The sequence below is a fragment of the Aestuariibacter sp. A3R04 genome (assembly GCF_018860805.1).
Taxonomy (GTDB): Bacteria; Pseudomonadota; Gammaproteobacteria; order Enterobacterales; family Alteromonadaceae; genus Alteromonas.
The window spans coordinates 1,394,411-1,482,951 of record NZ_JAHKQR010000011.1 but is presented as its reverse complement, the minus strand read 5'-3'; the positions used below and the strand labels follow the sequence as shown (position 1 = coordinate 1,482,951).

Here is an 88,541-nt window from a genome sequence, read left to right as displayed (position 1 = left end):
GCAGAAGCAGAAGCAGAAGCCGCTATTGATGCGTCACAAAGTGATCCCCTTGACGATGCACTGGCAGAATTCGACAAGCAACTGATGGAAGATATTCCCTCTTTTGCCAATATGAATGACGCGCCAGAGCCGGTTTCCACCTTTGACGATAGTATGTTAAAAGAGGTGGAAAATTTTAGTCTTGAGCCGGAAGTTGACGGTGAGCTTCCGGCGGAGAATAACGCATCAAAAACCTTTGACGAGCTCGAAGACCTGCCTGGTCTTGACGATTGGTTATCGGAGGACAACAGCGATGACCACGCTTTGCTGGATGAACTGGAGCAAGCTGACTTTGACGATTTGCTCGGCAAACTTGACGACGGTGAAAGCAGCGGAGCGTTGAGTGAACCTGATATGTCATTTGGCAATCCTGATTTAGACCTCGCAGCACTGCTAACTGACCCTGAAGAAGCTAAAACGACTGGGCGAGAAACGGTATCTGAAGACGAGACCGGCCTTGATGCTGACGACGGTGACAGCGAAGAGTATCTGGATGTGGAAACCTTGATGGATGACGGTGGCGACGATGGTTATGTCGCTGACGACAATACGCCTCTTGATTTAGATGTGAGCCTGTCGGAATTTTCCGGTGTAAGTGACGATGAAGATGTTATTGATATCGACAAAGACGCTGGGCAAAGTGCAAACCTGGATCTGGCCAGAGTTTACATAGAAATGGACGACCACGGTGCCGCGAAGGAATTGCTTGAGGAAGTCATTGAAAAGGGCAGTGATGATCAGAAAGAAGAAGCAACGGCGTTGTTGAATCAACTTCAGGCAACGTGAATCCTGCTGTGGTTCTTGCATCTGACCGGGTGGCTGACTACACTTAGCCGATTTTTAGCAACAGGTGTAGGAAGTCATGGCAAGAATTGCCTTAGGCATAGAATACGACGGTTCGACCCATTTTGGTTGGCAACGTCAACGAAACGTGCCAAGCATTCAGGGCTATCTTGAAAATGCTCTGTCTGTGGTGGCGAATAAACCAATAGGTGTTCAATGCGCCGGGCGCACAGATGCTGGTGTTCACGCCACGGGGCAGGTGGTACATTTCGATTTTGACGATGAACGTCCTGAACGGGCATGGACAATGGGTGTAAACGCGAATCTACCTGATTCCGTTGCTGTTACCTGGTGTAAAACCGTAGACGATAACTTCCATGCGCGATTTTCTGCCACTCACAGGCGCTACCGATACATTATTAAAAACACGCGTTTGCGACCTGCAATTCTCTGTGGTGGGGTAACACATATTTATCAACCCTTGGATGAAAAGCGTATGCACGAAGCTGCCCAGGCGCTGCTGGGAGAGCAGGATTTCACGTCGTTTCGCGCAGCCTTATGCCAGTCGAAAACCCCCTTTCGCAACGTTACTCACGTGTCTGTAAGCCGGATGGGCGATTTTGTCATTGTTGATATTCGTGCCAATGCATTTTTGCATCATATGGTGCGAAATATTGTAGGGTCGCTGATAGAAATTGGTGCCGGAGAGCAGCCGGTGAGCTGGATAGCGGAGCTTCTTTTATTGAAGGACCGGACAAAGGCTGCGGCGACGGCGAAACCCAACGGACTTTATTTGGTTGATGTCACCTATCCGCAAGCGATGGGAATCCCCCAAAGTACCTTGGGACCGCTTTTTCTGCCTGATAATTAACCGCTCGGGTACAGTGTGATTCATTCTTTTAATATGTTAACTTCTTAGACCAGTTTTATTTTACGGAATCCCGGGTATTGTGGTCTAATACAGGGCTAATTTGCGTTCATTTAACACCGTGCACAAATAAACATCAATCAAGCATGGTTACCGATTAAAAGGATTCTCCTTAACATGAGCTGGATTCAAAAAATTCTTCCAAAAACCCAAACTTCCACGAAAGGCAATGTTCCGGAGGGGATTTGGACGAAGTGTTCCCAATGTCAGGCTGTGCTGTACAAGCAGGAGTTGGACAAACTCCTTGAAGTATGTCCAAAGTGTGGTAATCACATGCGTATTAATGCGAGAAAGCGAATTGATGCCTTTCTCGATGCTGGTGACAGAAAAGAATTGGGCAGTGATCTGGAACCACAGGACATTCTCAAATTTAAAGACTCCAAGCGCTACAAAGACAGAATTTCTGCCGCACAAAAGAGCACAAACGAAAAAGACGCACTCATCGTGATGCAAGGCAAGCTCAAAGGTATGCCAGTAGTTGTTGCCAGTTTTGAATTTGCATTTATGGGCGGCTCTATGGCATCGGTGGTTGGCGCGCGTTTTGTTGCTGCAGTGAATGCGTGTCTAGAGCACAAGATGCCGTTGGTCTGTTTTTCTGCTTCTGGGGGGGCGAGAATGCAGGAAGCATTAATGTCGCTGATGCAGATGGCGAAAACATCCGCCGCGCTGGCGAAAATGAGCGAAAAAGGCCTGCCTTACATTTCTGTACTCACTGATCCCACTATGGGAGGGGTATCTGCAAGTTTGGCAATGTTGGGCGATATTAATGTAGCGGAACCCAAAGCACTCATTGGTTTTGCCGGTCCCCGCGTGATTGAGCAAACGGTTCGCGAAACTCTTCCTGAAGGTTTCCAACGCAGTGAATTTCTGCTGGAAAAAGGGGCTATAGATATGATTGTTGACCGTCGCGAGATGCGTGATAAATTACACGGTCTGTTGGAAAAGCTACATCGACCAAATTAAGTGAACACACCTTCATATCAAACCGCTGCACCGAGCTCAAAGTCACTGGCGCAGTGGTTGTCTTATTTAGAATCTATTCATCCTACTCATATTGATTTGGGGCTTGCCCGGGTCAAACATGTGGCTGATGTCCTTGCCCTGAATTTCACGCAGCAAACTGTCATTACCGTTGCCGGTACCAATGGCAAGGGCACGACATGCCGTTTTATCGAACAGGCTTTGCTGGCGCAGGGCAAGACGACGGGTGTGTATGCCTCTCCTCATCTTCTCGATTATCGCGAGCGCATTCGAATTAACGGCGAAATGAAAGATGAGCAATACTATTGTGCGGCGTTTGAGAAAATAGAAAAAGCCCGGGGTGACACCACACTTACTTATTTCGAATTTGGCACACTGGCTGCTATGGTCATGATGGCTGAAGCCAGTGTTGAGTTTGTTATCTTGGAAGTTGGGCTTGGCGGCAGGCTTGATGCGACAAATATTATCGACCCGGACCTGGCGGTGATCACCACAATCGGTTTGGATCACATGGATTGGTTGGGCGACACCAGGGAAAAAATTGCCTTGGAGAAAGCGGGTATCATGCGCCAAAATGGCAGCGCGGTTATCGGTGAATTAGCGCCGCCTGATACACTGTCAGCTTATGTTGTGGAGCATAGCGTAGATACATGGTGGGCCAATAGCGAATTTGCTTATCAGTGCGAAAATGCTACCTGGCAATGGACGTGTCCTGATATGTCACTGGGAGATTTGCCGTTGCCTCGTATTCCTGTACAAAACGCGGCAACGGCTTTGGCTGTACTGAAACGCCTCGATTTACTGCCTTCAGAAACTATGTTGCACACATTACTAGAACAGGTCTCGGTAGCAGGAAGACGTCAAACTATTGCTTCGTCACCCGATGTGTTGCTTGATGTGGCCCACAATCCGCAAGCCTGTGCACTTATGAGAACGTGGGCTGAAACAGGGTTGTTGGGAAACCTTCACCTAGTCGTGGGCATGCTGGCTGACAAGTCCTTGTCCGAAACCCTGGCACAATTGTCCGATATTAATGCAAAGTGGTATGTTGCGAGTACAGAAGGGCAGCGCGGTTTACATGCTGATTCACTGGTGAAATATGTTCCGCAAGGGCAGCAGCAGGTAGAAACGTTTCCCTCTGTAACCGATGCGTATCTGGCAGCGCGTGAAAAGGCCGATACGAATGACCGCATTTTAGTATTTGGTTCTTTTCTTACTGTTACAGATGTATTAGCGTATCATCGGGACGACGTATCCAATAGGAGTGAACAGTGACCTCGGCGTTGCATAACCGACTGGTCGGAACCGTAATAGTGGTTGCACTGGCCGTCATTTTTCTGCCCGATTTTCTCGACAGAAAAAAAGAATCGAACAAAGACACTTTTGTTAGTGTGCCGGCGACACCGGCGAAAAAGCCAATTGTCGACCCTGAACCTTTTCCAGGCCAGCGAACGGCATCAATGACCCAAAGACCACTGCAAGTAGTGGATGAGCCAGTGGTTGACGATGAACAAGCCGTGCCGAAAGCTGATGTTACTGCCAGTGATAATCAAGAAAATAAACAAGACACAGAAGCAGGCGATGATCTGGCAAGACAAACGGTAATTCCAGCTCCACAGTCAGAACCAGAAGATGCGGGGTGGGTCGTGCAGCTAGGCAGTTTCCGTCATCAAAAAAACGTCAAACAGCTATTACAAAAACTAGAAGCTGCAGGATATCGTGCTTTTAGCAGACCTATTGAAACCCGCTCAGGTCCTTTGACGAAAGTGTTCGTAGGCCCCGATTTGGACAAAGTAAAGCTGCAAAAGGCTGTTCCCCATCTGCAGGAAATTACCGGTTTGAAAGGCAAGGTAACTACGTTCAGGGTAGAATAATTCTGGCATTAAACTAACTTAAATAGCATGTGCCTGCATCACGGTGTCAACTTATCGTGACCGGGTCACCTTTGGGATTGTGTTTGCAACACATTACAGATTGGTAATCTCAAGGGCTTCTGATAGAATGCGCGCCAACTCGCAGGAAGGCGTTACCAGAGTACGAGTGCGCGCGAACCACATACGGATTTTTACGATTGATGAACTGGGTCGACTTTTCCATTCTTGGTATAATCGTGGTCTCCACGTTAATCAGCCTCATGCGTGGCTTTGTAAAAGAAGCTATTTCTTTGGTGGTCTGGTTTGGTGCACTGTTTATTGCCAGTGAATTTCACGCCGATCTCGCGGTGTACTTTACGCAAATCAGTGACGAGGTACTGCGAAATGGCGCTGCCATTGTTGTTTTGTTTGTGATTACACTGGTACTTGGCGGTATGTTTAATCACGTGGTTGGACAATTAGTTCAGGCTTCTGGACTATCCAGTACTGACCGTGCGCTGGGTGCAATTTTTGGGAGTTTACGGGGTGTACTCATAGTCAGTGCCCTGCTGTTTTTCATGGACACATTTACAGAAGCAGCAAATTCAGCCTGGTGGAATCAGTCGCTGCTTATTCCCGAATTTGGTGTGATCATAGAGTGGTTTTTCACCTTTGTGAAAGACAGCTCCAGTTTTATAAAACCCGCTTGATATAGGTAACGCTAATGTGTGGTATTGTCGGAATTGTTGGTAAAACACCTGTCGCCCAGTCACTTTACGACGGACTTACAGTGTTACAGCACCGCGGTCAGGACGCTGCTGGGATAATAACGATTGACCAAAATCGCTTTAATCTTAGAAAGGGAAATGGCTTGGTGCGGGATGTGTTCCACACACGTCATATGAAGAGACTGACGGGCGCTATGGGAATTGGGCATTGTCGCTATCCAACAGCGGGAACCTCCAGCTCAGCAGAAGCTCAGCCGTTCTACGTTAATTCGCCCTTCGGTATTTCCTTTGCGCACAACGGTAATCTTACTAACTCACATGAATTACAGGATGAAGTGTTTCGAATTGCTCGTCGTCACATTAATACGTCCTCTGATTCTGAGCTGTTGTTGAATATTTTGGCTCATGAATTACAGCAATGTACTGATTTGACGGTAACTGCGAAAGACATTTTCAAAGTTGTCACCACGGTGCACGAGAAGATTCGAGGTGCTTATGCGGTAGTTGCTGCTATCATCGGTCAGGGATTAGTTGCATTTAGAGACCCACACGGCATTCGCCCGTTAGCTTTGGGTAAGCGCATTACTGAGATGGGCGAAGAATACATGGTGGCCTCAGAAAGTGTGGCATTGGATGCAGTAGGGTTTACCTTTATACGCGATGTAGCACCGGGAGAAGCCGTTTATATTACCGAGGCAGGCGAGTTACACACCCAGCAGTGTGCAGCCCAGCCAACCACGTCGCCGTGTATTTTTGAATTTGTTTATTTTGCTCGACCCGATTCGTTCATAGATGGCATTTCTGTTTACGCGTCCAGGGTTAATATGGGTCGTAAGTTAGGTGAGAAGATAGCCCGTGAATGGTCAGATTTAGACATTGACGTGGTTATCCCTATTCCCGAAACGTCCATGGACGTGGCGTTGCAAATTGCAAATACATTGGAATTGCCATATCGTCAGGGCTTTGTGAAAAACCGTTACATTGGACGGACATTTATTATGCCTGGGCAGACTATGCGTAAACAGTCTGTGAGACGGAAACTCAATGCCATCTCGTCGGAGTTTAAAGGCAAAAACGTGCTTCTTGTAGACGATTCCATCGTTCGCGGCACCACGTCTGGTCAAATTATCGAGATGGCCAGGGAATCGGGAGCGAAAAAAGTATATTTTGCTTCGGCTGCGCCAGAGATTCGTTTTCCCAATGTTTATGGTATTGATATGCCATCTGCCAATGAATTGATTGCCTATGGGCGTGAGATAGATCAAATTGCCGAACTCATTCAAGCTGACGGTTTGATTTTTCAAGATATCGACGACCTCGTCATGGCTGTACGGGAAGAAAATCCTGATATTCAGCGTTTTGAGACGTCAGTATTTGACGGAAACTATATTACTGCTGATGTTGACCAAGCCTACCTTGAACGCATTGATATTGCGAGGGGAGAAGCGGCAAAGAGTGCACCAGTGGTTCAGGCTGAACTATCGAACCTAGAAATGCACAACATGGATTCTGATCTCTGAACCAGTGATGTTATTGGTTCTTTTTTCCATATAAAAAGCCGCTCGTAAGAGCGGCTTTTGCTTTCGGATATGGAATGAAATGTGTGATTTAATGAACGTATACAGGGCCGAAGCCCATACTCCACATAATCACGGTGCTAGCCATTAAAATGGCCAATAACACCAGTCCGCACGTCACTACAGAACTGGCATATATGAAACCTTTCCCATCGGGTATGTGCATCATGATGGGCGTACCGGAGTACAGCAAATAAACAGAGTAAGACAGGCCGACCAGACCTATGAGCATGACAAACCATAGTTCAGGGTACAAACCTGCAACCCCGGTCATAAACAGCGGCGTTGCTGTATAGGCCGCCAGGTCGAGAGATTGAGTGAAATTAGGCTTTGCATCAAACGCATTAGCCAGTTCGTGAATCATATAAGACAGTACAAGTACACCGGCGATAAGGCCGAAGTACATACCTACACCTAACATTGCTGCGCTTTGATCAGTTAATTTAATTAGATCGCCTGCACCGATACTCCATCCAATGTGGGCCCCGGAATAATAAGTAACGATGGCTGGAATAAGGGCAATAATAGCAATGTGGCTCAGGGGGTAAAAATAGCTCTCATGCCTTTTATCAATATCCTGCCACTCTTCACGGGGATGAGTATAAATGCCGAGCAAGTGATTCAAAATCATACTTTCACCTTTATTCCTAATGACTACAATGTATTTTTAAATACCGCTTTTGTTATCAATTGTTTTAATTTTTAACATTTTCTTTACATTGAGTTTGTATGATGTTCAATGCTACGTCAATACAAAATTGATTAATAATTGCTCATATTGGTTGAGCGTTACCCAACGTTATGAATGTATTGAAGAATATTTACACAAAAAAGTTGTTGATAATTGATATGAGACGGCTAATAGATATGTTTTTGGCTTGATACTGAGGTATTGTTTTGCTTTTGTGCCACATGGGTTTCGTTGAGATGTAGCCGGAACTTCTGAAATCCAACCTCAGAATGAACTGTGTTATGATGGTGGTTTAACCAAGCGCTTTCTTCTCAGAGAAAGCGAAGTAACGTGTAGCTGAGTAACAGAGTTGGAAACATTATTAGCCCCTATTTTTGATTTTCTGGGTTGTGAAACGCCGGACGAATGGTTGCAGGAAGCCGTTAAAAAAGACAACCTGCCGGTTGTACTGTTAGATCACTTGGTGTGTGAGTTGAAGGCTGCCCAGTCTGCTATGTACCTTATCCGCAAGTACGCAGTTGACAAAGAAAGTGGCGACGCACTGTTGGCTTGGCTGAAGCCATTCGAAGATTTTACCTACAGAAAGGTCGGTGATTGGCGCGAACTCGCAAATCACCAAAAACTGAACAAATCTATGCTTCCCAGATCGGGTACGCCTTATGGGCAGGATTTAATCGACAAAATGGTGCTACTGATAAAAGAGGAATTACATCACTTTTATCAAGTATTAGAGATAATGGATATGTTTGGTATCGCTTACGAATCCATAGGTTCAAGTCGTTATGCCCGTGGCATGTTGCGCGAAGTTCGTACATATGAGCCAGAAGCATTGATTGACAAGTTGATATGCGGGGCTTTTATAGAAGCCCGTTCTTGTGAACGTTTTGCCAAATTGGCGCCTCACGTCGACAAGCGCCTGGGGGATTTTTACATTTCTCTGCTTCGTTCTGAGGCCAGGCATTACCAAGATTATTTAACTCTGGCAGGTGACATAGCCGGTGAGGATATTTCTCAACGTGTGCAGTATTTCTGCCGTGTTGAAGAAAATCTGATCTTATCACCCGATGACGATTTTAAATTTCACAGTGGGATCCCCTGTAACTAAAGGACTGGTTGTATGTCATCACCAGAAGAGACGGTAACGGCACCGTCGCGGTCTGCTATCCTCGAAAGTTTGCTGGCGTTGAGTACTGTCAGTATTTCTATCTCCGTTTGGTTCGCTTTTGCCGCCCGTGATATCAAACGTATTACTGGGCAGTCACTCACGCCTTTTCTGTGGTTTTTTGTTCCCTTATTTGCATTAGTCCAGCCCGTGGCTTTTCCACTTTTCTTTTCGAAACTGCGCGTTGCAGAGCAAAAAGTTAACCTTTCTGGATGGACGAGAGCACAGGAATACGCGTGGATGTTCCTCACCTTTGGTGTGGGGATGTACTTCATCGCGGTGGAGTTCATTGCTACCACTTTGGCTATCAACTTGTTTGTCTTTGTTATTTACATTTTACTGTACTTCCCTTTGTATCGGCGGTTGAACTCATTGCGTTCAAAGTTCAAACATCATAGCGCCATGTATCGTGCGTCGGGTTACAACGTTCCAGAATGGATTATCGTTACCGTGCTTTTACCGGTGATGGTTATCGTGTATGGCTACTTTATATGGCAAAGCCTAGATAGAGTTCTGGCCGAAAAAGTGCCGACGGGTGCAGTAGTCCATGACATCGACAACCGTTTTTCTCTGACGTTGACACAGTCAGACTGGGTGATTACGGACATTGGTACTCAGTCTGATGGCAGCGCGATTTTTGAATTAGATGGGCCATTAGACGACATGTGGTATAGCGTGTTTTATTACGATAGCGGCGACCATGAATTTAACGATATTGCCCAGTCAAGGCTGGAAGAGTTTACTGGCGCATTGATTGAACCTAGCTGTGAATCTCATACTTCTTTTTATCAGCAAACCTTGTTTTTACGGGCTGACATAGTGTGTGAAAGTAAGCAAGGGCTCGACGCAGAAGTTTATCTTGCAACTGTGATAGAGGGAGAGAATTCGCTGATAGAGGTAACGGGTTACCTGGCAATTACTACCATTGAACTTGACGACTATAAAAAGGCCTTCGTTAACGATGCACAGGGGCTTGTCAATCATGATCAATAAGCGCTTAGTTTGGGTTGCTTTGGTTTTTTATGGGTTACACGCCCATGTGTGTGCAATGCAACAGGATCCGTCTTTGGTAAACGATGCAATTGCGAGAATGGCTGCCCTGAAAACGAAGCCCGATTCGTTAACCAGTTTGCTGACCAAAACAGACATCCATGTTGGTCGAGATAAAGTCGTCACCACGGTAACGGATATCTGGTATTACCCCACTAAAACTCTGGTACAAGATAGCGGATACGAATCGATTTACTTTCGCCAGGGATTTGAGTTGCTAGAGGTCGTTTCTGCAGCATCAGTGTCTCCGGCAGGTGCTGTGCGGTGGGCCGAAGACAAACACGTAAAGATACTCGACACTGACGCATACAATTCTTTCTCCGACACCAAGCAAGTGGTGGTGTCTTACCCGGGGTTGGAAGAGGGCGGCGTCACCGTGATCAAGTATACAGTGGAAGAATCTCTCGCGGCGTTGGAAGGTGTCTGGTCATATATTAGTTACCCCCAGCGTCACGCGGATTTTCTTTCGTATCACTTTAGTATTTCATGGGAGGATGCCTCACCTGTATATCACAGTGTAAACAGTGAGTTTGTGCATTGTGACCAGGATAATCGGCGGGTTGTATGTACGGGTGAAAATATTCCACCGGTACACACTGATGATGTGGTGGAATGGGACGATGAGCTGGGTAGTGTCACGGTCAGTACCATTAACTCATGGGACAGGGTTCGCCAAGTCATCGCTAAAGGTTTCAAGCAGGCTCAAACCTCGGTGCCTGACATTCGACAACAGGTTGTGCAGCTTACAAAATATGACGAGACGATAGAACAAAAAATTGCCTCGGTATTTAGTTTCGTTGCCCAGGATATTCGGTATGTGTCTATGTCCGAAGCCGATCACGCCTATGTTCCTCACAGCGCAGCAAGTACGTTGGCTGAGCGCTATGGTGATTGCAAAGACAAAACCAGCCTTCTCATTGCGATGCTCAGTGAGTTGGGGATAACAGCGGAACCGGTATTGGTGAATACTGACAGGATGAGCGTAGAAAATGTGCTACTCCCTGCAGTTACGTTATTTGATCATGTTGTTGCGTGTTTCGCCTTAGATGGGAGTCAATATTGCCTTGACCCAACAGATGTGAGTACCGCCTGGGAGCAGGTATCAGATTGGATCCAAAATAAAGTGTCTTTACCGTTGTATAGTGATAGTTCACTGACTAACCTGCATGCCGACACATACCGTTACAAGCTTACCGTTACTTCGACCATTACTCTAACGGAAGACGGTGGGCAGCGTGAAGACCAAATTGTAGAGTACGGCGGTGAGTACGAATCTGAAATCAGAGATAGCTTGCTCGGTAAAAGCGAAGACGAACGTGAAGAGTGGGGAATCGAACTCTATGAAGATGTAGTGGGCAGCGGTGATGAGACAAGCGTTGTGTTCACGGGTTCAGACCAGCTATCTGCTGGGCTATCATCACAAACGCAAAGTGTGTTTCCATCCTATTTCGACCCTTCCCAGGAGATTGATTTGCAGGAGATTGATGCTTGGATCAGCTATGAGTTGGGCACTATCGATAATAATAACAGTGAATACGCGCACTTTTTTCCCGGTAGTAAGGTTGTAACAACCTATTCCTTTCAATGGCCTGCAGCGTGGGATATTAACCTGTATCCCGGCTCATTGAACTTGCAACACGAATTAGGACATTACACCCGTTCTGTCAGTCGTGGCGAAGTTGTTGATGGCATGGCATCAATGATTGTGGTTAGTGAAATGGCTATACCGGCCGGTTGGATATCTGCAAAACAGAACAAAATGTTACAACAATTGGTAGCGAAGTTTAAAGCTCAAACACCAATGTTTATAGGCAGAAAGAAGTAGGACGATACAGCAAAAAAGCAGCGCCAGTGCGCTGCTTTTTATTTACTTTATGTTCTGTTAAAAGGGGAATACTCAAGGGAGCTACTGATCTTTCCCTGGGCTAGGCGGGTTTTGCGTCTCGCTGTCTACGGATGTTGGGGTGAGTAAATCGCTTTGTCCTTTCACCAGGTCGGACAAGGTACCGGATTGCTTATCTACTAATCCCACTTCGCGAAGTAATGCATCAACAACCGGTGCGTTTGCGCGATAATTCAGTGCAGCCTGAGTTACCTGATCGGCCATGCTACCATTTCCGCTACTTATTGTACCGTCGGCAGAAGACAGATTGCCCGTGCCGTAGCCCTGTAGAATTTTAATTCCATCAATATTTTCCAGCGGTTTTACTGCATTGGCAATAATTTCTGGCAATACCTTGAGTATGGCCATGGATTTTTGCAAATCAATTTGCTCATTTTTTAGTGTGTTTTCCGCATCATAAAGCGCTTGTTTACCGGCGGCCTCAACGGCCAGTACTTTTTCATCGGCCTCAGCCTGCAGCATTTTGGCATCTGCAGTGGCTTTGGCTTCTGTGAGAATCGCTTCTGCAGCATTTTCCGCCGCTTCTCTTTTCGCTTGTGCTTCGACAGTGATCCCCACCGCTTCCCGCTCTGCTTCTTTGCGAGCGTCAATAACTTCGATTTCCATGCGACGTTTCGCATCTGCAACCTGTCTTGCAGTCGTCACCGCTTCTTCTTTCTCTACTTTGGTTTTCTCAGCTTCTGCAGCTTTGGCTCGGGCAGCAGACTCTTCTTCAGATTTTGTCGCAACGGCAATTTGTTTAATCTGTTCTGCAACTTCAATCTCTTGTTGCTGAAGAATTCGAGCTTGTTCTAAGGCCTTTCGCTTGGCGATTTCTTGTGTTTCTAGTTCTCTGGATTTTTCAATTTCCGCAGTTTCAATGGCCCGTTCTTTGGCAATAGCGGCTTCACGCTCTTCCTGCTCTTTTTGTTCCCGTTGTTTTGCAATCTCAGCTTTTTGTTCCTGACGTTTAAATTGTAAAACTTGCTCTTGTGTCAGACGGGCTTCTTCTTCTTCACGTCTGATGTTGAGGGATTCTTTCTCTGCGTCGAGGTTGCGGGTTTCGATTTTTATGCGGTTTTCTTGCTGAATGTCGTTGGTTTCTTTGCGCTTCTCCTCGATAATTTTAGCAAGTCTGGCGCGGCCCTCTGCGTCAAACGCGTTATTTTCGTTGAAGAATTCCAGGTCCGTCTGGTCAAAGCCCGTCAAACTGACTGATTCCAATTCCAGGCCGTTTTTCTCTAAGTCGTTTGCTACACTTTGCTGTACCTTTTGAACAAAGTCAGCCCGTTGTTCATGCATTTCCGTCATGGTCATTTCCGCTGCCACCGCGCGCAGAACATCAACAAATTTCGATTCCATGAGCTTCTTGACTTCTTCTGCTCGGGTGGTTCTGGTACCCAGGGTTTGTGCTGCCATTGATATACCGCTTTCATTTGGCGCAACCCGCAGATAGAAATCGGCTTTTACATCTACGCGCATGCGATCTTTGGTGATCAGTGCGTCTTTCTGGGTTTTTTCCACCTCAATACGAAGGGTATTCATATTTACCGGAATGATTTCATGCACCACAGGAAGGACAATTGCACCTCCATCCTTAATGACTTTTTCGCCCCCAAGCCCTGTTCTCACAAACGCGGTTTCCTTCGTGGCCCGTTTGTACAGTTTTGCGAATATCAAACCAATAGTCATGAGCGCAATCACCACAATTGCGGCAATAATTAGCACTACTGGCAGGTTATTATTTGTATAAGTTTCCATATCACTACTTCCTTTTTACTGCAGATTTACACGTAGCGTGTGGCGAGCCAGCTATGTTGTGTTTTCTTCACAAGGATAACCTTGTCGCCAGTGTTAAACGTATCGTGTGGTTCAAAGGGTTCAACCAGTACGTAATGCGGTTGAGCATGGTGGTCGGTAAATTTTGCCTCGGCGGGGCTACCCGATCTGGCGATGCCAATGGTAATTACGGCTACAGAGCCCGCAAATTCATCAGCCTTTAAAGCGGATGAATCATTTTTCGGAAGAAGCCTGGCCAGCAGCCCTCCTAACCTGCCAGTAAGGGGCAGAGCGGCAATCATCGCCAGCGGGACACCCAACACAGGGGGAATGAAACCGTCAGACACATAACTCGTATATGCCATATTAAAACCAATACCGGTAATACCAAATATGGTTAAAAACAGGATAAACCAAACCATAACCGGTAATTTGTTTAATGCTAACCAGTTCGTTAATGCAGATAGGCCTGTTAGCACTTCTGGATCGGTGTCGACTTCGGGGAGATCATCGAAAATGCCAAGAAAACTGGTGCCAAAAAGCAGGCCCGCGGCTTCTAATAAGAAAAGTAGCACTACAATGCAAAGTGCTGAGGTAAAAAGAAAGTTGGCATCATTGAGTAAGAAAACAGACATACGTTCACCGTCCGTGATGAAGAATCAGCCTAAGGTTTATACCACAACCCTAATCAATTGCAATCTGTAGGCCTGCTTCCTGTACTGATAAATTGTAATTAATGGCTGTGGCCAGACCCCTCGATCGCTGTGCCGTTGACATCGTAAAAGCCTGATGCAGCGGGTTCGATAAAACCCTGATGTACCATGTTCGTTAAGAATGGATCGGTATGGTCATCGCCGATATCAGCAAAATCTGTGCTTTGAAAATCAGCGCGTTTGGTGAAAAAAGCACGGATAGCAGGTTGGTCATGAGCTAATTGCTGCAGTGACCAGCGTACTTCACGGTGGTTTTTGCCAACGGTCATAGCCTTGAGTAACTTCATGGCTGGCAGCCAAACCACGGAAACAGAGTCATTACCGATATTACCACTGTAATATTCTTCCAAGGCGCAGCCCTCTCCCTCGGTACGCGTTTTTTCCAGCGACGCTAAAAAACCAGGTTTTATTAACTGGTAGCGATAGGGCCAATTGTTGTCTGTGTGACCGTGAATGGTTTCACCAGGTTGATATTCTATAGCCCGTTCATGGGCGTCGAAAAAACGCGTTGCTTTAACACGTTGATTCACGTGTTCCCACATCTGGGTAATCTGTTGTTGCGCGTATTGGTGAGCAACCACATTGGGCTTTCTCCACAATGTGAGAGAGCGTTTGAGTACCTTGTCTGCGCGCTGTTCGGATATTACAAAGTCTGCTTTCATCCATTGTTGTTGTTCAACACATTGCGAGGGGATCTTGTTATCGGCTTGTTGGGCCGTAGCGCTGAATGTGCCGGAAAGTGTAATAAGTAGCAGAAGTATTTTTCTCATTAGTTGGTGCCTTGTTTTAGAACAAGGGCGCGCAGATGCGCGCCCATACAGCTTGGTATGATTACTCTATTGCCGCTTCGGCCTCTCCGATGAGGTCACCTGCGAAGTCCATAACATGGAAAATGACGCTTTGCTCGTTGGTGCTGTTAACGAGAAACGCTCCGGGTCCTTTTGCGTAAATACCCACGTCTTCACCAGAATGGGTTTCAGAAGACAGCGGGATCAACGCTTCTTGGTGGTACCCCGGTGTAGTGGTGTCTACGTCGCTAAGATCCTTGCGTCCGGCGTCAACGGCGTAACCGTAGCCTTCATCAGCGTCAGTTTCGTCACCCAGGTCACGGAAGCCTAAACCGTTCATGTAGCCAACAGTGGTGTATGGCATACCGTCCGCTGCCGAAGCGGGTTCATCAGCTCCCACATTTACCACTTTGCCCAAAATGGGGTTACCCCGTTTCGGATAACCGGCAATGGTGAAAACGTGACCGTGGTCGGCGGTAACAATAATGAGGGTATCGTCATCATTGGTGAGCTCATCGGCAACGGCAACGGCTTCTGACAACGCGATGGTGTCAGTTAATGCTCCGTAAGCGTTGCCCGCATGGTGGGCATGGTCAATGCGTCCAGATTCAACCATCAGGAAGAAACCGTCGTCGTTGTTGTCGAGGATTTTAATTGCGGTTTCAGTCATCTCGCTGATGGAAGGCTCACCGGCAATATCATTGCTGCGATCAGCTTCGTATTGCATATGAGACTCGTTAAATAAACCAAATACGCGTTCTGTGGTTTCTGTGTTTAACCCGTCAAAGCCAGATTGATCGTAGATGTATCTGCCATTGGGATACAGGCTTGTCCATTCCGCCGTCAGGTCGCGATTGTCAGTGCGGTCACCTTCAACGCTGCTTGATGCATCCGGACTGTTAAACGCAGCATCTTTTGGCAAAAAGTGACGGCGACCGCCGCCCATTATCACTTCGATGCCATCTACGTCTGCGCCGTCAAAACGGGCTTCCATATCTGCTTCAAAGCTAATTAACTGTGATGCAATGTCGGTGCAGCCAGCGTCAACGGCATCGGCAGGCATATCTGAGATATCTTCCCAATTGCGGTCAGCTGATTTGGCATAGGTCGCTGCAGGTGTGGCATGGGTAATTCGGGCAGTAGAAATAATACCGGTGGATTTACCCGCCAGTTCAGCCAGTTCCAATGCGGTGACAAGCTCACTGCCAGCTACAGTGCTGCAGTCTCCACGTTCGATGTTCTCATCAACACCAATTACGCCAACATCTGTTTTTACGCCACTCATCATTGCTGTCATGGTGCCAGCAGAATCTGGCGTTTGGGCATCGACGTTGTAGGTTTTTGAAAGTCCTGCAAACGGGAAACGATCGAAGCTAAGTTGATTTTCTTCACCACTTTCGCCGTTCATTTGTCCTTCAAGAATCCGAGCCGCCGTGACGGTAGATACGCCCATACCATCGCCAACGAAGAGAATTACGTTTTTGGCTTTGCCCTTTAATGAAGCTACTGCCGCTTCAACTGAAGCGTGTTTAGTTACTCCACTTTGTGAAGTTGTGCTTTGTACGTCATTTGTGGAAGCTGTGCCGGTGGCACGTAACCAGGTGTTTTTGGCAGTTTCGATTTCTGCTTGACCCGATACAAAGTAGTCGTTGTTAAGACTGGTGAGCAGTTGATCCGTGGAAACAGAAGTTTCGGCGGGTACGCAGACATAACTGGTCGCAGTGATCTCTGAATCCGCCAAGGTGTCGTCACTGTCTGTATCGAGTCCTGAGTCGATGCGCACGCCACTATTGGGGCAGTTGGCATCGCCCATCGCCAGTTCTGTTTGTACGGTAAGGCTGTTTAGACCGTTGTTGCCATTTTGACCTGCTGCGCCATCTTCGCCGTCGTCGCCGTCAAGAGAACACGCGGTCAGGCCCGCCAAGGCCAGTGCTATAAGGCTATATTTAAATACTTTCATGATGTCCTCTTTATTATTCTTCAATCAGTCCTAAAGACTGGTTAATCAGGTGGAATACAACACTTTGCTCAATGACACCTTGAATAAGCTGACTACCTGGTCCCATGCCATGCAGCGCGATATCTTCACCCGAATGCGTTTCAGACGACAGTGGGATCAGGGCTTCCTGGTGATAGCCTGCTGCGGTGGTGTCAACGGCAGATAAGTCCATGCGACCGGCGTTGACGTCTTCTGCATACACAGCGTCTGAGTCGGTCTCTGTGCCCAAGTCGGCGAAACCAATACCATTCATGTAGCCAACGGTAGTGTAGGGCATGCCGTCAGCAGCTTCAGCGGCATCATCTGCGCCGACATTAACCACCTTGCCAAGAATGGGGTTACCGCGTTTGGGATAACCAGCAATGGTAAATACGTGACCGTGATCAGCGGTAACCAGGATCAGGGTTTCTGAAGGGTCTGTGGCATCGATTGCAGCCTGAATAGCCGCTTCAAACGCCAAGGTGTCGGACAGAGCACCGGAGGCATTGCCCGCGTGGTGCGCGTGGTCGATACGTCCCGATTCTACCATCAGGAAATAGCCTTTCTCGTTGTTGTCGAGAATATCAATGGCTTTATCTGTCATTTCCGCAATAGATGGTTCACCGGCTACATCGTTTTCGCGATCGGCATCATACTGCATGTGAGATTCATTGAACAAACCCAGCAAACGAGTTGTTGAAGCTGCATCAATTGCCTCAAAGCCTGCTTTGTCTGTCACGTAGACGCCATCGTCGTACATTGCCTGCCATTCGGCTGTAAGGTCGCGCTCGTCAGTGCGGTCACCTTCCACTTCACTCACTGCATCGTTGCTGTTAAAAGCAGCATCTTTAGGCAAAAAGTGACGGCGGCCACCGCCCATTGCTACATCAATGCCATCCACATCGATACCTGAGTAGCGTGCTTCGAGGAATTGTTCAAAATGTACTAATTGGTCAGCGATATCTACACAACCTGCGGCGATCGCTTCTTCTGGCATATCTGAGATATCTTCCCAGTTGCGATCAGCCGACTTAGCGTAAGTGGCTGCTGGTGTGGCGTGAGTAATACGCGCCGTTGATACAACACCGGTAGACAGGCCTTTAATTTCAGCGAGTTCCAGTGCAGTAATAACTTCGTTGCCTGCGACCGTGGCACATTCTCCACGCTCTATGTCAGCGTCAACACCAATAACACCCACATCTGTTTTTAACCCCGACATCATCGCTGTCATGGTACCTGCAGAGTCGGGCGTTTGTGCATCGACGTTGTACGTTTTAACCAGCGCTGTACCTGGAAACGCTTCCCAGGCCAGGTAACCTTCCTCTCCAGGATGACCGGCCAGTTGCCCTTTTCGGATCCGTGACGCAGTCAGGGTAGAAATTCCCATACCATCGCCAACGAAAAGGATCACGTTTTTCGCCTTGAAATTGTTTGTCGTTTCAAGCTTAGAAGCAATTTTGGTTTGTGCGTCTGTGAACCAGGGGCTTTCGCTCTGATGTGCAGGTAAAACATCGGCCTGCAAACCAGAAGAAACCGCCAATGCCAGTGCACTGACAGAAGCTTTCCAGTTAAATTTCATTTCAGATATTCCTAATTTTGTTGTCATTATCGGCGTTGATGTAAAGTTCAGCCGGTAGCCATCAGGTTGGGCGAGGGGCCAGAAGGGGTGTGTGGACCTTCTGTTCCAGATGTCAGTAGCAGACGTCCCTAGCCTGGGTCAGAACGTAGCCTAGGAGAGCTCTGTGACAGTATGGTTAACGATAAATGAATGATTTATGGCGAAAGGATGACAGATTTATATTGATTTGTTATAACATAACGCTCTGATTAATATGAATATACTGGTTTTTTTGCCAATTGAACATGATGCGGAACGATAGCTTCATTTTCGACGCAGTATTATCGCGTTTGTATTAATTGAACAATCAACTAACCGCCCAGGACTAATTTCTTTTCGCAAAATCCCGGCGCTCAAGGGTGATACTCTGAGCACTGACTTTGAGAATTGAACCCTGATCGTACCAGTCGCCGAGAACGATCCGCGTTGCCGGTTCGCCGTTTACGTTTAGGGTATGAATATTCGGACGATGTGTATGACCGTGGATCAGCTGCTTCACCTGATACTTTGCCATTACTCGTTCTACTTCCTCTGGTGTGACATCCATTATATCAGGTCTGAGGCCTTGTTGATTCAGCTTACTCTTTTTACGGCCATTTTCTGCAACTCGCCGGCGATACCACAGAGGCAGTGCGAGCATCAGGCGCGGCCACCACCATCCCCGGCTTTTTTTTCTGAATTTTTGATAAGCCACGTCTTTAGTGCACAATTCGTCGCCATGGGTGATGAGTGTCGGTGTGCCGTACAGCGAAATGACTTCTTGCTCGTTTAACAATGTCATACCGGCTTTTGTCGCCCAGCCCTTGCGAATGGCAAAGTCACGATTTCCGTGAATAAAATACACAGGGGTATGTAAACTGACCTGCTTAAACGCGGCGGCTATTTGCTCATTAAAAGGTGTGACATTGTCATCGCCAATCCATACCTCAAATAGATCGCCTAACACGTAAAGAGCCTCGGCTTGAGGCGCATCCCGCTGTAAGAATGTCAGTAAACAAGCGGTGATATCCGGGCGGTCATCGCTGAGGTGTAAATCGGCAATAAAATAGGTAAACGACATGGTGTTGTACAACAATTGGAGGGTGGCGAGATACCACCCTTATGCAGCGATTATTCTGCAATAACCGCAGATTCGATGATTACTGGCTCTTCTGGCACGTCTTGGTGGAAGCCGCTAGTACCGGTTTTAACGTTTTTGATTTTTTCTACGACGTCCATACCTTCTGACACTTTGCCGAATACACAATAGCCCCAACCGTTAACTGATTCACTGGAGAAGTTCAGAAAATCGTTGTCTTTTATGTTGATAAAAAACTGTGCAGTAGCAGAATGAGGATCGTTCGTACGCGCCATTGCAATGGTGCCTGCGTCATTAGCAACACCATTGTTGGCTTCATTCGCGATAGGTGCGTTAGTGGCTTTCTGTTCCATATCGGCAGTAAAACCGCCACCCTGGATCATAAAACCGTCAATTACGCGGTGAAAAATTGTGTTGTCGTAGAAGCCTTCCTTTACGTAATTGAGGAAATTCTCAACGGTAGCTGGTGCTTTGTCAGCGAAGAGTTCGAGGGTGATATCCCCAAAGTTGGTTTTTAAGGTAACCATGTTGCGCCCCTTATTTAATATCTACGGCGTTTAAAAGTGGGCTAATGGTAGCTGATTTCAACGTTAAGTGAAATTATTCGCTGATAAAACACGGCAAAACCTGTGCGGCGAGGGCCGGTAGTGCTACACTTTCGCCCGAATTTACTTATACATAGAAGACAGAGGAAGACCATGCTACACCTATACAATACCCGCACTCGTGAAAAAGCGCCTTTCGTTCCGCTCAAGGAAGGAAAAGTGGGGCTTTATGTGTGTGGTATTACGGTGTACGACCTCAGTCACATGGGCCATGCCAGAACCTACCTCAGTTTTGATTTACTGGTGCGCTACCTGCGTCATTTACAGTTCGATGTGACCTACGTGCGAAACATCACCGATGTCGACGACAAAATCATAGCCCGCGCCAACGAAAATGGTGAAAGTGTACAGGCATTGACTGAACGTACCATCGCTATGATGCACGAAGATTTCGCTGCGATAAATTTGCTGGCGCCAGATATTGAACCCAGAGTCACTACTCACATGCCTGAAATTATTAGCGTTATCGAAACGCTAATTACCAAAGGGTTTGCTTACGTTGCCGAAAGTGGCGATGTGCTGTTTGATGTAAGCCAGTTTCCTGATTACGGTAAGTTGAGCAAGCAAAATTTGGAACAATTGCAAGCTGGTGCACGGGTTGAAGTGGCGGCGGGTAAAGACGACCCTTTAGACTTTGTATTATGGAAAAAAGCCAAAGCCGGCGAGCCAAGCTGGGCGTCTCCCTGGGGCGAAGGGCGGCCCGGGTGGCATATTGAATGTTCGGCAATGAATCACAAGCACCTGGGAGCCCATTTTGATATTCACGGTGGTGGCTCTGATTTGACGTTTCCTCACCATGAAAATGAAGTGGCCCAATCGTGCTGTGCGTTTGATTCGCCTTATGTTAATACCTGGATGCACACAGGTATGGTGCAGGTAGACAACGAGAAAATGTCCAAGTCGCTGGGTAACTTCTTTACGTTAAGAGATGTGTTAAAGGAGCATGATGGAGAATCCTTGCGTTTCTTTTTGATGTCTGCCCATTATCGCAGTCAGCTGAGCTATTCGCTTGACAATATTACCCAGGCTAAAGCGGCGCTGGAAAGACTGTACACGGCACTTAGAGATGTTACGCCTGACGAGAGTACGCCGCTGAATTACGGTGGGTACTTGGCTAAATTTGAAGCCGCAATGAACGATGATCTCAATGTACCAGAGGCAGTGTCGGTATTATTTGAAGTCGCTCGAGACATAAATAAACAAAAAATGGATACCCAGGAAGCCGCTAGACTTGCGTCCGTTTTAAAAGGGTTGGGAGCTATCTTAGGTGTGTTGCAAGCTGAGCCTCAAGCGTGGTTGCAAGGTGGTGGTAGTGAAGATGAAACGGCACATATCGAAGCTCTGATCAAACAGCGAAATGATGCCAGGGCTAATAGAGATTGGGCTGCAGCTGATGCTGCCAGAGATGCACTTACTGCGTTAGGTGTGGTATTGGAAGATGGCGCACAAGGTACTACGTGGCGCCGGAGTTAGGCGTTACCGCAAGCACACCGGCTGAATGAACGGTGTGCTTGCGGTACTGTTATTTGTATCGACCCAACCAGCGCCGGGTTTGACGGCGATAAAGAACGTAGTCTTCGCCAAATTTTTCTTTCATGTGTCTTTCTTCAGGCACAATTTGGAATCGTGTTAGGTACCCCGTCAATAGCGGCGCGAAACACAAGCCTGCAAAACTGCTACATATCAGTGCTACGCCTATTTGGATAAACAGCAAACCGAGATACATGGGGTTTCTGCTGACTTTAAATATTCCTTCGATAACCAGCGATGATGCTTTGTGAGGCTGACGTGGATCTACAGAGGTTGCAGCCGAGCGAAAGGTCTGAACAGCGGCTAGCCCGGTCATCGTTCCAGCTATAACGAATGCAATACCGGGAAACAGGGTGTGAATTGGAAACCATTCGCCGAAATACAGTCGATCGACAACCGCTATCACAACACCAAGTAGTAATATCACCACGGGCGGGATTTTTAATTCCAATTGCTTCATTTTGGTTCACCGCCGGTGATTCAAGGCCATCATCTATTGGCGTGGCCGAAACGACCTGTACTTTCCGTTAATTCTGGGCCCATATTTGCCGGACAATGGGATGTTTGACCAGCGCCAATCGCCAATTAATCACAGCCAACATTTTATTGTCAAGTTCATCAACGAGAATAATGCAATGCTGCTACCCGACATTTTTGGTTCTTGTGACATCCACATGCAATTTTAATTTTTGCCCGGGTTGCAAATATTTTTTCTTACTCAGTTGATTCCATTCGGTGATGTCTGAGATTTTCACGTTAAACTTACTGGCTATACGAGACAGGCTGTCTCCGGGTTTAACGGTATAGGTGAGAGACCGCACAATGCCTTTCTCTTCATTTTTAATTTTCTCGCCTTGCCATACGACCAGTGTTTTTCCAGGCATAAGTGGATCGTTTGGGGCCATGCCATTCCACTTAGCCAGGTCGCGGGTACTCACGTTGTACAGGCGCGAAATATCCCACAAGGTATCGCCGGATTTCACTTTGTGAGTTTTCTTCACTGTGGTACGGGCGGTACTTTGCAATGAGGCGAGCCGTTGATCCTGAGACAATGAATAGGCGTCCAGTTCTTTTAACGCTACGGGGACCATAATAGCATCGCCAATTACAATGGTATTCGATTTGAGACCGTTGATTTGCTTAATAATAGCTGCAGTGGTGTGGTATTTTTTGGCCAGCTTTAGCAAACTGTCGCCGGATTTAACTGTGTGTCTCACCCAATTTAACCTGTCGTGTTGGTCGATAGATGCCAACTGAGCAGAAAAACCATCGGCTTTGCTCACGGGTAACAACAGATGGTGAGGACCGTCGGGATCGGTCGCCCAGCGATTAAAGCCAGGGTTTAGTGCATGCAGGGCTTCGAGTTTCATGTCGGCAAGTTCAGCGGCAAACGCTAAGTCGACCTGTGAACCAATATCTACCACAGTAACGGCTTCTACATTATCGACAGCCGGCCAGGTAAATGCGTAGTCTTGCCGTTTTTTAAGAATATCAGCCAACGCCAGCAGTTTTGGAACATAGGCACGGGTTTCACGGGGTAAATCCAGTGACCAGAAGTCGGTGTTTTGCCCAGCGGCTTTTGCTCGTTTAATGGCCCGCTGTACACGGCCTTCTCCACTGTTGTAGGCCGCCAGTGCATGTAACCAATCGCCGTCAAACATTTCGTTCAAGTATGTAAGGTAATCCAAAGCGCCCTGTGTCGAGGCGATAACATCCCGACGGCCGTCATACCACCAGGTCTGACGAATGCCAAATCGTTTTGCGGTACCGGGTATGAACTGCCACATACCCGCTGCGCGTCCGTGGGAGTATGCAAACGGGTCAAACGCACTTTCTACTATGGGGAGTAGGGCAATTTCCAGCGGCATGCCTCTTTTTTCGATTTCCTCGGTAATGTAATACAGAAATGGGCGGGCGCGATTGACTACCCGGGCCATGTATTCAGGGTGTTTCAGGTACCAGTTTCTCTGTAAGGTAACCCGTTTATTATCAGGTACTTCAAAAGCAAACTGGTTGCTAATACGTGTCCACACATCGTCAATGGGAGCCGGTGCAGGGGCTTTGGGAACGGCGACATCGTCCAGAGTGTCCGCGACGTCTTCCACAGGGTGAATAACTTCAATAACACCTTCTTTGGCAAGGTCGCACGCCTGTTCATCATCTATTGGCGTTTGACCAACTTCACAGATATCGTCGGCGTGATTGGTTTCTTTGGCGGCATTACTGGCGTCAACTTGTGAGTCAGTTGACTGACAGCCTGATAAAACGGCAACAAAAGAAAGACTGGCGAGTAGGCTCAGTGATCTTTTCATTATTGTGCTTCCTCGCGTTACAACATACATCAAATAAGTTTAACTTTAGTTTACGGCAAATGCATCAAAACTCATCTTTCCAACGACGAATTGCGGCAAAAACCGCTGTGTCGTTAGCAAGGGGCGCGCCACAGTGCGCCTCAGCACTTCGGCAAACTTCGTCACAGTGGGTGCGAAGGAAAGGATTGATGGCTTTTTCTCTAGCCATTTGTGTAGGCAGTGTGGCCTTATCCTGTTGCCGGCGTACATTCACTTTATCTGCATAATCCTGCAAAGCAGAATTCCCAGGCTCTACTGCCATGGCAAACTGAATATTGGACTGTGTATATTCATGGGTACAGTATATAAGGGTGTTATCGGGCAAACGCTTCAACTTATTCAGTGAATGATGCATTTGCTCAGCCGACCCTTCGAAGAGCCGGCCACAACCGGCAGAAAATAGGGTATCCCCGCAAAACACCACGCCATGACCAAAAAAAGCAAGGTGATCGAGGGTGTGCCCCGGCACCTCTATCACAGACAACTCGCATCCTAGTGTGGGCAGACGAACGACGTCCCCCTCGTCAACCGACTTCGTTATTCCACGGATATGTCCTCCTGCGGGCCCAATTACTGGTAAGTTTGGGTACACTGAAGCAAGTTTGGCAATACCGCCGGTGTGGTCGCGATGATGGTGAGTTATAAGCACGGCACCTAGTTTTAGTGTGTGCTCACGGCAAAAGGCAAGTAATGGCGCTGCGTCCCCAGGATCCACTGCGACGACGGTGGCGTTGTTGTGTAAACACCAGATGTAGTTGTCCTGAAAAGCGCGAACAGCGGTTACCTGAATGCCTTCCGGTAACGCGTCGGACGGATTGTTCATGATGTACCTGCTTGTGGAGAGAGATTTATGCGATACTATAGAAACTTGACAGCACCACTGCAACCTCTGGAAATTATCGGACGTTAATGAAACTTGCCTATCACACTAAACCTCCCCGATACCCGGAGCGCTGGGCGCAACTGCCCGCAGGCGAAGCCATTCAGCGCTCGGTGCAAATTGTGTGTAACAGCTTAAGTCAGAGAATTTTTGGCTATCACCTGGTAAAACTGGGTAACTTGAGCACGCAAATCAATCTCTCTAAATGCAGTGTTACCCATCACATCAATCAAACGCCATACACCACACCTGCTACCAGTGTGGTAAGTTTGGCTACAGAACTTCCCTATGAGGAAAACAGTATTGATGGGTTTTTACTGGCTAATGAACTGGATTTTTGCCACGATCCCCATCAGGTGCTTCGGGAAGTTGATCGTTGTATAAATCAGGATGGGTACATCATCATCAGTGGCTTTAACCCTTTTAGTTTGACAGGAGTAGGGAAGTATTTGCCGTTAAAGCGAGGGAATTTGTTGCACGATGCCCGCTTTTTTTCTTCGTCACGAGTTAAAGATTGGCTTCACTTACTCGGTTATGAAGTCATCGAAACCCGGCATATCCTTTTTTCCATGTTGTTTTTGCGCCGTAAAATTGCGGTGTCTAAAACCTGGCAAGCCAAAATCAGCCGGTATTTTCCCTGGTGTAGCTCTGTTTATGTGATCCTGGCCCGCAAGCGGGTTATGCCCATGACCACAATAAAATCTAGCTGGAAACTGAAGCCAAACTTTTCTGCCGTAGGAGCCAGTATGCGGGTGACCAGTACTTTACCCATTGAACAAAAAAGCCGGCCGGGCAAATACCCAACCGGCTTTACAGATAAAAAGCAGTGTCGCTGAAATTACTTTACGCGCATGCCGGGTTTAGCGCCGTCATGGGGTTCTAAAATATACAGGTCGTTTCCACCTGGGCCCGCAGCTAGTACCATGCCTTCTGATAGCCCAAAGCGCATTTTGCGCGGTGCTAAGTTTGCAACCATTACGGTGTGCTTGCCAATTAAATCTTCTGGCGCGTAAGCCGATTTGATGCCGGCAAATACCTGCCGGATCTCGCCGCCCAGATCAAGCTCGAGCCTGAGCAGTTTGTCGGCTTTCTCCACATGCTCAGCGTTGGCAATGCGGGCAATCCGCAAATCTACTTTGGCGAAATCGTCAAAGGCGATCTCTTCGCTGATGGGGTCTTTCGCCAACGGGCTTTCAGGGTCGAGCTTAGGCGTGCTTGTTGCGGCCAGGCTTTCTTTGGAGTCTTCTACCATTGCGTCAATTTTATCCATGTCGATACGTTGCATCATGGCCTTGAATTTGTTGATTTCACGGCCAGTCAATACTTGCTGTGAGCTTTCCCAAGTCAATGAGTCGTTGAGAAAAGCCTCTGTTTTTTCAGCCAGTACAGGTAAAACGGGTTTTAAGAAGGTCACTAAAATACGGAACATGTTAATGCCCAACGAGCATACATCATGGGTAAACTGTTGTTTGGTTTCATCTTTAATAGTTACCCATGGGGCATTGGCGTCAATGAACTGATTGGCTTTGTCTGCCAGCGCCATGATCTCCCGAATTGCCTGGTGATATTTGCGGTTTTCGTAATGCGCGGCGATGCTGTCGGCGGCTTGGTGGAACTGTGCCATTAAAGCCTCATCCAACACCGTATCAGACAGTTTTCCGTCGAAACGCTTGGTGATAAAGCTAGCGCACCGGCTGGCAATGTTCACTACTTTACCCACCAGATCAGAATTCACCTTCTGGGCAAAATCGGTAAAGTTCAAATCGATATCAGTTACGCCATCGCTTAGCTTCGAGGCAAAGTAATAACGCAGATATTCCGGGTTAAGATGATCCAGGTACGTTCGGCCTTTAATAAAAGTCCCCCGCGACTTAGACATCTTGGCCCCATTTACGGTAACGAAACCGTGAATGTTTACACCGGTGGGTTTACGGTAACCCGCGCCTTCCAGCATGGCTGGCCAGAACAAGCAGTGGAAGTAGGTAATATCCTTGCCGATAAAGTGATATAGCTCCGTATCCGTGCCAGCCCGCCAGAAATCGTCAAAATTGACATCGTTATTGTCACAGAAGTTTTTAAAGCTGGCCATATAGCCAACTGGGGCGTCAACCCATACGTAGAAAAACTTATTCGGGGCGCCTGGAATTTCAAACCCAAAGTAGGGGGCGTCACGGCTGATATCCCATTGTTGTAGCCCTTCTTCGAACCACTCCTGGAGTTTATTCGCCATTTCTTCTTGCAGGGCACCTGAGCGGATCCACTCTTTCAACATGCCTTCAAACTGTGGCAGGTCGAAAAAGAAGTGTTCGGACTCTTTCAAAACGGGGGTAGCACCAGACACCACGCTTCTTGGGTTTTTGACTTCCGTGGGGCTGTACGTGGCGCCGCAGACGTCGCAGCTGTCACCGTTTTGGTCTTCTGCACCACAGCTTGGGCAGTTACCTTTGACGAAACGGTCGGGCAAAAACATTTCTTTTTGCGGGTCGTACAGCTGGTTGATCGTACGTTTGCTGATATAGCCTGCTTCGTCCAGACGGTTGTAAATGGTTTCACAAAGCACCTTGTTTTCCGGTGAGTGAGTCACATAATAGTTGTCGTACTCGACGAAGAAATCCCGCAGATCCTGATGGTGTTCAGCACGGGTGCGGGCTACCATTTCTTCTGGTGTAATACCCAGTTCCTGGGCTTTTAGCATCACCGGTGTACCGTGTGCATCGTCAGCACAAACGCTGTAACATTCGTGGCCGCGCAGGCGTTGAAACCGCGTCCAGATATCAGTTTGAATGTGTTCAAGCAGATGTCCGAGGTGAATAGAGCCGTTAGCGTACGGCAGTGCACTGGTTACCAGAATGCGACGTTTGGCATTCGCTGGTGCAACAGAAGTCGACGTGTTTTCAGACATAGTAGTGGGTTCTGTTCTCAAGCGTTAAAAATGGCTGCAAATACTAGCGGAAACGCGCCGCTTTTGCATTACGTAAATAGGCTTTAGCGTATTATAAAGGTGAATTATGATCTTTTCCCGCAAGGGTGACAAACTGGCGATAATTGCGGCAGAATCTCTGGCTGAATATTATGCCTTAACCACACAGCAAACCCAACCGTGGTGTAGTGAGGATGCAGGGTGTGTATCGGTGACCTTACCGTTTTGTGCTCAATCGCAACAAGCCGCTGTCAGAGAGGTGCTTACACAAGGCTTTGCAAACGCGGGGCATAAATTGGTTGAGCTCGCTATTTCTCAACGCATCGAAGGGGTCGAAACGAAAGCGGCGCCGGTGACGAACATTCGTAATGTGGTTGCCGTAGCGTCCGGGAAAGGCGGCGTTGGCAAGTCCACAACCAGTGTCAATCTGGCCTTTGCGCTTATGCAGGAAGGTGCCTCTGTAGGCATTTTAGATGCTGATATTTACGGGCCTTCTATACCCATTATGCTGGGAAACGCCGATGCGAATCCTACCAGTGACGACAATAAGCACATGCAGCCCATCTGTGGTTGGGGAATGCCGGCCAATTCCATCGGTTATTTGGTGCCGGAAGACGATGCCGCGGTATGGCGTGGGCCTATGGCGAGCAGAGCTCTTACACAAATACTGAACGAAACGCTGTGGCCGGTGCTTGACTATTTAATTGTGGATATGCCGCCGGGGACGGGCGATATTCAGTTGACTATGGCACAGCAGGTGCCGTTGAGTGCTGCAGTGGTGGTGACCACACCTCAGGATTTGGCCGTTGCCGATGCGAAAAAAGGCATTGCCATGTTCGAAAAGGTTGACGTGCCGGTTGTGGGCCTCATTGAAAACATGAGTTACTATCAGTGCTCTGCCTGTGGGCATAAAGATTATTTGTTCGCACAAGATGGCGGCAAAGCACTAGCAGATCGGTATGGACTTCCATTAATGGCAGCATTACCTCTTGACGTACAAATTCGTGAACACGCTGATTTAGGCAAACCTATTGTCGTTGATAAACCAGATAGCCCGCTCTCTGCCATCTATCGGGAAGCGGCGCGAGCTATGTCGATGCAAATGGCATTAACCCTGCCTAAACGGGATACTGAAAGCTACATTCGGGGTCAAACCATCGGCTTAACCCAGTTATAACGCTTCTCAGGTACAGTATTTATTTTTTTCATCGTGTATCACTATTTCCTCTGCGGAATGACCGCAAGTTAATCATTAAGGAGATAAACGATGTGCGAATTAACACCTAAGGATGTTCAAGATGTCAGTGGAGGTCGCTTAGACTGGGATTCTGGCGGTGCCCTGGTGATTGGAATGGGGCTTGCTGGAGGGCCTGCTACGGCCTTGTTCGGTTTGGCTGTGGGTGGGTCAATGCTTGTCATTGGACACTTCGCCCATCCGTAACATGGAAATGCGGGATACTTAGTGCAAGTTATTGCTGTAAGTACCTTTGCTCAAAGGGAGGCTGCCCATGAAATGGCTGCTGGCATTTAAAATTGTATTTGTTCTTTTTATTCTTGCACTTGCATTTGTTTTCAATAGCAGTGGCGACAAATTGATGTTGTTGACCTATTTGGCAATGGGGAGCTTTGCGCTTTTCAGTGCATTACTCCACATCATATTAGATAAGTTGATACGCATTGAGCAACACCTGGCAAAAATAAGTAACAAATAGAAATAATAGCGTTGAGGTTGTGTGGTTATTAGCAAAAAAGCATAATAGCCACCGTTCTCATCCTTGTAGGTTTATTCCATGCGTTTATGCGATCGTGACATCTACGATTATATTCAAAAAGGCAAAATTATCATCGAGCCTTCACCCGCTTACGAGCAAATAAGTGGTGTGACGGTAGATATTCGCCTTGGTAACAAGTTTCGCGTTTTTGAAGATCATCAGGCACCGTATATCGATTTAAGTGGCCCGAAAGGAGAAGTGCAGGAAGCATTGAATTCGGTGATGAGTGACGAAATCGAACTGCCTGAGGGAAAAGCCTTTTTCTTGCATCCAGGCGAACTGGCGCTGGCCATTACCCATGAATCTGTAACCTTGCCCGACAACATTGTAGGCTGGTTAGATGGTCGCTCTTCATTGGCGCGTTTGGGGCTAATGGTGCATGTTACTGCACACAGAATTGACCCAGGCTGGTCTGGAAATATCGTGCTTGAATTCTACAACAGTGGGAAGTTACCCTTGGCATTACGCCCGCTAATGAAAATAGGCGCATTGAGTTTTGAAGTGCTGTCACAAGCTGCCGAGAAACCTTACAATGCCAGAGTGGATGCCAAGTACAAAGGTCAGGATGGTGCGGTAGCCAGTCGAATTACATCAGACGACAATAGCAACGGCTAAGCGGCTAACTTAGTCAGCAGATAAACGGAGTCAGGCAATGATAAGAAGTAGTCGTACATTGTTCATTGCCGCACTACTTGCCATAATTTGTGGTGCCGGGCTAAGGGTTCTGCAACAGCCCGATGACATTATTTTTACTGCCTCTATAACGCTTTTTGTTGCTATTTTGTGGGTAACAGAAGCGCTTCCTATTCCAGCCACGTCTTTACTGCCATTTGCCCTTTTTCCACTTACCGGTGTGCTTAGTCATTCAGAGGCTGCATCAGCGCTAGGCAGTCATGTCATCATTTTGTTGATGGCGGCGTTTATGTTGTCTAAAGGCTTGGAAAAAGCCGATTTACACAAACGTTTTGCCATGTACATGCTGCACTTAACCGGCACGGGAAGCGGCATGAAAATGGTATTAGGCTTTATGTTAACCTCGGCGATTTTAAGCATGTGGATAAGCAATACGGCTACTGTACTGATGATGTTGCCCATGGCAATGGCCATTATCAATGCAACGCAGAATACCCGTTTTGGCATTGCACTCATTCTGGGTATAGCGTATTCAGCCAGTTTAGGGGGCGTGGGTACACCTATTGGCACGCCCCCTAATATTATTTTTATGAGCGTCTATCTGGAAACCCAGGGAACTGAGTACAACTTCATCGAGTGGATGAAAACCGGCGTGCCCATTGTGTTATTGGCAATCCCCGCTATGGCTTTGTGGTTGGGGCGTGGTTTAGGCGACATTGGCGATATCACATTGCCGGTGCCGGGTGAATGGAGCAAAGCTGAAAAACGGGTGTTGATGATATTCGGCACCGTTGCCATGGCATGGATTTTTCGTCCATTCTGGACTCAATGGCTTGGGTTAACTACGGTGAGTGATAGCACGATTGCTGTTGCCGGTGTGGCTGCCATGTTTATGGTGCACAGCGGAAAAGCCCCCGGCGATAAACTACTGGACTGGGATACCGCAAACGATATCCCCTGGGGCATGTTACTTCTGTTTGCCGGTGGCATCTGTATCGCCAAAGCATTCACTGCGTCTGGACTAAGCGTATTAATGGGAGAGTGGATGACGGGGTTGTCTACTCTGCCGACGTTACTGTTAGTATTTTCAATTTGTTTGTTCGTTACTTTTTTAACTGAAATTACCTCAAACACGGCTACCGCAACCTTGTTGATGCCAATACTGGCCGCTGCAGGTATGGCGGTAGGCGTGAATCCGGCCTTATTGATGATCCCCGCGGCCATCAGTGCTAGTTGTGCGTTTATGCTTCCTGTAGCCACCGCGCCCAATGCTATTGCGTATGCTACAGGAAAATTTGATATTAAAACCATGGCCAGGGAAGGGGTGGTACTTAACGTTATTGTAGCTTGTGTGGTCACGCTGGTGTGTTATTTCACGCTTTCCTGACTATTGATCCCCACACTAAAAGCCCAGACAACCACGTAAAGCACTGTGGCGTCGCGTCTTTCCACAGGTTTTGACCTTTAAATAATCAATGGTCTCCGTCAATTGATTACCAAATAATCGTTCGCGCGATTATTTGTTTTTTAGTATTGCAAAGTCTCTGAAAATAAGTAGACTTGTCGGCTCTTTCGGTCGGTGTGTGGCGCAGCTTGGTAGCGCACTGTCATGGGGTGTCAGGGGTCGGAGGTTCAAATCCTCTCACACCGACCAACTTCTCTTTTCGAAGCGACATCCAAAAGCCTTATCTGGCTAGCCCTACAAAACATCTTAAAATCGATCTTCAAGAGCATCAGATGGTCGTGAAGTTGTCCAAATACTGAGCTTTGGGAACTCTCTCAAATCTCTTCAGGTAGCTTTCGGTTAACCGTAGTGTGCTCTTTAATTTTGTCTTGAGTAATTAATAGACTTTGATGATAGTCCTGCGCTTCGGCATCAGTCAGAAACTCTACATCAGGATTTAATTCTGCAAGTTTGCCCTTCAGTTCAGCTAAGTCTACTCTGAAAAACTCTTTACGGTTGTTTACTAGGTTTAGCCGATGCTCATTGAAATGACGATGAAGTTCAGCTTCAAGTGCAGGCGCATCCTCAGAGTAAATAAGTGCATGAACATCAAAAGTGAACGGCACACTGGCATCTCCAAGCTCACGCACACGGTCGAGGGGCTCAAGTCTTCTGGTCATCCCAATTTTAAATACCCCATCACCAAATGAACCAATGTTGCTAATGATATAGACGTAACCAGATTTGGTTTGTTGTGCCATTGACAAAGCTCGTTCTGATTTTGCTCTGGCCTCGTTAAGTTGTGACTCAAGTTCTTCAAGTTCAGACTTTAAGCGTTCTAGCGCTTCACCAGTAGCTTTATTAGCTCTTTTATTGGCTTTAGCTACAAGTTCTTCGTATTTATGTTGCTCTCTTTCCGCTGCCTCTTGCTCTTTTATCAGTTGTTGTTCTTCCCTGAGTTGGCGTTTAGCTTCGGCTCGGTCTTCCTTCTCTTGTCTTAGTTTCTCAGCATATTCATAAGTGAGCCTGAGTTCTTGCAATTTGAGCCGGAAATAAGACTCTGTTATTTGAATATTGTTAGACTTGTTGAGCTTGTCTATGGCATCTCTGGCTTTAGCTAAGCGCTCTTCCATTCTGCGGATATTATTCCATCTCACGTTTGATACTGCTGCGTCACATTCGTTATTGAAAGCTCTTAGCGTTAGTTTGAGTGCTCTGTTTGTCATCGTTTGACCTTCTCTGGCACTGTTATTAACTTTCCACTCAGTATGACAAACGGCCGCTTGTTTGGCTTTTAGCATATCTTTCTGTTGCTCTCGCACAGCAGTAATCTCAGCTTTGAATCTTTCTGAAGTTCCAAAGTCGAAATGAGGCTCATAGTACCCCAATGTGGACAGCTCGATTTTTTCATCGAATACAGCCAACTCTCTTTCAAGTTCATCAAATAGCTTTCGTTTAGTCGCATAAGACGCCCGAAGCGTCTGGATGTTTGATGTGATTGCTTCTGACTCGGCATTAAGTTCCTTCACACGAGTCTCAATAGAACTTATCGGTTGGTACTTATCAAGTAGCTCTGTTGTTCTTTGCTTCGAGTCTTGAAGGTGAGATTTGACTTTATTGAGCTCTGACTTTAGTTCGCGAGATTTTAATAGTGTAAACACTAGCAACGATATGACTGCGAATATCAAAGCGTAGGTAATGATATGTCCATTATCACTTGGAAGAGCTTCAATCGAGCCCATAACTGTAATCCGTGTCTGCTAATCCTTCTGACAACATTATAACAAGTGATTACCCAATACAAAATCGAGTTAATATTGGGAGTCCTTTCCCGCAGGTGTTATCAGGCTATCCAGGCCGCCATACTTGTATATGCTTCATATGCCTTCGTCTGCCGCAATGAACAGCGCAAGCCGAATCTCGAGGTATACGAAGGGCTTCAAAAAGGTCGAAGGTTACAAGGTCGGGTTACACTCGTTACGAGGTCACTTCGCGACTGCTATCGAGGAGATCGGTTGTCCTGAAGAGTTAGCCGTTAAATTGGCGGGACATAAGCGGTTGAGCCTTACTATGGCCTATACTCAAAATATAAGAATAAGGAGCAGCTTTGGCGTTATATCGAAAAGATCCATCCAACAAAAAAGCTTAACTCCTTGGGTAGAGTAGCGTTGAGCAAAATCAGTCGAGCTTTAGGAACTTTGCCCAAGTTTTTTCCGTCAGTATTTTGATAGGAACACCTGCCTCTCTGTATTTGACGGCTTGTTCTATTTTGCGTCCGTAGCTCTGAAATCTCCAATCTGGTGTAACTAACTCACCGATTACTAACAAGTTAAGCTTTTTGGTTATCTTTTTCTCTGGGGTCAGTCCTACTAACTTGGCGTGGTCTTCAAGGGTCTTTCTCGTTCCCATGAGGAACTTACCAGTGAAGCAAACATTAGTGCACTCGGTTAGCGACTTAACTTGGTCCTCGAGATAAGCCAAGGAAGCACACTCGGCATCGCCAGTATCATCAAACTGATAACCTGTGAGTTGTTTTAAAGCTTCCGCGAATTCGGTTAGCTCTTCGTGTGATACTTCATTGTCCTCTAAAATATGAGTTATTCGAGATTTTACTTGTCGAACTAGCCAGTCCTCTTCGACAATCTCATTGCGATCTAACCAGTCACAGATAAACCCGAACTCCTTGGTATTTACCACACCATCAGCAATTACGCCTTGGAGTAACCCTAGAAACTCATTGATTTTAGCTTCATATTCGCCCTCAAACTCAACTGAACGAATATTCGCGATGTCGTTACACAATGTAACTAAATCACGCATCTCGTCGTCACTAATTACACCGTCATCTACAATATCATCAATGAGGTCGATTAGGTCTATCCCGTCAGGATCGTCTCTCAGGTTTCTTTGAGCTTTGAGCCATAGATTAAGGTAGAGAAGCTCCTCTGCCGTCAGATGCTTGTCAGCGGAAACTCCTCGAAGTATACCGACAAGACCACAAACGGCTTTGTCTAAGTTCCTCTGTTTATTAAAAAAGTGAGGGGCGCGAATCGCAGAAGGGGTATACTCCATAACTATCTCCATATCTCCGTTAGCGTAATAGACTGCCACCATCGCTTTTTAAGTCAAGAAGCCCACCGCAGTTTTTTTAGTTCATTAAGGTATACGCTGGGCGAACCGTTAAGGCGAACTTAAATGGAGTTCGTACAGGGTTGAATCTGCATGAACTTAATCATACGATGCAAACCTCTTAGATCCTGTGCGAACTGTTTTTAAGGAGTCCGAATGCCTTCTCACCGTTATGGCTATGCCCGAGCATCCACATTAGACCAATCCACCAGCGTTCAACGAGAAGCCCTCAAGGCTGCGAAATGCGACCGTGTTTATGAGGAGCAAGCCTCGGAGACTTCGAGAAGTGGACGCAATGAGCTCAATCGTTGCAAATAGCCTCAGTAGACAACTATGTCATTGATGAGATAAACCTTTTATTCGGTTACACATTGTTTATAAGCAATAGCGGTAATCCATTCAGGCCCACGCAACTTTCGGAGCTTATTAAAAAGTATCTCAAATCCGCAGGCTTTGATGTCAACGCTGCTTGTAATATGTTTCGTCATTCAGCAGCAACACACATGCCTAGCAATGGTGCTAACCTTCGCCAGATTCAGGAATGTCTGGGCCCTGCAGACCTTTCTACTACGCACGTATACACGCATATTTTGCAGAGCGAGTTGAATGAGTCGTATATGGGTTTTTATCTGTCTGCGCGGTGATATATTTTCTATATTTAGAATTACATAACTATATATTTTAATTGTTAATTATTTTATTTTTGTGTCGTATTTTTGCGGTTGAAAAATGTCGTATTTTTGTCTATTATACATTCAATGTGCATAGGGGGGCCAGATGACAATACAAGACAGGATAAAGACAAGAGTCAAGCGCTCCAAGCGTTCTGTTTTTTTGCGCTCTGATTTTAAAGATATAACTGACTACGACCAAGTAGGTCGAGGCCTTAGAAGTCTTGTTCGTGAAGGCGTGTTGATGAAGATAGGTTACGGGCTTTATGCACGTGCCAGAGTCAATCGCATTACAGGTAAATTGATGCCTGATAATGCTGCGGGTGCTGATGGTGTATTAATAGAAGCTATGGAAAGATTAGATGTAGACTACAAGTTCGATGATTTGTCGAACATGAACTTTTCAGGCCAGAGTACGCAAATTCCAGCCAGTGTTAAAATTGTTCCAACCGATCCACGCTTTACCCGTAAAATTACCGTAGGTAAACAGCGTGTCAACGAAGCTCGATAGCTCGCTATTTGTCGATGTTGCCGACGCCATAGGGCTAGGCAACCCGGCAATTGTCGAAAAAGACTACTATGTTGTCCAACTATTAAAGTACTTATCGATAATCGAATTCGAACACCACCAGTTGGTATTTACGGGCGGCACTGCACTTGCCAAATCTGCTATAAAAACGTATCGCATGTCGGAAGATATCGATATTAAACTGGTTCCCAACAATGTATTTAATAATCTAACATCACGAAGCGCTAGGCGAAAGGCTCGTAAAGCGGTTAAGCAGCATATTGAGTTTTTGATATCAGAAAGCGGCACCTTTTCCATTGAAGAACAAGCTACTGTAAAGGATGAATATCGCTACTTCAGTTTTGATATCCGTTATCCTCAAGCATACCAGCAAGCACCTTGCCTGCGACCTTTTATTAAGTTGGAATTCATCGAATCAGATCTCTTAGATGAAGCTGAATCTAAAAGCATTCAATCTATCTATGCCGAAGTCCTCAAATCTGATATTGAAGTAAAAAACATGGCATGCGCTGCAATCTTAGAGACTCAAGCTGAAAAACTGTTATCAATGATGCGCAGAACGGCAAGCGTCGCGAGAAATCATGAACGTGATGACGACGAAACACTAATCAGGCATATCTACGACACGTACCATATCCAAAAGGCTCAACCAGCAAATATAGAATCGCTCAGCAAAGTAATGACAAACGCCATTGAATTAGATGTTGAACGTTTCGGTAATCAGCATCCACAAATGGTTGAATCTCCCATCGACGAGTTGTGTTTCGGATTACAACTATTGACTGATGATCCCAAGTTTGAAGAAAGGTACAACAGATACGTTAGTCCAATGGTTTATGCAGAAAGCCCAGTGAATTGGGACAATGCGTTAGCGGTATTCACCAAATTGGCCAGTGAAGTATTGGTTTATGTTGGATTAAGCAAAAATTAGTTAGGGATAGCCATGAGTAGATATGAAAAGGTCGATTTAGCATACGAGTTTTTGAACAGTCGTGAACGTCAAAGTGAAGCCTTCACTATTGAGCAACTTGCAGATGCAACTGGATGGAAAGCTGATACTTGTAAAACCTACCCATCAAAACGTTGGCATCAATATGTTGAAAAAGACGGTGAACAATATACGAGTTCCGGTATATGCTTTTTGAGCAAAGACGAATTTAGGGCTGTTCATAGTCAAAAGCTACAGCAGACTGCTGATTTGTCAGCAAAAGGGTTGCTACTTCACAAGGCTAAAGAATTTGCGTTGTTGGCTGTCTCTATTTATAACAACCCGTATACCGAATTTAAAACTTAATGTGAACTCTCTTTCCGAGGATCAGCTTCAAAACTATGAACAAGCCGTAGCTTTTATTAAAGGCGTAGAAAATCCATTTAAGCTCAAGCCCTCACGAGTAGTAGAGTTAGTATCCAAAGAAATCCCGAATTTTAATATGACGTTACATACAAAATGCTGGAAGTTTTATGAAGCACGACCCAGAGAAACTGACAAATCTTACAAGGGTGAATATTCAGCATATGTTGAAGGGTTTGACGGCTACCTCTATTCGATGAAATGGGTTAAGTTTCTGCGAGGAGAACTAAAAGAAGATGGGAAACTTGCTCAAGTAAAAATGCAGGCTATTTAAATGTCACGATAAGAATATCTATGCGGATCTACTACCAAGGGGAAGAGGGAATTATGTCGACATAAGGATCAGATCAGTTTAATTGAAGTTCAGAGTCCATTTCGCACTTCTAGTCCATTCTTCAGCCCATTTAGGAATTGTATTTGCGGGCATAGGTTTGGCAATCCCATAGCCCTGAGCTAGTTCACAGCCCATTCCCATCAACATCTTACCGTGCTCCAGGCTCTCGACACCTTCAGCGATAACTTTCCGGTTAAAGGATACCGCCAGTGCTATGACACCCTTAACAATGGCTTTGTCGTCGGTATCTTCAAGCATATCTCGAACAAATGTTTGATCGATTTTTATCATACTTGCCGGTAAGCGCCGCAAATAGGTCAATGAAGAGTAGCCCGTACCAAAATCATCAATCGCAAAACTCACACCTAAATTGACACATTCATTCATAATATCGGAAACGTGTTTTAGGTCGTCTAACTTACTGGTTTCCAGCACTTCCAGCTCTAATGAACCTGGCTTAACATCGGGAAAACGGGCTAAACGTTGTTTCAGATTAGCAATAAAATTGGGTTGTTGAATCTGCTTTGCACCAATATTGACACTAACTGATAAATGGACACCCGCGTGCTGCCAAATGTGCATTTGCGCGATTGATTCATCAATCACCCATTCATCAATATCAATACTCAATTGATGGTTTTCAACAACTGGTAAGAAACTCCCAGGGGAAAGAAGCCCTTCTTCTGGATGTTGCCAGCGGATTAGCGCCTCGACGCCAATTATCTCACCTGTCCGCATATTGACTTTGGGTTGGTAGAATAATCTGAACTCGCGATTCCTTAGCGCTTCCCCAATTCTGGTGAGCTTTTCGTGTCGTACTTTAATGGCATCTTCCGTATGAATATCGAAAAAGTGATAGCAGTTTTTTCCTTTCTGTTTTGCCAAATACATCGCTTGATCTGCATAGCGGATTAACTGATCAGCATCAGTATGATCTTTGGGATAAAGCGCAATGCCAATACTGGCGGATAATCGAACAGTATTCGTATCAATAGTCACAGGCGCAGATGCCGCTTTAAGCAATCCGTTAACAAGGGCATTGGCCTCGTCAGCTTCTGTCAGGTTCGCCAGCACAGCAACAAATTCATCACCGCCAACACGCGATAGGGTATCGCATTCACGAAGTGCGCCTTTTAATTTGTTTGACAATGCCAGTAGCAATCGGTCACCAGCATCATGCCCATATTCATCATTCACTTCTTTGAAGCCGTCTAAATCCAACAGCGCCACGGCAACATATTTTTGTTTCAGTCTGCCTTGCGTTAACGAATGCTCCAATCGCCGCGCCAATAGGGTTCTGTTTGGCAAGTTGGTCAGTACATCGTAGTGAGCCATTTTTTCCAGTTTATCCTGCTGCTTTTTGGCTTCAGAAATATCACTGAAAATTGCAATGTAATTCTTTATATTTTCTTGCTCGTTTTTCACAGCGCTAATAGTGAGCAATTGAGCATAAATTTCGCCATTTTTCCGCTTGTTCCATATCTCGCCGGACCAATAGCCCTTTTTATCTAAAGACGCCCAAAGGGTTTTATAAAAAGACGCTGATTGGCGGTTGGATTTAAGTATATTCGGGTTCTTCCCTATTACCTCGTTACGACTGTAGCCGGTGATGGAAATAAACGTATCATTCACTTCTATGATGCGGGCGTTGCTATCTGTAATGAAAATCCCCTCTCGGGCATGAGAAAACACCGTTCCCACCAGTTTTAACCTTTCTTCCAGCGCTTTCTTGGTCGTCACATCCTGCACTAAGGACGTCACCCCCACCACATCCCCTTGATGGTTAACAATGGGCGTGCTGTACCATTCACAAGTAATAATCTGCCCGGATTTGGTTTTATTTTTATTGGTTCTACGGTGTCCGTTTCTGTTATTCACAATTTGACGAAACACCTTTGAATGCGTAGCCGTTAATTCTGGTAGAAGAATAAGCTCAATGGCTGACTTGCCAATGGCCTCTAGGGCTGAATAACCGAAAATGCGAGTAGCCGACATATTCCATTTGGTGCATACCATGTTGCAATCCCAACTAATACAGCCTAAAGGGGTATTTTCAATATGTCCTGACAATTCCCTTTCGCTTTCAATTAGCGAAGACTGGCTTTCTATGAGTTTTCGCTCGGCATTAAGACGGGTTCTGGCCATAGAATTAAATCGACGCTGCAGCGCCACAAGTTCCTTGGCACCGTGTTGTTCTATTTCTCCAACTTCTTTCCCATGCTCTAAATTTTCTGCCGATTTCAACAGGCTTTTCAGTGGATTAAGTAATGTTTTTCTAATCCCCAAGCGAGCTATAAAAATCAAAGTAATAATTAATACACTAAGAACAAGGACGGCGTGCATAAAGCCCGTATTAATGGCTTTTAACTGTTCATCAAATGGGATCCCCACCGAAATCTGTATGCTGTTATTGCCGTCTATAAGCGGGCGGGATACAAATACCCGACCATTCTTTAATGAAGTTACAGTTTGCGGGGCAGAAGTTTCGGAATTTGATGGGGATAATTTGATATCCGATTCTATACGGCTTAACTGTGCCCCTATAATACTGAGATCAGCCGGATAACTGGCAATGATTTTTTGTTCTCTATCGGTGATATAAGCATGGGCACCTTCAGGCAAATTGGATTTGGCAAGGAATTGATTCCACCAATTCAGTGATATGACGGCGACTGCCACCCCAATGATTTCGTTATCTTCGGGGCCAATGACTGGATACGCAAAATTTACGCTAGCAACGCCAGTCGCTCGATCGACCTGGTATTCACCAATTGAAAAGTTCCTGGAATCGACAGCTTCGCGAATATAATCTCTATCGGACACATTTACCGGTGAAGGCAATGATGTGGCGTTACACAGTAACTCACCGGACACCAAGGGTACGCCTAAATTCACATAACGACTGTTAATTTTCAGTGCATTTTGCAAAAACTGGCTGCATTGGGGCGAGTCCGGCGATTGCACTTCATCGAAAGACACCAGATTGCGCAAAAATAATTGGGTTTCTTCAACAAGGAGACCTTGGAAATCCATGGTTAAATCCACGGTATTTAACGCTTTTTGATTGGCCAAATCTATGGCGTATTGGCGTTGCTTAACTGATTCATAGACAAGCCCACCGACCCCAGGCACAGCAACAATAACGATAAGTAATGTCAGTCTTGAATGAAGCGTTTTAAAAAACATCTTGTACCTTAATACGCTGTATAACGCAGATTGTCGCAAGCGCCAGACAGCTGAATGTGAAAATAGCGATGCCGACAAAAACAGATCAGCCAATATCGCATTGCATAGTAGATGAATTCGTCCGTTGCTGAAAGTGAGGTTGTTTATCAATAGCCTTAATTTTATTGATGCAGATCAATATTTCCCCCTAATATGGACGAGCCGCATAGCGTGGCTATTAGTGCCTTGTTTACCGGATTTTTAAAAGGGTTATCAAGTACCTGCTTATTGTAAGATGACAACCTTCGGAATTCTTTTTAACAACTTTTTTATTTTAATTTAACAGGCTTCCCTCTTTTCACTGATTCTAGGGGAATATCAATGGCTTTGTATGGATTTATCAAATTTTAGAGAGGAGTAATTTCATGGGATAAATTGTTGGGAAAGAGGGGAAGCGGAAAGAATAAGTTCCTGACAATATTAATTGTGTTTTTATTCAGGAACTTATTGAAGTTTTATTTTTGAATACTGAGTTAAAAAAACACTATTCCCTTCATAAAAGCTATAAAAGGTGAGTTAATTTAACCCGCGTCTAACTATTTGCGTCTGGTCAAACGAAGTCCAAGAAAGCCCATGCCTAGAAGTGCAAAAATAGATGGTTCTGGCACGCTCACCTTTGCATTCGGGCAGCTTGCATCGTTTGATTGGCTGCTTATACAAATATTGTCAAAGTAAACATCACCAGCTATGCCAGAATCACGAAAATCTTCTAGCTTAAAATTAAATGTATCGTTCACCGTAAAAGCAACTTCAAAATGTTGCCATTGACCGTTGTTTAATACAGTTAAGCTTGCCGGGTAAGTACCGTCACCAATTAACCACTGCTCGCCAGGTGAGTTAACACCTGCAAAGCCACCACATACTCCAGACTGACAAGTGCCAAGCATATCCAAAGATAAATAGTAGGTCCCAGCAGCTAAATTAGTTGCGGTGAAGGCGTCTCCACCGGAACCAAGGCTGTTAAACCTAAGAACATTATTCCCCGCAGACAGTATATCGGCTACAATTTGACCGCTACCATTTATCGGCCATTGACTTAAATCAGATTCAAAATCCTCAGAAAAAATCGGCGCAGCGATCAACCTAGTACTAATAATCAGGGCCGAAATAAAAACTGCTATTTTACCTATTACTTGCATTGCAATACTCCAATATTTAATTTGTAAGTAACTTAGTATGCGTACCAGCAATATGTGAGCCATAAAGTAAAGTTATTTTTTTCAAAGGCTTATGGCTTTTTTAGTGTTTGTGTTTGTACAAAGTGTAAACGTTTCCGACAGTTGTACATTGTTATGTAGGGTATGAAGGAGGGTTTTAGATGGGGCAGACCTCTAGGCCTTAACAGAAAGGGAATAGTTGTCGCGGACTGCAAATTAATCACAGTGGTAAAGCGTATAGCAATACGTAAATCGCGTTTTTTTGTCTATACTCAAGTAAAGATACCTTTTTCACGTTGTGTATTGCCATGTTGCTGTTTAGTTGACGCTTTGTCTTTTTTCCATCCTCGAGGGGAAGCGTTTGGCAGTATTCAACTGGCTTCCCAGTTTGCCATAGGCGGTTTGCATGTCTGATACCATTAGAGTACTCATTTACGTGTTGCGATGGAGTATACGAGCATTTTATGTGTGTGGGGTGTCGTTGTTGTTTCTCACACCAACCTTCGCCAGTGAATGTGGAAAAAGCCCTCAAACACTGACGGTATCTCTTCTCATTTTTAGTTCAGCTCAGCGAGAGGTATTTGAAGAAGTTGCAGAGAACTTTTCAAATCGCTGTCCAAATATTCTGGTTAACTATCGGTCGACCGACGATGAAGGCTACAAACTTGCATCAGAAAAATGGCTAAGGGCTAATCCGGATATCGATGTCTTGCTTTGGTTGTGGTCTGCTGATCTGAAAATGTTGGTCAGTGACAACCTTGTGGAGCCGGTAACGGATTTGTGGCAAGAGCGGCAGATGCAGCATCATCGTGAAGATATAAAAACCTTTATAACCTATGATCATCAGCAATTCGCTGTTCCCGTTTCTATGGGATTCTGGGGGCTGTACTACAATACCGAACTGTTTAACAAGCTTGGAATAAACAGAGTGGAAAGCTGGGGGGATCTCCTACACGCTTGTAAGGTACTGGCTCGCAACAACATAGTACCGGTAGCCCTTGGGACGAAAGAAAAATGGCCGGTTTTTGCTTGGTTTGATTACTTGAATCTTCGCATGAACGGGCTATCTTTCCATGAAAAGGTAATGACGGGGAAAGTGCCCTTTACTGATGAAAGAATGGTGGCTGTATTTCAGCAATGGAAAATTCTTATCGACAGTAACTGCTTTCTCGGAAACGCGGAGCAGTATACAGATAAACAAGTAGTGCCTTTGTTGTTCAGGCAACAAGCGGGGGTGATCCTGTCAGGTAATTACGTGATAAGCCAGTTACCTGAATATATGAGAATGAGCATTGAATTCACGCCTTTTCCGTCGGTGTATGACAACGTCAATAAATACGAAATATCCACTGTTGATTATTTTATTATCTCCTCAAACAGTCGCAACAAAGAGATAGCAAAATCGTTTTTGCGATATATTTCCTCAGAAGGAGTCCAAGCTTTCATCAACGAGCGCATAGATCACCTTCCTGTTCATCCAAACGCTGAGATAAGCCACAGCGAGCTCGTTAAAGCAGGTAGTCAAAACTTGTCTTCTGCGAATGGCCTGGTGCAGTATTTTGATAGAGCCGTTGAAAAAGTCTATTACGCACCGTTTATGACGATACTTGTCGACTTTGTTTCAGATGGTGACGTTGAAAAAGCGATAGCACAGTTGGAAGCCTTAAGGAAAAACGTCTTTTCTGTTGATTCAGAGTTACGGTGAAATAAAACCGTTAAAATCTCATATTCAAAAAAGTGTAGTAGAGGGGGCTGTCGTCTATGGTAAGTTGCAATCCGCTATTGCAGAATGTCGTTGCCATGGGCTTTCGGTGCCGATGTTGAATGCGTATTTTCTGTGTGTGGATCTGGGCATATGTGAAACTATGGGGGCTGATACAATGTTTATCTGCGAACTGAATGGCGAATTGCGCCAGCAATATTTAGACGTATTCACTACTTTTTCGTTAAAAAGCTAACTTTTTTCTTCGGAAGACACTGAAAAGGCAGTTTTTTCTAGAGGGCGAGATTGGATCAGTTATTGCTTATTAAATACGGACAAATTTGAACAAAGGAATACCAAATGAAAAAAGCTTTTACCGCGAGTCTTTTTATTGCTCTGTTATTAGTGCTCTACTCTCAATTTTCTGAATTGGCTTATAAACTCGGTTTTGCAGAATTGAAACTTGTTGCCGTTCTGGAAAATAGTGAAAAAATGAAAGTAAAATGCGATGCATACTCGCTTGGATTTTTTGACGAAATAAAGCTTCAGAACAAGTTTCAAAAATGTATAAATACATACGAAGCGGAAGGTTACAAACTCGTTAGCCGAAGTGATACATAGTCTTAGCGTTTAACCAGAGCGGGCATGGAAATCCAGTGTTCCATGCGCGTTTTTACACGAAATTACTGCTGCTAGATGTGTAAGCGTGCGCCATTATAAATTTATCCGGTGGCGTCTTTGAGTCCGTTGTCACCCCTAATTTCACCAATTTACCGGGCAACGTATACAACCTTCCATAAAGGTATCCTGGAATGTGGCGTAGTGGATGCGGGCGCCGGTGAGATTCGCTTGGTGTAAATTTGCGCCATTCAATTTGGCTTCCTGAATGTTCGCATTGATTAAATTCGCCTTTTCAAAATTTGCTTTGTTCATCCAAACTCGCTCTAGCCGCGCCGCGCGAAAATTGGCCTTAATCATGATTGCACCTGACAAGCGAGCCTGATCCAAGTTTGCGCCCATGAAGTTCGCGTGAGTAAAATCGACGCCTTGGCCAAACAGTGCCCAACCATCCACTCCTTCTAAATTAGCGTTGCGAACTTTACTGGTTCTTAAATCGGCATGTCGTAAATTGGCGGAGGCTAAATCAACGTGAGCAAGATCACTTTTTTTAAACGTGGCGTAGCTCAAGTTTGCGTGCCGTAAATCCGCATGAGTGAATTTTACATTAATAAAGATTGCGCCTTGTAGATCAGCATGTTTCAGGTCAGCGTTGCTTAAGTTGGTATTGCTACATATTGTCTCAGGCTGTATGACACAGCCATTAATTACCTTAACATCATCTTCAAATGCCGGGATGGTAGCCGCGCTGTATGGCGACATTATTAACAACAAGCCGAGTAGCTGATATTTCACAGAAGTAGATAGTTGTATAGCAAACATAGTGTGGATCCTATAGGCAGGGAGGGGCTGATGCCCCTCTCTGCGATGATACTGAAAGGGGTTTACTGCTTTGTCAGGTTTTGATCTTTTTTGTGATTGGGTAGCTTGAATACCCAAAAAGAACCTCCTTGTGCCACTGGTTTGGTAAGCTCCGCCATATCGCCACCCCATAGCGGCACGGCGCCGCCGTAGCCGGACGCGAGACCTATATACTGTTCCCCGTCTTCTTCCCAGGTAATTGGGCAGGAAATGATGCCTGAGCCAGTTTGAAACTTCCAAAGCTCCTCACCGGTTTTTTCGTCAAACGCTTTGACGTACCCATCGCCAGTACCAGTGATGATAAGTCCGCCTTTAGTTGCCAACACACCCGCCCACATGGGCAACGTCTCTTTGTGTGTCCATTTTATTTCACCAGACACAGGGTCTACTGCGCGAAGCACACCGACGTGATCATCGTACATCCTTTTGATTCTAAATCCTTGTCCCAGGTAAGCGGCCCCTTTTTTATAGGATACTTCTTCGGTCCAATAGTCTTCTTTCCAATGGTTTGCTCCCATGTAAAACCAGCCGGTATTTTTGCTATAGGCCATGGGATTCCAGTTCTTGCCGCCTAAGAATGGAGGCGATACTTCAATTGATTTACCCCGCTTTTCTCCTGGCTCAGGAAGGGGAGGGCGTTGACCATCAACTTCAACGGGGCGACCGGTTTCAGGGTCGATATGTGTTGCCCATGAAATATTGTCGACAAAGGGGAAGCCACGAATAAATTCACCGGTTTGACGGTTTACTACATAGAAAAATCCATTTCGATCGGCGTGGGCGGTAGCCTTTATCAGTTTGCCGTTATCGTAGTAATCGAACAGCACCAGTTCATTGTTTCCTGAGAAATCCCAGGCGTCGTTAGGCGTATGTTGATAGAACCATTTTACTTCGCCGGTGGTTGCATCTACACCCACCTGTCCGGATGTATAGAGGTTGTCCCAGTCTCTTGGGTTGCCATCTTTTGCGGTGCGTTTCCATGTGTTCCAGGGGGCGGGGTTACCAGCGCCGATAATGATAGTGTTAGTTTCTACATCAAAACTTGCACTTTGCCAAGGTGCGCCACCACCATGATGCCATGCTTCAACCATGTCACCATTTTCGTCTTTAGGCCATGTGGTAACCTCATAGGAGCCTCCCGTTGGCGTACTTTCTTTGCCATTTAAACGACCCATGTGCCCTTCAACAAACGGACGCATCCAAATTTCTTCACCAGTCATAGGGTCGCGCGCAAATAGCTTGCCGACTACGCCAAACTCATCTCCCGACGAGCCGTGAATGAGCATGACTTTTCCCGACTTTTGATCTTTTACAATGGTCGGGGCGCCTGTCATGGTGTAACCGGCACGGTAGTCCTCAAAGCGCTTCTTCCATTTTACCTTACCGGTTAAGCGGTCCAGGGCCACGATACCAGCGTCTAATGTGCCGAAGAAGACTAGATCGCCATAAATAGCGGCACCGCGGTTTACCACGTCACAGCAAGGTCGAATACCCTCTGGTAATCGGTGGGCGTAGTCCCACAGCTTTTTGCCAGTTTTAGCTTCATAGGCAAAAATGCGAGAATAGCTGCCCGTCACATACACAATACCATCGTAAACAAGTGCCTGAGATTCCTGACCACGTTGCTTTTCATCACCAAAGCTCATGACCCAGGCTGGTGAGAGCATATGTACATTGTTTTTATTGATTTGATCTAATTCGCTGTACCGTTGTGCTTCCGGGCCCATACCGTACATAAGTACGTTTTCTGGGCTTTTTGCATCGTTTTCAATGTCCTCCCAGGTTACTCCTCCGTTAGCAGTTACATTTGTACTCAAACCTATCATTACGCTTAAGGCCAATGACGCCTTTGAATGGAACTTAGCCATAGTTTTATTTCCACTGTTGCCCTGTTGTAGTGTTAACAGTATGTAACGAGCAATACGGGGTTATAAACGGATTCTATCCTTCAAAAAGCGGGAATTATTCCTGTTTGTAAACATTTAAGATTATATTTAAGATGTTGATAAATAATGGCTTGTTTAATTTCTGCTTAAAGATGAATACAGAAGAACAATAGGTTGGGGTACGAAAGTAGCGGGAAGTTTTCCCGATGTGGGAGCTCGTGCAGCTTCAACTGACAATTTTGAGATAGCCCTGCTTAATAGCGAGGTGAACAAATTCGGCGTTGGTTTTTAAATCCAGTTTGTTTTTTAACTGGGTCATGACATTTGACACAGTTTTTTCAGAAATATTTAAATTGCTGGCGATTTGTTTTCGGCACTGTCCATTGGCAATGCCCAAGAAAATATCGAGCTCCCGCTGGGTTAGTTCATTTAAATTACTCCCGGACTGAGACAGGTTAAAAGTAGCTAGTTCTATGGCGGTAGAATGCTCCAGGTAGCGCCTTCCTTTAACTATTGAAGTCACCGCGTTTATGAGCACGTCAGGTTCACTTTGTTTACTCACATAGCCCATAGCACCGAGTTTCATGGCCCGATCAATAATAGATATGTCGTCAAACATACTAAACATGAGCACCTTGGCAAGCTCCCACCGCTGTATAATGTAGTCTGCCAGTGTCAACCCACTGGTAGTGCCTAAGTTAATATCAAGAATAATGAGGTCAAACTGCTTTGCGCGAAGCTCGCTGGTAGCTTGCTGTGCATTTTTTGCATTTGTTACCACAGCACCCTCGAAGACAGACGTTAGTAAAGCGGAAAAACCTTCACGCACAATGGCGTGGTCGTCAACAAGCAATATATCCATAGGAACGCCCCACTAATTGGCTTCTCGTTAGAGATTGGCACAACAAGCGTGGGAGGCAAATACCACTTTAGTGGTTGTTTATCTCCCACTTTAGTAGGGGAAGTGTTTCCTGTTCTTTACGCTCAGTTAATACCGCGTTGAGTTTCCAAATAGCTAGCAAAGCTTCCAAGCCAGTGGCTGCCCATATAATGCATGTCGCCGAATACAGCGTTCAAGCCGGCATTGCGGTGCGCAGTAAGCGACTCTTTCAAGACCGGTAACCTTTCATCATCGGTTGGTAAGGCGTGTATTATGCCCTCGAGCATCCATGCCCTGCTGATATTTAACCCGTCCAAATGGGCTAATTTTCCGTCAGACTTGTCAGTAACGGTGGCTGGCGCCAACCAGTTTGATGTGTTTGCAGTTAAATTGGGAAAAAAACTGGTAAGCCAGTTGCTGTAGTCTTTTGCAGGAATAACCCGGCGCATTAAGTCAGCTTCTGCAAGGCACGGGGAGAGGAAATCCTGTCCCGAAGGTTCGTAGGCCAGCGGACAGTGTGTATCAGCTAAGTAATAGTGTTTAATTCGCTTCGTGAGTAATGCTTCAAACGCTTTGTTTCCCGTCGTTTTCGCCCAATCCAGCATTAAGCCAAATGCAAAAGCCGTCTGGCTGTGCTCTCCTGTTCGAATAGGGTAAGCGAGTTTAGGTAACCATGCACTGATCCGAGCCACAATTTCGTTTTCGAGAGGCAAGAGGGTCGCCAACCATGTTTTTGCTTCTGGTAGTGAAGAGTGCCGCAACTCAGCGGTTAATTGTAAAAACCAGGCCAATCCATAAGGGCGCTCAAAAGCTACGTTATTTTCACGTTTGAGACTCGCCAGTTCACTTTTAATATTTTCGTCTGTAAAGCTCTTATTCAATTGTTCGATAATATGTTTCGAGTCAACTTTGTCCGATGCGGTGTTAAGCATTCTAACCAGCAGCCAGTGGCCATGCACTGACGAGTGCCAGTCGAGACAACCGTAAAAAGCGGGGTAGAGCTCACTCGGTTCTTTTACGTCTGACGCGTTGTTCATCGTGTGCTTAATCACATTGGGATATTCCTGATGGATACAGTGAAGAGCAAGATCAGAGAATACCTGTTCATACGTGCTGTCAGAGGCATTCTCTGTTTGAGCGCGAATGCCATTGTGTTTGTTATTATCTGCAGCGCTGGCAGGCCCGGTAGATCCCCAAGCGTTGATGACAACTAATGTCGCCGCTGCCGCCATATAACAAGTGAGTTTTGTTAAAGTCATGTGAGTTCTTCGTCGTTTTGTTTTCTATTGTCAACGTATATTGTATGGAACGTCGAATAAAGTACAACGGGATATACTGCGCGTCAGCACTTTAAAATGCAGCGTATTAACGCCGTTGTCCGGACTCATCCACACGGTTTAGCGATACCTATCAGAAAATGACACACAAATTTAGTTTACTATTTTTAATATTCTGTTGTAGATGAGCTGTGTCAGCAGCACGGTGTCGTTACCGGTGGTATTAGTAAACTGAACCGCAAGTGTTTGTGTCTCTTTGTCGTACCTGGCAATGCTTGAGTAACCTAATACCCAGCCTGTGTGTTCAAACACATACAATTGCTGATAGATCTGCATTTCCGTTTCGGTGAAAAGGCTGCCATCGTTGAGCGCTTTGAGAAAAATACCAACATCTCGGGCCGTGGAAACGAAGCCTTGGTCAAGGTATTTGAAATCGTCATTGTAGCCAACGTAGTAACCACTCATTAACCGGTTGCTGTTCACAGCATTCACAGAATTATAGGTGTCATGTAGGTCTAGAGGGAGCAGAATATTATTTTGTATGTAGGTGAAGTAGTTGTACCCCAGCACGCGGTTCATTACCCGTTGAAGCAATAAATAATTCGTGTTTGAGTAGGCATAAGCAGTTCCGGGAGCAAAGTCTGCTGGTTTGTCGAAGGCGAGTTTGTCGATATCCAGATCATTCTTTGCCCAGTCAAACCCATCCTGATCTGTAAAGTTTGGAATGCCACTTCTATGTTGAACCATCATTCTAAGGGTAATGGCATCGGCGTTTTCTATTCGAAGGCTCAGCTCAGGTAAATAGGAAGCCAAAGATGCATCAAGGTCCAGCTTGCCTTCTGCGGTAAGTTTGGCAACTGCTGCCGCGTCATAGAGTTTCGCAATACTGGCAATCTTGAACAAGGCATCCGGAAAAGCGGGAATGGCTTTTGCTTTATTGTGCCAGCCAGCGGCATAGACATTGGCGGGCTGATCACCTTGTTGAATATAGACAATAATACCGTCAATACCGTTTTTTGTCGCTAAGGCCAGTTCGTCTTCCACGGAAAGAGGCAATGGTTTTAGGTAGTATAATGCAAACTGCCAGGGAGCAAATATGTAAATTCCAGAAGACGTCAACACCAGTGCGATGAGCACTTTTAACAGTATTTTTTTGTTATTCTGGTTCTTTTTCACGGTTGTTCTCATTGTAAATGGCAGTGCCACCAGTCCGACGTAATGCCCCCTTCACACCGCGGTGAAAAGGGGGCGAAAGTCATTAACCGTCAATACTACTGGAAGTAATACCTGAATGTAGCGCCAATGGTTCTGGGTTGATTCACTGTAAAGCCCAATCTGGCGCGGCCGCCACGTTCTCTGTCGAACGAGAGTAGTGCGTTTTCATCAAACAGGTTGTTGGCGTATACCAGTATTTCGTAATCGTCGTAGCTCAATCCAAAACTCATGTTAAGTGTGCCATAGGCATCCAGGAGTAAATCAAGCTCGGTGGTTTCCGTGCCCGTGGCACCACCAAATGCCAAGCCGGAGACAAACACCCCTGCACCGTCAACCTGATCGCTTGGCTGTGTAATACGATCTCCCACATATTGGTAAGAGCCCTGGAAGTAGCTACTGTTGGATGACAGCAGCGGCGATGCAAGGTCATAGGTAAAAGCAATGGCGAAGCTTTCTTCTGGGACCGATGCCAACCGGTTACCCTTAGCCACGCCGCCTAACACGGCTCCGCTGCCATCTACCACTGTTGAGTCGAATTCAGCTTCAATAATACTACCGGTAAGGGATAAAAAGAGCTGCTCGGTGAACTGACGAGTTAACTCAAATTCAATTCCCTGTGTATGAGCTTCGGGGACATTGAAAGATACTCTAGAAGAACACGAGCCGGCGTCGAGCGTTACCTGTAAATCTTCAATGTCGTTGTAGAAGGCTGATACGTTGGCACTCCAGCCCCTACCTGAAGACTTCATTCCCAACTCGTAGTTTGTGAGCTTTTCGTCGTCGTAATCCTGAAATGAACCAAAAATTGCTTCGTCTTGCGCGGAGCACAAACTGCGGTTAAGGGGGTCGTTTACCCCACCTAACCTGAAGCCCTGTGACACCTGAGCGTTAATGTTGACGTTTTCAGTTAATGTATACTGGCCGATTACTCTTGACGTAAAACCATCAGATTCGGTGGCATCAGTTTGATTATCAGCATTGGCAAACAATCCACCTGAAATAAACTGACGCTCTTCTTCGTAATCGTAGAAGCGAGAGCCCATCGTCATTTTAAAATCGTCTGTAAACTGATAGTTTATTTCGCCAAATACTGCCAACTGTTTTAAGTCATAAGGCAAATACGCGTTGTAGGGAGAATCAGCGTCGAAGCCATTTGCGACGGCTGCGGCAGTGCCTTCACCCAAAGTGGCATCAGTGTAAGCGTCGTAGCCTGGCGTGGGGAGCGACTGGTCGTAAGTGCGTTCAGTGGAAGAGTAAAAAGCGCCAACCAGCCAGTCGAAATTGCCATCGTCCTTCGAGGCAGCGCGAAGTTCGAAGGTATCCTGTTCAACTTCAGTTCTGTCCAGCAGGTTCGAGGGCAGGGTGACAGCCTCTTCTGGAAAGCCTAAATCGATGCTGACTGACCCCGATAAGGCACTGGCATCGCGGCTAACCAAAATATCGCGGTCGGTGTAGCTATAAACGAAGGTAAAATCTGCAATATCAGCCCGATACTCCGCGGTAACATCTGCAATGAATGTATCGTCAGAGAACCCCTCTTCCAGCAGCAGGTATTGCTCTCGCTCGCCGAGTTGTCTGGCTGGCCAGGTTGTCGTGTACGGATTGGCGAAGATATTAAAGGCTTCTTGCCGGTTAAAACCGTTTGTTTCCAATTCCTGAAAAATCACTCTTGGCGTAATGGTGAGTTTGTCATTTGGTGCAATAATAAAAGCGACTCTGCCGCCTGTTCTGTCGCCGTCATTGACGTCTTGTTTAACGCTTCCTTCTGGGCCGTAGGCATCAATGAAACCAGCGTAGTCAGTACGATAAACCACCGCGCGCATGGCTATGGTATCGCTAATAGGTACATTCACCATACCTTTGACATGGCCGCCCATACCTCCATCCGTTACTGAGTTAAGGTTGGCTTCCAATTTACCTTCAAACGTATCCAGTTCTGGCTGGTTGGTGATGTAGCGCAATGTACCGCCAATTGATCCCGAGCCGAACAATGTGCCTTGAGGCCCGCGGAGTGTTTCAATTCGGCTCAAATCGAACAAATCCAAGTCTGGCGTGAACAGGGAAAGTGATATAACACTCTCATCGAGATAAACGCCAACCTGCTCTTTTACGCCAGGTTGGTCACGCACAATTTGACCGGCCGACACACCGCGCATGGATACCTGGCTTTGGCCAGGCCCTAGATTCTGAATTGCCACACTGGCAACGTTTCTGGCGACGTCTTCCAGATTGCCTGCGCCACTGCGTTCAAAATCCCGCTGTGTCTGCGCGTTAATTGAGAAGGGGATTTCATCAATGGATTGGGCTCGTTTAGTGGCGGTAACAATGATTTTTTCAACCGCTTGTTCAGAGGCGTTGTTGTCCTGGGCATGAGCACCTGAACTCAGCAGGCCCATAAGGGCAAGACTGACAGCGCTCAGGCGAAAAGTGGTTTTTTCTTGTGTGAACATAATTGTGTCCTGAATAGTACTATTTATTTAGTTATTGGCTCGGGCGTAATGTGGCAAAAAATGAAAGATAAAGCCACTAATAGTGAGATGAATATACTCAAAATAAGCTTTTTTTATCGCAATGAGTGATGATTTTGCTCTCTTGAGCATGCGGCTGTTCGCTGTCGGCAATGTTCTGTTTCTCGCCAGACAGCGATGATGAGATTAATCAGTTTTTCTAATGAGCCTGATTGAAAAAGACTCGTTGCACCTATGGTTTTAATTGATAATAATTCTCATTAATGTTTTTGTTTGAGAGAGAGCACCATGAAAAAGACGATTACTTTTGCTGTTATGCATTTTTCTGTTGCATTTGCCGTAGCCTATTTGCTAACTGGCAGTGTGTTAATTGGAGGCTTAATGGCATTGGTGGAGCCTGCAATTAACACCGTTGCGTTTTATTTCCACGAGAAGGTATGGCACAACATCGAGAAGAATAAAAATGACGCTGAAGGGCAGTCTCCTTTGGTTCTAAGCTCTTAATAAGGAAGTCTGTTCTACCTGCCACTGCTTTTTTCAGCTGACTCGCCTTAGTTGCTGTTTACCACACCCATTGCTCCACCCTGCAATACGGTTTGCAAGGTAATCACTTTGTTAACCGGAAATTTGTCGATGTATAACCGGTGGGTTTGTCTGTCGATGAATTCCCACTTTTGCGATACGCAAAAAGAAAAAATCACAGAATTAATTTATACACCAAAAAATGGCATTTTAAACCACTCTCTTTTTCATTTTGACTAATCGCATTTTGCGAAAGCGCAATAAAATTTTTTAACTTATTGATTTTAAATTGATTTAAAAGTTGGCATTCCTGTTGCTCTATGAAAATTAAGCAACATGCTTATCTCACTGTTTAGTTTAAAAGGAAATGAAAATGAACGTAATCACTAAAGTAATGGCAATTGTAGGTGTATCTTTTGGTTTAGCTGCTGGTGTATCGGCTTCGCCCCAACTGATTGGCTCAGATGATTCGGCGACAACTAAAATTTGTTTATCTGCGGCAAGTGGCAGTAAATTTAAATTGCGCGATGCCATGAAAGACGCTGGCGTAGATAAGCGTTTTGTTGAAAGCGAAATCAGTTGCAATGGTATCCCGTTGGTAGAATTTGTAGCACAGTACGGTGAAAACTCAGACAGCATTAATGCCTATATCACTAACGGTTCATACGAAAGCGGAAACTATATTGTTAGTGTTGATGTCGCTAAGTAATAGCTACTGATGCCAGTGTTCACTCATTCCGGGGAGTCCCAGGTCCTATAGCCAAGGGCCGGAATGAGTAAACCGCTTCGCAAAGAAAAATCGTTCAGTCTTTGTAGTCGCTTCTTTACCTCCCCCACATTTTTTCTCGTCGATTCAATTTGCTAGCCTACTTGTTTGAGAGTGCTTTTTTTCGCAAAGATGGTAAGGTTTAGGAGAATGTTTTCGCACAGTTCTGCCTGGAAGACAAAAAAGAAAGCATTTGTCCCAATCTGTCGTATTGGTGCTGCATTGCCATGAGTGATGTTCCGAGTCACAAATACGAAGTAACAACTGTTTAAACGCTTTTTTTACAATGAGAATGACGATGAAACTTGAATCTATAGCGCTGCACGAAGGATACAAATCTGAGGAAACGACGAAGGCTGCGGCGGTACCCATTTACCAGACTACCTCTTATACCTTTGACGATACTCAGCACGGTGCTGATTTATTCAATTTGGCCGTGCCGGGAAATATCTATACGCGAATTATGAACCCAACCACAGACGTGCTTGAAAAACGGGTTGCGGCGATGGAAGGCGGAATTGGCGCTTTGGCTGTATCATCGGGTATGGCTGCTATCACTTATGCAATACAATGTCTCACTGAAGTGGGTGATAACATTGTGAGTACCAGCCAGCTTTACGGCGGTACTTACAATTTATTCGCCCATTCGTTTCCTCGCCAGGGCGTAGACGTAAAGATGGTATCGTTTGACGATTTTGATGGCTTTGAAGCTGCAATCGACGATAAAACCAAAGCTGTTTTTTGTGAATCAATTGGCAACCCTGCGGGCAATGTAGTAGATATTCAACGCTTATCAGAGATCGCACATCGCCACGGAGTGCCCGTTATCGTTGATAATACCGTTGCAACACCGTATTTGTGCCGTCCTTTCGAGTTGGGTGCTGACATAGTTGTGCATTCGCTGACAAAATATATGGGCGGTCACGGTACTTCAATTGGTGGCATTATTGTTGACTCAGGAAAGTTTGATTGGGTCGCAAATAAAACCCGTTTTCCAGTCATGAATGAGCCGGATCCGTCGTATCATGATGTGGTTTATACCGAGGCGTTGGGAGAGGCTGCCTATATCGGACGTTGTCGCGTGGTGCCGCTTCGCAATACTGGTGCTGCTATTTCTCCAATGAATTCTTTTCAGATTATGCAGGGTTTGGAAACACTGGGGTTACGCATGGACAGGCACTGCGAGAACGCTCAGAAACTGGCTGAGTATTTGGAAAAGCATCCAAAGGTTCAATGGGTAAATTACGCCGGGTTGCCGATCAGTCCGCACTTTGAAAATTGTCAGAAAGTGACAGGGGGGAGAGCATCAGGCATTTTGAGTTTCGGTATTTCAGGTGGCCTAGAAGCATGCAGTCGATTTATTGATGCGCTTGAAATGATTTTGCGCCTTGTAAACATAGGTGATGCAAAGTCGCTGGCATGCCACCCGGCGTCAACCACGCATAGGCAATTGAATAGTGAAGAGCTGGAAAAAGCCGGTGTGAGCGAGGATTTGGTGCGAATTTCTGTGGGAATTGAACACATAGACGACATTATTGCTGATGTTTCTCAAGCGCTTGATAAAGCATAAAAGGCAATTCGATAAATCAGGCATCCACGGTTAGTGCATGTCTGTTTTTTTTGCCCAAAAAAGCGAAAGGAGTATTGGCGCTTGTCCAGTTTGTAAATGACTTGTTGATTTGGTCTTTGTAATCGGTTAAAACGTTTTTTTGAAATCCCTGTTACCAAATTGGATGACCAATGAGAAGTATGATTCCCTACGCAATTCGCTTTTCCCTTGTAGCTACAATTTTGTTTGCTTCAAATAGCAAGGGAGAAGAACAGACTTCCATATTGTCTGCCGCCTCTCACCAGGCGTTAGCAGATGGCGTGCTGTTAGGCAATCCTGATTTGTTAAACCCCAATAGTGCGCCCAGTGAGAACTTTGATCTATTGGGATGGAGTTTAACCTTGCCCACAGACGTGAATAAAGACGGTAAAGCCGATTTGGTTTATGAAAAGCCGCTAAGTAACCAGTTCGAAGTCAAGCCTTTATTTTACACTGCGAGTGATGGTGGAATGGTTTTCGCTTGTCCCAACGTGGGAGCGAAAACGTCGAAGAATACCAAATATGCCCGTACTGAATTAAGGCAAATGTTAAGGCGTGGCAATGCTCGAATTAACACCCAGGGAATCACTGAAAACAATTGGGTGTTCAGCGGTGCACATAGCTCCTTGCGGCGCAAAGCGGGCGCAGTTGAAGGAAGCCTGGAGGCGACATTGGCCGTGAATCGTGTATCTGTAACTGGCGATGAAAAAAAAGTAGGGCGAGTCATTATTGGCCAGATCCACGCCACCGACGACGAACCCATTCGACTTTATTATCGCAAGCTACCAAACAATGAAAGAGGGTCAGTGTATTTTGCCCACGAAATTAACGGCGGAGACGATGTGTGGGTGAATTTGATCGGGTCTCGTTCACACACAATACCGGATCCTGAAGACGGTATTGCACTGAATGAACCATTTAGTTACAAAATTACTGTTGAAAACAATGTATTGCATGTCACGTTGATAAGAACAGGTAAAGCGAATGTGACTAAGTCTTATGATATGTCAGAAAGTGGCTACTTCGGGGGGCACCAATATATGTATTTTAAAGCGGGTGTATACAATCAAAATAACAGCGGCGATAAACGAGACTACGTGCAGGCCACTTTCTACCATCTTCAATACGAGCATTGAGGATTGTCTTACCAAGCCTGCCACATAAAGTGGCAGGTTTTTTTATGTCTTGTTATTCGCTAAATATATAGCCAGTATGGCTATTGCGTATTGTGTAAAACGTGGCTTGAGCAAATTCATCCGGGTCGCTTGAATTGTTTACGTGATAAACACCTACTTTAAAATACTGGTACTGACCGCTATCGTCGTAACCACTATCTGCCATGTCGTAATGGGCGACAACGTCTTCTTTGCCGTTGCGGCTTATGGTTACCGTAAGCAAATTGTCATCTACTGAAATGTGATAATCGAAGCGCTCATCAAGGGCGATGCCATCAGATGGGTTTGAGGCATCATTGGCACGGCTTCCAATCATTTCTACATAAGTTTCAATATTATCACCGTTGCCGTCTGTTCCCCTGCTCTCGTGAGCAAAGTACACCGACCCTCTTTCATTGTTTGGTAATTTGCGATAATAAAGTCGAATGGGTTCGTCGTCATTGGCGTGGATCTGGCCGATGATAACGCGACCAATCTGGTAGTTTTCACCGCTGGTGGTAACTTCATTAACCGCCATGGAAACATGTAAGTTACCGTCGACACCGCCAGCCTGCTGTTGTGCCTGGGCGGCAGTACTACCAAATACCCAGTTGTTTTTGTTCACTCCCTGAGTGGATATGGCCGTGTTGCCCCGCCTGAGCATTTCTCTGAGTTCAACACGAACATATTGGGTATTTTGTGATGTTTTGTATCCGTAAGACGGTGAGCGCATGACTATGCCGCCGTCGGCACTGGCGTAGAAGAAATCAGAATGGGCATAGCCATTAGCAAGCACGGTTTCTGAAATACTATCAGAGCGACCGTTCTCGTCTTCGTCAATGGGAATACTTAAATACCAATCATTGAGTTCTATGCCAGTTTCAGAGGGGAGAGTAAGGGTAAATTTTCCTGTTTGTGCCTGGCATTCATAGACTTCCACTTCAACGATGCCGGCGGCTTCGCTGTCACCATCGACTGAGATGCGAACATAACGGGCTTGGCTTTCAGTTATTGGATAAAGCTCAAAACCGCCCTGTTGTGTGCTTGATGATAAAGTTTCACTGACCGGAAGCCACGAATCAGTATTGGTGGCCAAATCGATTGTAAAGCGGTTACTTTGTCGGGTGCTTTCAAACCACTTAATGGCCAGAGCCCCCACGTTTTTTTCGCTCCCAAGGTCTAGTAATAATTGTCCGTCATCACCACTAAATGCCCACCGGGATTGCACAAATGTATCGCCATCAATAGCGAGTGTCGTTGGGTACTCAGGCAAGCTGTTATCACTCCCGCTTACAGCTACAACGGGATGAACTTTACCGCTACACGTGTTACTTGTTGGAGGGTTTTGGTTAACCGGTCGTGAGTGGGGATTTGCTGTCGATGCACCGCCACTTCCGCATGCTGTCAGAAACGATGCCGCGCAGAGAAAAAAAGAGCAGCAAACTATTTGCGGCCACGCCACAGTTTTTGGTAGGGGAGATTTTTTATTAATCTTATCACCTATTGGTAAGTGAGGTTTTTTGTTATGTTAATTTTTTGTGAGTTGTTTGTCTAACCAATTCGATTCAAAAAGTGCCGTGATTTAAATTAATATTTGCAAACGCACTAATTACGTCTTTTGCGAAAGCTATTCGCGGGTGTTTCAGCGCACCTTTCTTCCATACCAGATAAATATAATTTTCAGGGCCAATCGGGCCTAGCTGAATTAATTCACCCTTAGAAACCGCATTTCTGCACAGGTAATCGGGAAGCACAGAGTAGCCAATACCAGCTCTAATCATGCTGGCGATAGCGCGGATATCAGGACAGACCGCAATCACATTAGACTCGCAGGGTGCATTGAAGACTTGCTGAAAATACTGCCTGACCAGTGGACGCTCCTGGTCATAGGTGACCAGGTTATAACTGTTTAATAGCTTTGCACTGATATCTTTGTCGAACAGCTGTTTTCCTTCTACGCGGTTCATGACCAACATTAACTTCTCTTTGTCCAGTACCGAAAAATCGAAGCGATTGCTGTCCGGAAGGGATGCTGCTATTGCAATATCTACCCGCTCTTCGTCCAGTGATTGATAGATATCTACCTTGTTGCCAATGTGCAGCACTACTTTGACATTGCCTGACTGGAGCAGGTTAGCCAGTTGCGGACCAGACACTTCACTGAGGTATTCTGCAGGGCCAGCGATGTTCACGGTACCCATTACCGCATTTGAGCGACTGCGTACGGAGGTAATTTTTTGCTCTAGAATATCGATGTGTGTTGATACCTGTAGCGCTAAATCATGTGCTACAGAAGTGGGCTCGACACCCCGGGCCTTTCGTTTGAAAAGCGGTTTGCCGATCACCGTTTCCATGGTTTGAATATGGGCGGTGACAGCGGGCTGTGACATGCCCAGATTGGATGCCGCTCGTGTTATGTTTTGTGCTCGATACACTTCAACAAAGGTTCTCAATTGTGTGAGGTAAGACATAGAAAGCCATAAAAAATCTGATTGCTGCTCTAAATTTTAGTGAATTCTCACCTTTGTACAACAGGCGTATGTTAGCTACCAAATTGTTGACTCAGTGAATTAATGAGAAGTGAGGGCTTTTTTATGTTGAATTTTACTTTTAAAAATCAGACGGAAATCCTGTTTGGTAAAGGGCAGGTGAGCGAAATAGCTTCACGACTGCCGATTGATGCTAACGTGCTGTTGTTATACGGCGGTGGTTCAATAAAGAAAAACGGTGTGTATGATCAGGTCACCGACGCATTGAAAAATACGCGTTTTGTCGAGTTTGCAGGTGTCGAGCCCAACCCTACTTTTGAAACACTAATGAAAGCGGTAAACGTGGTACGCGAGGAAAAAGTCAATTTTATTCTGGCTGTGGGGGGAGGCAGCGTAATCGACGGCGCTAAATTCATTGCTGCAGCACATAATTTTGAGGGTGATGCATGGGATATTCTTACCAAAAAAGCAGCATTTGAAAACCCGCTGCCAGTGGGAGCGGTGCTGACATTGCCGGCCACAGGCTCAGAGAGTAACGGCAACTCAGTGGTAACAAAGAAAGCAACATCACAGAAACGGGCCTTTGGATCGCCAACGCTACAACCTGTATTTGCTGTGTTAGATCCGGTTTATACTTTTTCACTGCCCACCAGGCAAGTGAGCAATGGTGTGGTGGATGCGTTTGTTCACGTTATCGAGCAATATCTGACGTATTCTGTGAATGCGCCGCTGCAAGATCGCTTTGCTGAAAGTATCTTGCAGACGCTGATTAGCGAAGGGCCGAAGGCGCTGGCAGAGCCAGAAAACTACGACGTCCGCGCCAACGTGATGTGGTCGGCAACCATGGCTCTTAATGGCCTCATTGGCGCAGGTGTCCCTCAGGATTGGTCAACTCATATGATAGGCCACGAATTGACGGCTCTGTACAATATGGATCACGCCCAAACTTTGGCCGTGGTTTTACCTGCACTAATGTACGTTCAACAGGATAAAAAGAAAGATAAGATCCTTCAGTTGGGTGAACGGGTATTTGGTATTGTCGACGGCAACGATGGTTCCCGCATAGACAGAACCATAAAAGCGGTTCAGGATTTCTTCGAGCAAATGGGAGTATCCACGCGTTTGTCGGGCTATGGCCTCGACGAAGAGGCTGTGGATGCTGCGGTGGCAAACCTCGAAAAGAACGGTTTGACGGCATTAGGTGAGCACGGGGATATTAATCTGGAAAAAGCCAGGGAAATACTTCGTTTGGCTGTTTAGCATAAATATCCCGTTTTGTATCGAATAGGGCGGTAAAAGACGCTATTTACCGCCATTTGTTTTAAAAGTAAGCAGTTGTCTTAAATGTTGTTGAAGGTTTGTTCGCTTATCAGTAGTATGCGGCGGCATTTTTTCAACGTAGAGATTTTCATGATACAACAAGCTTTTGTACGTAGTGCTTTATCACTTTCTATTGCCTGTTTTTTTTCTTCTTCTGTTTTCGCTGCGGGTTTTCAGGTTAACGAACACAGTGCTAACGGGCTTGGTCGCGCCATGGCAGGGCAAGCTGCGATGCCAGAAAACGCTTCTGTATTAGCGACAAACCCTGCGGCTTTGACAGCGTTTGACAAAGCACAGTTCAGTGGTCAGGTCAGTTATTTGAATCCCGAGGTAGACATTCGTGGGGAAATGACAACCTCGGTAGGTGGAAACACCATCACTTCAGATGCCAGTGAAGAAGATATTGCAAAAACAGCTGTAATTCCGTCGTTGTTTTACACTTCCGGGCTAAATGATAATCTGGCGTGGGGAGTCGGCCTGTTCACCAGTTACGGACTTGCCACTGAATACAGTGATGACTATAACGCGTTGCACTATGCTGATGAAGCCGAAATCGTATCCTTCACCGTGAACCCGGCCTTGGCCTATAAAGTGTCAGACACGCTGAGTTTGGGTGTTGGGGTGAACATCACCTATGCCGACGCTAAAATCAGTACATCTATTCCTCAGGTTTTCGGCACTGTTATGGGTAATTCTGCGCTGGGGAATTTAACCATCGTTGAGATGTCAGGTGATGACGTGGGCTATGGATGGAACATCGGTGTTTTCTGGCAACCTACGGATGCCACGAATTTAGCGTTAAGCTATCGCGCAGAAACCCAGTTGACGTTGGAAGGTGACATTAAATCTGATTTGGGCGTACTTATTCCCGATGTCGCTGAACTCTACAACCAGGGTGGTAGTTTGGATTTAAACTTTGCTGCGACTACGGAATTGGCCGTTGATCAGAAAATCAATCACAAGTGGTCGTTACAGGGGAGCATCAATTACACTGACTGGAGCACCTTTGATAAACTTGAAGCCAACCTGGACAGCGGTTATGACTTATTGCTGAAGCAAGAAGATTTTGAAGATACATGGCGAGTGAGTGCAGGTGTAACGTATTTGTACAACGACGCATTCACGTTGCGGGCAGGTTATGCCTACGATGAAGGTGCGGTTAGCTATGCCCATCGGTCATTGAGTATTCCTGATACCGACCGTCATTGGGTAAGTGCAGGGGCGACGTATTCGCTCACCGACAACACCAATATTGATGTCGCTTATGTTTACATTAAAGGTCGTGAAGCGGACGTGAGCCAGCAACGTGCTATCGGCTCGATTCAAAGTGATCTCACAGCTACCGAACACGCTAAAGCACATATATTCAGTGTACAGGTAAACACCGCCTTTTAAGCCCGCGTTGTTTCATGGGGGTAACGAAAGCCCGTTGACAGGTTGTCGTCAGCGGGCTTTTTTTATGCATTACTTGGATGCGGTCACGCTGGTGGAAATATGAGTACCGTGGACCTTATTGTACTCTTTCAGCACATTTTGAATAAATGCCAGCCAGACTTCGTTCGGTTGCCAGGTTTTGAGCATCTCTGCCTTCATTGCTCTTTCGTCCTCGCCTTGGACAGTAATGCGATAAAGGTAAGTAAACACCGAGCCTCGCCAGTTGAGTTTACAGTGAGTGAGTACCAGACCGCCGTCGTTGTGAGCTTCACTAACCTCATGGGCATAGTCAGAAAAATTTTCATAAGTGGGGTTGTCCCACACAACCTGAATGTTGTGGTAATTCATGCCCAAGTTGCGCACTGAGTGACGCTCCTCGTCTCTGTCACCTGGTATCAAATCGATAACATGAGTCACGCCCAATGCATTGAGTCGGGAAAGGTGGATGTCATCGGGCAAGCCGGCACTGACCATGTTCGGACTGTTAATCTGGAAGTTTGTCAAATCTGCCAGGACAGAAAGTGGACTCAGAGAGCCTGATGATTGTGCCATTGCCGCAACAGAACACCCGCAGATAAAACAACTAAAAAGTAATAAAAGACGTGTCAGCATAGTATTACTTCCCTCTGGTAAAGAGTTCCACACTACACGTCTCTGTGGCGAATTCCTACTGGAAATACTGAATAGTAGCCTTAATTAGATGGTCAATATTCTACTGTTATTGTGCTTGTAAGACGTGGTCAAAGCCCTTCTTGCTAGCTTGCAGTGCTTCCATCGGGCGCATGCCGTTTGGGTAAGCTTCCTGTTCCAGAACAATCCAACTGGCCCCACCGTGTTTAACCGTTGCCGTGAAAATAGCCAACCAGTCGATATCATCTTGGCCTATTAGCGGGGTCGCGCCAGGTTGATTTTCAACATCAGATTTAAAGTGCGTTGTGAATATCCGTCCAGGATGAGCTTGTACAAAAGCGATGGGATCTTTTTGAGCATGAAGTGTCCAACCCACGTCTTGTTGAAGGATCACGCTATCTGGTGTGTTGGCCGCTATAAATTCATAGTAGCTGGTGCCCGCATAATCAGCCCATTCCTCTGCGTGGTTGTGATAACCAACCTGCATCTTGTAAGGCTTCAATCCGCGATCTATAGTTTTCAAATCGTCAATGAGTTCATGGACGCGGTCACCATCGAACGCGCGATCGTCCCAGGGAATGATGAGTGCTTGAATGCCCAAATGCTGATAAAAAGCTGCAGTATCGTCCAGATTTTCCATCAGTGTGGCTGTGCCAACATGGGCGCCACTGGCTTTTAGACCCAGTGAATCGAGATACGTTTTCAACCCTTTAGGGTCGTTGGTGTAAGGGCCAAAATCACCGGCGAACTCCACACCGTCAAAGCCCATGTCGGCGATTTGTTCTAGTGTGCCTTTAAAATCGGCTTTGAGTTCATCTTTTACCGACCAGAGTTGCACGCTAATACCCGGCATTGTTTCTCCGCTTATTTTTGATGATGGTTTCATCGTGTCCGACTTATCATCGCTACAGCCGGCTACTACAAGTGCTAAGACCAATGCCGACGCCTGTATAATTAATGCGCGTAATTTCATACTAGTTTTCCTGATTTGTAAGCTTTCACCGCATAGTCGACAGCTCTAGCAGTGATCGCCATAAAGGTAAGGGAAGGGTTGCCAACACCGCTGGAGCAGAAGCTCGCACCGTCGGTGACAAACAAGTTGGCGATGTCGTGGGTTTGATTGTACTTATTTAACACTGAGGTTTTAGGATCGTTCCCCATGCGGGCAGTCCCTACTTCATGAATGGCCAATCCCGGCGCATTGTTACGCAACCGTTTCTCAATATTGGTAAAGCCCGCTTTGCTCATCATAGATGCGCCAACATCTAAAGACCGTTCCATCATAATACGTTCGTTATCAGACCATTGGCAATTAATGTGTAACTGAGGAATGCCCCATTTGTCCTTTTTAGTGGCGTGTAGCGTTACCTGATTTTCTCTGTCTGGTAGCATTTCACCCTGGGTACCCAGACTCATCCGCCATGCCCCTGGCATGTGCAACTTTTGCTTAAATTCAGTGCCAAAACCTTCTGACGCGCCCATCGATTGCCAGTCTTCCCGGTAAGCCCCGCCGGCAAATGCGTAGCCGCGTTTGAAATCTTTGTGATACCGGGAAGGTTCGTAATGAAAATTGGGAATATATAAAGAAGCTGGCCTACGCCCGGTGTAGAATTCGTTTTCATAGCCATCGATGGATGCAGAAACCACCGCGTTGTAATTGTGATCCATTAAATATTGCCCCAACACACCTGAGCTATTCGCAATGCCGTTGGGGAAGCGCCGGGACCGACTGTTTAGCATTATCTGTGTGGTGCCCAGGGTGGAAGCACACAAAAATACAATTTTGCCAAAATATTCTCTTTGTTCTAGCGTCTCGTTATCTATCACACGCACGCCGGCTACACGGTTGTTTACTTCGTCGTAAATAAGACTTTCCACAACGCTGTTAGTGGCAATAGAGAGTTTGCCAGTAGCTACAGCGGCGGGCAGTGTAGCACTCTGAGTGGAGAAGTAAGCACCAAATGAACAACCTTTTTGACACTCGTTTCTGGCCTGACACTGAATTCTTCCAAGGGCCGTTTGTTGTGGTTGTGGTGCAGTGAGGTGCGCACAGCGACTGATAATCACAGGTTTGTCAGGCTCAAGTTTGGCCATTTTTTGCTTGAAGTCTCGCTCAGGCGCTGTCATTTCAAATGGGGGCTGAAATACGCTGTCGGGGAGTTGAGGTAAGCCTTCTGCAGAACCGCTAATCCCTACAAATCGTTCCACATATTCGTACCACGGGGCCAGATCTTCGTAGCGAATGGGCCAGTCGTTGCCGTGTCCGTCTGCCTTATTGGCCAAAAAGTCAAATTTACTCATGCGATAAGATTGCCGGTGCCAAAGCAGGGATTTACCACCGAGTTGGTTAGCGCGGATCCAACTGAATTCAGTACCTGGTTCAGTACTATAGGGATAAGCGCTATCGTCACTGAAAAAATGCTTGGTTCCATCGTGGAACGCATAGCATTGTTGCTGAATGTGATATTTTTTATCTTTCAGGGATTTATCCACTTTGGTACGAAACTCATACTGCCAGGGCGGCTTGCCCTCAGTGATGTAGTCTTTCCTGTGCTCAACGGCACGCCCCCTTTCAATCATTAGGGTTTTTAACCCGCGCTCAGTGAGTTCCTTAGCGGCCCAGCCTCCGGTCATGCCCGATCCAATGACGATGGCATCAAAAGTTTCACTGGTTTTATCGATATACAGTTCTTTGTTCATTTTGATTCCTGCAACTGAATTTAGTAATACGCTTTGGAGCTAAAGGCACTGCCCACACTGTCAAGGGGAACTGAACCTTTAAATCCGCCGGGCACAGCAAGGTATTTCAACTCTTTCGTGGCACCGGGTTCTGAGGTGTAGTAACCAAATACAATGAGTGACTTAACTAAGCGAAATGTATCGCGATGAATGTCTGAAAAAGGCGATGCGGCTTGTTCCAAATCAACAAGGATTTTGCGTTGCGTATCATATGAAATCTGCGGGAACGAGGAGGTGTCCTTGCCAACCTCAAGAAGGAAGGTGAGAAGATCTTCTACCTTGTTATAGTCGGCTTTGTCGTACACGTGTTGCAACTGGTGAACAACAAAGTGATGACAGAGTACATCCCGGGCACCCGGTGTGTCAGTGCGGGGAATAACATGATCTGCTATGTGTGCAAGCGTTTCTACAAGCGCCGGTGCCATGGTTAGAGATTCGGCTGTATCCGTTTCACGGAACTGCCCGGCAATGGCAAAAGCTTTGGGAGAGAAAATGGTTCCGGCTGCAGCGGATACACCGAACTGTTTAATGAGCTGTCGTCGAGAGAGAGTCATCGCGTTCCCCTTTATTTGTATATAAAATGTTGCATTAATTTAATTTGAAACCGGTTACATGTCTAGTGTTTTCGTGAAAAGTATTTTTATAATTTCAATTTATACATTTTTTTATTATTAAGTGATTGTTTTTATTTGTTTAGTTCGTGTTTTTTATTATGTTGACGGTTTTCAGTTTATTTCATCACTTTATTAACATTGACGCATTTTTAATTATTCTAATGTGAACGGTTACATTTTGCTTCCTGCCCGAGGGTTAATGCTGTTTACCGTGGTGTAGCGTGTCAATGCTTGATATGATTTTAGGGAATCTGTTGGTAAGAGATAAATACATAAATTATGGCCACAATAAGAGATGTTTCGCGGGAAGCGGGCTTGTCCATTGCCACCGTATCGAGGGCAATAAGTCATCCTGAAATGGTTTCTAAAGCGTCGCTGGTAAAAGTGTCAAAAGCGATAGAGAAACTTCAGTATAAGCCCAACTTAAGCTCGCAGAAATTCCGCAAACAGCGAACTTACACTATCGTAGTTTTAGTCCCAAACATTGCTAATCTGTTTTTTACCGAGGTGATTAGCGGCATAGAAGATGCAGCCGCGAAACACGGTTACCACGTATTGTTAGGTGATACCAGAGACAACCATCAACGGGAAAAGGATTTTATTGCTTTGGTTGAATCCAAACAGGCAGATGGACTCATACAACTGAGACCTCATCTGCCAGGGGTGTCTGATTCGTTTAGTCACCTCAAGGCTGTCAACGTTGCTGGTTGTGCCGGTACGCCTTATTCGTCGGTGCGTATCGACAATAAAGAAGCGGCAGAAAAAGCGGTAGGTTATCTGATTAGCCAGGGGCACACCCGTATTGGTGTGATCACGGGTCTCAAAGACAACTCGCATACCATCGAGCGATTACAGGGTTATCACAATGCGATGTCGGCAGCGGGACTCGTAGCAGACCCAACATGGACAATAGAAGGCGATTTTACATTGCTCTCCGGTTGGCAGGGTGCACAAGCATTTATGCGCCTAAAAGACAAGCCTACAGCTTTGTTTTGCATGAATGATGAAATGGCTATCGGTGCTATAAAAGCATTAAAAGAAAAAGGTGTATCGATTCCGGATACGCTGTCTGTGGTGGGCTTCGATGACTTGCCCTTTGCCAACTACTGTGATCCGGCTTTGACGACCATTCGCCAACCTGCAATGAATATGGGCGTGAAAGCCGCAGAAGTACTTTTTCAAATGATAGACGGTCAGGCTCCGCAACAATCTGAGTACGTGTTGCCTTTCGAGCTTATAGTGCGGGATAGTGTAAAGGCACCAAAGTAAAACACAGTCTTGTTGTCTTCGGAATTTGAACCAACGCAACATAGGCGGGGCATATGCCCCGCGATGAAAAGTATTTATGCAACTACAGCCCGCTTGGCCTCATAGTGCGCCATACATATGTGGTACAGGGAGCTGGCAGGCATTAATGGGTCGAGGATGTCTCCGTCAATATTGATGCTGTCGATGTACTGCTCAGGGCGAGCAGGATGCTGAAAACCAGCCATTAACTGTTCTATGGCAAAAGTGGCATCTTCTAAGTAGCGGTCGTGCTCAGGATGACGTTGCTTCATTACCAGTGCGGCTTTAATCCATTCCGTCATTGGCCAGCAACGGCTGGTTTGTGCGGGGGCGGAACCGTCCGGCTTCATGGTGTCTATTAGCCATTTGCCGCCTTTGGGCAACCCATACTGACGAGCGTGGGTGTAAAGGGTATCACAATATTCGCTCACATCCGTGCCGGTGATTTCCTGATATCGGTTTAGCAACCATACCCATTCCATCATGTGTCCGGGCTCAATGGTGTCACCAGTATTAGGGCAAACCGCCCAGTCTGCGGTGAAATATTCTACAATAACACCGTGCTTGGCATCGTAAAAATGGGCCTTAAATAGATCAAATATTTGGTTGGCGTATGCTTTCCAACGATTGTCACCAGTTACCAGATACAAGTTCATGAAGGCTTCAAATAAGTGCATATGGGGGTTTTGGCGACGCACGTCATGGGCGTAGGTCCCTTCTAACCAACCGCCATTGTCCGTGGCGAGCTTCTCGTCGAGATGAATGGCCAGCGCATTCGCTTTTTCTATGGCAGTCGCATCTTTTAATACATCATACTGCCAGGCGAAAGCCAGGAAAAAGAAGGCGATATCGTAAAGATCAGATACGTCTTTTTTTATGTTGTTATCTGCATCAATGACCATGGGGTAGAAACCGGGAAGGTAATCTGCGCACACTTCATTCACAAACTGATTGATACCGGCTACCTGCTCGGGTGCAGAGGAAATAAAACCGTTTTTCTGCCCATAGCACAAAGAGAAGATTTGTCGTGCTTGTACGCGAATGCGTTTATCAGCTTGCCAATCCGGCAGACCGTCTTCGGTAAAACGCTCAATGGCAGCCCCGTTTTTGTCAAACCCTTCTTTGCACCATTTGGGGAACAGAGCGTTAGCCAGCCAGTTTTCGAATTTATCTGCAGCGCCGTTAAAGCGTTGTTGCAATGCATTCATGTTGAGAAGTTACCTTATTTGAACGTTGTGAAAAAAGAGGATTACAAGGCACATAGTGTGTCTGAAGTTAATCGCTTGTGGCAAGTGCAATTTTGATCTGTACCCAATTAAACTGCGAAAAAAGTGAGATTCAGGAGCAAACGAATAATGATGCGTGGATAAAAAAACACCGCCGAGATGAGCGGCGGCGGTGTAAAAAATCCCGTTTTCACAGGTAGAGTAGTCGTACTGATAAAACAGAAAAAAGCGTCTCGTTGTTTAGCCAAAGACGGGCGCGTCTATGGCTAACAAGTAAAAATGCATTCCCTTATTTACCAACGAGTGTTAGTTTAATCTAAATGATAATTATTATCAAATAAAACTTTGGCTTTAATCCTTATTTCTATCGCCTTAACTATTCCGGGCCGTCCAAGGTCCGGTGATGGCAAGGGTTGCGGCTGGGGAAAACATGTTGACGAACAACGTGGAACCATCGGGAGAGAAACACGCGCCAGCCAGTTCCGTTTGTTTAAGCAACCGGGCAAAAGGGTATACCTCTCCGGCAGGGGTTACGCCTCGCAGATAGTTGTCTACCACCTCGGTATACTGATCTTCACATACAATTAAATCCCCAAAAGGAGATACCGTGAGGTTGTCACCAAAGTTAAAGAGCTTTTCGTCGTTGCTTTCCAAGAACAATTGTATGCGTCCGCGCGCATTGACTTCACCTTCCTGGCCTTCCGTTGTAGACGGCTGATAGCGCATGATCTGGCCGCATTTTTTGTTTCCGCCGTTTGTACAGCAAAAGTAGAGTTCTCCGTCGCCCCAGTGTATGCCCTCGCCGCGGGCGAACACGGTTGCGCCATCGGCCGCGCCACGCTTTCGAAGGTCATCATCAGGGCTGTCTGTGTCTTGTAAATCTACCCAGGAAACTGGCATCCATTGTTGTAGCGCCATGTTGTTATTTACCCAGTTTCTGCTGTCAAAATGTGGCTTGCCGTGCACAGCCAGTGCTTGCAGTTTACCGCCTCTGCTTAACTGACCTGGTACGTGAGGGATAAAACGGTAGAATAAACTGTCACCCCGATCTTCGGTCATGTAAACAATACCCGTTTTTGGATCGACAGCGGCAGCTTCATGGTTGAAGCGCCCCATTGCTTTTAGCGGTTCGGGCGTTACCATTCCGTTACTGTCTGCTGGTACTTCAAACACCCAGCCATGGGATTTTGCGTTTTCGCTCGAAGGCATTGCGACATTTTCTTCACATGTCAACCATGAACCCCACGGTGTTGCACCGCCTGCACAGTTGCGAATGGTGCCGCTCAAGCTGACAAATTCCCGTTCAACCTGAAGGGTTTTGAGGTTCACAATTAGCGTCGTTGTGCCGCCCGGCAGGGCAATGCCGTCAGGGTTTGTGTCATACGCCAGCTCGGTATTGCGCGAAGCAATAGAAGCCGGTTGTTTTTTCAGATCGGCGGGTTTCAGTTCATGATTGCGAACAAGGGCAACCCGCTCTTCATCTAACGCAAAACAGCCCATGCCGTCTGCATTGTCCGGGACGTGATAGTCATCGCTCATCGGGGTACCCAATTGCGATAGTACCCGGTACGAAAATCCTTCAGGGAGGGATAGTAAGCCTTTAGGATCGTGCACCAGCGGACCAAAACCCGTCGATAATTTAAGTTTTTTGGCCGTGTGAGCCACCGCGGCGTTAGCCAGCCCGGAAAAGGCTGAGGTTCCGGCCGCCAGGGCAGCCATGCCTAAAGTAAACTGTCGTCTGGTAATCATAGCTACCCTTTGGAGTGAATTGCGAATAAAAAAAATCCCACTGAAGTTGTTATAATATAACAGCTATTCAGTAGGATTTATGTCAAAGACACACATTTAATCGTGTTTTTCGGCCAGTTTACCGGTAAGGCGTCGCGTGAGCCGCGCCGCGGAAGATTGCATTTAGAAGCATGATATTTAACCCGTCAAGGTAGGCCCTGCTGGTGGGATCCTGAGTAAATCCTATCACCATTCCTGCACCATGCTTTTCTACCATCAAAAAAGGTTTATAGGCCATTTGTTGTTTATTCTCTTCCCATAAATAACCCGACGCCAACAGATCGTCTGCAGCCTTGAACCAAGCCACATTATTTCCCGCATCTAACTGCATAGGCGAGAAGATCTGGTTTCCTGTTACCAGTGCCACCACGTCGGAGTTTACTCCAGCGGTGAGCCAGTGCTCCTGGTCAACTTCAACGTTAGCCAGTACACCGGCAACGTAATCCGGCGTACTTTTTTCGTTTTCAATACGTTGAATTAACTGAGCTTTATTTTTAATGATACTACCGTCAGTGAGTCCGCGGTGATCTTCTGTAGGGTCACTGATGCTACCGTCGTCGTTATAGCTGTACTCTACTTCCACGTCCAGCAGATTGGAACCGGGAGCGGCCGCAAACGCCGTGGCCTGAGCAAAGGTGATTAATACTCCACCTTGTTGCACCCAGGCATTTAGGTTGGCCGCGCCGCGTTCGCCTAATGCGATATCATAGAAACCGGCGGGTAAGATAATAACTTGATAGTGATTCAGGTTTCTAGTTGCCAACATATCGGTACGAATGGCGGTGACGGGATAGTTAAATTGTCTCTCTAAAATAAAGCGAGTTGCGCCAGCACTTAGCGAACGGGTAGGGGCATCCCAGGCGACGGCTATTTTGGGTGCCACCATAACTGGGCTTTTGTCACTGCCGAAGCTAGGTCCTTGAGTAACCCAACTGGAATTTGTGCCTGTGACCAATGCGCCAGAAGCGTTGGCGATTTTACTGACAATTGCATGGATGTCATCGCTGTTTTGCTTTACTTCTATAATGAGGCTGCCTGCGGGGAAAGCGCCCACACCCTCAACAGTAAATCCTTCATCAGCACTTTTCAGTCGAACCCCTTGGCGTAGCGCCGAGGTTAAAAAACGTCCTGCTGCCGCATCGCCCCACGGCACTATATAGGCCACCTCAGCGTTAGGTGAAATAACTTTACCTGGCAGAGGCGTATCACTGCGAATTGCAGTACTGGCAACAGAGACGCTGTCATCACAGCTTCGGGTATCGATGTTGAACAACAGAGGAAGTGACCATGCAGTGACATCGTAAATTTGATCCTGAAGTTTTCGGGCTCGGCGGCGCTCCTGCTCTTTTATAAACGCCTCGGCCATGTCGACTTGTTGGGTAAAGGTTGTTTTCACAAAGCGTCCGCGAGGTTGGGCCGTATCAATAATATATGCACCGGCCGGGTAGCGTGTGCCACAGGCTTTGAATCCTTCAGTCGCTTGAAATACTTCGACGCCGTGGGTAGCCATTAATGTGGCTAAGCGATGCGATCCGGCTCTGTCTTTAGTGGCGGGCAGTATAAAGGTGCGTTCTTCATCTTTTTTGCCATCGCGAATAGCACTAACCTGGTACTGATAAAAATCGGTTAGTATTTTTTCCCTGTGAATAGCCGCTGCTTCAAGGGTTGACAGGGATGCCACGAAGTGTTTTTGCACGGGCTCAATGAAGTGATTGATATCACCGTCGCGATCGCGGTAGCGCATTCCTCGGGTTGATGCTACCTCATATGTCGCTGCGGATGCGCCGTAAAAAGTAGGCCAACTGTCTCCATAGCCAGGATAAAACGCATCAAAAACTTCACGGGTAAAGTAATCAAACCCAAACTTATCGAAGTGTTTCGCGTTGTTGCGGCCAATTAAGGTGTTATTCTCCAACTGACCTTGCTGCATATGAGGATTAATGGGGTTTGCTGCTGGTACGAAAAAATAACTGTCGTCGCCACTCATCTCGTGCAAATCTATGACCACGGTTGGTTTGTAATGGTTCAGCGTGCGTATTCTGGCAGCGGTTTCAGGCTGTGTAATGGCCAGCCAGTCGCGGTTCATATCGAATAAGTAGTGGTTGCTTCGCCCCCGAGGCCAGGGTTCGTTTTGGTCCACACTCAGCCGATCGCCACTGTCCTCTAATCCCACCATGGAATAGTAGTTATGTACAAACCGGGTTCTCCCGTCCGGGTTTTGGAGAGGATCAATAAATACAACCGTTTGGGCGAGAATTTTCTCCACCATAGGGTCGTTTGTTGAAGCCAGTAAATGATAAGCCGTCATCATAGCGGCATCGGTGCTACTGATTTCATTGCCGTGTACGCTGTGTTCAAGCCATACTGAAGCGGGGAGTGTATCAATAAGGCTTTTGGCTTCTTGTTCACTGATGGTTCGCGGATCGGCCAACCGGTTCATATCACTGGCAAACTTATCCAGATTCGCCAGTCTTTCTGGTGTCGCGATGGCTACATAGATAAGATCCCTGTTTTCCCAACTCGTGCCCATTTTTTTTAACACAATACGGTCAGGCACCGCTTTTACCAGTGCCTCGAAGTAGCGAATCATGTCATCGTGACTGGTTATTCGACTGCCGATGTCATACCCCAGTATATCGTTTACTGTGGGTATAGCATCATCATAAGTGGCACCGGGCCACATGGCAAAATCACCGTGTACCGGGAGGGTCGTTGCCTGAGCATGGACAACCTGACTGCTAGCAGAAAGGGCCAGCACCATTGCAGCCATTAACTGTCGTAATTTCATGTAATAATACCCATTTTATTGGTTCGTGTTTTCCGTAAAACGCGATATGCAATTGCGTCACATATAGCGCGTAGTTGTCTTTACATAGTATCAACTAATAAAATAAAGGCATAAACCACTTGTCAGGCGTTTTAACGACTTAATCGAAAATGGTTTATGACCGTTCGCCTTTGCGCACTAAAACCACATCTGCACGCCCACGACCACATTGAGATTACTGGTGGTCTTTTTTTTCCAAACGTCAGCGAGTTGAAAAGCGGTGTGCTTTGTTTGCCAGTAAATACCCGCGTAAGGCGCAAATTCCCGGGTGATTTCCCGGCGATAACGCACCCCAATTTGCAGGGTGTCGAGGCCGCTGAAACGGTGCGCATGGTTGTCGTCTGACAAGTTCACTGTCATTGACAGCCGGGGTTGCAGATAAGTTGTTTGCGACAGTAAAAAGGTGTATTCAACCTCAGACGACCATTGGGACTTTCCACGTTCGTTAAGCACTATGCTGGAATCGATTTCAAACCAATAGGGAGCCAAGCCAGTCACCGAGATAAGACCGTAGTGCTCCCTGGAGCCATCTGAGGATAACGGCCCCTTGACACCAACCCCCCCTTGTAGTGACCAAAATGGTGAAAACAAGTAGCTATAGCTGACATCTGTTCTTTCAATATGCCACTCTTTGTCACCAGAGAACGCTTTCTCGCCCTCGCTTATCATCACAATACGATGATAATCGCCACCATACCAGCCAGTCGTATCCCAGTTTAGGGTCGAATCACCCGATGTGGTTTGCGCTACTTCCAACTGCTCTACCATGAGCTGACCTACCAACATAGTTGTCATTGGTGCAGGCCAATCGCGCTGAGATTCTGCTATAGCGGAGAAGCCTGCAAGGCCACAAAGACAAAACCATTTACCCATGATAATGCTCTCCATGTATTGTCTGCTTGCCGGGCTTTACCCGGACAACTCGGAACATCCCCGCCTTCATGTGATAAAGCAAGTGGCAGTGAAATGCCCAATCTCCCAATGCGTCTGCGGTAATAAGCAGGGACACCTTTTCAGTAGGTTTAAGCGATATCGTGTGTTTTCTCGGTGGTGGGTACTGACCGTTTTCCAGTTCCATCCACATGCCGTGTAAATGAATGGGGTGATCCATCATGGTGTCATTAACAAGTACCAACCTCAGGCGTTCATTTTGTGTAAATTCTATAGGGCCTGCCACCTCACTGAATTTAACTCCGTCAAAGGACCACATGTATCTTTGCATATTGCCGGTTAAGTGAAGCGTTATGGTTCGGGTTGGAGCGCGTTTGTCGGGCCACGGCAGTACCGCTGCCAGATCGCTGTAAACCAGTACTTTCCGACCATTGTTCTTCAGTCCGATGCCCGGTTCGTCCAGGCGGGAGCGGTGATGATCTGTTATCATCGCAGCGCCTGCGCCATGATCTCCCGGCTGATGTACAGTACTGATGTTATCCACCGGTAAAATTGCCCTTGAAGGTGTGTTGTTCATCACCTGACCGTTGTGGTGCTTCATCCCATGATGGTTGTGTTCTGCTTCTTGAACGGAGGCCGGTTTGGAAGTCGCCGGCGGGTGACTTTGTGTACCGTGTTCCATTCCCATAGCACTCATACCGCGTTCAGTGATGGTGCGCCGGGCGGGGACGGAGGATGTCGCGCCAGGGGTTGCCGTTAACGTTCCGCGGACAAACCCACTGCGATCGGCACTTTCTGCAAACAGGGTATATGCGTCAGCAGCCTTGGGTTGCACGATGACATCGTAAGTTTCCGCTGTGGCAATACGTATTTCATCTACCACTACCGGTCTGACGGGTTGGCCGTCGGCGGCTACCACTGTCATGGCCAGCCCCGGGATACGAAAATCAAAATATGTCATTGCCGAACCGTTGACTAATCGGAGCCTCACTTTTTCTCCGGGTTTGTACATGGCTTCCCAGTTCATGAAGGCGTCCCGACCGTTCATGAGATAGGTATACGCGCTGGCCGTGACATCAGCAATGTCCCTGGGATCCATCCGCATAGCGTTCCACATGCTGCGCTCGGAAATGGTCTCTCTAAGGCCCTTTTGGTCAATGTCCTTTAGGGTGTCAAAGAGCGTTCGCTTCTGATAGTTGTAGTAGCCCTCAGACACTTTGAGATTTCTGTAAATATCGTGGGGGCGTTCAAAAGTCCAATCTGATAACACTAAGGTGTGGTCGCGGTCGGCCTGAATGTCGCCATCCCCGGGTATTATTACCAATGGTCCGAGGTGACCTAACTGCTCTTGCAAGCCAGAGTGACTGTGATACCAATAAGTACCGGATTGGGAGATGTCGAATTCATAAACGAATTGTGTTTTGGGTTTTATACCCGCAAATGAAAGACCCGGAACACCGTCCATATTGGCAGGCAGAATAATACCATGCCAGTGAATTGACGTGTCCTCATTCAATTTGTTATTTACGGAAATTGTGGCGCGTTGCCCTTCTGTGAACCGTAGTAAAGGGCCTGGCATTTGCCCATTTATAGTAAAGGCGGGTCCAGTCTTGTTGCCGAACTGACGAGTGGCGCGTTGAATATCTAGCTGCACGGGGGGGAGTGGTTTTGGACGTTTACGGGTATAGCCGTAAGTTGTAGCCCAAGCTGGCATTACCTGTATAAGCGAACAAGCCGATGCGACAGATGCAGCGCCAAATACAAAGCGCCGTCTGCTTAAAGACGAAAGTGTCATGACAAATCCTCTGAATAACCAAAATTTAACGATGAGCCAACGCGTGGCTAATGGGGGATGTCAGGACAACTTAGGCGGTCGGAAGAGGGATGACGTGAGATGTTTCGGCTCGGCGTCATGTGTTTGCCAATGCAAAGATTGACTGGTGCGAGAGAAAGTCGCGTACTGGTACATCAATGCCGCGGCGGTCTGAGCGTGACATAAAATAGTGGAACATTCGCACTGTTCAGCGCAGCAATTTGTATCGTCAGAAACTGATGACATTTCGTGATGATGCACTGCGTGAGACGCTGTGGCGTGATTGCCAATATGATCGTGTTTCCCTTGGTCAACGGAAATACCGTGCGCTTCCGAAGCCTGATTGACCAGAAAAGAGACTATAGCAATAAGAAGAAAAATGGCTTGTTTCATTTCGAACCACACGATTTAGACCACGTTAGGCTAGTGCAATTTGGCTTTGCAGGCAAGTCGCCCATATATTTTCGCGAAAAAATTGCAAACTAAAGAATAATGTTTAAAAATTGTAAATGGGTGGTAGAATTTGTGTACAGTCACAGGAGTTAACATAATGACTTCAATTCAAAAATGTAAACAGTATCTTCAGAGTGTGCTGACCGACCCAGTTCTATATTGTTTTGCAGCCGGTTTAATGGTTCTTCTTATCGTTGAGCTCAATTTGGTTGTGAATATTTAACGTTTTAATTTGGTAGAGGTTATTCTTCGAAGCGTTGGATACTGCCATAACCTCCAGGACACAAGCGGAATGGCGGTATCAGATCCAACCAGCGCAGCCGAAACGGCCTCAGCCGGCTGCCATCGGGTCGGCACTGAGGCTTCCTTTTCGATTAGATGACGAAACCAATAAAGTGTATTGCGCGCCCACACCACCTCGCAGGTTGTCGGGTACATTCCGTTGTATGTCTGACTCTCTGATTCCCATGCTAAACGTATCTGATCGCCGTATGTCAATAGGTATGAGTTTGATAGCCTCAGCTGTTGAGCGTGGGCTAAAAATAAAATTGCGATGACACTGTAGTTGGGATAAGGGGGCCGATACTTATTTCAGCAGCACACAAGTGCATCCTGTCTCACATGGTTCGCCTGCAGTATAAATTTGTCATAAAAATATGATTTTCAGACCGATTTCATAGGGTAATGAAATCAGATAAGCTATGATTGATATTTCATTGACCACTGCATAGCCAGGGCGAACATCAGGAGTGTTAATTTGTCGGCGTCAGCAATGCACCGCGTATTTTCCGGTTTTCTACCTTTTACTCTGTTACTCGCTACAGGCTATGTGTTGCTGGGTTTGCTCAGTTTTTGGGCGGCCATACCTCCTGGTTATGCCACCGTGGTATGGCCTTCTGCTGGGCTGGCTATATTAGCGACATTGCTGCGGGGTTATATTGCCTTGCCGGGCATCGTCCTGGGCGCTGCGGTACTGAATGTGATTGTTTCGGCGAATTACCTGAATGTCGATGTTTCAGTATTTAATTCGTCGATGATGGGCTTTTTTGCGGCCTGCCAAGCGGCGGTGGGAAGAGCCCTCTTCTTATCGTCAATCTCTGGCCCTATCAACCTTGCACGACCTGGCATGGTGGCAAAGTTCCTCTTATTTTGTGGCGTGTTGAGCTCACTGACAAACGCCACGATAAGCAATATTTTTTTGTGGTATCTGGGCGTATTAAGCGACGACGCCTGGATGCGCAATTGGGTGAGTTGGTATGTGGGTGATGCCATCGGCGTGGTATTTGCCGTACCCTGGCTATTAGTGTTAGCGCCTAAAAAATTAGCAGTAAACGTGCCTAAGGGCCGTTTGGTGCTTTATGCTTTAATCACCATTATGCTTTGCACATCGTTGCTCGGAGTAATGGTCACCAATACCGAGCGGGGAAAGCACAGAGAAGAGCTTCGGGTTAATACTGATGTGCTCGAGAGCGCGCTAAACGCACAAATTGATAAAATAGGCGATGTACTAGAAAGTGTGGCCGGTTTTATACGCATTCAGAAAATTGTGACGCCTGAAGAGTTTAGTGTGTTCAGCAGAACCCTGTTGACTAGAAATCCGGCGCTGGCTGGTTTGTCGTGGAACGAGCGACTGCAGGAGAAAGATCTAGCCGCATTTGAAACCAGGTATAAAGCGGTGTACGAAATGCTTGATGGGGTAGATTTCTCTGTTCGTAGTTTTGATGAAAACAGTCATATTGTCCCAATTCAGCCTGCTGACACTCACGTCATTGTGTCCTATGTTGAGCCGTTGACTGATAATATCAGAGCGCTGGGGCTAGACGTCTATTCCCATCCTCTTCGACGAAAAGCACTGGAGCATGCGTGGCGTTCCCACGAACTTTTTCCCACAGCGCCTGTTTCTCTGGTGCAGGACACGCAGGAAGAACCTGGAGTCCTGTTTTTCCAGCCTGCGGGCCAGCTTCCGCTCTCTGATCATTCGGGTTATGCAACAGGGATAATTTTGGTCACTGATTTGGTTGAAAAAGCCTTCGGCGGCAACCTGTTGAGCCAAACCGGCGTGTTATTGTTCGCTCCTGACGTTGACGGTGAGCAAGCCGTTTTGTACTCACGTAATTTATCAATAACTCAAGCCTCCACACTCATGAAAAAGTGGCAACAAAGCACAGATACAGAACTCACCTCATCTTCCACCTTCACATTAATTGAAAATCGGCGGATCCCCGTTGGGGGGCACCATTGGCAATTGATGCAGGTGAATCGATCAAACTTTCTCTATCAGCCGTGGGGCGTTCATTTGTTACTGGCAGGTGCATTTCTGTTTGCCGGTTTATTAGGGTGGTTTGTATTGATTATGGCTGGTCATACCGATGAAATAGAATATCAGGTAAAAAAACGCACTCATGATTTAACTAAGGTGAATGAGCGTTTAGTACGGTCGGAAAAAGCGCAAGCGGAAGCAGTCAAAGAGGCTGAGCAGTCAAATCAGGCGAAAAGTGAGTTTTTGGCCAATATGAGTCATGAAATTCGCACGCCGCTAAATGCGATCTTAGGTTTAAGTCGGCTGGGTCTCAGTCAGGCGCCACCTGATACATTCTCAGATAAATTTAAAAAAATTAACCATTCTGGTGAGTTGTTACTGGCCATCATCAACGATATTCTCGACTTTTCTAAAATTGAGGCTAAGAAACTGCTCCTGGATGACAGCGTCTTCTCGTTTCGGGATGTCATTGACCAACTCAGAGATTTATTTTCGGAACAAGCAAAAAGCAAAGGTGTGTCGTTGTCATTTCGTTTTGAAAAGGGTATGCAGGTCTGGTTCATTGGAGATTCACTGCGAATGAAACAGATATTGATGAATCTGTTGAGCAATGCAGTGAAATTTACCAACGAGGGAGAAGTAATATTCACAAGTCGATTTAATCACACGTCAAAAAACACAGGTGATGTGGTTGTGTCGGTAAAGGATACGGGGATCGGCATGTCTACCGCACAGGTGAATACGGTGTTCACTGCTTTTACTCAGGCTGATTCATCCACCAGCCGAAAGTTTGGTGGCACCGGCCTCGGCATGGCGATCAGTTACCGTTTGGTTGAAGCCATGAATGGAGACATTTGTGTAAACAGCACCGAGGGGCTTGGCACCACGTTTAAAGTGAGGCTACCTGTTAGACTGGCGGCCAAGGAAGACATTGATACCTATCGTCGAATGCGGGCCCATGTTCAGTGCGGGGCTGAACAACAATTGCACGGTAAAGTGTTATTGGTAGAAGACAACGAAATCAATCAAGAAGTCATTAGTGAACAGCTTCGTTTGCTTGGTTTGTCTGTTACTCTTGCTGAAAACGGTGCGTTAGCGGTGGGAGAAGTTCGCCGTCATCAATACGATCTGGTGTTAATGGATATTCAGATGCCGGTTATGGATGGTTATGAGGCGACCCGGCAAATACGTGCACTTGGGCATACGCTACCGATTATTGCGCTCACGGCAGCGGCGATGGTGGAGGATAAAGAAAAGGCCCTGGCAAGTGGTATGAGTGATCATCTTAGTAAACCGTGCAGGCAAAATGATTTGCGTACACTTATTGCCAGGTGGTTAGCGGTTGGGCGACAATTTTAACAGCTTTCTTTGCAGGGTGCGGCGATGCATTCCCAATACCTTGGCAGTGGCAGATATATTGCCATTGTTGTCGTGGAGAATACGTTGAATGTGTTCCCATTCCGCTTGTGCAGGGGTCATGGGTTTGAGTGATGCCTCTGTCGCAGGGGCATGGTCGAACAGTTTGTTGTAAAGCGTCGCGAACGCAACAGGCTTGGTCAGATAGTCTGTCGCGCCTTTCTTGATAGCTTCAACGGTAGTGGGGATACTGGCGTATCCTGTCATGATTATGAGGTGTTTGGGCTGGTAAGAGGTTTTTAGCGCTTCAATATAGGTCAAGCCAATCTCACTGTTGCCCAGCATCATGTCGAGCAGAATACACAATGCTCCTGGTATGGGTTCACGCAAAGCAGCTTTAGCACTTTCGTAACACAATACTTCACAGGCAGCTTCTTTTTCAAAGCGTCTTGCTAAAACCGATGAAAAACGTGGGTCGTCGTCAATAATTATAATAGTGTTAGTCATTGTCTGTTGGCAGAGAAACCGTTGTTTGAATATGCGATGCGCCGGTCGCACCTGTTACCTGTTGCCAGCTCACTGTACCATTGAGTTTCTCAATAGTCGCGTTACTCAAAGCCGCGCCTATGCCGTAGCCTTTATCACTGCGCATAAACTGTGTTCCCAATTCGGTTACAAAAACACTGCTGTCTTTCCACAGTGGGTTGTCTACGCGCATAAACCAAACACCCTCATGAGCATAGGTGTGCACAGTAACGGTATGGGTTTTGTCATCAGGCTGCGCTTCACAGGCATTCACTATAATGTTGCTGAGAGCAGGAAGCAGTGTTCGATCTGCAGTAAGAGAGATGTGCGGCGCATCGGTTTTCCAGATGATCTGTGCCTCGGGCCTTGCAAGAGCCAAAGTGTGCTTTAAAGCGTCTACTAAATCATGGCTTTGATATTGTGTGGTTTTCTTTTCACGTACATCATTCGCAATTTCGCGCCATTGTGACAACGCTTGAGCCATCTGCGAAATTTGTTCGTTAGCTTCTTCAATGCAGCGAATGTCACCGGTATCGAGAAACTCCTCTATAAGTAAACTCAACGTTTGAACGGGAGTGGCGGTGTCATGGGTCAGCTGTGCCGCAGCTGTGCCAATAGCCAATAATTGTTCGTCCCGCAATTGCTTTTCTCGCAACTGTCTGAGGCTGCCTTCGCGCTGAGCTAATTGCCATCGGAAATATGCCACTACCGCTGCCAATAGTACGCTGGTCATGACAAACCCCCACACCATACCAGCGGCATGTTGAGCCATGGCGTGGCCGTGGCTTACGGGCGCAGTGGCGAGTTGAGACAGTTGTAATACCACACTAAGCAAAAGAATTATTGCAGCGGGGAGCAGGGGAAGTAGCGTTAACCCTATTACTAAAGGAACGAGTAAAATAATGGCAAAAGGATTGGTAGCAGCACCAAATTGGGTGATAAGCAGGTTCATCGCAGTGATTTCCACTGCGATAAAGAAAAAAGCAAGCCACCAAGAAGGCGGCTTTTTTCGATTAATTAATGTAACGAGTAACAGTAGCAAGGTATAAACCTGAGCAAAGAGGCTTCATTAAAACGCCACCGACATGCCGACATCGACAGAACGCCCCGCCCCAGCTAATTGACTAAAGCCACGGTCGGGCTCGACGTTAAAGGCAGCAATACTTACGCCACCTAGCGGGAGTGCGTAGTATTCGTTCATCAGGTTTTGAATGGTAAACCGAAAGGACACATCATTCCACTGGTAATGCATATCCACGTTGAGCAAGGAATAGGCGTCCGTAGGGTTTTCACGGCGGCGACCGTCAACATCGTGTTTGTTTCCAACCCATTGCCACTCCAGTGATGCGCTAAGCTGTTGATAGGTGTAATTGAGTTGCAAACGGTTTTGTACTGGTACTATCTGGTATAGATCTTCATCGCTTTCTGTTCTCTCGCCATTTTGCCATGAAAAGAGGTCAGAAACGGCGAGCTGATGACCATTTTGCTCCAACAGTATATGGGACCCTTCAAGGTTTACGCCGTATAAGCGTGCATCGAGGTTGGTAAAGGTGAGCGTATTTCGTTCACCTTCCGGGGTGCCAGTGCGATTAAACGTCCCCGTGACGGTAGCGTCAATAAAGTCGTTAGCTCGGGTGTACCAACCGTCCACTTTAGTGTGCCAGCTGCTAGTTTTCTGTTGCCAAGCGAAAGACGCAGTGTACGCGGTTTCTGGCTCTAAATCGATGTTGCCAATATAACCGTTGCCGTCGCCAAACCAACCAATCATTGACGTGGCCATTGCGCTAGTACCCCAACTGTAGCGTTCATAAAGATTAGGAGCCCGGTTTTTGCGGGCAACACCCACAACAAATTGCTGGTCATCCGCGACAGCAAGGGTGGCCGAAAACGCTACATCGAGTAACCAGTTATCACGCTTTCTGTCGGTATTGTTAAAGTCTGCAGCTGCGGAAACATTATTGCTCATCATACCTGCCATGGGAGCCATGTTCATCATACCGTTATCCATACCCATGCCGTTATCTGCATTCTGATATGCCTGAACGTCGCCGGTATTCGTCGTGACCCTTTCAAGTCTGCTTCCCAAACGGTAAGTCCATTGCTGATCCTGTGCTGACAGCCAATCAATATAGGCTGCCGTACGCTCCCGTTTGCCGTTATTGATGTTAACGTAATCATTGGGGCCCATCATCATAGAGCCTTCAACCGCTGGCCACCAATCGTCCAGGGTATTTTTATACCACTCCTGACCGATCAGCAGAGTACCATCGAAAAAGTCAGGAAGTTGCCATTTAAATTTCGCCATTATGTCCTGACTGTCGGTATTCATTGGCATGGTGCCCGTTTTTTCTTCGCTGAAAAAGCCCATTTCATGGTCGACGTTGAGAATGCTAAAGACGCTATCGAGAGAAACGCGATTAAACTGACGTTCATAGCGGGTCAGTATGCCAATACTTTTGTTGTCAGTCATATCCATATACTGATTGGGAAAGCCCTGGTAAGGAATTGACTGGCGTGTCAGTTTGAGTTGAAGGCGTTGCTTTGTATCTTGATAACCAGCAGAAATAGCGTGGTTGGTCGATTTGTATAAAGTGTCTAACACTTTGTCGCCCCGGCCATCGTCGTAGCTCTCTGATTCGGTTCGGACGCCACTGTAGCGAATGTACCACTGAGCACTGGCCAGTGTGGCATCACCGTGAATGCGCTTGCCGTTGCCGTTACTCATATAGGTGTAGCCGAGATTGCCTTGTTGCCATAAAAAGTCATCTGAATCTGAGAATGCGGGCTCCAGGGTTGATACCTCGATAACGCCGGCTATGTTATCACCACCACTACTGACTGGTGAAATACCTGGAATTACGGAAATCGTCTTTACCTGGTTTGATGACACATAGGATAAAGGCGGGTTCATTTGATTGCCGCATGCAGCTGTTATGGGAGCACCATCAGTGAGTAACTGAATGCGATCACCCATCATACCATTCATTACCGGTAGTGAAGATACACCACCAGCCTGAGAAAATCCCACGCCGAGCTCTGCCAGTCGCTTTTGCAGGGCTTCCGGGTTGTTGGATGTCGACGCGTGAGTAGTTACGGTTATGGTTTCAACAGGGTCGTCGTTTGCCGATATTGGCGCTGCGATGAGCAAGTCGCAGAGGAGAAAAAGTGAAAGTGAATTAGATTTCAAAATAAACTACCTGAACGTGAATTGCGCCGGTAGTGTATACAGAGTTAAGCGTCGGCAACATGTGACAAATTGTCGCAGTCGCGATATGCCGTTTTATATTTAAAGTGAGAAATGCCCCGGCTTTTGAATGTGTCATGACGTCTGGAGAATAGAGCCAGGCTTATGTTGCCTACGAAGCTCAAAGATGTTGAAATTAATCAGGTAATCTTTAGAAAGAGAGGCAAGATTAAATTGAATTAATAAGCGTATGTGTAGAAAAATCGTGTCATACTATTGCATAGTGGTGGTCTGGGTTTTTTCACATATAGTTAAGTCGTTGTCGTATTCATTAGGTCTAATGTCGTGTCTTCATTGAATCAGGTTCACATTAAAATTCTCGATAAATTGCAATTAAAACAAGCAACTATTTTTTCTGGGATCAGTCCAAAAGCAATGCGCCGCGTGTTTGCAGCCTGGTCTTTGTTTTCTATTATTGTGGCAATCATCGTTGTTATGGCTCCGGGCCTCAGTCAAACCTTTGTACTGACGGTGTTTGGTACATTAGTCGCATTTACGCTTGCTATGTTTGCGCAAAGCCGCATAGCAGAAGGGTGGCCGGCGATACTTTCGGTTGAAGAGGAAATTTGCGTGGTTCGCGATCCGCAAAAACGTGAATTTATCTGTGTGCCATATTCCTTGATCACCCGTGTTGAGCCGGCGTTAATCAAACCCAATAAGAAAGCTATTGCGCTAATGCTAGATACAACAAGGCTTAACGATGCAGACAGACGTACTCTTAATCAGGCAGTCTGGCCGCGGGAAGATCGCTTGCTTGCGCTGGCTCATTTCATTTCTCGGGACAAAGCCTGTAGGAAAATTCGCGCTGCATTATCATTGACGTAATTATTCCTTCCAAGCGATCAACGCTCGTGTCTAATACTTTGCCATTTCGTTATTCCGTTGTGGTACAGGGAGAATCTTTTAGTCTCAGCTTGGTAAACAACGGAAAGTGGTCTGAGCCATAGCCGGGTAATCGTTTGATTTCCACCAACGAAAAATGTGGACTGTGAAAAACGTGATCCAACGGCCAGCGCACCCAACGTGATTTGGCGTGAAATGTATTGTAAAACCCTCTGCCAATGCGCGGATCTTTCGCGCCACTTAGCTTCTTGAAAAGTCGGGTGGTAGGAGACCATGCCACATCATTTAAGTCACCGGTAACAATGTATGGGCAATTCAGTTTTGCAACTTCTTTTGCCACCAGGGTGAGCTCTTTATCTCTGGCCTCTGCGGTAGTGGCTTCCGTGGGACTGGGCGGCTCCGGGTGAACAAAATGCAGTTTTACAGGCTGCGATGCCAACAATATGGTGACGTCCATAGAGGGTATGCCGTCTTTTACGCGAAATTTTACTACGGGGTCTGAAAAAGGGAATTTACTGTATAAGTGCATGCCATATAAATTGTCTAGCGGACAAGCCAGTCGGTGAGGGTATTCACTGTGAATAGAGTATAGTGCCCGTTCCCAGTGCTTATCTGATTCAAGGGTAACGATAATATCGGGCTGATGCTGATAGATCAGTTTGATCAGGCCTTGGTAGTGGGTATTGTACATATAAACATTGCTGGTCAACAGGCTAATGGACTTGAGGTTATCGTGCGTACCGTTGGGTACTTCTGTGCGCCAAATTGGCGTGTAGGGAAGGATCCACAATAATTGATAGCAACATGCTGCCAGCAGCATCGCCTGCACACTGAGTGCGATTAACATGTCTGACGGGTAATAAAAACACCACCACATAATTAGCAGTACAATTGCCCCGGTTTGTTGAAGACGAGGGAATTCCCACACGCGTATAAGCCAATGTTTACCTGGTATATGGGGGCACAAGGTGGTGAACAGAAGAAGTGCGGAGAGAATAAGCAATACTGCCAACATAGTTAGGCCTTGTAATTTCCATGTTCATATGACTTTCATCTATAGCACGAAAAGCGGGGAAACGATCACTTTTTACAAAAGGCCTTCGTGGTAGGTAAAAAATACTGGGTTTCGCGAAAAGTTTGCACGACATTGTTGAGTTTTCATCACGGATTTTAAAAATTAATCTTTTAAAACAAAGGGTTATTTTTCTGGTATGAAGATGGCATTAGGTTATGTGCACTTTCAAAAAGGAGAGCTAGTTATGAAACGTACAATTCTATCTGTGTTAGTAGCTGGTACATTAGCAACTTCCGCTTATGCCGGGTCTATGGAGACCGACAACAAATGGGAAGAAGGCGCCAAAGACGCGTGGATTGACGGCAAAGCTGAAGCGACTTTGCTGTTCAATGGCAACCTCAATTCCTTTGACATTAATACCGATGTTCACCAAGGAAAAGTTTTGTTAACCGGTAAGGTTGAAAATTCGGTGGACAAAAAACTTGCTGAAGAGCTGATTGCCAATATAGATGGCGTAACTGACGTTGATAATCAGTTAACGGTTGTCGCTGAGCCGGATCTGTCGGCCATGGCTGACGATAATGAAATGTCTTCGGAAGATGAGGTGAGTGAGCTCACTGATGCTAAAATTGCCACAGTTATTAAAACTCGGCTATTAATGGACACAGACATTTCCGGTTTCGATATTGACGTAGACGTAGAAAACGGCAACGTGACATTGACCGGCACGGTTGAGTCTGACGCAGAACGAGATCTGGCCGTTGAAATTGCCAGAAACGCCAGTGACGTTTTGGATGTGGAAGACAACCTTACAGTGAGCGAAGCTGAAACTACAATGAAAAGTGAGTAGATATAAGCGATAAGAAAAGGCGCCGACGGCGCCTTTTTTGATGGCTGAGCTAAAAATAAGTGGTTCTAAGCGGATAGCTATTTAACTTTGCTGACCCATTTAATTTCGCAGGATACTGAGAGCTATTCAACACACGAGTCACTTATGAGTTAATCACAGCTTACTGTGACCTAATTCGATACCAGTGTTTAAGTACTAATTCTTTAGATTATCACCCTAAAGTTCAAAGGTGGGAGGGTGGAGAGTGTTATATACTACCGGAAAGTTTGGTAGCGATAGCGCAAGCTCGGCACCCAACTAATTACAGGGAAACACATGAAACTTTTTAAAACAAAACATCGTCCCCAGCCAGAAACTGCGTTCGAAAAAATGTTGCAGAATCAACCGGTTTACAATTGGTTTGACAGATACAAAAAACCATCTTCTATTTGCGCGCGTCAATCTGCCAAGGTGATAAAATTGAAAGTCAGCAATGGTTAAGTGTTGTTCTCTGGCAGCAAATTTTACTTGCTGCTATTTCCTTTTTTCCCACCGTTAAATCTTCTTTCATATATCGCCAGTATCTTCTAGAAAAACCCATTTAAAACAAAAGTTTAAGTGGGTTGTGAAGTTGTTTATCTGGTATGGGCAGTGCATGTCTTTCTGTGTGTATCATTCCGGAGACATCGCTATGAACCCATATTTTCGTTTGGCTGTTCTATTTTTACTGTGTGTGGCTGGTGCCATCTTGCTTTCCGCTGGACAGTATGTCAGAGGCAACGCTGATAGCAGGGGGCTGGAGAGTGAACACGATCCCGTCGAGGGGGTGATTTCGGCGTTCCAGACTGCTCACTTTGAACCGCAGAATCGGTATCACCAATTACGTAAACAAAGAATTGAACATTACCTGTCCCTAGCCCGTAAGTATGACGACAACGACTGGGACTACAGTCGGGATGATGCGCTGGCGCGTGCGCAAAGAATATTGACGCATCATCAATTTACAACAGGTGGGACCTATGCGCGTTTATAGAATTTGTTGTTTGTGTTTTATTGTTCTGTCTGGGTGTGCATCACAGCCAGACCACGCACCAGAAAATAAACAGGTTCAACGAGAAGCAATATCGAACAGAAATGATGAGGTAAATCAATTAAGCCAAGGGCGAACGGCCACTGTAAACACCAGTCAGGGAGCGCTATCGGTTGCGCCGACTGTAGTAGCGTTAGCGGATGGCACGTCAACCACAGGTGAACTTTATTATCACGATCCGTGGGAAGGCTTCAACCGGACAATGTTCCAATTTAATCACGTCACCTATCGCTATGCGTTGTTACCTCTTGCCGATGGTTACCAGTATGTGGTGCCTGCGCCGGTCAGAGATAAAATAGGCAATGTATTTGACAATCTTCGGGAACCACTCAACCTGGTTAACCATGCCATGACCGGAGAAATAGCAAGAGCGGGAACAAACCTGGGCCGGTTTGTCATCAATTCCACCCTTGGCATACTTGGTTTATTTGACCCCGCCCAACGCTGGTTTGATTTGCTACCGCAGAAACAAACTCTGGCAACAACGCTGCAGCATTACGACATTGGTGCAGGGCCGTATGTCGTGTTACCAATCCTCGGGCCTGCAGATCCTAGAGAAGCCTTTTCCATCGTCACTGAAGGATTGGTTCACCCAGTGAATTACATAGCCCAGCCGCCTGAAACTTACCAGTTGAGAATAGGTGAGGGGATCGACGACTTTTCCCAGCAGTCTGACACCTATCGCACCTTGTACGACAAGGCTGATGACCCATACATTTATTTCCGCAATCAGTATATTCAGGGGCAACGACGTGACCAACTTTTCGAACTC

General features: G+C 46.3%; 77 protein-coding genes and 1 tRNA gene (2 of these 78 running past the window's edge). 39 read left to right on the top strand and 39 right to left on the bottom strand.

Annotated elements, in window-relative coordinates:
• The 7 genes from KO518_RS20000 to purF form a co-directional block, all read left to right on the top strand.
• Window positions 1-825 (top strand): FimV/HubP family polar landmark protein (locus KO518_RS20000; protein ID WP_305855278.1); only part of this gene is annotated, 825 nt, incomplete at its 5' end.
• 76 nt (window positions 826-901) lie between these two features.
• On the top strand, window positions 902-1,693 hold the full coding sequence (truA, locus tag KO518_RS16005; protein WP_216026786.1) for a tRNA pseudouridine(38-40) synthase TruA: 792 nt from the start codon (window positions 902-904) through the stop codon (window positions 1,691-1,693).
• 174 nt (window positions 1,694-1,867) lie between these two features.
• The gene (accD, locus tag KO518_RS16000) at window positions 1,868-2,713 is read left to right on the top strand and encodes an acetyl-CoA carboxylase, carboxyltransferase subunit beta (RefSeq protein WP_216026785.1); all 846 of its coding nucleotides are present in this window, start codon (window positions 1,868-1,870) and stop codon (window positions 2,711-2,713) included.
• Window positions 2,714-4,006: a bifunctional tetrahydrofolate synthase/dihydrofolate synthase gene (gene folC, locus KO518_RS15995; protein ID WP_216026784.1), complete on the top strand. Its 1,293-nt coding sequence runs from the start codon at window positions 2,714-2,716 to the stop codon at window positions 4,004-4,006.
• Complete coding sequence (locus KO518_RS15990; protein WP_216026783.1) at window positions 4,003-4,605, top strand: SPOR domain-containing protein; 603 nt, start codon at window positions 4,003-4,005, stop codon at window positions 4,603-4,605. Before folC ends, KO518_RS15990 begins: the two co-directional genes overlap by 4 nt.
• Before the next feature lie 200 nt (window positions 4,606-4,805).
• Window positions 4,806-5,294 carry a CvpA family protein gene (locus KO518_RS15985; RefSeq protein WP_216026782.1) on the top strand — a complete coding sequence of 163 codons (489 nt, stop codon included), beginning with the start codon at window positions 4,806-4,808 and terminating at the stop codon, window positions 5,292-5,294.
• Between the two features lie 14 nt (window positions 5,295-5,308).
• Window positions 5,309-6,832, top strand: a complete 1,524-nt coding sequence (gene purF, locus KO518_RS15980) for an amidophosphoribosyltransferase (protein ID WP_216026781.1) — start codon at window positions 5,309-5,311, stop codon at window positions 6,830-6,832.
• An 88-nt stretch (window positions 6,833-6,920) separates the two neighbouring features.
• Here the strand turns inward: purF and KO518_RS15975 are convergent, their stop codons facing one another.
• A complete protein-coding gene (locus KO518_RS15975) occupies window positions 6,921-7,520 on the bottom strand; it encodes a Yip1 family protein (RefSeq protein WP_216026780.1) in 600 nt (199 codons plus the stop codon).
• Window positions 7,521-7,929: 409 nt separating this feature from the next.
• Here KO518_RS15975 and miaE point away from each other — a divergent pair, with 409 nt between their 5' ends.
• Genes miaE through KO518_RS15960 form a run of 3 tightly spaced genes read left to right on the top strand, consistent with a single transcriptional unit; the run spans window position 7,930 to window position 11,617 of the window.
• Complete coding sequence (gene miaE, locus KO518_RS15970) at window positions 7,930-8,685, top strand: tRNA isopentenyl-2-thiomethyl-A-37 hydroxylase MiaE (protein ID WP_216026779.1); 756 nt, start codon at window positions 7,930-7,932, stop codon at window positions 8,683-8,685.
• 12 nt (window positions 8,686-8,697) lie between these two features.
• Window positions 8,698-9,735 (top strand): hypothetical protein, encoded by a 1,038-nt coding sequence (locus KO518_RS15965; protein WP_216026778.1) that lies wholly within the window; start codon window positions 8,698-8,700, stop codon window positions 9,733-9,735.
• Window positions 9,725-11,617: a DUF3857 domain-containing protein gene (locus tag KO518_RS15960; RefSeq protein WP_216026777.1), complete on the top strand. Its 1,893-nt coding sequence runs from the start codon at window positions 9,725-9,727 to the stop codon at window positions 11,615-11,617. The genes KO518_RS15965 and KO518_RS15960 overlap by 11 nt, the downstream gene beginning before the upstream one ends.
• A gap of 81 nt (window positions 11,618-11,698) precedes the next feature.
• Here KO518_RS15960 and KO518_RS15955 read toward each other — a convergent pair whose 3' ends face one another.
• The 7 genes from KO518_RS15955 to KO518_RS15925 all read right to left on the bottom strand — a co-directional run bounded on the left by KO518_RS15955 (window position 11,699) and on the right by KO518_RS15925 (window position 20,155).
• Complete coding sequence (locus KO518_RS15955) at window positions 11,699-13,435, bottom strand: flotillin family protein (protein ID WP_216026776.1); 1,737 nt, start codon at window positions 13,433-13,435, stop codon at window positions 11,699-11,701.
• 26 nt (window positions 13,436-13,461) lie between these two features.
• Window positions 13,462-14,088: an OB-fold-containig protein gene (locus tag KO518_RS15950; protein WP_216026775.1), complete on the bottom strand. Its 627-nt coding sequence runs from the start codon at window positions 14,086-14,088 to the stop codon at window positions 13,462-13,464.
• Window positions 14,089-14,186: 98 nt separating this feature from the next.
• The gene (locus tag KO518_RS15945) at window positions 14,187-14,936 is read right to left on the bottom strand and encodes a hypothetical protein (RefSeq protein WP_216026774.1); all 750 of its coding nucleotides are present in this window, start codon (window positions 14,934-14,936) and stop codon (window positions 14,187-14,189) included.
• A 61-nt stretch (window positions 14,937-14,997) separates the two neighbouring features.
• Window positions 14,998-16,914, bottom strand: coding sequence for an alkaline phosphatase (locus KO518_RS15940; protein ID WP_216026773.1), 1,917 nt, complete (start codon window positions 16,912-16,914; stop codon window positions 14,998-15,000).
• A gap of 13 nt (window positions 16,915-16,927) precedes the next feature.
• Entirely contained in the window at window positions 16,928-18,511 is a 1,584-nt protein-coding gene (locus tag KO518_RS15935) for an alkaline phosphatase (RefSeq protein ID WP_216026772.1), read from the bottom strand.
• Window positions 18,512-18,875: 364 nt separating this feature from the next.
• Complete coding sequence (gene lpxH / locus KO518_RS15930) at window positions 18,876-19,610, bottom strand: UDP-2,3-diacylglucosamine diphosphatase (RefSeq protein WP_216026771.1); 735 nt, start codon at window positions 19,608-19,610, stop codon at window positions 18,876-18,878.
• Between the two features lie 50 nt (window positions 19,611-19,660).
• Complete coding sequence (locus KO518_RS15925; RefSeq protein WP_216026770.1) at window positions 19,661-20,155, bottom strand: peptidylprolyl isomerase; 495 nt, start codon at window positions 20,153-20,155, stop codon at window positions 19,661-19,663.
• A gap of 171 nt (window positions 20,156-20,326) precedes the next feature.
• Here KO518_RS15925 and cysS point away from each other — a divergent pair, with 171 nt between their 5' ends.
• Window positions 20,327-21,706: a cysteine--tRNA ligase gene (gene cysS, locus KO518_RS15920; protein ID WP_216026769.1), complete on the top strand. Its 1,380-nt coding sequence runs from the start codon at window positions 20,327-20,329 to the stop codon at window positions 21,704-21,706.
• A gap of 49 nt (window positions 21,707-21,755) precedes the next feature.
• Here cysS and KO518_RS15915 read toward each other — a convergent pair whose 3' ends face one another.
• From KO518_RS15915 to gloB, 3 genes are all read right to left on the bottom strand, one after another.
• Window positions 21,756-22,223, bottom strand: a complete 468-nt coding sequence (locus tag KO518_RS15915; RefSeq protein WP_216026768.1) for an isoprenylcysteine carboxylmethyltransferase family protein — start codon at window positions 22,221-22,223, stop codon at window positions 21,756-21,758.
• Window positions 22,224-22,404: 181 nt separating this feature from the next.
• On the bottom strand, window positions 22,405-24,075 hold the full coding sequence (locus tag KO518_RS15910) for a LysM peptidoglycan-binding domain-containing protein (protein WP_216026767.1): 1,671 nt from the start codon (window positions 24,073-24,075) through the stop codon (window positions 22,405-22,407).
• Window positions 24,076-24,139: 64 nt separating this feature from the next.
• Complete coding sequence (gloB, locus tag KO518_RS15905) at window positions 24,140-24,937, bottom strand: hydroxyacylglutathione hydrolase (RefSeq protein WP_216026766.1); 798 nt, start codon at window positions 24,935-24,937, stop codon at window positions 24,140-24,142.
• 86 nt (window positions 24,938-25,023) lie between these two features.
• Here gloB and KO518_RS15900 point away from each other — a divergent pair, with 86 nt between their 5' ends.
• Entirely contained in the window at window positions 25,024-25,830 is an 807-nt protein-coding gene (locus KO518_RS15900) for a methyltransferase domain-containing protein (protein ID WP_216026765.1), read from the top strand.
• Between the two features lie 2 nt (window positions 25,831-25,832).
• Here KO518_RS15900 and metG read toward each other — a convergent pair whose 3' ends face one another.
• A complete protein-coding gene (gene metG / locus KO518_RS15895; RefSeq protein ID WP_216026764.1) occupies window positions 25,833-27,896 on the bottom strand; it encodes a methionine--tRNA ligase in 2,064 nt (687 codons plus the stop codon).
• A 106-nt stretch (window positions 27,897-28,002) separates the two neighbouring features.
• On the opposite strand from metG, the gene apbC reads away from it, so the two are divergent.
• From apbC to KO518_RS15865, 6 genes are all read left to right on the top strand, one after another.
• Window positions 28,003-29,091 (top strand): iron-sulfur cluster carrier protein ApbC, encoded by a 1,089-nt coding sequence (apbC, locus tag KO518_RS15890; protein ID WP_216026763.1) that lies wholly within the window; start codon window positions 28,003-28,005, stop codon window positions 29,089-29,091.
• A 90-nt stretch (window positions 29,092-29,181) separates the two neighbouring features.
• Window positions 29,182-29,355, top strand: a complete 174-nt coding sequence (locus KO518_RS15885; protein WP_216026762.1) for a hypothetical protein — start codon at window positions 29,182-29,184, stop codon at window positions 29,353-29,355.
• A 67-nt stretch (window positions 29,356-29,422) separates the two neighbouring features.
• A complete protein-coding gene (locus KO518_RS15880) occupies window positions 29,423-29,626 on the top strand; it encodes a hypothetical protein (protein ID WP_216026761.1) in 204 nt (67 codons plus the stop codon).
• Window positions 29,627-29,704: 78 nt separating this feature from the next.
• Complete coding sequence (dcd, locus tag KO518_RS15875) at window positions 29,705-30,301, top strand: dCTP deaminase (RefSeq protein ID WP_216026760.1); 597 nt, start codon at window positions 29,705-29,707, stop codon at window positions 30,299-30,301.
• Between the two features lie 37 nt (window positions 30,302-30,338).
• The gene (locus KO518_RS15870) at window positions 30,339-31,706 is read left to right on the top strand and encodes a DASS family sodium-coupled anion symporter (RefSeq protein WP_216026759.1); all 1,368 of its coding nucleotides are present in this window, start codon (window positions 30,339-30,341) and stop codon (window positions 31,704-31,706) included.
• A 190-nt stretch (window positions 31,707-31,896) separates the two neighbouring features.
• A tRNA-Pro gene (locus KO518_RS15865) sits at window positions 31,897-31,973 on the top strand.
• 125 nt (window positions 31,974-32,098) lie between these two features.
• On the opposite strand, the gene KO518_RS15860 is transcribed toward KO518_RS15865, so the two are convergent.
• A complete protein-coding gene (locus tag KO518_RS15860; protein WP_216026758.1) occupies window positions 32,099-33,505 on the bottom strand; it encodes a DUF4041 domain-containing protein in 1,407 nt (468 codons plus the stop codon).
• A gap of 436 nt (window positions 33,506-33,941) precedes the next feature.
• The gene (locus KO518_RS15855; RefSeq protein WP_216026757.1) at window positions 33,942-34,835 is read right to left on the bottom strand and encodes a BRCT domain-containing protein; all 894 of its coding nucleotides are present in this window, start codon (window positions 34,833-34,835) and stop codon (window positions 33,942-33,944) included.
• 213 nt (window positions 34,836-35,048) lie between these two features.
• Between KO518_RS15855 and KO518_RS15850 the strand changes: the two genes are divergently transcribed.
• The 6 genes from KO518_RS15850 (at window position 35,049) to KO518_RS19990 (ending at window position 37,717) form a co-directional block, all read left to right on the top strand.
• Window positions 35,049-35,210, top strand: a complete 162-nt coding sequence (locus KO518_RS15850; RefSeq protein WP_216026756.1) for a recombinase family protein — start codon at window positions 35,049-35,051, stop codon at window positions 35,208-35,210.
• Complete coding sequence (locus KO518_RS20280) at window positions 35,201-35,536, top strand: tyrosine-type recombinase/integrase (protein WP_216026755.1); 336 nt, start codon at window positions 35,201-35,203, stop codon at window positions 35,534-35,536. The genes KO518_RS15850 and KO518_RS20280 overlap by 10 nt, the downstream gene beginning before the upstream one ends.
• A 133-nt stretch (window positions 35,537-35,669) precedes the next feature.
• Window positions 35,670-36,074 carry a DUF6088 family protein gene (locus KO518_RS15840; RefSeq protein WP_216026754.1) on the top strand — a complete coding sequence of 135 codons (405 nt, stop codon included), beginning with the start codon at window positions 35,670-35,672 and terminating at the stop codon, window positions 36,072-36,074.
• Window positions 36,055-37,023, top strand: coding sequence for a nucleotidyl transferase AbiEii/AbiGii toxin family protein (locus KO518_RS15835; protein ID WP_216026753.1), 969 nt, complete (start codon window positions 36,055-36,057; stop codon window positions 37,021-37,023). Before KO518_RS15840 ends, KO518_RS15835 begins: the two co-directional genes overlap by 20 nt.
• 12 nt (window positions 37,024-37,035) lie before the next feature.
• A complete protein-coding gene (locus tag KO518_RS19995) occupies window positions 37,036-37,386 on the top strand; it encodes a hypothetical protein (protein WP_252736148.1) in 351 nt (116 codons plus the stop codon).
• Between the two features lies 1 nt (window position 37,387).
• Entirely contained in the window at window positions 37,388-37,717 is a 330-nt protein-coding gene (locus tag KO518_RS19990; protein WP_252736147.1) for a hypothetical protein, read from the top strand.
• Window positions 37,718-37,795: 78 nt separating this feature from the next.
• Here KO518_RS19990 and KO518_RS15825 read toward each other — a convergent pair whose 3' ends face one another.
• Window positions 37,796-40,963, bottom strand: coding sequence for an EAL domain-containing protein (locus KO518_RS15825; protein ID WP_216026752.1), 3,168 nt, complete (start codon window positions 40,961-40,963; stop codon window positions 37,796-37,798).
• 575 nt (window positions 40,964-41,538) lie between these two features.
• Window positions 41,539-42,141, bottom strand: a complete 603-nt coding sequence (locus KO518_RS15820) for a PEP-CTERM sorting domain-containing protein (protein ID WP_216026751.1) — start codon at window positions 42,139-42,141, stop codon at window positions 41,539-41,541.
• Between the two features lie 424 nt (window positions 42,142-42,565).
• Between KO518_RS15820 and KO518_RS15815 the strand changes: the two genes are divergently transcribed.
• On the top strand, window positions 42,566-43,864 hold the full coding sequence (locus tag KO518_RS15815; RefSeq protein WP_216026750.1) for an ABC transporter substrate-binding protein: 1,299 nt from the start codon (window positions 42,566-42,568) through the stop codon (window positions 43,862-43,864).
• A gap of 357 nt (window positions 43,865-44,221) precedes the next feature.
• The gene (locus tag KO518_RS15810) at window positions 44,222-44,482 is read left to right on the top strand and encodes a hypothetical protein (RefSeq protein WP_216026749.1); all 261 of its coding nucleotides are present in this window, start codon (window positions 44,222-44,224) and stop codon (window positions 44,480-44,482) included.
• A 141-nt stretch (window positions 44,483-44,623) separates the two neighbouring features.
• Here the strand turns inward: KO518_RS15810 and KO518_RS15805 are convergent, their stop codons facing one another.
• The 6 genes from KO518_RS15805 to KO518_RS15780 all read right to left on the bottom strand — a co-directional run bounded on the left by KO518_RS15805 (window position 44,624) and on the right by KO518_RS15780 (window position 53,048).
• Window positions 44,624-45,301 (bottom strand): pentapeptide repeat-containing protein, encoded by a 678-nt coding sequence (locus KO518_RS15805; protein ID WP_216026748.1) that lies wholly within the window; start codon window positions 45,299-45,301, stop codon window positions 44,624-44,626.
• 62 nt (window positions 45,302-45,363) lie between these two features.
• Window positions 45,364-47,208: a methanol/ethanol family PQQ-dependent dehydrogenase gene (locus KO518_RS15800; RefSeq protein WP_216026747.1), complete on the bottom strand. Its 1,845-nt coding sequence runs from the start codon at window positions 47,206-47,208 to the stop codon at window positions 45,364-45,366.
• Window positions 47,209-47,452: 244 nt separating this feature from the next.
• Entirely contained in the window at window positions 47,453-48,088 is a 636-nt protein-coding gene (locus tag KO518_RS15795; protein ID WP_216026746.1) for a response regulator transcription factor, read from the bottom strand.
• Between the two features lie 122 nt (window positions 48,089-48,210).
• On the bottom strand, window positions 48,211-49,365 hold the full coding sequence (locus tag KO518_RS15790) for a DUF2891 domain-containing protein (RefSeq protein ID WP_252736146.1): 1,155 nt from the start codon (window positions 49,363-49,365) through the stop codon (window positions 48,211-48,213).
• A gap of 171 nt (window positions 49,366-49,536) precedes the next feature.
• Window positions 49,537-50,559 (bottom strand): serine hydrolase domain-containing protein, encoded by a 1,023-nt coding sequence (locus KO518_RS15785; RefSeq protein WP_216026745.1) that lies wholly within the window; start codon window positions 50,557-50,559, stop codon window positions 49,537-49,539.
• A gap of 95 nt (window positions 50,560-50,654) precedes the next feature.
• Window positions 50,655-53,048 (bottom strand): TonB-dependent receptor, encoded by a 2,394-nt coding sequence (locus KO518_RS15780; protein ID WP_216026744.1) that lies wholly within the window; start codon window positions 53,046-53,048, stop codon window positions 50,655-50,657.
• A 306-nt stretch (window positions 53,049-53,354) separates the two neighbouring features.
• On the opposite strand from KO518_RS15780, the gene KO518_RS15775 reads away from it, so the two are divergent.
• Window positions 53,355-53,570, top strand: coding sequence for a DUF2061 domain-containing protein (locus KO518_RS15775; protein ID WP_216026743.1), 216 nt, complete (start codon window positions 53,355-53,357; stop codon window positions 53,568-53,570).
• 47 nt (window positions 53,571-53,617) lie between these two features.
• Here KO518_RS15775 and KO518_RS15770 read toward each other — a convergent pair whose 3' ends face one another.
• Window positions 53,618-53,767 (bottom strand): hypothetical protein, encoded by a 150-nt coding sequence (locus tag KO518_RS15770; RefSeq protein ID WP_216026742.1) that lies wholly within the window; start codon window positions 53,765-53,767, stop codon window positions 53,618-53,620.
• A gap of 194 nt (window positions 53,768-53,961) precedes the next feature.
• Here KO518_RS15770 and KO518_RS15765 point away from each other — a divergent pair, with 194 nt between their 5' ends.
• The 3 genes from KO518_RS15765 to KO518_RS15755 all read left to right on the top strand — a co-directional run bounded on the left by KO518_RS15765 (window position 53,962) and on the right by KO518_RS15755 (window position 57,078).
• Window positions 53,962-54,297, top strand: coding sequence for a DUF3718 domain-containing protein (locus tag KO518_RS15765; RefSeq protein WP_216026741.1), 336 nt, complete (start codon window positions 53,962-53,964; stop codon window positions 54,295-54,297).
• A gap of 355 nt (window positions 54,298-54,652) precedes the next feature.
• Complete coding sequence (locus KO518_RS15760; protein ID WP_216026740.1) at window positions 54,653-55,924, top strand: O-acetylhomoserine aminocarboxypropyltransferase/cysteine synthase family protein; 1,272 nt, start codon at window positions 54,653-54,655, stop codon at window positions 55,922-55,924.
• Window positions 55,925-56,094: 170 nt separating this feature from the next.
• Window positions 56,095-57,078, top strand: a complete 984-nt coding sequence (locus KO518_RS15755) for a polysaccharide lyase family 7 protein (protein WP_252736145.1) — start codon at window positions 56,095-56,097, stop codon at window positions 57,076-57,078.
• A 52-nt stretch (window positions 57,079-57,130) separates the two neighbouring features.
• Here the strand turns inward: KO518_RS15755 and KO518_RS15750 are convergent, their stop codons facing one another.
• Both KO518_RS15750 and KO518_RS15745 read right to left on the bottom strand, forming a co-directional pair.
• On the bottom strand, window positions 57,131-58,369 hold the full coding sequence (locus KO518_RS15750; RefSeq protein WP_252736144.1) for a polysaccharide lyase family 7 protein: 1,239 nt from the start codon (window positions 58,367-58,369) through the stop codon (window positions 57,131-57,133).
• Between the two features lie 292 nt (window positions 58,370-58,661).
• Entirely contained in the window at window positions 58,662-59,567 is a 906-nt protein-coding gene (locus KO518_RS15745; protein ID WP_216026738.1) for a LysR family transcriptional regulator, read from the bottom strand.
• A 123-nt stretch (window positions 59,568-59,690) separates the two neighbouring features.
• On the opposite strand from KO518_RS15745, the gene KO518_RS15740 reads away from it, so the two are divergent.
• On the top strand, window positions 59,691-60,845 hold the full coding sequence (locus tag KO518_RS15740; protein ID WP_216026737.1) for an iron-containing alcohol dehydrogenase: 1,155 nt from the start codon (window positions 59,691-59,693) through the stop codon (window positions 60,843-60,845).
• A gap of 150 nt (window positions 60,846-60,995) precedes the next feature.
• Complete coding sequence (locus tag KO518_RS15735) at window positions 60,996-62,300, top strand: porin (RefSeq protein WP_216026736.1); 1,305 nt, start codon at window positions 60,996-60,998, stop codon at window positions 62,298-62,300.
• A gap of 69 nt (window positions 62,301-62,369) precedes the next feature.
• On the opposite strand, the gene KO518_RS15730 is transcribed toward KO518_RS15735, so the two are convergent.
• From KO518_RS15730 to KO518_RS15715, 4 genes are all read right to left on the bottom strand, one after another.
• Window positions 62,370-62,891: a protein tyrosine phosphatase family protein gene (locus tag KO518_RS15730; protein WP_216026735.1), complete on the bottom strand. Its 522-nt coding sequence runs from the start codon at window positions 62,889-62,891 to the stop codon at window positions 62,370-62,372.
• 166 nt (window positions 62,892-63,057) lie between these two features.
• Window positions 63,058-63,942, bottom strand: a complete 885-nt coding sequence (locus tag KO518_RS15725) for a sugar phosphate isomerase/epimerase (RefSeq protein WP_252736143.1) — start codon at window positions 63,940-63,942, stop codon at window positions 63,058-63,060.
• Window positions 63,939-65,669 (bottom strand): GMC oxidoreductase, encoded by a 1,731-nt coding sequence (locus tag KO518_RS15720; protein ID WP_216026734.1) that lies wholly within the window; start codon window positions 65,667-65,669, stop codon window positions 63,939-63,941. Before KO518_RS15720 ends, KO518_RS15725 begins: the two co-directional genes overlap by 4 nt.
• A 20-nt stretch (window positions 65,670-65,689) precedes the next feature.
• Window positions 65,690-66,262 carry a gluconate 2-dehydrogenase subunit 3 family protein gene (locus tag KO518_RS15715; RefSeq protein ID WP_216026733.1) on the bottom strand — a complete coding sequence of 191 codons (573 nt, stop codon included), beginning with the start codon at window positions 66,260-66,262 and terminating at the stop codon, window positions 65,690-65,692.
• A gap of 339 nt (window positions 66,263-66,601) precedes the next feature.
• On the opposite strand from KO518_RS15715, the gene KO518_RS15710 reads away from it, so the two are divergent.
• Window positions 66,602-67,591, top strand: a complete 990-nt coding sequence (locus KO518_RS15710) for a LacI family DNA-binding transcriptional regulator (protein ID WP_216026732.1) — start codon at window positions 66,602-66,604, stop codon at window positions 67,589-67,591.
• 74 nt (window positions 67,592-67,665) lie between these two features.
• Here KO518_RS15710 and KO518_RS15705 read toward each other — a convergent pair whose 3' ends face one another.
• The 6 genes from KO518_RS15705 to KO518_RS15680 all read right to left on the bottom strand — a co-directional run bounded on the left by KO518_RS15705 (window position 67,666) and on the right by KO518_RS15680 (window position 76,547).
• Complete coding sequence (locus tag KO518_RS15705; RefSeq protein ID WP_216026731.1) at window positions 67,666-68,817, bottom strand: AGE family epimerase/isomerase; 1,152 nt, start codon at window positions 68,815-68,817, stop codon at window positions 67,666-67,668.
• A 390-nt stretch (window positions 68,818-69,207) separates the two neighbouring features.
• Entirely contained in the window at window positions 69,208-70,584 is a 1,377-nt protein-coding gene (locus tag KO518_RS15700) for an alkaline phosphatase PhoX (RefSeq protein ID WP_216026730.1), read from the bottom strand.
• Between the two features lie 118 nt (window positions 70,585-70,702).
• Window positions 70,703-73,411: a M14 family zinc carboxypeptidase gene (locus tag KO518_RS15695; RefSeq protein WP_216026729.1), complete on the bottom strand. Its 2,709-nt coding sequence runs from the start codon at window positions 73,409-73,411 to the stop codon at window positions 70,703-70,705.
• A gap of 177 nt (window positions 73,412-73,588) precedes the next feature.
• Window positions 73,589-74,323, bottom strand: a complete 735-nt coding sequence (locus KO518_RS15690; RefSeq protein ID WP_216026728.1) for a copper resistance protein B — start codon at window positions 74,321-74,323, stop codon at window positions 73,589-73,591.
• Window positions 74,316-76,136: a copper resistance system multicopper oxidase gene (locus KO518_RS15685; RefSeq protein WP_216026727.1), complete on the bottom strand. Its 1,821-nt coding sequence runs from the start codon at window positions 76,134-76,136 to the stop codon at window positions 74,316-74,318. Before KO518_RS15685 ends, KO518_RS15690 begins: the two co-directional genes overlap by 8 nt.
• A gap of 60 nt (window positions 76,137-76,196) precedes the next feature.
• Window positions 76,197-76,547: a hypothetical protein gene (locus KO518_RS15680; RefSeq protein WP_216026726.1), complete on the bottom strand. Its 351-nt coding sequence runs from the start codon at window positions 76,545-76,547 to the stop codon at window positions 76,197-76,199.
• Between the two features lie 817 nt (window positions 76,548-77,364).
• Here KO518_RS15680 and KO518_RS15675 point away from each other — a divergent pair.
• Entirely contained in the window at window positions 77,365-80,226 is a 2,862-nt protein-coding gene (locus KO518_RS15675; protein ID WP_216026725.1) for a response regulator, read from the top strand.
• Here KO518_RS15675 and KO518_RS15670 read toward each other — a convergent pair.
• From KO518_RS15670 to KO518_RS15660, 3 genes are read right to left on the bottom strand one after another with little or no spacing between them, the layout of a single operon-like run.
• Window positions 80,203-80,730, bottom strand: coding sequence for a response regulator transcription factor (locus KO518_RS15670; RefSeq protein WP_216026724.1), 528 nt, complete (start codon window positions 80,728-80,730; stop codon window positions 80,203-80,205). The genes KO518_RS15675 and KO518_RS15670 overlap by 24 nt on opposite strands.
• Window positions 80,723-81,790 carry a HAMP domain-containing sensor histidine kinase gene (locus KO518_RS15665; RefSeq protein WP_216026723.1) on the bottom strand — a complete coding sequence of 356 codons (1,068 nt, stop codon included), beginning with the start codon at window positions 81,788-81,790 and terminating at the stop codon, window positions 80,723-80,725. The genes KO518_RS15670 and KO518_RS15665 overlap by 8 nt, the downstream gene beginning before the upstream one ends.
• Before the next feature lie 27 nt (window positions 81,791-81,817).
• A complete protein-coding gene (locus tag KO518_RS15660; protein WP_252736142.1) occupies window positions 81,818-83,935 on the bottom strand; it encodes a TonB-dependent receptor in 2,118 nt (705 codons plus the stop codon).
• A gap of 342 nt (window positions 83,936-84,277) precedes the next feature.
• Between KO518_RS15660 and KO518_RS15655 the strand changes: the two genes are divergently transcribed.
• Complete coding sequence (locus KO518_RS15655; RefSeq protein WP_216026722.1) at window positions 84,278-84,817, top strand: hypothetical protein; 540 nt, start codon at window positions 84,278-84,280, stop codon at window positions 84,815-84,817.
• Window positions 84,818-84,866: 49 nt separating this feature from the next.
• Here the strand turns inward: KO518_RS15655 and KO518_RS15650 are convergent, their stop codons facing one another.
• Window positions 84,867-85,850, bottom strand: a complete 984-nt coding sequence (locus KO518_RS15650; RefSeq protein ID WP_216026721.1) for an endonuclease/exonuclease/phosphatase family protein — start codon at window positions 85,848-85,850, stop codon at window positions 84,867-84,869.
• Window positions 85,851-86,094: 244 nt separating this feature from the next.
• Between KO518_RS15650 and KO518_RS15645 the strand changes: the two genes are divergently transcribed.
• Window positions 86,095-86,700 (top strand): BON domain-containing protein, encoded by a 606-nt coding sequence (locus tag KO518_RS15645; RefSeq protein ID WP_216026720.1) that lies wholly within the window; start codon window positions 86,095-86,097, stop codon window positions 86,698-86,700.
• Window positions 86,701-87,370: 670 nt separating this feature from the next.
• Complete coding sequence (locus KO518_RS15640; RefSeq protein WP_216026719.1) at window positions 87,371-87,712, top strand: hypothetical protein; 342 nt, start codon at window positions 87,371-87,373, stop codon at window positions 87,710-87,712.
• Window positions 87,699-88,541, top strand: partial view of a VacJ family lipoprotein gene (locus KO518_RS15635; protein ID WP_216026718.1) — the 5' portion only. It continues 12 nt past the right edge of the window; only the first 843 of its 855 coding nucleotides appear in the window; it begins with the start codon at window positions 87,699-87,701; its stop codon lies beyond the right edge, outside the window. Before KO518_RS15640 ends, KO518_RS15635 begins: the two co-directional genes overlap by 14 nt.
• Window positions 88,522-88,541 carry the 5' portion of an RND family transporter gene (locus KO518_RS15630; RefSeq protein ID WP_371742340.1) on the top strand. Its footprint extends 2,419 nt past the window's final position, so only the first 20 of its 2,439 coding nucleotides appear in the window; its start codon is at window positions 88,522-88,524; its stop codon lies off the right edge, out of view. Before KO518_RS15635 ends, KO518_RS15630 begins: the two co-directional genes overlap by 32 nt.

Bases quoted from the DNA above. Each gene is read 5' to 3' on its own strand.
- truA (WP_216026786.1), top strand. From the start codon at position 902: ATGGCAAGAATTGCCTTAGGCATAGAATACGACGGTTCGACCCATTTT.
- accD (WP_216026785.1), top strand. From the start codon at position 1,868: ATGAGCTGGATTCAAAAAATTCTTCCAAAAACCCAAACTTCCACGAAA.
- KO518_RS15985 (WP_216026782.1), top strand. From the start codon at position 4,806: ATGAACTGGGTCGACTTTTCCATTCTTGGTATAATCGTGGTCTCCACG.
- purF (WP_216026781.1), top strand. From the start codon at position 5,309: ATGTGTGGTATTGTCGGAATTGTTGGTAAAACACCTGTCGCCCAGTCA.
- KO518_RS15975 (WP_216026780.1), bottom strand. From the start codon at position 7,520: ATGATTTTGAATCACTTGCTCGGCATTTATACTCATCCCCGTGAAGAG.
- KO518_RS15965 (WP_216026778.1), top strand. From the start codon at position 8,698: ATGTCATCACCAGAAGAGACGGTAACGGCACCGTCGCGGTCTGCTATC.
- KO518_RS15960 (WP_216026777.1), top strand. From the start codon at position 9,725: ATGATCAATAAGCGCTTAGTTTGGGTTGCTTTGGTTTTTTATGGGTTA.
- KO518_RS15955 (WP_216026776.1), bottom strand. From the start codon at position 13,435: ATGGAAACTTATACAAATAATAACCTGCCAGTAGTGCTAATTATTGCC.
- KO518_RS15950 (WP_216026775.1), bottom strand. From the start codon at position 14,088: ATGTCTGTTTTCTTACTCAATGATGCCAACTTTCTTTTTACCTCAGCA.
- KO518_RS15945 (WP_216026774.1), bottom strand. From the start codon at position 14,936: ATGAGAAAAATACTTCTGCTACTTATTACACTTTCCGGCACATTCAGC.
- KO518_RS15940 (WP_216026773.1), bottom strand. From the start codon at position 16,914: ATGAAAGTATTTAAATATAGCCTTATAGCACTGGCCTTGGCGGGCCTG.
- KO518_RS15935 (WP_216026772.1), bottom strand. From the start codon at position 18,511: ATGAAATTTAACTGGAAAGCTTCTGTCAGTGCACTGGCATTGGCGGTT.
- lpxH (WP_216026771.1), bottom strand. From the start codon at position 19,610: ATGTCGTTTACCTATTTTATTGCCGATTTACACCTCAGCGATGACCGC.
- KO518_RS15925 (WP_216026770.1), bottom strand. From the start codon at position 20,155: ATGGTTACCTTAAAAACCAACTTTGGGGATATCACCCTCGAACTCTTC.
- cysS (WP_216026769.1), top strand. From the start codon at position 20,327: ATGCTACACCTATACAATACCCGCACTCGTGAAAAAGCGCCTTTCGTT.
- KO518_RS15915 (WP_216026768.1), bottom strand. From the start codon at position 22,223: ATGAAGCAATTGGAATTAAAAATCCCGCCCGTGGTGATATTACTACTT.
- KO518_RS15910 (WP_216026767.1), bottom strand. From the start codon at position 24,075: ATGAAAAGATCACTGAGCCTACTCGCCAGTCTTTCTTTTGTTGCCGTT.
- gloB (WP_216026766.1), bottom strand. From the start codon at position 24,937: ATGAACAATCCGTCCGACGCGTTACCGGAAGGCATTCAGGTAACCGCT.
- KO518_RS15900 (WP_216026765.1), top strand. From the start codon at position 25,024: ATGAAACTTGCCTATCACACTAAACCTCCCCGATACCCGGAGCGCTGG.
- metG (WP_216026764.1), bottom strand. From the start codon at position 27,896: ATGTCTGAAAACACGTCGACTTCTGTTGCACCAGCGAATGCCAAACGT.
- apbC (WP_216026763.1), top strand. From the start codon at position 28,003: ATGATCTTTTCCCGCAAGGGTGACAAACTGGCGATAATTGCGGCAGAA.
- KO518_RS15885 (WP_216026762.1), top strand. From the start codon at position 29,182: ATGTGCGAATTAACACCTAAGGATGTTCAAGATGTCAGTGGAGGTCGC.
- KO518_RS15880 (WP_216026761.1), top strand. From the start codon at position 29,423: ATGAAATGGCTGCTGGCATTTAAAATTGTATTTGTTCTTTTTATTCTT.
- dcd (WP_216026760.1), top strand. From the start codon at position 29,705: ATGCGTTTATGCGATCGTGACATCTACGATTATATTCAAAAAGGCAAA.
- KO518_RS15870 (WP_216026759.1), top strand. From the start codon at position 30,339: ATGATAAGAAGTAGTCGTACATTGTTCATTGCCGCACTACTTGCCATA.
- KO518_RS15860 (WP_216026758.1), bottom strand. From the start codon at position 33,505: ATGGGCTCGATTGAAGCTCTTCCAAGTGATAATGGACATATCATTACC.
- KO518_RS15855 (WP_216026757.1), bottom strand. From the start codon at position 34,835: ATGGAGTATACCCCTTCTGCGATTCGCGCCCCTCACTTTTTTAATAAA.
- KO518_RS15850 (WP_216026756.1), top strand. From the start codon at position 35,049: ATGCCTTCTCACCGTTATGGCTATGCCCGAGCATCCACATTAGACCAA.
- KO518_RS15840 (WP_216026754.1), top strand. From the start codon at position 35,670: ATGACAATACAAGACAGGATAAAGACAAGAGTCAAGCGCTCCAAGCGT.
- KO518_RS19995 (WP_252736148.1), top strand. From the start codon at position 37,036: ATGAGTAGATATGAAAAGGTCGATTTAGCATACGAGTTTTTGAACAGT.
- KO518_RS15825 (WP_216026752.1), bottom strand. From the start codon at position 40,963: ATGTTTTTTAAAACGCTTCATTCAAGACTGACATTACTTATCGTTATT.
- KO518_RS15820 (WP_216026751.1), bottom strand. From the start codon at position 42,141: ATGCAAGTAATAGGTAAAATAGCAGTTTTTATTTCGGCCCTGATTATT.
- KO518_RS15815 (WP_216026750.1), top strand. From the start codon at position 42,566: ATGTCTGATACCATTAGAGTACTCATTTACGTGTTGCGATGGAGTATA.
- KO518_RS15810 (WP_216026749.1), top strand. From the start codon at position 44,222: ATGAAAAAAGCTTTTACCGCGAGTCTTTTTATTGCTCTGTTATTAGTG.
- KO518_RS15805 (WP_216026748.1), bottom strand. From the start codon at position 45,301: ATGTTTGCTATACAACTATCTACTTCTGTGAAATATCAGCTACTCGGC.
- KO518_RS15800 (WP_216026747.1), bottom strand. From the start codon at position 47,208: ATGGCTAAGTTCCATTCAAAGGCGTCATTGGCCTTAAGCGTAATGATA.
- KO518_RS15795 (WP_216026746.1), bottom strand. From the start codon at position 48,088: ATGGATATATTGCTTGTTGACGACCACGCCATTGTGCGTGAAGGTTTT.
- KO518_RS15790 (WP_252736146.1), bottom strand. From the start codon at position 49,365: ATGACTTTAACAAAACTCACTTGTTATATGGCGGCAGCGGCGACATTA.
- KO518_RS15780 (WP_216026744.1), bottom strand. From the start codon at position 53,048: ATGTTCACACAAGAAAAAACCACTTTTCGCCTGAGCGCTGTCAGTCTT.
- KO518_RS15775 (WP_216026743.1), top strand. From the start codon at position 53,355: ATGAAAAAGACGATTACTTTTGCTGTTATGCATTTTTCTGTTGCATTT.
- KO518_RS15765 (WP_216026741.1), top strand. From the start codon at position 53,962: ATGAACGTAATCACTAAAGTAATGGCAATTGTAGGTGTATCTTTTGGT.
- KO518_RS15760 (WP_216026740.1), top strand. From the start codon at position 54,653: ATGAAACTTGAATCTATAGCGCTGCACGAAGGATACAAATCTGAGGAA.
- KO518_RS15755 (WP_252736145.1), top strand. From the start codon at position 56,095: ATGAGAAGTATGATTCCCTACGCAATTCGCTTTTCCCTTGTAGCTACA.
- KO518_RS15745 (WP_216026738.1), bottom strand. From the start codon at position 59,567: ATGTCTTACCTCACACAATTGAGAACCTTTGTTGAAGTGTATCGAGCA.
- KO518_RS15740 (WP_216026737.1), top strand. From the start codon at position 59,691: ATGTTGAATTTTACTTTTAAAAATCAGACGGAAATCCTGTTTGGTAAA.
- KO518_RS15735 (WP_216026736.1), top strand. From the start codon at position 60,996: ATGATACAACAAGCTTTTGTACGTAGTGCTTTATCACTTTCTATTGCC.
- KO518_RS15730 (WP_216026735.1), bottom strand. From the start codon at position 62,891: ATGGCACAATCATCAGGCTCTCTGAGTCCACTTTCTGTCCTGGCAGAT.
- KO518_RS15725 (WP_252736143.1), bottom strand. From the start codon at position 63,942: ATGAAATTACGCGCATTAATTATACAGGCGTCGGCATTGGTCTTAGCA.
- KO518_RS15720 (WP_216026734.1), bottom strand. From the start codon at position 65,669: ATGAACAAAGAACTGTATATCGATAAAACCAGTGAAACTTTTGATGCC.
- KO518_RS15715 (WP_216026733.1), bottom strand. From the start codon at position 66,262: ATGACTCTCTCTCGACGACAGCTCATTAAACAGTTCGGTGTATCCGCT.
- KO518_RS15710 (WP_216026732.1), top strand. From the start codon at position 66,602: ATGGCCACAATAAGAGATGTTTCGCGGGAAGCGGGCTTGTCCATTGCC.
- KO518_RS15705 (WP_216026731.1), bottom strand. From the start codon at position 68,817: ATGAATGCATTGCAACAACGCTTTAACGGCGCTGCAGATAAATTCGAA.
- KO518_RS15700 (WP_216026730.1), bottom strand. From the start codon at position 70,584: ATGATTACCAGACGACAGTTTACTTTAGGCATGGCTGCCCTGGCGGCC.
- KO518_RS15695 (WP_216026729.1), bottom strand. From the start codon at position 73,411: ATGAAATTACGACAGTTAATGGCTGCAATGGTGCTGGCCCTTTCTGCT.
- KO518_RS15690 (WP_216026728.1), bottom strand. From the start codon at position 74,323: ATGGGTAAATGGTTTTGTCTTTGTGGCCTTGCAGGCTTCTCCGCTATA.
- KO518_RS15685 (WP_216026727.1), bottom strand. From the start codon at position 76,136: ATGACACTTTCGTCTTTAAGCAGACGGCGCTTTGTATTTGGCGCTGCA.
- KO518_RS15680 (WP_216026726.1), bottom strand. From the start codon at position 76,547: ATGAAACAAGCCATTTTTCTTCTTATTGCTATAGTCTCTTTTCTGGTC.
- KO518_RS15670 (WP_216026724.1), bottom strand. From the start codon at position 80,730: ATGACTAACACTATTATAATTATTGACGACGACCCACGTTTTTCATCG.
- KO518_RS15650 (WP_216026721.1), bottom strand. From the start codon at position 85,850: ATGTTGGCAGTATTGCTTATTCTCTCCGCACTTCTTCTGTTCACCACC.
- KO518_RS15645 (WP_216026720.1), top strand. From the start codon at position 86,095: ATGAAACGTACAATTCTATCTGTGTTAGTAGCTGGTACATTAGCAACT.
- KO518_RS15640 (WP_216026719.1), top strand. From the start codon at position 87,371: ATGAACCCATATTTTCGTTTGGCTGTTCTATTTTTACTGTGTGTGGCT.